The following is a 113,094-nucleotide window of genomic DNA, read 5'->3' as shown; positions in this document are numbered from 1 at the left end:
GGCAATTGCCTCCGCCACATTAGGCCACTGGATACGTAGTGGTGGCGGTAGGTTGTTAAGCCAGTTAATGATACTTTGAGCGTTAATACACTGAACAATTTTTGCCAGCCCTAACTGATTAAGTGCCTTGGCATTGGCCAGCTGTTCGAATTGGGAGGCCAGTGGACGGCTGAGAATTGGCTTGCCCAGAGCCAGCGTCTCGGCCAGCAGCTCGAAGCCGCTATTGCAGATAACTGCCCTGGAATTTGCCAGGTCCCGCTGGAATCCAGTGGTGGAAGGCGCTTTGATACAGATATTCTCAGCAGCAGGCAGGTTCTCAGGTATACCGTATACGATAAACTGGTCATCTACTTTTGAAAGTTCCTCCAGCATCGGGACGGGATGCTCAAAAGGTAGATATACCAGGATATGGCTTCCCGCATCCTGATCGGGTCCTTTTTGTGGTGGAACAATTGGTGGAAGTATGGGGTGTCCAAAATGATGCCAATGTAAACCCAGGCTTTTTTGTGTCGGTGCGAAGATCCGCAATATGTTATGGACGAGCCAATTAAATCTGGGGGCAGGGATCGGGTAGAGAAAGGCATACTGGTGGCCGATCCCCACGCTAGCTTTCTTTCGAATTTTAGCTGCCCAGGCAGTTACAGGCTCATAATCACTAATAATTAAATCGAACTCATCGATTGGTAATTCTGAAACTTCTTTTTTAAATTGGAAGAAACCGAGCTTTTGGATTGTCTCAAAGGTTTTTAATTTCCCTTCTCGATGTATAAATGTTAAACCTCTCCGCCACCAATAATCTCCAAAAATTTCCATGCCAAATAAATTTTCTTTTGGTCTACCGGAAAATAGCCATTGGATTTCCAGCTCGGGGTATTTTTGCAGCGCCTTTGCCAATGTGCGTGAGCGGGCAATATGGCCATTACCTGTAGCTTGCACACCATAAAGTATCTTCATGAGAAAGTTACGCTCGTGGTTATTGCAACACAGGTACCGAGCAGGGCTCCAGCACAAATATCTGAGGGAAAATGCACGCCCAGGCCGACCCGTGCTACGCCGACGCCCATGGCCCAGATATAACCAAAGCCCCACAGAGGACTGAACTCAAGCGTTAAAAAAGTAATAAGCATGAAAGCAGCGGAAGTATGACCTGAGGGCAGGCTGAATTTATCGTGTGCGATGATGATGGGACGCATGCCGGGTATGGCTTGTGGGGGGCGCCTGCGTCGGGCTGTATTCTTGATGGCCCAATACAGAGATCTTTCGACTGCAACGCCGGTTAGGGCTGCAATAAAAAGCTGTGTGGCTGTATTATAAATAATGTGGCTGATGAGTACGGTTACGGATAGCCAGCCATCACCGGATTTTGACATCCACAGGTAACGCCTGCGCGAACTGGGTTGTGATGCCCTTTCCATCATATACAGGACCAGGGACACATCGACACTCTTCAGATTCATGGATAAGTCTCGCATGCAGCCAACATAGGAATTGATTATTGCACGGAGTTGACCGAATTATGTCGCAATAGTGAAATCTCAAAAATTGGAGAATCTGATGACTTGGCGGCGGGCTCTTTAAATCTGGTGGGACTTTCCCTTGTGCTAAAAAACTAGAATAAATGAACGCTTAAAAGCGTAAAAAGACAGGTTTTCCCGGCAGGTAAAAGAATTACCCGCCTGAAGAGAGGTTTTTGGTTAAGAAATTTTGATTTCTATATTACTGGAACCAGGTAGGTTTTCCACTAGCTCTGGCCCACATAGCATTGATGGCGTGAAATAGCCGCCTCTTCCCGAGTAAGTGAGGAGAAACTCCATAACTGCCAGTGAACCGGATACTGTAACATCGTATCCATTGGCGGTGATGACACGCCCCACTTTTCGCTCTCCACGGCGGTCGTTGCGCACCTCACCCCAGACCCAGGTCTTCTGTTCCTTGCGGCGTTCCTCATTGGGTCCGCGCACTGATTTATCGACCTTGGATTTCAGCCAATTCTGCACCCATTGGGTGCCCAACAGCCAGCGGATACTATTCAGGCGCTTCAATTTCTTCGCCCTTTTGGGGCTCATGGGAATATATGCCTCTATATTTGGAATACCGGTGGAGTAAAAGGCGGTTGCGACATCTCCCCATGGAATGGAAACTGCAAACTTACTGCCGCGGCCAAAGTCTATCTCTCGTGTCAGCTGGCCATGGCCGACTGTCTCAATCTTCCCCTTGCGGCGTATGGCACCACCAACGCCTAGACTCTCGATTGAGGTTTTCGCAGTGCCGGGGCTCAAACCTGAATCAGAGTCGAACCCCAATGCCAAGTGTGTGGCAGAGGGCATCTTTTTGTGTAGTGCCGCCGCCAGGCAGTCGGTGGGGACTACATCAAATCCTGTGCCCGGGCAAAGCACTACTCCGGCGGCCTCAGCCTCAGCTCCTAGGCTATGGGCTGCCTCATATACCGCGATTTCGCCGGTAATATCCTGGTAGTGGGTTTTTGAGCGAATACATGCCCGCATCATCGGCTCTGCGGTTGATGAAAATGGACCGGCACAGTGAATTACCAGATATACATCCTGCAGGCTGCGCTCCAGGGTTTCAGTGGCTTCAAGGCTAACTGCTATTGCAGGCAGGTTGAGCTGGTCTGCGACGGACCGGAGCTTCTGGGGGTTGCGTCCGGCCAGGATAGGGTGATAACCCTGTGCTACGGCTGCTCTGGCGATTAGTTCGCCTGTATAACCATTAGCGCCATAGATCATGATGTTTTTATTGTCCACAGAGTATCCTTATTATGTGGCGTAGCTGGTTATTACCCAATTAACTGGCACCCCAGCGAAATAGTTTGTTATTTTGGGTTTTGGGCTTAGGCCCGGGTGACTTGAGGGTATATTGAGCGAGCTCCCTGGTGCAATTCGCGAAATTGTTCCGCCCTTCAAATAGCGGTTGCAGATTATGCGCCCGCCCGTTGTCTCTCAACCAATTCGAAAGGCTTCTCCAGTGCGAATCGAGGTATGATTTTACCGTCTTTTTCCAGGGTTTCTGTGAAGATTGACAGTGGTTTTGCCCACACACCGTAGTCTCCATATAGAGCGCGGTAAGTAACCAGTTTCTCCTCAGTTTTACTGTGAGTGGCGACATATAGGGCCCCGTAAAGGTTTCCTTTGTGGTGGCGATAGAGGCCGCGCTTCATTTTGGAATTACCTGTTAACTCATATGGTGGGGAGACAGTTGCAGTTGCTCAATTCGGCTGCCATGCAGAATGGCGATGCCAGAGTAACGGTGCTCCCCAGTGGAAGTGAATTCAAATTCATAGCTGCGCTGCAGGCTGATATGGCCATGTTTGTTGCGCTTGAGGCGGGTTTTTACCAGCATAACGGTATCGTCGAGTAACTGGACACCCAGCTGCTTGCAGTGGTTGGATGCTGCGCGTTTGACTTGCTCCTTGGCTGCCATATTCGCCCAGATATACCAGACAATGGTTGCCAGAAGCAGGAACCAGAAGATATCAGTTAGTGAGTAATACATTGCTCTACAGTTGCTATGATCGCTTTGCGCAAGAATAACATCGAAGGAGTCGAAATGTCTGGAACCATACTGATTACTGGAACTAACCGCGGTATTGGCCTGGAGATTTGTGCCCAGTTTGCCAGTGATGGCTGGAAGGTTTACGCCTGTTGTAGGGATCTCGATCGGGCCAGCGAACTCAAGACCCTGCAAGGGCAGTATTCAAACCTCTATCCCATTCAGCTAGATGTGACAGATTATTCACAGATGATATCCCTGGCAAAAGCGATCGAGGGAGAGCCTATAGATATCCTGTTCAATAATGCCGGTTATTACGGCCCCAAAGGGGTGGCTTTTGGGCAGGTGGATCTCACTGAGTGGCGCCGGGTGCTGGAGTCCAACACTATCGCCCCCTATATGATGGCGGAGACTTTCTGCGACAATGTGGCGGCCAGTGAACACAAGCTGATAGCGATGATGAGCAGTAAGGTGGGCAGTATCGCCGACAATCGATCTGGCGGAGGGTATATCTATCGAACCTCCAAAACGGCCCTTAACCAGATCGTGAAAAGCTTGTCGATTGACTTGAAGGAGCGAGGTATCACGGTAGTAGCTCTACACCCAGGATGGGTAAAAACTGCGATGGGTGGTCCAGGAGCCCTTATATCTGCTGAGGATAGTGTCAGCGGCCTAAAAAAGATCCTTTTACAGGCAAACCAGGCCGATAGTGGTCACTTCTACAATTACGATGGTAGCCAGATTCCCTGGTGATAGTTGGGTATGGGTTACTGGCCTTTCTCTCGACCCCTCCCCCGTAGATGTCCTGATGTCTACTCGCACTGAGATTTATCCCGAGCACGCTTAGAGGTGACTTAATGGCGCTTGATTTCCCTGTTTGCAAAATTAGGCAAGGATAGGGAAGGAGTTAGCTACCACCTTGTTCATTAAAACGGTAAAAATATCCACGAATATGGAGGGTGGGCGTTTCCCTCGATTTATGCGAATAGGAACGACGGCGGCATTTTAGGCAAGGACTGCGCGGTCAAATATGAGAGTGGCGGAGTGGAACTGATGAATGGGGCTGTAGATAGCACCGGCGGTGGATATACCCTTTCCCAAAAACGGCAGTTAAAAGGTATACGCCTGCTACTGGGATTATCGTTAGCTGCTGGAGCGGCGCTTTTAGGGGGGATGCCTATTTGGGTGGCTATGTTAGGTGTCATTGCGTATCACTCACGCGGTAAGAATCTACAGGCCGGGGCTTACAACTTGGCTTGTGCGGTTACCGGACTGGGCCTGGGATTTGCTGCCCAGGTGGTAGTGGCTAAATGGCAGTTACAACCTCACTTTGCAGCCCTTCCCATAGCTTTGCTATTTGCGGCAATCGGTGCTTGGGCAATGGGTCGGGTAACGGGCGTGAGTAATATTTCCAGCTACGCGATCGGCATTTTGATTGGATTTACAGCTCAGGTGAAAATATCACTGGATAGTTACTTTATTTTGATTGCAGCGATATCGATCGGTGCCGTTATGTCGGGGGTGGTCGATAGGCTTTGGCCCGGACGCCACAGCTTGTAATGGGAAGTGGATGTGAGTACCACAGAACAAAGGTTTTATTAGCAGCTTTTTTATTTGGATCGAATGGGAGTTGGGCGAACAGGTAAGAAGCAATCATTGGTGTAATCCCGTTTTTTTAATAGTGAAGTGGGAGTATATTGCTTAGAGGTAGTTGCAATGTTCAAACGAGTTATGTTTACAGTGGCGATGGTTTTCGTTACAGCTCTGGCCTTTACTGACCCTGCAGCCTCCGGCTCTGAAGCTGACTTAAAATATCTACAATATTGATAGAATTCAGTCATTGGCATTAATCTATATGTTGCCTTAATTTGATGCACAGGGGGTGCTTAAATGGAAGAAAAATTCTGGTTGGATAAATGGCAGAAAAATGAAATAGGTTTCCACGAAAAGTCTGGTAACCCCATGCTGGCTCAATATTTTACTGCGCTATCACTGAAAAAAGGCAGTCGTATATTCCTGCCTTTATGTGGAAAAACTGGGGATATAGCTTGGCTGAGAACTCAGGGATGTGCCATCGCCGGTGCAGAACTTAGTGAAGTGGCTGTGCAGCAACTTTTCGAAGAGCTTGAACTGACTCCAAAGATAGAAAAAGAAAATAACCTCAAGTGCTACAGTGCCGAAAAAATTAAGATTTTTGTAGGTGATATATTTTCCCTGACAGGAGATGCCCTTGGCTCTGTGGAAGCGATATATGATCGAGCCGCTTTGGTAGCATTGCCCGAAGAGATGCGTAAGCGCTATACCCAGCACCTGATGACAATAACAGGGGTTGCCTCACAGCTATTAATATCCTTCGAGTATGAGCAGTCGCAGTTAGCTGGCCCTCCTTTTGCGATCGGCTCCCGGCAGATCTTTGGCTATTATGATGCAAATTATCACCTGGAGATGCTTGGCCATCGGCAGGTTCCCGGTGGCCTGAAAGGTTTGGTGCCCGCTGAAGAGGTTGCCTGGCTACTGACTCGACGCTAATGCCTGTTACAGGTGTAACTTATTGCTACTTAAGCTTTCTGCCGGAGTAAGTCGCTTAATTTCCTATCTCCTGCTCGCCCTCCTTGAATAACACCATCGGTGGAAGGGTGCCGGCGATCAGGGCTTCCTTCTTTTGCTTGGGCCATTTCTTGATGGTCATTTCCAATTTGAGTGCCGCTGACTTACCTGGCACCCCTATCTGGTACTCAAGTTTGAGAGGGCCCTTACCCCGCAAAGCTTTAGCCGCTCTGGGACCGTTGGAACTGTGCTCTGTAAATCGCCGTTGAACATCCATTGTGATCCCCGTATAAAGAGAACCTTTGGAAGTACGGATCAAATAGACATACCAACTGTTCATTTAGTGGATTACCAGAAAAAGGTATTAAAATAGTTCAAAATAGTATCTGCTGATCTCCAGGCTGAGGTGGGCGGCAGAACTGGCTGCAGTCTAGCGATAGTCGACGATGATTCAATCCCAATTTCTTGATGGCAATAATAAAGCGTTGACGGAGTAGTTGGGCAAAAATACCAGTACCAGTGCGGCGCTGGGAAAATTCACTTTGGTAGTCACGCCCACCTCGGCTTTGCTGTACCAAGCTCATGACATGTCCAGCCTTTAGTGGGTAGTGAGCAGAAAGCCACTCTCGAAAAAGGGGCGCCACTTCATGGGGCAGTCGTAAAAGGATATAGGCTGCTCGCGTTGCTCCCACATCATGACCGGCCTTCAGGATTTTTTCCAGTTCATTATCATTGAGAGCTGGGATCATAGGTGCTGCCATTACCGCGGTAGGTATTCCTGTAGTACTTAGTTGCTCAATAATACGCAAGCGGGCTGCCGGCCCAGCGGTACGAGGCTCCAGCTTTCTCTTTAGCTCGTTATTTAAAGTGGTCACGCTTATTGCGATTTGGGCCAAGTTGTCCTGCGCCATTTCTGCAAGAATGGGAAGATCCCGAAGTATGAGCTGTCCCTTGGTGACAATAGTTACCGGTTGGTTAAACTTTTGCATAACCTCCAAAAGAGAGCGGGTGATTTTTTTATCTTTCTCCAGGGGTTGATAGGGATCTGTATTTGCTCCCAGAGCAATTGGGCTACATTGATACCCCGGCTTACGTAGAGCCTGCTCGAGTAGGTCTGCAGCATTAGGTTTGAAAAATATTTTGCTCTCAAAATCCAGTCCCGGCGACAGGTCCATATAGGCATGAGCGGGACGAGCGTAGCAATATATACAACCATGCTCACAGCCTCGGTAGGGGTTAATTGATTGAGTGAAGGGGATATCCGGTGACTGATTAGTGGCGATAATAGATTTTGCCTTCTCCTCAATAGCCGTTGTTATCAAGCGCTCTATAGGTTCCAGGTCCACTTGCCATCCGTCACTTTCATAAGTACTTGAATGGCTGGCAAATCGCCCGGTGATATTACTGGCAGCTCCGCGACCTTTGTGTAAGCGCAGAGGGTTGTTGGAATCTGTCATTTTACAATGGGAGAGGATGCTGGATGTATGTACAGTATAGATTGATTTGTTGGAATTGGGAATAGCCAGAAAGAAACTTGGTTTAAACAGCTTTTGTCGTTTGGCGACAATGACATAGATGATAAAAATTTTGGCCGAAATGAGCGAGTTAAGGTAAATTTCTAATCAAGAGTAAGTTGAATTAAGCATGTTTATTGGTGAAATCCAAAAGTTTCTTGATCCAACAATGTGGATCACCAATAAATATTAGCAGAGAATAAGCTGGCGCCCGCCCTGAAGAGTTTTACAAAGCGGGGTAGCAGATGTATCTATCCATTGGTTTCAGTAATGGTTTTGGGCATATATTTGGCAGGTACTGTAAGCCCCGGTCGCTCATCATCCCAAATCATATTCGTAATTTTCCATGATTTTCCATCATGGTAAAGCTGAATACTGTTGATCCCCCTCTTTAGAAACTGGGTTCTTTCCTCATCTTTCCAGGCTTCATACGTACTAAAGGCGTGGGCAATATTACCGAAAACTTCAATAATATTTTGAATTTCATCCTCGTAAAAGGCCCGCTCGCCTATCAGCTCCTGAAAGTTATCAGGGTAGTCTTGGATATCCATTACCAGTGATTGTGGTTCGCCATTACTGTCTGCTGAGGTGCGGATTACCTTTGCATAGGAAGTGAACAGGTTCTGTTGCCTCTTCCAATCCCGCTTATAACCCGCAGGGCCAGAAATTACCTTGTAGAGTTCCCTTAAAAGTTCTTGGATTTGAATTTTTGCGTCCATTGCTTCGTTCTCTTCATGTTATTTTTAGATATGTAAGAAAGCTATAATCCCATTTAACTTATACGAAAGTAAACCTCAATTACTGCTTTTATTTTTATAAAACACTGGGTAGTTGATTTAGGGGGGGTAACCAGGATAGGATTTTCCACCCCTTCTCTGTATTCGCCAGAGTGTAGGTACTACAGATATGATCAAGTAGGGAGTAATGTGATGTGTAGCGCTTAAGTAAGGCTGACGTAATAGTTAGGTTCTCGCCACGAAACTGAGTTTGAAAATTGACTATTTCAGACCTTGCATAATCTCTCTTCTCAAGTGCGAAACGGATATCCGCTAGGATAGCCTCCACTTCAGCTGCACTGCTTGGTGAAAATATCTTTGGGTCGAAAATAAAGTGAGGAGTTTGTGCTAAGTAGTGGCTTGCTGAGCTCTCAATTTTCCGTGATGAAAAGTTGTCAATAAAACCTGTAAGGTAGTCTTCATCTGAGGTATTTGCATAAGTATGTAAACTCGTACAAAGCAGAAATATTACTAATTTCTTGAATATGTTCAACTTTCTACCTTTAGATTTTGTTGATTGAAATCTTTGCTATCTAAAAATGTATTTTTTTCTGCCGGTAAGTATCGCGACATTGGTGGCTCATCGATAGAGTTGCTTGCGAATAATAATTTAGAGTTGGCTGTGGGGTAAATGTGTATTTGATAATGGTAATTTTTGATTGTTCTTTGATGATATCTGGTGAGTCTGATCCTGTATGTATTGTTCGTGCTACGTCATTTTTAACATGGGCAATAGTTGGCTTTAATTTAATGGCATGGCAATCAGATATGTTTTTTATAAGGTTTGGATGACTATTTCCAGAATTTTACATATCTTGCTTTGAAGGGGCTGCTTCTGTGATCTAAAAGTAGCTATCAAAAAGCGGATTTTCCGTAAAGCAGGTCGGTTTGGTTATAGGTGCCAAGTTGGAGTCAGAGCTTGTTCCTAGCATAACTAGTTGTTTATTCTTATTTATTATTAGCCGTTTCTGGGTGCGTTCTGAGAATCGAACTATTGATAGCGCTTGGAAAGGCTGGAACATTGTGGATATATGGAAGGGTGCCGCGCTTTCTCTTTCCTATACTTCTTGGGCAAAGACCTTCCCGCCGGGAAGAGTTCACAATGCAAAAAGCAAAGCCTTTTCGAAAGCTTGGGGCTCAAGAAGCTCTTGATGTACATTTGACCAGCGAGTCAAACGGTGCGGTTCAACTGGTAACTTTCTTTCGGGTATGTAACACACTGAATATAGATAAGTTAATAAAGGGGGTAGAGTATCTACATAATTTCCATCCTATGCTCCATTCACGGATCAAGAGGATTCCATATGCCCATTGGTTCTGCGATGTGAGATTTGAAGATATTTCTATTGAAATCAAGAAGCATACACCACCTTTAAATTATGAAAAGGAGTTCAAGCGATTAGGAGGTAGCATTCTTGACTTGAATAAATTTACTTATTGCCTGACTGTTTATCTCGACAGGCAAGGAAGTGTGAAGTGGGTTGCTTTTGTTTTTAGCCATGCTGCCGTAGATGGGCGTTCAGCATTGATCTTAATTCGTGATTTAGATAGGTACTTGAGAGGGTATCAAACAGAGAAGTCCTTTCCCTCGATAATGCACAAGCCAGTGGAGGAGTATATTAGCTTAAGAAAACGTCTTAAAGGTTCAAATTTGCGAGTTAACGACAGTGTTTATACGCCAGTAAAGTGGCCAGTGGAGGAGGCAGCTCACGCCTCGCGGCGAAGTGGATGCTCTATTTATCGAGTCCTCCCAAAAGAATCTCTCGAACGTTTACAATCATTTCTAAAAAAAGAGAAGATATTAATTACATCTTTTTATAGTGCGATAGCCATTCTCGCTGCCCGGTCACTACCGGGTTTTTCTTCCGCAGCAGAGTTGATGCTGCCTATAGATGCACAATGCTTATGTAAATCTCTGATAAGCAAAGATGTTGTGGGGGAGTGCACAACATCTTTAACTTTATCACTCTCGCCAGAGGATACGAGTCTTGATTTGTTAAGTCTAGCAAGCTTAATTCAAAAAAAAGTTTATGTGCACTTGAGAAGTGGTGCATTTTCTGATCTTGCCCTGGAGCCGGATTGTAATCCTGCAGAGATCGTAAAGATAGCTAAAGAGCTTGCCTCTGAAAAGGACTGTTTTTTTTCCGGTATTTGTGTTTCCAATATGGGAGATGTACAGGAATTTGTGGGCCCTTTGATATTCTTTGATTTTGGCTTGATTATGACTGTTCAGACCCATGGGGCTCATCCGATAATGGTTCTGACTTATACAATAAATGGGCAAGGGGTATTTGTTTTCGGGTATTGTGAGCCACTGGTTAGTAGAAAAAGTGCTGTAAATTATGTGAAAAAATATATGAAGTTACTTGGGGAGGTGTTTGATGGTTAAGGTTTTAATACAGATTAGCCTTTAATTAATTTTTTAAAGATTTACTGTTTGCAGAAGCAAGCCCAGCAGTATTTTCCGCTCAGTAATAATTTTTTGTTGACTTAGTAGCGAGTGTTATAATTTTCTAACTGGGAGCGTATTTGTGGCAGCTAAACAATTCTCCAGAGTGCTGGGTGCAGAATAGGCTATTTTTACGGAGCTGGCACGAAGAACTTGTGGTGGGACTTTAGTTGTATCTTTCATAAAGGTTTTAACTGCGCTGAGCGTTGAGCAGTTATGCTCTGGATTCGCCAAAATTGATAAAGTTTATCCGCTTTTGCAGGCAAGGGTTGAGCCATGAGAGCAGTTAATCTGGCGTTGTGATGTGCCCTTTGAGTCAATTCTTATTGAATTGGTTAAACTGGATAATCCCCTTGACTTTGAGCGAGAGTTTAATCGTAGGGGAGAAATGGGGCTGGATGTTGACAAATGTACCTATACGCTCTCCTTCTACATTGATTCTAAAGAAAAGGTAGAGTGAATTATCCTTGATAAGCAGCCATGCGGCCTTAGATAGTTGTTCTGTAATGACATTATTTTGTGTCTTGGATTTCTACTTTAGGGATGAAGTGACTTTTAATTTAGATGGTCGGCCCCTGTATGGTGCGGTCGAGAATTACTTTGAACCATCAAAGTATTTTACAAGCCAGGAGCCTTCGGTAGTAAAGGATGAACTATTTAAATGGCTTGTAGAAGAATCAGCTTTTTCTCCCGAACGTCAGGGCCGGGCTGTTTATCAGAATTTTACAACGAGGGATCTTGCGACTCTAGTCGACATGGGGAAGAAATATAAAGTGAGGCCTACAGTGTTATTTTGTGCGGTTGCTATTCAGTCTTCCCGCATTCTGCCGAATCACAGGGATTGGATAAAAGTTTTATTGCCTTTAGATGTGAGAGAACTATATGGTGCTCATATAGGATTGAGTGCTGTCGGTGCTTTCTCTGCTGTGACTAGACTCGAAGTAATGCCGGATATTGATGTGGAAGATACCTGGCAGTTGGCAAGATACTTACAAGTGGAACTTGACCGTTAAGCTGAGACAGGAGAATCCCGTAAATTTGGTATCCCCAAACACTATGAGCTGAGGGATGTCATCGGTTGTATACGGGAATATGAAGACAAAAACCCTATTTTTGCTGAGGGGCTATGTGTTTCCAATGTAGGAAGTATGAAGGCTCTAGGCACAGAAATGAATTACTTTGAGATTGTTACTGCTATTCCACTTCAAACTCATGGTGCTCATCCGATCCCACTACTAACTTATTCCACCGTAAGAAATTCGGTTTTCATATACTCTTACTGTGAGCCACTCATAAAGAAACCAGGTGTTTTGCTATTTGTAGATAGATATATAAATACATTAAGGAAGTTATTGAAAATGGAAAAACTAACGTAGTGCCTGCGTGAATATGAAGAAAGTTAATATTCCATATGTTTATGCGGTGGGTATGCCCTTTGCAGTACTTATTGCCTCCACTTCGCCTAATTCCTCCCCTTTTCCTATACTGGTTGAGTAACTTCGCTGGACTACAAGATTCAATCAATGTAGGGCTCAGATATGCAGACAGAGCCACCTTCCCGAGAGCTGGATGCCCATAAAGCGTTGTTTTTGGCGTTGACTATATGGTCAATAGTTGGCGCCCAGGTTATTGTCTTTATCCGGGTATGGGAGGCAGTGGGTATTAAACTCTTGCACCGAGGTATCGCTTATCTACACCTGTTTCCCCCGATGTTGGGAGCCCGGGTTGAGAAGGGGGTAAAGCCCTCGTGGTGTTGCAATGTTGAATTTGGGGGGATTCTTTTTGAGGTGTATCTTGAAAGGTATGCCTGCCTGGTAACCCTTTATGTAAATAAAGAAGCGGAAGTTGAATGGATCGTGGTAGCGCCCTGCCATGGAGCTATTGACGGCCGCTCCATTATGGCTCTGTTTTGTTATCTGGATGTTTTTTTGGTTGATGGCTTTTATCCAGAGCCGGCCTCTCTGTCTTTGCCAAAGCCTGTTGAAGAATTACTTAGGGCTGTGGGTCACGTTAGTAGTGATACTTTATTTTACCGGAGTAGGAAAGAGGTAATGTGGCCACCAGTAGAACAGCTGGCTGCAGTTGAAAAGCGTACTAGCCATGCCATATCCCGGGCCCCACCCACAGAAGTGAATGAGTGTCTTGCTGCATTTGGAGAAAGGCACCATATAAATCATACGGCTATCTATTGTGCAATTGCGGTAATATCTGATCACACCTTACCCAGCCACCGCCCATGGGTAGAAATTCTCTTACCAATGCGTGTTCGAAGAATGTACCAACCGATAATTGATATTCATGTTGTTGGGGGGAGGGTGCCGCCACAACCGCTTCGGAAGTTCCTTCTGAGTCTGTTTCAGGGGATATTATGAAGCTCGCAGGCTATTTTCAATCAGGTTCTAATCAAAAGTGTCGACGGCAGGGACCGAGGGCATTTACATTTGAAACGAATTATCAACAGCAAGATATCCTTCAAATAGCCAAAGTGTGTGCTTCAGAAAAACCAGTATTTCTCTCAGCAATTTGTGTTGTGAATGGAGGCAATATGCGTGGTACCGAGGAAGGATTATGTTATTTTGAGTTTGAAGCAGAAATATTAGCACAGAATCACCGTACCCAACCCGTTACGGTAATTTCCTATACCGCCGAATGCCTGTCGGTATTCGTTGTTGGATATTGCAAATTTTTAATCAGTAAACAGAGCGCTTGTAGGTTTGTAGATCGATATATGGAATTAGTCGAGGATTTAGTGGAAAGGACTTAATACCATAGAAACCTATCGTGAATACAGTCGGAGGTTTTTAATTCTGAATTGCTGGTTGATCCTGACCATCGCTGGGAGAGTAAATTTGTGAACGATGTGGTTGTCATTGTCGGGCAGGGGCTTTATTTGGCTGCAGCAGCAGTTCTTGGCTTAGGTATTGCCCGTATCTTAAGGATCGATAACACACTCGGGTGCCTGGTCGCTGGGGTACTGGCGGGATTATTGCTACCAGTGATTGATTATGATACTGGCTTGCGCGCTACCAGTCTCCGTGAGTTGGTTTTCTTTGTGATTCTGCCTGTTTTAATTTTCGAATCGGCTTGGCAGCTTGAGCCGAAAATACTGAAGCGTTGGATTGGTCCGATTCTTCTATTTTCTACTTTGGGTCTTGTAGTCTGTGCCTTTCTTATTGCTGTAATTACTTACTATGGAATCGGGCATCCAGAAGGCTTCCCCTGGATTGCCGCCCTGCTTACCGGAGCGATACTTGCAGCTACTGATCCGGTATCAGTGGTCAATAAACTTCGCCAGGAAAAAACTGGTGAGGATTTATTAACCCTCGTAGAGGGTGAAAGCCTTTTTAATGACGCTGCCGCTGTAGTCCTGTACTCACTGGTTTTAGGGCTGGCCACTTATTCTATTGTTGGCGCAACTGGTATGGGAGCAGAAGCCCCCTCTCTGGGTGTGGGTCCCGTGACGCTGTATTTTTGTATGATATTTTTTGGTGGAGTGGCAGTTGGGCTTGTTTTTGGGTTGTTTACTACTCTGGTTATTTTATTTCTCAGGTCTCCCAGTGCCTCTCTAATGACTTTGGTCGTTGCTGCTTTTGCTAGTTTTTACCTGGCTGAGAGCATATTGCATGTATCGGGTATTATCTCGGTGATGACTTGTGCAATTGTTGCCAGAGCCTGTCTGCGCAAACAGAGTAAGACGTTTCTTGCCGACGCGGAGCCCACCTGGGAGTGGTTGGGATTACTATTTACCGCGATCATTTTTGTGATTATGGGACTGGTGATTACCTTTGAGATGTTTACCCATCAATGGCTGGCTATGATGATTGCCACAGCAGCAGCTTTAGGAGCACGGGCTTTGTCAGTGGTTTTGGTGACCCCTTTGACGAGGTTCGTTGGCCCACCCATCCCAAAATCCTGGCGCCTATTAATGAGCTGGGGGGGGCTGCGTGGTGTAATCGCTGTAGCATTAGTGTTATCACTACCTGTCGAACTTCCCTACTGGTGGACGATCCAGTCTATGGTATTCGGCGTTGTCCTATTTTCACTACTGGTTCAGGGCACAACCAGCGGGCGTCTGATACATAAATTAAAGTTATAGATATGAAAGTTATAGATATGGCTTTTGTGTCTTTTGTTTACGGGATGGATCAGGCAGAAAGCCAGTAAGAATTATTGAGAAAGAAATACTGAAAATATCGAGGAAACACGACAGAATCAGGAGGGAGTGCTGTTTTGATGAAGGGCTTAGGGTTGGGCTGCGGGTTGCCCCGCAGCCTGGGCAGGGTTATTTCCAGTTAAGGATAACCTTGCCGGACTCTCCGGAGCCCATAGTATCGAAGCCTTTCTGGAAGTCATCGATATGGAACTGATGGGTAATAACCGGAGTTAAGTCCAGGCCGGACTGGATCAGGCTGGCCATTTTATACCAGGTTTCGAACATCTCGCGGCCGTAGATACCCTTAATGATCAGGCCTTTGAATATTACCTGGCTCCAGTCAATGGCCATCTCGCCAGCGGGAATTCCCAGCATGGCAATTTTGCCACCGTGGTTCATGGCAGCGAGCATATCGCGGAAGGCCGCGGGTACACCGGACATTTCCAGGCCCACATCGAAGCCTTCACTCATGCCCAGTTCAGCCATCACATCGCTGAGGCTTTCCTCCGCAACGTTCACTGCACGGGTTGCGCCCATTTTACGGGCCAGATCCAGGCGATACTCATTGATATCAGTGATTACCACATGGCGTGCGCCAACATGTTTAGCTACAGCAGCAGCCATAATGCCGATGGGGCCGGCTCCGGTAATCAACACATCCTCACCGACAAGATCGAATGACAGAGCGGTGTGTACGGCGTTACCCAATGGGTCGAAGATAGAGGCCAAATCGTCGGAAATATTATCCGGGATTTTGAAGGCATTTAATGCAGGAATAACCAGGTACTCGGCAAAGGCGCCCTGGCGGTCCACGCCTACTCCATAGGTGTTGCGGCATAGATGGCGGCGACCGGCGCGGCAGTTGCGGCAGTGCCCGCAGGTAATATGGCCTTCGCCGGAAACACGATCACCCACCTGGAAGCCCGCGACTTCCTGGCCCATACCAACTACTTCTCCTACATACTCATGCCCCACTACCATGGGGACCGGGATGGTTTTTTGCGACCACTCATCCCAGTTATAGATATGCATGTCGGTACCACAAATGGCGGTTTTGTGGATTTTGATCAGAAGGTCGTTGTGGCCGGGCTCAGGAATTTCCGCGTCTGTGAGCCAGATTCCCACTTCAGACTTCAGTTTCGATAGTGCTTTCATTGTCATTAAAACTACAAATAGAAAGGCGCGGCGGAACCATGCAAAGGGTGAGTCCTGCTATGGCGCTCTGCCGCGATCAATTGGGCGTTAAATAATTTTCAGTTCACGGCCTACTTCGATAAAGGCATCGATACACTGGTCGAGTTGTTCACGAGTGTGTGCCGCCGACATCTGAGTGCGGATGCGCGCCTGGCCTTTGGGTACTACCGGGTAGAAGAAACCCACCACATAGATGCCGCGCTCCAGCATCTTGTCGGCCATCTTCTGAGCCAGTGCGGCATCGCCAATCATTACCGGGATAATTGGATGGTCGGCGCCGGCCAGGGTAAAGCCAGCTTCAGACATGCGCTTGCGGAAATAGGCGGAGTTATCGCGCAGTTTCTCACGCAACTCACCACCTTCCATCAACATATCCAGCACCTTTAGTGAGGCGGTAACAATTGCTGGGGCCACGGAATTGGAAAAAAGATAGGGGCGCGAACGCTGGCGCAGCATATCGATGATTTCCTTGCGGCCAGAGGTGAAGCCGCCGGAAGCGCCGCCCAGGGCCTTGCCCAAGGTGCCGGTAATAATATCGATACGACTGATAACATCGCAGTACTCATGAGTGCCGCGACCGTGCTCACCGAGGAAACCTACCGCGTGGGAGTCGTCCACCATCACCAGGGCGTTGTAGCGATCGGCCAGATCGCAGATGGCTTTTAGGTCGGCGATTACGCCGTCCATGGAAAAGACACCATCAGTGGCGATCAGCTTGGTCTTGGCGCCCTCGGCGTCAGCTGCCTGTAGCTGTTTTTCCAGTTCCGCCATATTGTTGTTGGCGTAGCGGTAGCGCTTGGCCTTACACAGACGTACACCGTCGATAATCGAGGCGTGGTTCAGGGCATCAGAGATAATTGCATCTTCCGGGCCTAGTAATGTTTCGAACAGGCCGCCATTGGCATCAAAGCAAGAGGTGTAAAGGATAGTATCTTCAGTGTGCAGAAACTCGGATAGGCGAGACTCCAGGGCCTTGTGGATGTCCTGGGTACCGCAAATAAAACGCACAGATGCCATGCCGAAGCCGTACTGGTCGAGGCCTTCTTTCGCAGCTTCGATAAGATCTGGATGATTGGCCAGGCCCAGATAGTTATTGGCGCAGAAATTCAGTACCTGGGTGTCGTTGTTCACCTGGATCTCAGCGGCCTGTTGGGAGGTAATAATACGCTCGCGCTTGTAGAGGCCGTCGGCATCAATTTGTTTCAGTTCATCGCGCAGGTGCTCAAAGAATTGTTCTGGCTTTGACATGGTATTGTTTTTAGCTCCTGTCCGGTGCTCGTGGCACTTAGTGATTGGCGCTAAGCAGGTTGGCGCCTGTGTATTCTAGTTTATCCCGCCAGTTCACACGCCTTGTGGGCAGTGATCGGCTGCTCGCTGGCACGGCAACTGGTGGCGAATTTTAATGCCTCTTCCGCAGTGTCGAACAGCAGTTGCCACAACAATTGCCGATCGGCCCGTCTCACTGCCCTAACCGCCGTACGGTTTCGCTGGTTGGCGATCTGAATTTCTATAACGTCTTTACTGGATAGCGGTGTTTCGGACATGGTCCCTCCAACAATAAAATTTGGAGGGCTGACGTGGAAGCGGCGAATGGGTATTCGCTAATCCGGTTGGATTGCTCTTGTAGAGCCCCATCCTCCCCGCTGGCATTGGTGTGCCGGCAGAGAGAGAACCACCTTGCCCCGGTCGGCAGGTTGGCGTTGGCGTCAGCCACTCTCGTGATGTGCGGGCAAAGATAGCTGGGAGGGGATTGGCAGTCAACTATGCCGCCCCCGTTTGGGGGCGGTGCAGAAGTTTATGCGGGCAGTTGCACGGATTTCAGTTCGATAAACTCGCCGAGCCCGGCATCGCCAAATTCGCGCCCATTGCCCGAGCGCTTGTAACCGCCGAAGGGAGCATCGTAGTTAAACTCGCCCCCATTGACGAAGCAGAGTCCCGCCTCGATACGGCGTACCAGGGGCATGGCACTATCCGTATCCTTGGCCCAAACGCCGCTGGATAGGCCGTATTCGGTATCGTTGGCAATGGAGATGGCCTCGTCCATATCCTTGTATGGGATCAGGCAGGTTACGGGACCGAAGATCTCCTCGCGCGCGATGCTCATATCGTTGTGTACATCGGCAAATACAGTGGGCTTAACATAGAAGCCTTTTTCCAGGTTCTCCGGTGTCTCGGCACCACCAGTGACCATGCGCGCACCTTCATCAATACCCCGCTGGATATAACCACGAACGATTTCACGTTGGCGTGCAGAAGAGAGCGGCCCCATAAAGGCGTCTTCTCCAGTGCCCATGGTGATTCCTTCGGCCACTTGCTGGGCAATTTCCACCGCTTCTTCGTAGCGCTCAGCAGGTACCAGCATACGGGTCAGGGCTGTGCAGGTCTGGCCGCTGTTGATAAATACATCTTCGCAGCCCCAGCGTACAGCAGCTTCCAGGTCTGCATCGGGGGTGATAATCAGCGGTGATTTACCGCCCAGCTCCTGGGTTACACGTTTTACCGTGGGCGCCGCAGCCTTGGCTACTTCAACGCCGGCGCGGGTAGAGCCGGTGAAAGACACCATATCGATGCCAGGGTGGGATGAAAGTGCCGCACCCACTACCGAGCCAGCACCGGGCACCAGGTTGAAGACGCCGGCGGGTACTCCGGCCTCATCAATAATTTCTGCCATGATAAAGTCCTGCAGAGGGGTAATCTCGGCAGGTTTGGTGATCATGGTGCAGCCGGCGGCCAGCGCTGGTGCCACTTTGCCGACGAACTGGTGCAGCGGATAGTTCCAGGGGGTAATAAAACCACACACGCCCACAGGCTCGCGGAATAAAATTGAATGGGCCGCTTTCTCGGTTTTTTCCATCTCGGAAGTGCGCTCAGCGTAAAAGCGCATGGCGTAGATAGGGCCGTCGACGTGTAGCCAGCGAGCGATATGTTCGGGGCATCCGAGAGTTTGGGAAATTGCGAAAGTCAGTTCTTCTTTGCGTTTTTCCATTCCGTCAGCGATGGCGTTGAGCAGTTCGCGGCGTTTCTGTGCGGTACTGTTACGCCAGCTGTGAAAAGCCGTTCTGGCGGCGGTTACGGCCAGATCCACATCTTCGGCAGAGCCCTCTGAAACTTCGCAGATTAACGCTTCGGTGGCAGGGTTGATCACAGGGTGTGATCCTGCACCCAGGGGCTCACGCCACTGGCCATCAATAAACAGCTTTCCGGTTTGCAGTTTGCTGAGATCTGTCATGTCACGCTTCCATTTATTCTGCGCCTGAAGGCGCGCTGATTTCTATCAGGGTTGGAGTTTTTCGGCTAAAGGCTGCACTTACCGCTTCTGTCAGCTGGCCGGGTTGATTGATTCTGCACCCCTCTGCACCAAAGGCTTTGGCGAGGGCGACAAAGTCTGGGGTGCGCAGGTTTACACCTTCCTGGGGCACTTCAGCGGCGTCCATAAAATCACGGATTTCTCCGTAACCGGAATTGTTCCACACCAGTATCGGCAGCGGCAGTTGTTGTTCCACAGCCACTGCCAGTTCCCCCAGGGTAAACATCAGCCCTCCATCGCCAATCAGCGCTACCACGTCGCGCTCACTGGATAACTTGGCGCCAATAGCCGCGGGCAATGCAAAGCCCAGGGTGCCGTAGCCTGTGGTACAGGTAACGTGGCTGCGCGGATGATAGAGGGGCAGTGCGTGGTTAGTGTTATAGGCCAATTGGGTGGAATCTGTCACCAGGATGCCGTTATCCGGCAGGGACTCACGCAGGGCTTTTACCCAGGGGAGGCGTTCCTCAGAGCCATCCCACCACTCTTTGCGACAGTCCTGTAGTAATTGGGCAACCTCTTGTTCGGATTGCTCTTTAGCATTTCCGCTGCGTTGGACCAGAGCGGTATTTAATTGCTGTAGGCTTTCTGCTGCATCGGCGCAGATGGCCAGATCGGGGGTGGCGTTACAAACAAGTTGTGCAGCATCTATATCGATTCGGATTAACTTACCGGAAAAGGTGTAGTCTTCCCGGACCAGATTGCGGTCTGTCTCGGAAAGTTCGGTGCCCACTGCCAGTACGATATCCGCATTTTCCACCCGCTTGCGCACGCAATCGAAGCTCAGGTTGGCACCGCCGCACAATGGGTGGCGTTCGTCCACTACGCCTTTGGCAGCCAGTGACAGGAAAACTGGAGCGGCAACTTTTTCGGCAATTTGTGTAGCTGCCTCACCTGCAGACTGAGCCCCTCCGCCCAAAAGAATAACGGGGCTCTGCGCATTTTGCAGCCAATGAGTGGCAGTGGTGATAGCGGTGCTGTTGGCGCCTGGGGCCATAGCTGCTGGAGCGGCGTGATAATCCTCTATTTGGCCGGGCATGGGTGCCGGGAACAGGTCGATGGGAATTTCAATATGTACTGGCCCTGGGCGGCTGGATCGCAGTAGCTGGAAAGCCTTCGCCATTACTTCCGGCAGTTGTCCGGCCTGAGTCAGGGAATGTTGCCAGATACAAAAGCCGCGGCTGGCATCACTTTGCCGAGGCAGTTCGTGAAGGCGCCCACGGCCCATGCCCAGATCTTCGCGGCGATTAACTGCGGAGATAACCAGCATGGGGATGGAGTCGGAGTAGGCCTGTGCCATTGCGGTGGCGGCGTTGGTGAGGCCGGGGCCGGTGATCAAAAAACATACGCCGAGTTTGCCGCTTGCGCGTGCGTAACCGTCCGCCATAAAAGCAGCACCCTGTTCATGGCGCGGAGTGATATGTATCAGGTCGCTGCCTGGCAGGCCGCGATACAGTTCGATTGTGTGTACACCGGGAATGCCGAAGACTTTTTCCACCTGGTATTCGCGCAACAGGCGCATCAGCACCTGGGCACATGTGGGTGCAGAGGACATAACCACCGTTTTCCTTATTCGTGTAAAAATGCAGTGAGCCTAGCCGCCCGCCAAATGCCACGCAAGCGCCCGCAGAGTCTGCATCTGCGAGATGAAAATCGCAGGAAAATTGAGATTCCCCCTGCGTCGCGACAGGAAACTTTGTACGGCTGTCGCGCTTTCATTTACCGTTGGCGGGATGGAAGGGGAGCAGATTTGACGAGTTACTCGCGGAAAAATACCTTTGCCACAACTCGCCAGATACACTATTGAGCAATAGCAACTTAGGAAGTAACACCATGGAAATCGATCAGTGGCGCCGAGAATACCTACTCGGCGGTTTACGTCGTTCTGAGCTGAAGCCTACGCCTCTGGAGCAGTTTCGACAATGGTTGGAGGAGGTCGTTAAAGCGGGCCTTAAAGATCCTACTGCGATGTGCCTGGCCACTGCGGATGCTGCGGGCCAGCCATCTCAGCGGATCGTTCTGCTGAAAGGTTTTGATGAATGCGGTTTTGTGTTTTACACCAACCTGCAGAGCAAAAAAGCCAGGGACATGGCCGATAATCCGCAAGTATCACTTTTGTTCCCATGGCATTTATTGGAGCGTCAGATCATTGTCTATGGCCAGGTTCAGCCGGTATCCAGGGAGGATGCTATAGCTTACTTCCAGTCCCGACCACTGGACAGCCAGCTGGCCGCATGGGCTTCTCATCAAAGCCAGCCCCTGTCTTCCCGCGAAGAGCTGCAAAAGCAGTTTGAAGAAGAAAAAGCCCGCTTTGATGGCGGTGAGGTTCCTTTGCCTGAATTCTGGGGTGGCTACCGGGTTGTGCCGCATTCCGTGGAATTCTGGCAAGGGGGAGCAAATCGCCTGCACGATCGTTTTGTTTACTGTGCTGATGATAGCGGCAGCTGGTCGGTTCAGCGCCTTTCCCCCTGAATAACTCCTATCAATTTCTCGGCTGTAGTTCGTTAGCGGACTGTACCTTTCCCTTCCCTGAGTAGCAAAATAAATGAAAGCGGCTTATTACCGCTTTCATTTTCTGTGTTAAAAACTCGCTTTCGTTCGCTTGCACCAGCTGGCTATTAATATGCCTGGCCGCTTAGAATATTGCGCAATAAACAAAGTAGAAAACCGGTTGCAAAAACTGTGGGTTCGATTTTTTTGCTTACTTAGCCTTTAAAAATAGGTAGAGAGTATTATGGCCATTATTGGGATTGATCTGGGAACCACTAATAGCGCTTGTGGGGTATTGACAGACGATGGAGTGAAACTGGTTCCCAATCGCCTTGGAGAGACCTTGACCCCATCAGTTGTCAGTTTAGATGAGGCTGGCAAACTGGTCGTAGGAAAAACTGCAAAAGAACGCTTGATCAATCACAGCGATACCACTGTTGCTGCCTTTAAGCGTTTAATGGGCACCGATCATAAAATTAAGCTAGGCCGTCAGCAGTTTAGTGCAACTGAACTCTCTTCATTGGTTTTACGTTCCCTGAAAGAAGATGCTGAGGCTTTCCTGAATAAAGAAATTACCGAGGCTGTGATTAGTGTGCCAGCCTATTTCAATGATAACCAACGCCAAGCAACAAAACAGGCTGGGGAATTAGCCGGCCTGAAGGTAGAACGCCTGATCAATGAGCCTACTGCGGCAGCTATAGCCTACGGTTTACATGATAAACGTGAAGGTAATTTTCTTATTTTGGATCTGGGCGGCGGTACCTTCGATGTCTCCATCCTGGAATTCTTCGATGGCATTATGGAGGTACATGCCAGTGCCGGGGATAACTACCTTGGCGGTGAGGATTTTGTCGAAGCGATGATCGACAGTGTTCTGGAAGAATTAAAACTGAAAAAATCCTCACTGAAACCACGCGAACTGCAGAACCTGTATATGCAGATGGAAACGGCCAAGCGCCGTATCAGCCAGCAGGCAGGGCAGTTACTTAAATTAAACCTTAGTGGTCGTGAAGTTGAGTGGAAAGTGACTTCCGAATGGTTTGAGAAACTCAGCACTCCGCTGCTGCTGAGAGCCAAGCGCCCGATTGAGCGCGCCATGCGCGATGCCGATTTGCCGTCTGCTAAAATTGACGAAGTGGTATTGGTGGGTGGCTCCACCCGCCTGGCCCTGTTCCGCTCTATGGTGGGGCGTATGTTTGGCCGCTTACCCTCCTGCCACCTGGACCCGGATACCGTTGTCGCCATGGGAGCGGCTATTCAAGCCGGGCTCAAGGAGAAAAATTCCGCGTTGGATGATATTGTTCTTACCGATGTATGCCCCTACACCCTGGGTACCGGCATAGTGAACGAAGACAGCCCGCAGCTGGGCAATTACTTCCTGCCGGTTATTGAGCGCAACACCGTGGTGCCGGTGAGTATCGTACGAAGCGTCTGCACTGCCCGCGATGATCAGAACGAAGTTTGTATCGATATTTACCAGGGGGAAAATCGCCTGGTAAAGAAAAATGTTTATCTGGGCGAACTCACGGTACCGGTACCGAAGAAACCCAGGGGCGAGGAAGTTGTGGAAGTCCGCTATAGCTACGATATGAACGGTTTGCTGGAAGTGGATATCACCGTAGTTTCTACCGGTAAAACATTTAATAAGTTAGTGGAATTTACGCCGGGCGCCCTGAATGAACAGGATAGAGTCCAAGCCCTGGAAAAACTGGCCAAGCTCAAATTTCACCCCCGTGAAGATGAAGAAAACCGGGCGCTGCTCGCCCGTGGTGAACGCTTGTACGAAGCGAGCCTCGGCGAGCAGCGCGACCATATTTCTAAATTACTCGCAAGCTTCGACCGGGTTTTGGATAAACAAAACCTAGTGGAGATTAGCAAGACGCGTGCCGAACTTACTGAAATATTTGATAAGCTCGACGGTGAGGACTGGATTTAATGAGCCCCTGGGAGATACTCGAGCTAGCGCCCTGTGATGATGCGCGGGCGATCAAGCGTGCCTATGCAAAAAAACTGAAGCATACCCGCCCGGATGAAAAGCCAGAAGAGTTTCAGCAGTTACACAGCGCCTATAAATGGGCGCTGAAAGCTGCCGAGCGTCAAAAAGAAGAGAATGAGAAAAGTAAGGAGTCGCAAAGTACTGAGGCTATTGCGGAAATTACCAATGCTGAGCAGGCTACACTTTCCCCTGAGGCCGCGCAATTACAGGGGCAGGCAGAGCCGCAGGAACAACAAGGTAGTGAACTGAATCATCAAGATCACTCCCCAGTCTCCCCAGAAGCTATTGAACAAGCTCCATCAGAAGTCTCTCATGACCTTAACCAAGTCCAGGATCAGGAAACTGGGGGTGAGATACAGCAGGGGGCCTCTACAGAGAAACATACTGAAGAGCAGCATTCTGAAGGTAGGGATGCACAAGAAAATCCTATTGAAGAGGGTGTTACTGAGCAAGATCCACAGCGAGCACAGCGAATTACCGAGTACCATCAAGTACTGGAGCAAGTGGATAGGCTGCTGCAAGAACCCAGTGAATTCAATGAAAAAGTAAATTGGCGTTTTCTCACCGATACACCTTATATGCTCGATGAGGAATATAACTGGAATCTGGGTCTCACAATTTTCGAGCGTTTTGCCAGAATAAATTTGCAGGCAGATGAGTGTGCGTCTGAAGATAAAAAACAAATACAGATTTCCAACACTATTATTCAGTATTGCAATAACTTGTTCGACTGGAATGGTAATGCCCCCTATTTATACGGCGCTTTGGATGAATCTCTTTGTGACTGCATTTTCAATTCACTACAAAGCGAAGAAGTTACTGTGGACCCTGCCCAAGGGCTTCGAGGTGGGCGCAAGCTGATCCGGCAGAAAGCTATCCAGCCGGAAGAAACCTACGATCAATACTATTTTGGCCACCTGCTGGCTCGAGGCGTAGCGGTCTTACTGGATGTATTGTTGTTGTACGTCGTGGTTGGCTTTATCGCCTCGATTGTGATGATGAAGGTTTACGATATGCCAGAAGGTGCCGCCACAACCATAGCGTTGGGAATCTGTTGCCTGGCCTATCTGCTGATGGCCTGGATTGCAGAGAGCTCCCACTTTCAGGCAACGCCGGGTAAATATTTGATGGGCTACAAAGTCACCAACAAAAAATTTGAGCGAATAGGCTATGGCCACGGCCTTTGGCGCCTACTGAGTTTCACCCTCACCCTACCGTTGGGCAAGATCGGTTGGTTGATTAACTGCTTCCTAGGTGGAAACCTGATGCACGACCGCCTCAGCTCAAGCCATGTCATCAATATGCGTAAATCCCGTGAGGAGCATTTGCGAAAATTAAGAGGGTAGGATTTTGAAAGATAGGAAGTCTATAGATGAACAGATGGTGTCTTTGATATATTTGCGCCTTCAGAGCTATGGTTCAAACAGCTCACAAATTTGGAGTTCTCACGAGTTTTTATAATGAGTAAGTTTTTACATTCTGCAAAGTGGTTATTAGGTAGCTTGGTTTTACTGAGTGGGCAAACTCTCTCTTACGATGTGGGGAGTAGTCCTGTTGAGTATCTTCGTACCTATAAAGGGTATGCTGTTGCTACTCTTACAAATGAGGGGCCTAACCCCAATGGATGCACTGCAACTTATAAGAATTGGGGGGCTGGCAGGTATGTCGCCATTGAGTTTGACACAGAAGAAGGGCAGGAGATGTATAGTGCCTTATTGGCTGCCTACTTAAGCGGTAACAAGGTAGCATTTGGGGCTTATGATGGTAAAGACCGTTGTAAGATGTGGAATGGAACGAATACTATTCCGGTTGCATATCGAATAGATATTCTTCGCAAATAGTTATAATCCAAAAAATTATCGTCTACGCATAGATGATTATATTATAGCCCTAATAAAAGAGAGGCGGTGTAAAGACAGAACCGCCTCTCTTTTTAGTGCTATTTTTACAATGTAAAATATGGTAGCCCCTTATTGTTTAAAGAGTGCTATGTTTATATGGGTTTTATTCTATCCAGTTTTTAATTGGGATTAATTAAGCATGATTTTCCATGCAGACTTAAGATATATATTGTAATGAATTTATTTGCCATTTGCGTAGCTAAAGTAACGGATAATATTTAATCCACCACTTGCTTGTTGGCTATAAAAGTCAATTGGGGCGAATTTAAGAAGCAGCCATTTGTTATTGCAAAGAGCGAATTTTAATTATAGGTAACTGCTTTCAGAACTCCTCTAGTATGAATTCAGATAAACAGAACTTATCTTTGGATATTGATTAGGCTGCCCACCGCATCCACTTACCCAGAAATTTACTTTTTTGCCATCTAGTTTAAGTGGGGGTTTATAAGTCCCCTAACATACTAAATAGTTATAGGATTTTTTTGCTTTTAATAATCAATACATCTTTTTAATTGTTATTTAATGTTGAAGAGTGGTTTCAATTGAAGAATTGGATTTCATCCAGTGATTTATTTGAAATTTTTTAAGGGCATCTTTGGTGTTCTTATTTTCCTATCGCCTATTCCAATAGCTTTAAGGCAAGTTAGGTGGGATTGAATGAAAGTGCACTATGTCACTTATGGCAGTTAAGTTCTTTTTTTCGTTTCTCTTGCTCTATCGCTACTCTATTTTTTGTACTGAATCATAAAGTCCCGCAACATTAAATCCGATTGATTCCTTATTGCCCTTATGTTTTTTAGGGTGGAGAAATTGATGCTTGACTTTCAACAGAGTGAATATAGGATTCGCCATCCGGCAGTCTATTGGTAAGCTATGTTTCATCCCTTGGAAGATAGATTCTTTTAGTTGTAGGTGTTAGTGATTAGGTAATACAAGCATAAATCTTTGGGGTTAAGAATTTTTGCTTACTAAAAAAGGTAGTGGAGTTATGGGGTTGTGGTTAAGGCTTAGCCTTTGGTTATTTTTATGTGTCAGTGAAGTGGTAATAGCCTCGCAGATTTTACCTGCGTCTCAGCATGCTTCAGATATTAAGCTGATAACAAGCACTGAAGATGGCAGTGTTGAAAATCTTATTATCAGGCCTCCTAACGATTCGGGGATTTCTGTTAACCGGTTTTCTACTTTCTCAGTATCGAATAAATCACTAAAGATTCTTAATTTACCTGAATTCTCCGGTTCAACGAGCTTGCCAGCCACATTAATTGTTATTCAGTCTAACAATCTGTCCCTGGCTAACAATATAGAGCTGGTTGGAGAGCCAGCAGATGTACTTTTCATTACAGATAGCAGTAGCTCCACAGTATCTTGCTCTGGGTGTAGTTTTGCCAACTTTCAACGTATCTCCCTAGCCGCTGGCACCCTCAGTAAAAGTTTATCCGATAGCACCAGTAATATCGGTGATATTAAACTGTTAGGAACGATTAATATCAACCAGCTTTCGGCTCCAGGTGCGCTGTCAGTCGATGTCATGGGGCGTTATATGAGCCTCAATGGTGAAATTAATACACATCAGAACGTCTCCTTAACATCTGGTGGGGATTACATTAGTGATACGTCGGGTCGCTTAACCACAGGTGGTGGGGCGGTTAACCTGTACTTGGGTAACTATTCACTGAGGTATGAATCCCGAGAGATTACCAATATCCCCTCGCAAGCAAAGCCCTCTTCCTACACAACCTTGAATGGCACTATTCGTTCTACATCTGTTACGGCCACAATGGCTAATACTTGGTACAGAATTGCAACGAATATTGATACCAGTAGTAATCTCATCTACTCAACGAGCTATCAAGATACTCATGTGATCAATGAAGAATCGATACTGATACAGAGTTTTAGTTCGCCATTGATTATCAACAGTAAATTGGCATCTGATAACAGTGTTACACTGCAATCTTATGACAGCTTAATCATAAACGAGAATGCAGAAATCAATGCACATACACTATCGGTGCTTGCAAAAAATCAGATTATTAATGATGCGAATATATTAACTACCAAAACAGAAATTGCCGCCAATGATGTATTCAATAAAGGGGAAATCGAGGGGCTGTCTGGAGTAGATATCTCAGTTGTTGATAATCTGCTTAATTCCTTTGGTGGAATCATCCGGGGTAATCTGGTTAATTTAAAATCCGATAAAGGTTTGATTCGCAATGGTTCCAGAACGCCATTCTTGAGTGAATATAATCAATATAATAACTTGCTGAGCTGGGATATAAACAATATTAGCCCTGCTGAGTTGGGTACTTTTTTTGCGCTAGGGCTAGATGCTAATGAAGCGCAGGGTAAACAAAAAGCTGATACTCTTGCAGCCAATATCTTATCTAATAAACTAACTATTAAAGGCAAAGCCTTCGAAAATATTAACCCCTACTATGTGTATAAAGCACCAGGGGATGACTGGTCTACAGGTGTGCCATTAAATGCGGCACTAGCTAATCAGGTTTTGGTTTCTGCGGAAACTCAGTTCTTTATTAAGGCTGATAACTATGTAGTTAATTCCTCTGCTGTTATGCGCTTGAATCAACCAGGCGCTGTCTATATTGATACGAATCTATTAACTAATGAACGTTATCGCTCCCAGGTACTTATTGAACGAGAGTCTGATAAGTGGGAAGAAAATTTTTATTACTATTCTCCACCAGGTCTAATTCATACTGTTGGCGACTTTAATCTCAAAGCAAATACAGGTTTTATCAATAACACCGCCTTCTTCGAGGTTTTTGGCAATGCCACGCTGGATACTCCTAAACTAAAAGAATTGGGTATAGCAATTTCACAGGTTTCTTATACTACCTATACTACCGTTTATCACACATGTTTACAGAAGGGGCGAAATGGGGTTTGTACTGAGCCGGGCGAACCCAAAACTGTTGAGACAACCATTGTCCGTGTCAATCAGGATGAGAAAGAATCACTCTTTCATGTGGAAGGTAATTTCATTGGTCCTAAGACGACGGTGAATTTTTCTAAGCATGATCCCATTGCTTATTATCAAAATCTTGCAATTGCTGATTATAAATCACGGGAGTTCTACATACCCTACGGTGACAAACAGAAATACAATAAAAATGGAATTCCATTTTACAGTATATATACAAGTACTGCTCAAGATGAGATTAGAATTACTCAAACTAGGTGCATTGTAAATCAGCAGGATCCTGTTGATGATTCTTGTGTTTCAGGGGTGATTAAAACTGAGTCGATTACAGATGTCGTAATTGCTTACATGGAAAAGATTAAGAATGCCGTTCTAAGCTTTTTCGATCAAGAGTTTGACTGGTGGGACTAGGTTTTAGGGAAGTATGATAATGAATACAGAAAAAAAGACAGAAAGGTCTAGTTACACCAAGTGGCAGCGTCTCATAGCTTCCGTGGTGACTTTCTTTTTCTCTATGCAGCTATGTATGCCTGCTATGGCTGGTGTTGCTGGGATTATAGAATCTGCACTTATTGAAGCTGAGCTGAATGCCAATCATCTATTTCAGCGAGAAAATAACAACGAATATCAATTTAAGTCCGCTGACTATTTGGATACAAACGCCCATCAAACAGATGTAAATATAGAGAGCTTTTTTAAACGTTTAAAAGAAAGCAGCAAGGAAAATCTACCTGCGCCCTTGATGATACCCATTGGGGTAGGCGATATTACGGTTATTCTGCCTCACTACCCATTAATTAAGCGGGTGGGTACAAACTTTGTCCAGAGTCGTTATATTCGTTCACAAGTCTATGCCCAGCTCGGCAGGAATCTGATTAATACGCAGGTCTACGGCACAGAACGCGAGCAAATTAGCAAGTTATATGATAACGCATATAACTATGCACTCGTTTCCGGGAAAATATTTGGCGAACCTCTTGGGCTATCTGCCAGTCAGATTACAACCGATATGATTTGGCCAGAAGTGCGCTATATCAATGGTGAGAATGTTCTGGTTCCTATCCTCTATTTGAAGTCTTCCACCATAGATGCACAAAAAGTTACCGGTGATGAAAATGAATTTGGCGGTAGTCTTGTTGAGCTTGGCGGACTACAAATAGACAACACCGATGTTACCCTCCGCAGAGCTTCATTCCTAAAGATTGCTGAGAACTTGGTTAATAACCAGGGTAACTTAATCGCCGAAGATGATCTAAAAATAGTTGCAGGAGGTTCCCTGCAGAATATTTCCGGATTGATTTCAAGTGAAGGAGACTTGCTTATTGGTGCGCACTCTATTGAAAACCGCACCATTGTTCACCGTTACAACCTAGGACAATTTCAATCTGAACGGTTTGGTCCTATAGCAGAAATTAATGCTGAAGGCGATATCTACTTTAAAACCAGCTCCGATATTATATTACAAGGATCTGTAGTCTCTGCAGGAGAATCCATACGATTCGAAGCGGGTGGTGATATCTATATCGGCAGTCAGCAAATCACCAACCGTCGAGAAGGGTCTTCTGGAGGGATATCTTATCGCAGCTCCTCAATTGCTCACTTGGCCTCCAAGCTTTCAGCCAGCGATACCATTGCACTGATAGCACAGGGAAATATTCTAATTGATGCTTCTGAGATTATTAGCGATAGCGGTCATATTGAGATATTGGCTGGTCTCGGTATTACCATAGAAGACAATCTGAACGTCAGGGAATCTTATAGAAAAGGGAAATATGGTAAGCGAAAGATTGAAGAATCTATTTATCAGACGGTAGCAATACGCTCACTTCTGGATGCTGGCAAAGGTATTCGACTGCATAGTGAGTATGGAGATATCACCCTCCGCGCAGCTGATATATCCAGTGAAGATGGCACGAAAATTCAGGCCAAAAACGGCGGTGTCAACCTGTTGATGACAACAGAGACAGACCAGTATAGCTACACCTCAATTAAAAAGGGTTTATTTACTGTATCGGTTAAGTCTGAAGGTCACGTTATTGAAAAAGCTGTCACCAATTCAATTGTTGGTGGTCTTGCAGTTAAAGCCTTTTCCACCGTAAACGTGGAATATGAAGGTGACCGCTCCTTATCGATGGATGAACAAATTGCTCAGCTTTCCAAAATGGAAGGACTGGAGTGGATGGGATATGTACGCTCTGAATTTCCAAATGCTGACTGGACAGCTATTGAACTTCAGTACGAAGAGTGGAATGAATCCAGCACTAGTATTTCACCAGCTTTTGCTGCTGTGATTTCAATAGCTATGGCTATTGCCTCTGGAGGATCAAGCCTTACTGCATCATCCTGGATGCAGGCCGCAGTTGCCGCAGGTACCGCTACTCTTGAGACTCAATTAGTTATTGCACTAGCAAATGGAATTGTCGATGGCGATATTGCTGGATCAATGGAGAATTTAGCATCCTCAGAGACCTTTAAAGGGCTGGCTGTTGCTATGGTGACTGCAGGTGTTTTACATCAGGTTGATACCACTTTCTTTGGAGCGGATACGAATGCCATAAATAAAGGTAAAGAAGCCTTTGATGCCGCGATAGCGATCAATCCTAGTGATATCGCTGCTGCGGATAAAGCTTTCCAGGCTGCCTTCGATGCGGCAGCAGCACAAAGTGTTTTGTCACCTTTGCAGCAGGTTGCTCAGGCTGTGACTCATGCTGCAGTTAGAGCAGGAATACAAACAGGAGTTTATGATTCTGACTTTAAGGATACTTTTACTCAGTCACTGATGCAGAATGGGATCAACCGTCTTGGTGCCCATATGGCAAAAAAAATTGGGCAAGCTTGGGATCCTAAGGATACTAATACGGAGATAAGTAACTGGGATACGGCGATGAAGTATATCGCACATGCGGGTTCCGGTTGTGTTATTGGTGTACTTACTGCAGAGAATTCTGGCCAGCAAAATGCCTCTGATGGTTGTGTAAGTGGTGGAGCTGGTGCAGTTATTGGAGAATTTACCGCCACTGTCTATAGGGAAAGAACTAAGCCTCAGGTTGATAAAGCGAATACTGCAATCAATAACCTATTTAAAAAATATGGTGACGATGTAGCAGATTATGAGAGTAGGGGTTATTCTCGTGAGCAGATTGCAGATATTTTCCGTTATGAATACGGGTTAGGTGCAATTGAGCAGCAAATTACAGAGTTAAAAGAGCAAGGAGTAGATTTAGCTCGATTCTCTGCTGGACTTTCTGTATTTCTAGCGGGTGCGGAAGCGGCGGGTGTTAATACGGCCGCGGATGTTGGCGCTATCACTGCTGAGAATAATGCACTCTTCATATTCTTAATCCCAGTTATTTTAAAAGCAATTGACCTTGCACTACTTGGCGTCGATTTATACCCGATATACGAGGCCTATCGTGATGGAGGAGTCGATGCAGGTAATCAAGCTTTAGCTGATTATATTATTGTTAATGGTACTACCAATTTAGTTCTTACTCTGTTCCCTGGAGGAAAAATTGGTAATAAGCTCATTTCTAAGATGGATGAGAATGAGCTTTTCCAAGCAATTAAAGTCTGGGGGGAGCAGCTTGGAAATGTTGCCAAAGAAACAGGAGATGCATTTTTAACCCTCCTTGGTGAGAAAAGTGAGTTAGCTCTTGAGGGGCTTAAGGGATATATTCTCAGAAGAGAGTTGCGAGATGATAAAGAGGGACTTGAATTAAATGGCGGTAAAGTAGATACAGAGAAATATTTAGATGGGCTGACAGACTTCTACGAACGGAAGGGTGATCTTTATATTAGTAAAAAGGGCGAGGGAGTTGCATATAGAGATACTGGAGTTTTAGAAGATGGCAAACCGGTTTTACAAAGTGAGAAGGGATCTTATTACTTCTATGTAGATGAAAATGGTGTTCAAGTTCCCACTAGTTCGCCATTTGCAGCCAATGTCGATAAGTACCGCATATTTCATAATAAGCAGGTTGATGCTATTTTTATTGAATATGGAAAAATACCGAATATTAAAGTTCAAAAAGAAGTGACTGTTCAGTATGACAACGAGGGGCACGAATATCATGGTATGATCGCGCGGGCAGATCTTTCAGTGACCGGTGGCGGAAGAGATGGAGCTATTGATGTACCTGATGATTTTGAGTTATATGATCTAAATGGCAATCATATACCTGGAGGAAAGATCCAGCTTGACTCAGAGGGACGTGCACTTCTCGAAGTTAAGACAGGGAATGCAACATTAACGTCAAACCAAAAAGTAGTTTATGATGCATGTACCTCCGGCCAGGCAAGTGCATGTGGTGCTAATGCTGATGAAGGCGGGTTCAGAGGACAGATGGATGAGATATTTGTTTATATTCTAAGGTCAACAAAATCTCCACATGATTAAAGGCAGGTCTACCATGACTTTTAAAAAAGAAATCTTGGAGGCCGCCAAGGAAAAGGCGACCAAACTCCCAGATTGGCAGTTTGTTTCTAAGAGGTTTAGATCTCGTCCAGTGAAATTTTGTGATCTATTAATAGCACCCTTTTGGAATTTTAGTGGTTCTCCTGCTTGGGTAACAACCCAGCCGGCTGCAGGTGTTTATATTAAAGAGGTGGAAGATATTTCATCTCATCTTTCAGGTCTTCCTCTGAGACGAACTGCTACCTTTTCAAGGAGAATTAGAATAGATGACCTAAATAACCCTTTTAATCTAACAGTTTATGCTAAAGATTTCGGAAGCCAGGGAGAAGCTGTGGCGCAAGTTATGCGTGACCTGGATAATATAATCGAGTTTGGGCAGGCGTACTTAAGAAAGCAGTATTGTCTAGACAGCAAAGAGTCGTTTTACCTAAGTGTACCTGAAGAAACACGTGGTATCTGGGCTACACACTATTGTATTGTGCGTGGATTGCTTGGAGATACGGATTATATAAAACGGGTGCTTCGCAAAGAAATTGATCCCGAGGGTCATCAAGAGCTAGAGCTTATTGGCAAGGTTTTGGATTATTTTTCTTGAGTTTAAAATTGGGGCAAGGTTCGTCTTGCCCTTAAACTCACTACATAAAAAGCTTTACGCATCTTTAGCCAAATTCACATATTAAAATTTGGTTTTATTTAATTGGCATTTGAGCTAATTTTATATTTAATCGAGTATCAGTCATAATTTTAAGAAGGCATTCCAATGAATATCAAACTGTTGGGCTATCATTCAGGTTTTGCTCTCTGTAATGCTTTATATATAGGTAGCGTCACTAAAGAAGAGGAATTGCTTGTTCCTTTTTGTTGTTTTTTTGATGCTGAACAAAGTGTGATTACTCCTTTCGAAGCAGAGTCACAAGCTTTAGCAGATCAGAAAGCCCGTGCGGCTATAGCGAAAGAAGAAAAAGATTGGACAGGATGGTGCTATGCACGTGAAGGAAAGGTGAACCTTCAAGGTGGAGGTAAATCTGATGCTTATGTGATCGAAGCAAAATTAAAGGAAATGAAGCAGCCTTTAAGCCTGATCCAGCTCTTTGAATACCCATTTAAGCCTGTGAGCCGACTTATTGTTAGTGCTCCTAACGATTTTCGTGAAGTATTTGCAAATAATCTTCCTGCATTTAGAGAAGCATTTATTCAAGGGGCTAGATCTCACAAGCTGGGTGGTGAGAATTGGAAAGAGTGGGAGTCCACAGTTTTTACTGGTTAAGACTGTTTAGAAGAAGATGGTTGTTGTTTAGAGAAAAAATGAAAGATTTCGGAAAAGTATTGTTCTTAATTATTTTCTTTGTACCTTTGCTAGGTCGAGCCGAATGGACTCCCTATTCAAAAATTTCCTATATGAAAGTCCACGATGCTGGAGTTGAAATTAGATTGCAAAATTTCACCAATACCAGCTCAGAAATAAACTGTAAAAGTGATGTGGATTTTCATCTTACTGTTGAGGATACAAAACTATTTGATACAAAGCTCTCATTCTTACTGTCTGCGTATGTGGCAAAGGAAACCGTTAGCTTTAGCTATTATGAGTGCAATAATACGGGCTCCAAAATACTGCTGTCTTCAGTTATGTTTCCTGAGTAGAAAAATAGTAATGATACCGTGTCCAATAAATTTGCCTTGCCCAGGACATAATCGATCTGAATGATTCTGAGTTTGTTAACGGTCGAGGCTTTGAGTTAGTAGAATGGGACGATCTATTTTTATTTGGTTTCGTTCCCTTGCGCATATAAGCCGGCATTCAAAAAGTGAGAGGTCTAGTTGAATGCCAGTTTGTTTAGTGGGTAGATTGTATTGTTTTAAGCTCGACCTAATTTAAAAAGTTAAACGGCAAATCGATGGCTATATATTTTCTATGGCATAACAGAGAGGTTTCTCAGGTCTGCAACGTTTTGATAGGTTGTACAGTCATCGCTGCTCTTTAAAGTAACAGTTTGCTGGGCGGTGAGAGCACTTAACAGTAGGCTGAGATATATTTTGCTTTCTTCTTCTTTTCCATCAAACACAAAACTATAGCTTGTGTTGGTTGAGCAGGGAACCTCCCCCGAAGGCGTTCCCTGAACTTTAACAAAAATTCTACCTTGATACTGTGGGCCAGTATGAATCTGACTTAACTTTCCTGTAAAGACAAATTCGGCCAGGCATGAAGTGGGTAAAACAATAAATAGTAAGGCGAATAGTTTTTTCATCTTGGATGTGAGTGGTTTTCATTGCAATATAATTTTTGGGATTATACTAAATTATTTACCTCAATAAAATATGTAGTTTTTGATATGCATATCTTCTGGGGCTGGATATCTTCAATCTCTTATCCTGCTCTTTCGATATTTTTTTTAGCTAAAAGATAAGATTAAGTTAAGAGCTGCTCTAAAGGAGCAGTTTGGGAGCGCCATATTGCTGCAAGCTTTGCGACTAACTAACCGCTCTTGGATCGGGTTGGTTAATAATTGATCTTGAAATTCAAGAACAACAAGGTTGATAGCCAACTTATACGTTATTTGACAGGAATATTATAATAGCAAGCTGCTGACCAGCTTGTTGTGAATTGCTAATTTTTCGAGGTGTTGATGAAATCTTTAAAATCTTTAGGCTTGGCTCTGATGCTCTTATCGGGTGATGTGCTGGCTCTAGGAGATGCTAACGAATCGACAGTGCGCTATATCGAGGTGTTTTCGAGTGCCTCCTCTAGAGATGGCGAAGTGGTTGTGAAGTTGGACGCTGAAACTGAGAGTTGTCATCAGTATTGGATAAAGTCGGAAGAGAGTGTAGGCCAAAAAAACTCAGTGGCTTCTATCTTGGCGTCACTCCATGCCAAATCTACAGTGCGGATTGTTGGTGATACTGACAGCCTTTGGAGTGGAAGCAGCGCCTTTAAGACCTGTGAGATTATTTCATTGCGTGTTCTGTAAAGGTTTTTGTAGTTTGAAAACTGGTAATGTCTTCTAGCTAGAGCAGCCCCACTTTTGCTTGGTACAATATTGGTAAGTAGCTCCTCTTAGGGGGCGCACTCTGCGGTGTGAGAAGGTTGTATTAGGTGGCCGCATTTATTATGCGGCCTTTTAAAATGATCGTATGATAAGCAGAGTGACCTTTAGTTACTTGGCTCACAACAATATTTCAGCTCTCTTGCCCTGATATTGGATTGTCTCTACTCCATAAATAGTTTTTTTGATGCTCTCTTCTGCTAATTCTTCATCTGTCTTTTGTTGAGTTGTAATATACTGATTTATCGGCATTTCTTATGGGGTGTCGCAATAAAGTGAGAAGGTTAAGCTCGGTAAAGAGAAATGGGGCCCTTCTTATATGTGAGGCGAAGAATTCCTACCTTATTGTTATTTTGCTCTGTCTTAGCCCCCCATTTCGTCTCGAAGTTCGTATTTTGTTGGTATTTTTGTAATATAAGCGTCTTCAAGTTTTAACTCTGTTAGCTTTCCATTAATTTTATTTAGTCAATGCCTTGGATATTAATACATCTTGTTGAGTTTTAGTTCCAAGTCGGTGAGCATATTTTTAATCCATTATGGTTATGGTTCCTCCTTGCCATTTTTATTTTTTGTCTGTTAGATATTTGGTAATCAAATCAAGTACAAAGGGCAGGTGCTAAGTGGTGATGCAAAATTACACTTTTAGGTTTCTGGTAGCGACTTATCCAAACCATTAATTCTGTTTCTACAGGACGGCTCGGGAGATGTGGAGTTGGGGTTGGTTCTATTTCAGGTGACTGCTGAACGGGCGCTCAAAGATAAGTATTTAGTGGCTTATCTTCAAGAAATAGAGGCCGGCAAGTCTCTTGAGGTGAGTGACGATACATTAACGATAAAGAGTAATATTTAAGGTATGCGTAATGTTATCTCTTTTCTAAAGGAGCACTATAAGACGGATAAGGTTACTTTAATTGGCCACTCTTGGGGCGGGGGGCTTGCAGCTCTCTAGGCTAGTGAGCATCCTGAGACATTGGAGAGGTTGGTGTTTATCTCTTCCTCCCAGGATGCGCATAAGCAGGTAGAAATCAGCTTAGAAGCAACCCTGCAATGGGGGGAGAAGGACGGCAACCAGTTAGCAATACAGGAGTACAACAATATCATGAGTCTCCTTCTGAGTATTATCCGCTTCTTTCTAATTGGGTGAGTCGCGCGCGAATGTTGGTAACGCAAATGGGACTGATATTCGAGATTTTCTAGCAGCTGAAGAGATTAGTGAGAGATTTCCTGGGTGGCAGGAACGGCGTGGAAGTCTGGCTGACAAGATGCACGATAAGCTTCAGGCCATGAGCGTAAAGGGGGATATCGATCATTTACAGATTCCTGCTCTATTTGTTGTCGGTGAGAATGATTCCATTACCACGCCTTCACAGGTAAAGGCAGATTATAAAAGGTATAAAGGGGGTAAATCTTTCTCGGTACTAAAAGATAGTCATCACTTGCCCTTTAAGGACGCAGCGGAAAGTCTGAAGAAGACTATGTTAGTATTTTTAGAGGCCGGGGAGTATATTAGTGAAGAGCATTAGTGGCGGATAGCAAGCTAGGCGAGTAGTCAGGGCCCAGTAGCGTTTTCCTGCTATAGGGCCGGCAGGTTCACGGTTAAAAAGAATACTTCCGTGGTAGCACCTTGGTTTTAAAAACCTGCTCTATCCCCTTATCGTAGCCTGGATTCACAACAGTATCGTGGTTTTCACCCTTAATGACTCGCTTGCGTAGAGTCAAATTTTCATAGTCGCGGGACTTGAGTCGCTGGGCCAGGTCCCTAAAGTCTTGAACGCCACAAACCTCTCCTTCTTCTAAGCAGACCTCCTCCCCACCGATAAACATATACACGCTTTTCGATAAATCAGTCTGGCGTTCAGCGTAGGCAAGCTCACTCTCTAGAATTTGCTTATTGGCCCACCAGATACTCGGGCTGCCGATCACATAGCGGTCGAAGCTATCGGTGTGATTGAAGAGGGCGTGGAGGGCTAACAGTCCGCCGAGGGAGTGGCCAGCCAGTGTTTCGTCGCTTTCATCTCCCTTGAATGAATTATTGATGAAGGGCTTAAGCTCGTTCTCCAAAAATTCCAGAAACTGATTTGCACCACCACCCAGGGTATTACCCCTGATTTCTCCAGGTACCGGAGTAAAATCCGTTAAGCGCAAAGTGAAGTTGGAGCTGTCCAAGGGGTGTGAGATACCTACAAGGATCACCGGCGGAAGCTTGGTATTACCCTGCTCATCGGGAACTTGTTCATGGATCAGGTTCGGTGCCACCATGGGGAAGTTCATATAACCATCGGTCATATAAATCACTGGGTATCTGGTATTGTCTTCGGGGTTAAAGGAGAGCGGCAGTAGCACATCAATAACAAATCCACGCCCCAATAAATCGGAATGGAAGTTGTAAGAGAGAATGCCCTGGCGGGTAAATGTTGTAGGTTCAGCAGTGCCGGCTTGCACAAGCTGCGTGGCCATAACCATTAAGCCAACTGTCAATATTTTAATTATTTTCATCTTCATCCCTTATTGAGCAACGTTTAAGTGTGCTCAGCCCCGTCATAAGGCGGTCAAGACTGACAAGCCTATCAGATCGGATACAAGACTAGCTACCTTGCGCTGTGCCAACAGTCGCAAAGATAAGTATATAAGTTGGAAAGGGAGTTGTGGGGCGCAGTTTGGCGGGTGGAGTGGCGCCAGGAATATTCCCCTGGCGCTTCCACATCCTGTGAGGGAGGATTTGGTTATCTAACAGCTGGGGCAAAGTACCTGGGCCATACGCAGAGAGCCCACCTCGCCAGAGCGGCCGGCGAATTTTGGTGGGACTATAAAAGAGCGGATGTTGCCTTGGGATACCTGGGTTAAATAACCACTTGCCAGGTTGAGAAACTTGTGGTGAATGTGTGTAAATAGGCACGCTTGTTCCATAAATCCACCACCGAGGATGATTCGCTCCGGTGAGTAGCAGCTGGTCAGGTTCACGCACATAGTGGCCAGATATCCGGCCTGAGGTCCCGGGCGGCACGGTCCCTGTCTATACTCTGGCCGCGCAGGCCCCAGCGGGATTCAATGCGGGGCCGCAGACGAGGCCTTCCAGACAATTGCCATGGAATGGGCAGTGGCCTGGATAGGGCTCTTTATCGGTCCTGTGGCGTCAACATATGGTCGATTTCCGAGAGCATGGCGCCGGTTACCATCCACTATTACCCGGCGCAGATACCGGTGCCGATGGTAATAAATAAACTCTTTACATCTATAGCGGCCCTGCACAGGTGTTCTCCTAACGCTGCACCACTGACATCAGTGTCAAAAGCCACGGGGATAGAGAGGGCTTTCTTCAGTTGGCCAGCCATGTTGGTGTTGGTCCACCCGCTTTTAGGGATGGTAGTGATATATCTGTAGTGTTTGGATGTGGATCCAGATCTTCTGGTCCAAAACTTGCGATATCCAGTGCAGGCATTGAGCCATGACGTTGAGCGCCGGCCTGGAAAAATTTGGTTACCTTGCCCTTTCCTTTACTCTATTCGGCCCGGCGGCGATTGCACAATTTAACTTTGTACCGCCGGCTTCTATACCTCCAAGCAAGGTATTCACTGCTTTGCCTTGCACTTCCATCCGTATCTGCTCCGCAGTCTGGATAATGTATTCAATGAAATTATTAACCGGTTTGTCTTAACAGGTGACACCGTTAGGGGAGTGATTGCACTGCGGTTAGTTTTTGCTTAAGAAAAAGACCGGATGCCAACAGAGAAGTTGAGCTTTCGCTGTTTGCACGAGGCTCTAAATGGACTGTAAGCGAATTCCGGGAATAGGGAAGACAACGATCAAAAAGCGAAATGAAGCTGACACTCGTGGAGCGGCTGCTAATAGTCGTATTAACAAGGTGGATACAAAATGCTCGAATATGAATCCTTGCTTTTTTCTGGCGAGAAAGACTAACAAGTAGCTCTCTTTTGTGTCGCCAAGGGTTAAGGCCAGTGTTTTCAAACTGGCCAAAGGTCATTTTTAATTTTGAATAGAATAATCTTTAATGGCTATATTCCGCCCTCGGGTGTAAGTTCCCTAACTACCGAAGTTGGATTTATCCGATGTGCCGCAAACACTTTTAAAGATAGCATGGCAGACATAAAGCCCAATACAAAAAGAGCGCTGAACAACATGCCTCCGGTAATCACTGTTGCAAGACCCCGATAAATCGCGGCGCTGTCTCCTGGACTGAGTACTAACGGAAGGTTGCCAAAAATACAGGTTGTGGTCGTTAACATTATCGGACGAATGCGCAAGCTCACAGCACTTTTAATGGCATCAAATTGATGCATGCCTTTATTAATGGAACTTTGGAATTGATTCACTAAAAGTATCGCATTATTCACTACCAATCCCATCAGAATTACGAATCCGATCATCGTAATCACATCTAGATTTTGCATTACAAACAGGTTGAGTAGACGAAGACTGAGCATGCCCCCGGCAAAGGAGAGTGGAATTGCAAATAAAACAGCCAAAGCTAATTTAAGGGACCTGAGAGCAAAGTACATAAGCAATGCAAGAATCAACAAAGCTACACAAAAGATCTGAAAGAACTCCTGCAGAAATAATTTCAACTCGTTGGCACTGCCCCGAAATTGGGTGTGCAGGTCTCCATACTGGCTCTTATTAAGAAAGGCCAAAACGCTTCGATCTACCTGCTCAGTAAAATCCTTCATGGCAACACCCGTTGGTGGGGTCAGATTTAGGGAGGTACTTACTTCCTGGCCGACACGAAGAATGCTGTCTGGAGCTTGCGTAATCTGTGCTGACGTTAACTGCCTCAAAGGAATCAGGCCCTGCCCAGCAATCATAATTTCTGTATTTAAGAGCTGCTCAAGGTTGGCTGGTTCTTTGGCTTTAAAGTAGAAGGGAAGGGTATTGGTGCCTGTGTAAAAATTACCGATATAAATGCCATCAGTAAGTGCCATCAAATGACGATTAAACTCCGGTAATGTCATTCCCATACGAATCAGTTGATCCTGGTTGGGCTCAAATTCAATACGCAATCCGCGATTGCTCAATGCGCTCCCTTCAAGAATTTGTGCGCCAGGAAACTCTGAACGAAGATGTTCTAATAAGTCGCGCCCAGCTGCTTGAAGAACCGGTAGTTCAGCTCCTTTGATATCCAGTTGGCTTACACGGCTATTGGGCATTGCAAACCGGAGAAGGCCCCCTTGCTGCGTATGAATTCTGGTACCTATCAGTCCGGAGACAATATCCTTGTCAATCCATTTCTTAAATGCTTCGAAATCCCAGTCCCCTTGGGTATAAATGTAAAGGTGACACATGGTTGGATAACAGAGTGTGCCATAAGTAACTATTTGCTCTTCGAATCTCCCTTTTCCTTGTTCAATGCGATCCATAATTACCTGACCGACTTCGCGCTCAACAACTTCAACCGCCATAGGGCCTTCAAAGTTTATAAAGGTTGAAATCATCGCCTGTTTGGGGTCTGGAAGCACATCGACTGAGGGCGAACTGAGATAAGTCACTAATAAGGCAACAGGTAACCCAAGCACTAAAACGCAGTTACGAAAAGTGACTCGACCAATTGGTATCACTGATATAGCAGTCCAGCGTTGTAATATTCTATTAAGGGATTGAGTTCTTCCTTTTGGATTTACCTGCGGTGAGCCTTTTAGAAGATGTCGTGCCAATGCTGGCAAGAGCAGGAGGGCAAATAACAATGATGCAATAAGTGCGCTGGAAATGGTATAAGCTAGATCTGTAAAAAGTTGCCCCGTGGCTGAGTGCATCGCCAGGATAGGTAAGAAGACGATGACACTCGATATCGTAGATGCTGTCAAGGCACCGGTAACCTCCTTAGTCCCTTGCCTGATACTGGTTAGCAAGCTAGCTCCCTGGCCGCGTAAACGCTGGATATTCTCGATAACAATAATGGCGGCATCCACCATCAAGCCAATCGAGAGTGCAATACCTGCTAGTGAGATAACATTTATGCTTCTTCCGCCCAGATACAGACCCAAAATTACCAGTGCAATACAAGCCGGTATGCTAGTGAAAATCAATACGAGTGTTCTAAAGTCTCGCAAGAACCAATACAAAATAATGCAGGCGAGAAAAGCTCCCAGGATCAAGCTGCTATAGACTAATTGCAATGAGTTGCGAATGCTTTTGGAATCATCGCGGCTGATCGCCACTTCCATTCCCAATCTACCGAGTTCTCCCTCGTTTAGATCTGATATTAATGTTTTGATCATATCGATGGTATTTAAAACATTAATATCCTCAGTAGGCATTAAATAGAAATAGAAAGAGCGGTTGCCTTCTAAAGCAAAATAATTCCAGTCGGAGGCCATTCTATTTTTTACTTTTGCAACGTCACCTAGGCGAATAATATGTGGCCCCCTGGTAGCAATTGGTAGTTTCTCAATATCAGCAATAGGGATCTGGCCTTTAAAGTGAAGGGCGTATTCTCTTGATCCGATAGTTAAATTACCGCCAGAGCGGTCAACCAAGTCACTCAAGCGAGACTGCACTTCATTAATGGTGAGTGATGCCTGAGTCAGGCCCCTGGGATCGAATTCGATATCTATCCTTTGCTCAATAGGTGTGCCGGCTACAGTAACGGAGGCTACGCCTGGAATCTTACTAAATGCAGGTTGAACATGATCTCGGAATGCCTGGGAAAGCTCCTGTTCAGTGGCCTGGTTAGTGGAATAAAGAAAGAAACTGGCCAAGGTTGCTCCGGCACCATTACTAAAATTATAAAGGCGGGGAGCAGATACTTGGCTAGGCCAGTTGGGTACTTGGTTAAGCCGGGATAGAACGTCAATATACATCTGTTCCATATCGGCATTTGAATGAAAGGTAATCAATGTCCAGGCAAACCCGTTGCTAATGGTGGTCTGGATTTCCTCCAGAAAGCCAAGGCTGGAGAGTTCCTGCTCCAATGGGGCGACAAGTGCCTGTTCTATTTCCATAGCTGTCTTGCCCGGCCAAGAGGTAGCAAGAGCTATTTGCGGTCTGTCTATATTTGGTAGTAGCGTATTTGGAATTTTTATCCCATAAAATACACCTAGGCAAATAAGAAGAAGGCCGAAGCTGATAATAACCGGACTATATTTTTCAATAATATTCATGAGTCGCGATCCACCGGTACTACTTCTTGATCTGCTTGCAGGTTCCCATTACCGAGAACTACAAGCTGATCGCCGGGCTGAATCTCTGAGATAACAATAAAATGATCAGCAAGTGTATCCAGGATTTCAACTTCGACTTTACGAACTTTGTTTTCCAGTCCTAATGCCCATGTATGGTACTTTCCCCCCTCTAATAGCACTGCATCGGAAGGTAACTTGGTAATATTGCCTGCTTTTTCTCGAGGCCCTGTAGGAGAGAGCATGGCGATCTGGAAACGCTGGCCCACCAACAGAGACTCAAAGTGCTTCCCGTGGCCATCGAAGTATAGGGACAGATTCTGAGTGTCCCCGTCCATGGTTCGACCGATGTTTTTTAGGGAAAGCGGCTCTCCATCGTAACGAAATTCGTTCTTTTGAATAGCTAAATTCATTCCTACTTGATCCCTGGGTACCAAGCACTCCAGTTGTTTCTCATTCAAGGGAAGAAGCTGGAGAATCCGTTGTCCCTGAGTGAGTCTCTCACCAGGATGTGCCTCGACTTGTAAAACCTGGCTGTCTCTGGAGGCAAAGTGCTTCAGTCGCTCGAACCTATACTGATCTATTTCAAGTTGTTGCTTAAGTCTTTGCTTGCTCAGCCTGAAAGTACTGGCATTAAGTTTAAGGTCATTGAGTTGAGAGGGGGAAACCATTTGAGCCTCGCGAAGAGGCATAAGTCTGGCTAGTTCCTCCTCAGCATGAGAAAGCTGACGTTCTGCAATTTCCAGGTCTGTTTTCAGGATATCCATACCTCTGGACAGGTAAAATCCATCCTGTTCTGCGACCAGCTCCCCTGCCTTGACAATAGATCCTACAGGCTTTACTGATTTCAGTTCGGCTTCAGCATGACTGGAAATTTGTGTTAGGGGTGGAGAGTTGACTGTGCAATAAATTATTGACCGCGTAGCTTGAAGCCATTCTTGTGCAGGTTGTATCCTGACTTTCTGCAGATCTGAAGCGTAACACTGTGATTGATATAGTACAGTTGAAAAGGATAGCGAGACCATAACGGCTGCTACTTTGATAGTCTTTTTCATCCTTGATCGCTTTCTTATTTTTTATGGCAAATAATTGACGAAAATCGATTTGCTAAGCAACTTGATGTTGTGTGAGGGGACTAAGACTGTATTTTACTAGTAGAGTCAGCAAGGCGAATGAGATCAGTTGAGAGATAGAAGAGACAAGATAATTAGTTTACTTAGTGTACTCCCTATAAATGAGGAATATCTGCAGAGAAGAGCGCCAAGGCTTTATTTATCTTCTATCTTAATAGATCTTTTCCCGGTAGCATTCGTAGTGGCTGAAGCTTACAGATGTTTTTGCCATATATGCGGACAAGAAAAGTGAGACTATCGTATCATATGCCTCGGGTTCATCTTTCACTAATATGAAAGTTTTAGTATCAGGGCATCATATTTCAGTGTCGACGTTTTCGAACCATTTCAGCTGAATATCTAACCCCCAGCTATGAATCATTAAATAGTCAATTCGTGCTTCCGGGGTCCAAAAGACTGGCTGGATACTAGCAGCCAAGGCACGAAGGAGAATAGCTGATACTATAGTTTTTATTTGCGCATCCTTGTAAAAAAAGCCAGCGACAACTTGTGGCTGGCTGGTTCCTTAGTGTTTTTATAATAATAAATAGCAAATTAATTGGAGGGGGTCGAAGCCTCTATTGCTGTCGTAGGTGGCAAGGAAAAGAACTGTATGTGTGCCTAAGCATGTTTAATACGCCTAGTGCACATTTGCATAGTCTTGTCTGCTCCATAAATAGAGTTTCTATTTCTCCAATACTATTCTTTGCGACTCCCTAATCCTAATTCTGCGATTTTTCTGCCGCTCCCCTCTAATTCTTACGCGCTCTCCAGACTTCATTCCCTTTTCTTTTAATTCTTTTGCATCGACAAAATAATATCGACCGGTGCTCTCATCCTTGATAGAGAATCTATGGTCAATTTCTCCAGTTTCAAAGTTTTCGGAAATTTCTTCTTCTAATACACCAGTTACGGTTTCCTCAGCTTGGGAATAAGTGGTTAAGGAAATTAATATAATTATAGTTACGAAATATTTCATGGTCTTGCCCTCATTTGCTAGTTGCTGTAGTTAACAGCAATAGTGGCGCTGTTATTACTGCTGTCCTTGGATTTAAGCTCAATGGTGACCCCAGCAGATGAGTCACTAAATTGATCGCCAGTAGTGGTAAGGGTTGCCACTTGATTAGCGGTTCCGTCATTTAAATAATGAATTGTTACCGCATTTGCATGGTGAGGATAGGGGTTCAAAACATTATGGGGAATATGGTATTCCACGTAATAGTGATTTTCTCCATTTGTACTGCCGTTACTTTCAACTTTTAAAAGTTGCGGTAGAGAGCTATTGAGTTCACCTGCAGTAAGCTCTACGGCCTGCACTACATAATCGGCATTGTTGCCAGCAGACTGCCTGATGGTTGTAGTATATCCAGGGAAGCTCTCATACCAGCCCATAAATTCTCTATGGGCACTACCGAATAACCGTGACTTCCAGCTGTTACCCATAAAGGCACCATTAGCTCCGTATTCGCTTTCGCCTTGGTCATTGGTATCGCCATCGTTATTGTCATCGTTACCGGCGTGGCTAAGTCCAATATTGTGGCCCAACTCATGCCCCATCACTAGTTGATCGGTATCTGCGGTAATGATGCTCCATCCCCCCCGTACCGAAGCAACTCCTGTACCAACCAAGCCAGCATTATTTGCGGCTCGGGGAAAAATAAATACACGGTGTCTCCAGTCATTGAGATTCACAGGGCGGCTATTGGAATCTACAAAGTTATTTTGAATCCAGGTGGTAGCATTATCTCTCCAGGTATAGCCACCATCTGAATATTGACCATCCTGTGAGGAGCCAGAGCGAGCCTGGGCATTCCCAACACTTAGTACGCCCCCACTTTGACTATCGGGGATGCTATAAACAAAGCAATCAATTGAGCTACTCTCATTATTGTCTTCTCCATAACAGTATTGTGCGAGTGACTGGTCGCTAATGAGATGGCGCTTAAATTTCAGTTGGCCGAAGGAGTTTTCTTTGTAAGTATTGTCCAGAGAATCCGTATCATTGAATGTCATATTGGCGAGTTGTGAAATACTAACGTCGTCAGTGACAGCGGCATCTGAAAAATTCATCAGAATAAAAACTATGCTATTTTCGGTAGCTTCAATAGTTTGTATTGCAAAGGTAATGGAGTGTTGATCTCCGTTTGTTAATTGAATAGAGATGGTGTCTTCTACAGATTGACCATTGTTGAGACTGGATGTATTGCTATTTAGCTGGTACTCCCAGTTCCCGCTATCATATAGTTTAAAGCTACCGTATTGACCTTCGATAGTGGACGCTTGGAAACCAGGGCTTTTGCTATCAGTGCCCTCCAGCTCCAAAGTACCCTCTGCATACTCATTGGTACCTACAACCAAGGTGGCCAAGGGGTTAGCTGGATTGAATGTGTATTCACCGGTATCCGAATTCCCCCCATTTGTTCCGGTATCCGACCCTGTATTTGAGCCGCTGTCAGCTTGAGGGGTATCTGTACTTTCCCCTCCACTGGAGCCGCCGCCACAAGCGGCCAAGAGGGCGGATAAGGTGATTGCGGTAAATATCTTAAGTGAACCGTGCATTGCTCTCTCTACTTATCTGTATATGCGTGGTAGCTGATGAAAATAGATATCTGGTGGACCGTCGTTATTTGGTACGGTTCCTGTGATTTGGCTGATTGATAACTTAGTAAGGTCAATTAGTCACCTTACGCAATAAACCAGTCTTCTTGTTGAGTGTTTAGGAGCTTTGTGGGGCATTAGTAACAGGTTTCGGGTGTTACTTTTCTACATCGCATCCAATCTTGTTTTTTTATCTATTGGTGACATTGCTGGAGTGCTATTAAGTGGAATGACGCTGGGTGGAGGAAGGGGTAGCAGTGTTTCTTTTTTGGTTTGTTTGTGCTCCGTGTGACTTACTTTTTTAGCAGGGTGAAAGGGTTGCCCCGTTGGCCTGATTACCCGTTATTAGTTTGTTGACAGGCAGCAGGTCATAAGTGAGAGAACTCAAGATCCGCATAGCAGCCTTATTATTGGTGTATTTGGATTTGGTGAGATGCAATTTAGCAAATGCTGACAGGGAGTAGCACTATATTATTGTGCTGCGGGTATCTCACTGGTGGTTCTTAGAATCTAGAGTGCTAATGAAGTTTATCGTGTTCTTCGCCTCTACATTGGTAACTTGAGGTTGTTCTGCCGTAGCTTGAGAGAGTATTTGTTTACTTCTAATTACAAGTGGAGGCTGGGTACTTAGGTACTTGGTGTTTTAAAGATTGGAAATCGCCTGTTAAATTTAGGGATGACGTTGTTAGGCTGGCTTCCGTTGATAATTTTTGGTCGAAATAGGTTTACTTTTTGTTGTGATCCTCAATGTTAATTGATGGTGGGTGCCTATTCATAAAAGGAGGGTCCTAGACTGTAAGAATATATTTTAATGATAGGGAATCACTTTTTTCTGGAATTGATTTTTTGCTGCCATAGGTGCTGTTTTTTCATGGTTTCTAGTATTGGGGGTTATGCAATCAACCAGTGAGTTTAGTAATTTAATGAAAGTACGTGGATGACCTGGAAAAGCGATGCTGTGGCAGTCGATGCAGTATAATAGCTGCCCCAAACACGAATTTTTGGTGTTTTGATGTATATATTTTCTTATTTATTAGTTTCTAATAAGGTCTTTTGAGGTGAAGATTTATATGGGATGGGGTTGCCTAAACAATAAACAATAAACAATAAACAATAAACAATAAACAATATAGAGGATTTAGAGTAGAAAAATAGAGCCTGTCAATTCATTATAAGCTGTCTTATTGGTTGATTTTTTCCGCGAAAAGGCACTTGTTATAAGCTGTAATTGGAGGAGTATTGACGCTCGGCTATACTGCCGATCCCACCTAATTCTTGAAATAGGTGGGAGAGAACTATAGTTTGCATAATAAGAGTATTTTTGCTGTGTCCAAGAGTTTTAGTGCACTTTCCAGTGCCTGGTTGTCTGGATTATTTTTTCTTTGGCTACCTGCTCTGGCCCTGGCTGGCATATCGGGCCCCTCATCCAGTTCTACAGGAAAATTTACAATAACTGGGGTTGCACGTGCTCAGTTTCTTACTGAATACAGAAATGGTCTTGCAATAAGAGATATCCCAGTCAGTGGGGACTCGGTAACAATTACTGTTTCATCGTCTGGAACCTACAAGTATGAGGGCTGGTGGCGGTTCTGTTTGCTTGATCAGCCCGGGCCTGGTCCTCTCGCGTTGAGTCTTCCCAACTCTGACCAGCCTGATGACAGCTGTGAAGCATGGGATAGTAAGAAGAACTCCATCGGCAGCCATACAGTTGAAGTTACTTTCGAACCTGACGTAAATCCCCCGGGTCCTATTTACTTTCCAGCTATTAGCACTTTACCTGATGTTAGCGAGGACATTAAATTGAACCTCCCTGGGAACAACTTGAGGGTGGCCTGGGGCGAGGCTTCTGGAAAACCGAACAGATATGAGCTTTGGCGAAAAAGTGGGGAGAGTACCAGCTGGCAAATGGATTACTCTGGCCCAGCTCTTTATAAGGATTTTACTAATCTGTTAACCGACACGTATCATTTTCGCGCCCGCGCTTGTAATTCTGGTTGCAGCAGTTTTACGGATATAAAGAGTATTACGTTGATTGGAACCCCTTTAGAGGTGCATGCGACTAACCTAAACGGGAGTGTGCTTGTATCTTGGCTTCCGGTTAGTGGTGCAGACAAATATATTCTTCAGGAACAAAAAGACGGCGGAGCCTGGACTCAGGTTTACAATGGTATAGAGACGTCCAATACTTTAACTGATCGCAGTACCGGTAGTTATCTATATCGTGTTGCCGCGATCAAGGGCGGTATTACTGGTGCATTTAAATACTCCTCTGCTGTTACTGTAGTCAGATCTCCACTCTCTATTAGCGTGCCTGTTGCGAGTGCCAATGGCATTTTGGCAATATCTTGGGCGGCAGTTTCTGGAGCGGACAAATATATACTTCAGGAACAAAAAAATGGCGGCTCTTGGACTCAAGCCTACAGTGGTAGCGAAACGCAAAAAACGTTAACTGGTCGGGGTATTGGCAGCTACAGTTACCGCGTTGCCGCAGTCAAGGGTAGTACCACTGGCCCCTATAAGCAGTCCTCCACGGTTACGGTAATTAGTACCCCTCAGTCGATTACAGTACCAGCATCGAGCACTACTGGCAGTGTGACTGTATCTTGGTCGCAAGTTGCCGGTGCGGACAAATATGTTTTACAGGAGCAAAAAAATAATGGTAACTGGGCCCAAGTATATGAGGGCCCTGAAGTCAAAGAGACCTTAAGTGGGCGGAGTAATGGCAGTTACAACTATCGAGTGGCCGCAGTTAAAGGCAATGTCATTACAGCTTTTAAGAATTCCTCGACTCTTACCGTATCCCGGCCTCCTTCGGTACCTGGTAACCTCACGGCGCCTGGTAATTCAGCTGGCTCCTATAGCGTCAGTTGGAACTCTGTTTCTGGGGTATCAAAGTATCACCTAGAACAATCAGGTGCCTCTATCGGAAGCTGGACACTAACCGCTACCAATAAAACTTTTACTCAGACTAATAATGGTAGCTATTCCTATCGAGTTCGGGCTTGCAGTACCTACAACTCGGTTGAGGCCTGCAGTGGCTGGTCGAGTAGCAAGACTGTTGCTGTCAGCCTGCCAGTTTTGGCGATTCAGTCAATTAACGGCGGGTCTGTCAAATTATCTTGGAATATCGACGCGCAGGCACAAAGGATAACCCTGAAGCGAGGTTCCACTGCTATTTATGACTCTGGCTGGAAAGAATCAGTAAGTAAACAGGGTACGTTTACCGACTCCATAAGCACCAGTGGTAGTTACTCTTACTTCCTCACCACCTGGTACTGTTCCGTTGGGATTCCCGGCGGAGGCTGCCAAGAAGGCGAGCCATTAAATAATTTTGGCCCGGAGACAGCCAATATTATTTTGAAGCCAGGCCCATCAAGTTTACTTGCAAGCGTATCCAGTAGTTATGACGGTTCTGTGGGATTAACCTCCAATAGCTCTGGCCCTATCGAGTCGGTGCGTTGGCAAAAAAGAAAAGCGGAAAGCGACTGGCCGGCAGATAGTTCCTACGGCTCTGCTGGGAGCAGTACCTTTTCCGTAACCGGGCTTACCGATGGTAATTGGGAGTTCCGCAGTAAAAATTGTAATTCCTCTGGCTGTAGTAATAGTTGGAGTACATCGGTTGGACTGCTGGTACGGAATCAACCCATACCTACGGCCCCGACGCTGGATACCATTGCTAACAGTTCTACCGGTACACTTAAATTGAACTGGAGTGACCGCTCTGCCCAGCAAGTTTACAGGTACAAGCTCTACGAAGGCGGCAAGCTACTTGAAGAATTAACCACGAGCTCTGCGAGTCCAGCGCCTCTCTCTGGCACCACGCTTCAGCGAGATGATGGCAGTTACAGTTACTACCTGATAGCTTGTAATCTGCGTGCTTGCTCCACAGCCAGCAATGCTCAATCTGTTATCGTCGCTGAAACTCCAGGTGCACCCAAATCCCCTAATCTATCGACAACTTTCTCGCGCACCGGAGAGGTTGATCTCACTTGGGGTAGTGCTAGTGGCACGATAGTGCACTATGAGATTATTGCCGGTACCGCATCGTCGGCAGAGGGGCCAGTAAGTTGGGATGAAAACGCACCGAGTAAACATACAGACTTAACGCATTTGAACAAAAAGCTGTCGTTGGAGAATGGCTTCTTCGCCTATCAGGTGCGCGCCTGCAACCAGGTATCGAGTTTTAGTAGCTGCTCAAATACGGTTGCCACGGATATTGTTCAGGTTGACCAGACCCCACCACCTGTAATCGTGGCGGTGCCCCCTTACAAAGCCTCGGCACTATCTACTACCGACCCTAGTGTGTTGGCCTCCGATCGCGTCGGCATCTTGCCCGGGGAATTCCGTGTGAGTGAATCCGGCGCGGCGACTTATACCATTCCGCTGCAGGTGGGCCCTTCATCCGGTGGCAGTACCCCGGCGCTCAGTGTGACTTACAGCAGCTCCGGCAGTAACGGCCCTCTCGGGGCCGGTTGGGGAATTAGTGGATTGTCCGCTATTAGCGCCTGCCGTAGAACTTTTGAAGAGGACGGTGCCAATGGCAGCGTCTTCGATCGGTTCTGTTTGGATGGCCAGCGTTTGAAACTAGTGTCGGGTCAGTACGGTAGCCTCGGCAGTGAGTACCGTACAAGCCTGGACAGCTTTGTGCAGGTGCGGCTGGTTTCCAGTCCGGTAGGTAGCGGCCAGGGTTTTGAAGTGTACCGCAAGGATGGCTCTATCTCTTATTACGGTATGCATGAGGATGCACAGCAGGAGAAAACCTGGTACCTGAATACCCAGGAGGATAGTGTTGGCAACCGTATCGAATACACCTACCTGAAAGACACCGCGCTCGGGGAGCACCTGATAGAGGCGGTCGATTACTCTGCGAATGGTCACGATGCAACGCTGAATCGGATTCAGTTCCACTACGATACCAGCCGCAGCGATAAACGCTACGGATACAGTTTCGGACAGAAAACGGCATCAACCCGCAGGCTCACCGCAATTACATCCACTGCGGACTCGATGGAGTTGCGCAGCTACAACTTCAGCTACCAGGAAAGCGCTACTGGCCGTTTACTGCTCGAAGAGGTTGAGGAGTGTGTGCAGGGTAACTGTCGCAAGCCCACGATATTTACTTATGCCCAGTCTGCCGGACCGGGCATGGTGAGTGCGGCTGCTAATCCTAATATCTTCCACTCCGGTTACGAGGGTGGCAAGTATGGAGATGTCAACGGTGACGGACTCACAGATCTGGTGTTTATCCGTTACGACGGCAGTCATGGCAAACGCTATCTCCGTGTTGCCCTGGGCACTGCCGAGGGGGAGTTGGCCCTGCAATCCGAACAGATGCGTATCCGCGCCAATGAGCGCAAGGAATGGCATCTGTTGGACTACAACAACGATGGTAAGGATGACCTGCTCCACGCGCCGATAGATGACACCGGCACCCACTGGGCCGTGAATTTGTCTAATGGTAGCGGGTTTAGCAGCACTGATAACCCCACGGCAATCAGCTATCAGAAAGATCAGCTGGGTCAGATGCACGACTTTAATGCCGACGGCTTGCCGGACTTCCTGTCATTTACTCACGCTGTGGGCCTTCCTTCAGTGAGTGATACGCCCACCATGAAAATCCGTGAGCTGCAGCGCAGCAGTAGCGGAACGCTCTCCTTCAAAAGCTCTGAGACGACTCGCAGTTTATCCCTGCCCACGGTCAGCGCTCCCGGAGGAGTGTCCTCAGCAAACTTCCTACGCACCACTCGAGTGAAACTGCGTAATACGGATATGGTGGCCGATTTCAATGGTGACGGTATTGCCGATCTGACTGCGATAATGCAGACAGATTGGACTTGTATCGAGGCACCGAGCGACTGCAACAATCAAAGTCATGTGACCGACAATCACTTCGTTGTACTGATGTCAGAGGGCGATAATAGCCACAGGGCGGTATTCCATCGTGCACTCAACGGAGAGATAGCACAGGTGGATGATGCCGAGCACCGGATCGCGGATCTCAATGGCGATAGTCTGCCAGACATGTTATTCCGCTCCAGCGCAGACTGGGATTGGGGCGTATATTACTTTACTGGTGAAGGGTTTATCTCCACGGGAACACTTCCAGGGGCTGTGGACGATAAAATCCAGCTATATGACTGGGATATGGATGGCCTGGTGGACATTCTCTATCCCAATGCCAACGATAAAGAAAACAACGAATACCAGTACCTCTATATGCTGCCCAACCATTCCAATGGTTTTGGCAGCGCCATTGATACTGGCTTGCTGTTCGGCGCCGATACCAATGATCACAGCCATTTGGTGATGGATTTGACTGGTGATGGGCGACCTGAAATAGTCGAGAACTGTGCGAACCGCGATGAGCAGGAAAATCATTGCGATGATATGCGCAATCACTCAGGCTTTTTTAGTGGTCTAGGCGCTACAGATAAATATGTGCGTGTCTTTAAGCCCAAACATGCCGACAAGCCGGTGGATGTTCTTGAGTCTGTAGTGAATGGCTTTGGGGTGAAAACGGAAATCCGCTACGCGCGCCTGAATGATACCAGCACTCGTGTCTACTCACGTAAACTGGGTTCTTTCAAACTGAACTACGGGCGCAGTTCACCGGTATTCGATCTCTACTCACCGATGTACGTGGTACAGAAAGTAATCTCCGATGCACCGGCGGCCAATGACAATAACAATACGGTTGAGGCCCATTACCACTATGCCGGTGGGCGCATGCAGAGCGGTGGGCGCGGCTTTCTCGGTTTTGAATCGGTCACCACCTATGACCCGCAAAACCAAGTGAAGACCACCACTCACTACCGCCAGGATTATCCCTTTATTGGTATGCCTTCACAGACGGCCAAGGTGATTGAGTCCAATGCCAGTAATATCAAAACCCCGGCTACCTGTGAGGGTAGTGGACTCACCCTGATCAGCTGCTCTATCAACACCTTGGAATCCATAGCACCGGTATCGGGCAAAACGGTAATGCCCTATATCAGCCAAGCGGAGGACAAATCTTACAGCCTGAGCGGGAGTTACCTTGGCAAGGTGGTAACAACCACCAACTACACCGCAGCCAATGATATTCAATATGGCAATGTCAGCTCGGTAACTGTGAAGCACTATGATGCTTCTAATAACTTGGTGCAGAGCAAATCTACAAGTAACACATACGACAATGTGGTGAGCAGTGACCGCTGGCATTTGGCGCGCTTGCGTGAGAGCAGCGTCACCACCCAGCGATATGGTGCTCTGGTAGCACCGCAAATCACGCGAACCGCTCATTTTGATTACGATAACCAGACTGGCCTGTTAACCGATGAGTGGGTAGCTAAAGGTAGCGCACAAGAGTTACACACCCACTATGAGCACGACCGCTTCGGCAATCGTGTTGCATCCACGGTAACCAATGCGCAGGGCGAAAGCCGTACCAGTCGCACGGGTTTTGACGGCTATGGCCGCTACGCATTAAATCAGGTTAATGAACTCAAACAGACTGCCGAGCAAGCTCTGGAGATGGACCCCTTCGGCCAACCGCAGCGCGTACTGGATATCAGCGGTGTGGAAACGCACTATGCCTATTCCCCGTTCGGCAATCGCTATTTTGAACACCACGAGACCGGCAGCCATGCTACTACCTTGAGCACACTTTGTGCTGACAGTGGTGGCTGCCCCACAATAGCCGGTGTGCCAGCTCACTTTAAAGTGACCACAGCCGGTATCGATCAGAGCCAGAGCGTGATGTACCACGATCGGCTGGGTCGAGAGATCCGCAAACAGACTCAGGATTTCCATGGTAATCCAGTGTTTGTCGATACCCAGTATGATGAACAGTCCCGCGTTAAAAAGGTTTCCGACCCTTATGGCAACGGCGGCTCTCCACGCTGGACCATTTACTCCTACGATATTCTCGGTCGCACCACTAATGTGGATAGCCCCAGTGGCCAGTGTGACAGCACAATCACTTATAATGGCCTCACGGAAACTGCTACGAACTGTGCCCAGCAAAGTAAAGTAACCGAGAAAAACGTCCTCGGTGAGTTGGCTCAGGTTACCGACAATATCGGCGGCAAACTGCAGTACAGCTACTATGCCGATGGCAACCTCAAACAGGTGCGTACCCTTAACAGCGGCGGTGGTGAAACTTCAGCAACCAACATTGAGTACGATAATCTCGGCCGCAAGACCCGCATGGTAGACCCGGATAAGGGCACCTGGACCTACGGTTACACAGGCTTTGGTGAACTGGCCTGGCAGAAAGATGCCAAGGGGCAGGGCACCGCCATGAGCTATGACGCCCTCGGCCGTATGGTGACTCGCGCCGATTACACCAGCTTCGATAGCAATAGCCAAACGGGCACTCTGCAGAACTTCAGCCGCTGGTACTACGACCAGGATCCCGGCTGTGATTCCAAATTCCGCTTCGAAGGCAAACTGGTGGCCGTAGCCCAGGCCCCTGTCGCTATTGCCGCCGGTTGCAATGCCAATCTGGAGGATGTCAATTACCTCAAGCTGCTGCAATACGATATCTACGGTCGTCTGGGCGAGACCACCACTGTGCTCGGCGTACTGGATGGCGAAGGGGATTTTTATGAAAAAGTCACCTACGACCAATACAGCCGCGTTAGCCGCAGTTTCGACGCCAGCAATCAGCAGGTGGGCGATAATGAGGATTATTTACGCGGTGTAGAAACTGTCTACAACAGCTATGGCTTTAAAGTGGGTGTGCGCGATGTAACCGCCCCCGCAGACAGTGGTTACTATTACCGGGTTAAGCGCATGAATCTGCGCGGCCAGGTGGAAGAAGTGCTGCTAGGCAACGGCCTCACCACTACCTATGCCTACGATCCACAACATCACCGCCTCACCAGCATCTTAACGGATATCAATCCCGGTGTGGGTCAGGTGCAGAACCTGCATTACGATTGGAATACTATCGGCAATCTGCTCTCTAAAACCGACCTCAGTGGCGATGGCAGCTACCGCAAGGACCTGCAGGAACGTTTTGAGTACGACGGCCTCAACCGCCTGCGCTATGCGCGCCTCTATCAGGCCGGCAGCCAAACTGCCACCCAGGAGGTGCGCTACGATGATGCCGGCAATATCACCTATAAAACGGGCATCGGTAGCTATGAGTACAGTGGCCCACGCCCTCATGCCGTAACCAAAGCCGGCAATACCAGCTATCACTACGACGACAACGGCAATATGAGTAGCGACTCAGGCAGTCGTACGCTGGATTACACCGTCTTTGATAAACCCAGCCTGATTAGTAAAGGTGGCCACGATACGCGCTTCTCTTACGGCCCGGACCGCAGCCGTTTCAAGCGGGTGGATGACAACGGCAAAGGCACAGTGACCACCTTGCAGATCGGCAGCGTCGAGAAAGTGATTGAGCGCAGCACCTCCGGTGCTTTTATAAAGAGCTTTTATCGCCGCAATATTGCAGGGGTTGCTATCGAGCGTATCGAGCTGAATGCATCGGATGAAATTGCCGGTACCAGCACCCGGTATTTACACAAAGACCTCCAGGGTTCCCTGGATGTTATTACCGATAGCACCGGTCAGGTTGCCAAAGATGCTGCCGGTAACAAACTGGTTTACAGCTTTGATGCCTGGGGCAAACGCCGCAATGCACTGAGCTGGGAACAAATTGCCGGCGCGCCTGCAAATACGGTTAGCGCCCTCAGTGTGGGAGCCTTCAATCACCTGAGTAGCAATCGCGGTTATACCGGCCATGAAATGCTGGATGAGGTGGGCCTGATCCATATGAACGGACGGGTCTACGACCCGACCCTGGCCCGCTTTGTCTCCGCAGATCCGCTGATCGATGGGGTGACTTCGGTCCAGGGCTACAACCGCTACGCCTATGTGCACAACAACCCGCTGACTTATACGGATCCTTCGGGGTATAGTTCTTGGAATAAGTACCGGGACTCGGTGGTGAAGCCGGTGGTCGCCGTGGCCATTGTCATTTGGACCGGGGGACAGTCTCTAGTGGCCCTGCAAGGTACAAATTATGCAGCGGCGGTGGGCTGGGCCGCTGCCGGCGGCGCCGCGGCGGGAGCGGTGCAAAGCGGTACGGTGAAGGGAGCCTTTTTTGGTGCCTTCAGTGCTGTGGCATTTATGGGCATTGGCAATGCCTTTCAGGGGGCGACATGGGCAACGAAAGGGGTTGTCAGAAAAGGAGTAATGGGCACTGGTCTGAATAGCTATGGCTATGCAGCGAAAGTCTTTGCTCACTCAGTGACTGGTGGCTTACTCTCAGAAGCGCAGGGAGGGAAGTTTAAACACGGCTTTGCCGCAGCGGGTGTGACCCAGGCCTTTGCAGGAGGTATAGATTCAATAGATGCTGGCAATGTTGGCTTTAGTGCGGCGAGAGTCATTGCAGCCGCGATCGTTGGCGGTACAGCCTCTGCAGTATCGGGTGGTAAGTTTGCCAATGGGGCGATAACCGCGGCGTTTTCCAGGGCTTTTAATGAAGAGAATCATCCTACTGCACAAAAGAAAATAAGCAAGCGCAACCTTTCTGCTGGAGAACGAGAAGTTGCTATTCGTGTACATCCAGATTTATTGGAATCTGAGTTAGACAGCATAACTATAGATTTTAGCTTGGATATGGAATGCGGGGGAAACAGCGGGAAGGGGTGTGGAGGGTTTACTCCCTACAGAAAAATTAACTTACCTAAATCATTGGCTCACTGTGCAGACCTAACCGTATGTGATGGTGGAGCTTATATTGACCTATTTAACCATGAACTCACACACGCATGGACAAATATAAACTCGCGCAACTTTTTAGGTTTGTCAGGATCAATAAGGGGTTTTATTAGCAACGGCGCAGCGGCGAAGCCTGTTGGTGGGTATTTACCTTATAAAGATTACTTGAATACACCGGCACCCGTAGGGCTAAATTCAGAGCAAATGGCTGACTGGTTTATGTGGTTTGACAAAGATCGTCGCCAAGCTTGGGGGAATTAACAATTATGGAACGAAAAATGTTTAATAAAAACGCTCTACATGGTTTTGTGTGTGCTTTAATCCTGTTCGCATCGGCAACTACGAGCTGTGCATTTGAAGTGAAAAATGCGTGCGAAAATATAGCTCTATTTAATGAGGCAGATAGCGAATCCCCTGTACTTATACAAGTAAGAAGTCAACGCATTGAAAAATATGTTAAGACGATACATGGTGCAAGGCCACCTGTTGATAACCAAGTTTTCTTTGTTAGTGTTTCTTACCCTGAAAGTTACATGAATCAAACATTTGAAGATGTACGGGATACATGGCTTATGCCAAACTATGGAAAATCTGAAGCAGGCTCAGATTGTGAAAATGTGCAGGGGGAGTCAGAAAAAATAGTATGTGGTTATGCTTTAAGTAATGAAGTAAGTGTAGGTGTTGCTTTTAAAAATTTAGGTAAAATAAAACAGCTCTCAAAATACGAAGAGAAAACACTTGCCCTCGCAAAAGAAATTAGGGAAAACGCTTTATGCAAGCAGTAATGCTCTGTTGCACAAAAGAGACCGTATTCAGAGGATTTTTGGAACGAGTATCTGAATTATTCTGATTATGACACGGCAGAGGTGTGGGACACCGTCGGCGGTAGTTTAGGTGATGGATATGGACCACATTCCAATTCTTGTGCGACAAGAGTTAGTCATGGCATTAACCATAGTGGAACTACTATTCCGCGTGGTGCTCCTGGAGCAAATCTAAATTTCGGAGGCGACAATAATGGCCTTCGGTATATATTGTCAGCACGACAATTTGAGGTTTACTTGGGCGATGCTTGGGGCGCAGCAGACTACACGAATATTACTCACGATCAGTTTAGTGCTTTAAGTAGTTCGTTATCTGCTGGTCAGGTAGCAGTAGTTGTATCGCAGGATCATGCAACAGTTATCAGGTCTGGGTATAGTGGTGACAACTACTCTATTCTAGGTGTGGGCGGATCAGCTTGGATTTTACCTACAAGATCTGCTAGCAATTGATATTTGACGGGTCGAAATAATATGAAAATTTTTATAAAAAAATGTGTTTTTCCATAGTATTTCTTTTATGGGGATGCGAAGCATTTTCTGAGTCACCTGTTCAGGTAAAAGAATCGGGTGATTATTATTTCACTCTAAATGTTCAACTTGAAAATGGCACATCTATAAACAATGTTATTTTCAAGCGGGAAAAAGTTAATAATCGTTGGTTGCTTCAAGTTAGGAGTGATTATCAGTTGTCGATTGAGGGAAGAAAGAGCCTTCGTATGACCGAGTACGAAGAGCTTCTGCGCCTTTTGTTTGAGTTTATTGAAACGCAGTCCTTGGGTAATTCAGTTGATCGTATTCAGTTAGATCTTGGGTTGGTAGAAGATACTCAGGCTCAGCTTGGCGACTCACTGAGGTCGTTAGTTACCACTAAAAAGGGAGTGGTTACTCATAAGGATAAAGAAGTATTTAAGGTGGTTTTGAATAATCTTGTCGGTTCAGAACAGGTTAGCAATACTTGCAAGCTGGTTACTAACTATAAGATGAGGTGTGATGAGTCGGTAGTTATAGGCATGAACCCAATTGCTTTTAAATCAGAATATATAGGTAAGCCGTGGAGCGTGCTGGGTAGCCAAGAAGGGCTTGGGCTTAGTGATGGTTTATGGTTTGCTGTTCGGTTGAAACCGTTGGACAAGGAGTAGTTGGTTTTAATTGGGACGGGCACTCGTTGATGGCACTAGGGAAAATGGTTGGCTGGGTACGATGGTGTGTCGGGCGCATGCTGTTGCACAAAAAGATGAACAAAAAGATCGGTTTATCTTTGATGAGGAAGATTCTAAGGAAATTATTGAGTTTTTCTTCAAAAGTAAAACAGAAGGAATTGATCATTTAGGTCCTAAAGGATGAGTGCTGGCGGCTGACATGTACCAAGATGCTTGGGATATAAATTTTGATATATTGGGCGTTAAGGATACAATGGGTAATCCACTATCAAAGGCTCCATTGGATAGAACAGCGAAAAGTACTTTCTCATTTAGTGAGACTGTATTCCGGATTAAACTAGCTATAAATCCTGCATTTTCACCTACCCTATGTGGTGGGATACTAACTATGCGTAACGCTTATTTATTACTGGTGGTAGTGCTTTTTGTGGGATGTTCGTATTTTGTTTCTTGGGATGATAAAAGCAAATTACTTATCGGAGAGCCGATCACATTGTACAGTGATTTAAATGGTCCACCCGACGAGATAAAAACATTATCGGATGGCCAAAAAGAATATAAATACCACCTTAAAAAATTAGACCCTTCCTGTATTCATTACTGGACAGTGAATCAGGAGGGGATTATTACAGGCTACCGTTATACGGGCTATTGTCGGCCAGTTGGTTAAAGGGGGCGTAACGAATAAAATTTAATTGAAAGTCCCAGCAGTATAATCTCCCGGGGCTTTGTTTTTTATTCGGCGGTTAATACCAATTTGCCATCATTCACTTCAATTTTGATCGGTGTGTCGATGTTAAATCCGGCCTTAGCTAGCCATTTACCTTTAAGTTGAATCCAAGGCACAGGCGGCGTCACTTAGTAACTGATTTGATTAAATAGTTTGCGAAGGGGGATAAATGCTGATGACGATAGCTACATTATGTTTAATTGGATTTATTGGATTGGTATTTACAACTGCATTTGGGCTATTTGAAAGTCGTAAAGTATCTAAATTAATTTTAGAATCAAAAGATTTTGGTGTGGACTTCAGTAGTGAAATTAATAAATCATTTGTATTTTTTAAATGGCTTGTTAGCTCTGATTTAGAATCAATTGAAAGTCATTCTACTAGGAAAAGGGTTGCCAGGTTAAAAAAATTGCTTTGGGCTCAGTGCCTAATTTTTATATCAGTTGTTTTATGTCAAATCATCCTAATTTCAAATAAATAGCCTGTTTCTGGATGTCCACTAAAAGCCCCGCTGGTGACCCCAGCGGGGTTTTTTGTTTAACCGACTTGCCGCTTGGCATCCCAACGCCGGGATTGATACTTGATGATCATCCCATCCAGCAACTCCTTGACGATCTCTTTCTCTTCTGTTGGCAGTTGGCTGATAGCTTCAAATTGCAGCCTTAGCTGCTCATCCGGTCCACGCTCGTCTTCATCGAATACCAGAGAGTCAATGGTGATACTCATGGTGACAGTAATCTGGCCGGCAGTCGGGCTGCCACCCAGGAGGTACGCTACGATGATGCCGGCAATATCACCTATAAAACGGGCGTTGGTAGCTATGAGTACAGTGGCTCACGTCCTCATGCCGTAACCAAAGCCGGCAATACCAGCTATCACTACGACGACAACGGCAATATGAGTAGCGACTCAGGCAGTCATACGCTGGACTACACCGTCTTTGATAAACCCAGCCTGATTAGTAAAGGCGGCCACGATACGCGCTTCTCTTACGGCCCGGACCGCAGCCGTTTCAAGTGGGTGGATGACAACGGCAAAGGCACAGTGACCACCTTGCAGATCGGCAGCATCGAGAAAGTGATTGAACGCAGCACCTCCGGTGCTTTTATTAAGAGCTTCTATCGCCGCAATATCGCAGGGGTTGCTATCGAGCGTATCGAGCTGAATGCATCGGATGAAATTGCCGGTACCAGCACCCAGTATTTACACAAAGACTTGCAGGGTTCCCTGGATGTTATTACCGATAGCACCGGTCAGGTTGCCAAAGATGCTGCGGGCAACAAGCTGGTTTACAGTTTTGATGCCTGGGGCAAGCGCCGCAACGCCCTGAGCTGGGAACAAATTGCCGGCGCGCCTGCAAATACGGTTAGCGCCCTCAGTGTGGGAGCCTTCAATCACCTGAGTAGCAACCGCGGTTATACCGGCCATGAAATGCTGGATGAGGTGGGCCTGATCCATATGAACGGACGGGTCTACGACCCGACCCTGGCCCGCTTTGTCTCCGCAGATCCGCTGATTGATGGGGTGACTTCGGTCCAGGGCTACAACCGCTACGCCTATGTGCACAATAATCCGCTGACTTATACGGATCCTTCGGGGTATAGTTCTTGGAATAAGTACCGGGACTCTGTGGTGAAGCCGGTGGTCGCCGTGGCCATTGCCATTTGGACCGGGGGACAGTCTCTCGTGGCCCTGCAAGGTACAAATTATGCAGCGGCGGTGGGCTGGGCCGCTGCCGGCGGCGCCGCGGCGGGAGCGGTGCAAAGTGGCGCGGTGAAGGGGGCCTTTTTTGGTGCCTTTAGTGCTGTGGCATTTATGGGCATTGGCAATGCCTTTCAGGGGGCGACATGGGCAACGAAAGGCGTAGTTGGTAAAGGCATCATGGGTACCGGCTTAAATGGGTATGGCTATGCAGCGAAAGTCTTTGCTCACTCGGTTACCGGTGGTTTACTGTCTGCGGCTCAGGGAGGGAAGTTTAAACACGGCTTTGCCGCAGCGGGTGTGACCCAGGCCTTTGCAGGAGGTGTAGATTCAATAGATGCTGGCAATGTTGGCTTTAGTGCGGCGAGAGTCATTGCAGCCGCGATCGTTGGCGGTACAGCCTCTGTGGTATCGGGTGGTAAGTTTGCCAATGGGGCGGTGACGGCGGCTTTTGCTTCATTGATGAGCTCGATAGGGCAGGATAGGCAAAGAAAGCCCTCTACATCCTATGATTCAGCAGGTGGAACGGAAAGTGTTGTACCAGAAGGAGAGAGGCAGGCTTATCTTGATAAACGATTAAGTGAATTTAAGAAAATAATTGGTGAAACGGAATATCCTTCGAGTTATGCGAGACCTAATGCTGAAAAACTAACGGTTAGTTACGATAGTTCTTATCGTGGTGTTGCTGTAATTAATTCAAGATCAGGAGAGATCACTGTTGGTCCAAGATTTTTTACTGCCCTTGGCGCTCCGGTAGAGGCTACGCCTGCACAAGCAGTATTTATTAAGTCTTTAAATGCCAGTCAATATGAAATGTTTGTTTTTAGACATGAATTGGCTCATATGCATCCATCCAACATCAAAATGGTAAACAATTGGGTTGATCCTGTACCTTCCCGTGAGACTGCTCCCTGGGAAAAAGATGCTACTTCGAGGGCTGTAAATTGGGCGAGGAGAGTTTATGCAGACTAATTTCCTTACATTGATTTTATATTTAGCTTTAATGTCTTCTGCAATCGCAGATCAAAGAGAGTTATCTTTCAGAATTCAAGGAGGGAGTGAAATTCCAATGAACATTGACTTTTATAAAAATGGTCAATTCCATAATAATGAGTACGATGTTAGTTGGAATTATACGGTTTGTGAAAATAGTAAAAGGTACAAATGTATTGTAACGTCTACCCCATTTTTAGTTTTCTCTGTTCCTAAGATTCCTTTATCAAAAGGTGACAAGTGGGAGTTCTCTGGGTATAGGTTTGAAGTGTTATCGGAAAATGGTGGTGCGGGGGAAAAATTATATTTTATAGAATCAAAAGCTACTGATGATTTGAAGCGTAAGCTAACCGGGAGTAAGTCATCTTTTTCTTTGCAAAGGACGGTGTTTTTATATTCATTGGCTGAGGGGCTTGTGTCCTTTAATAAATATTTTGATAGCGCAACGGAAAGTTGGACGATTATTAAGCCCTAAAATTCCAGTTAACCGCCATTATTGGTAGCTGAGTTCGGCACTAGCTTTAGTGATTAGTTTCTGATGTTAGCAGGATAATCTGCCGGGGCTTTGTTGTTTTTGTGGGTCAGCAAAACCGCCTGAGCTATTGCTCGATCTTGTCAAGCCCTGTTTGGTGAATGTCGGGAAACCTATCCACGGCGGCCACCAGCTCCCGCGCCGTTGGCGCAATCCAGGTAATGGCCTCCAGTGTGTCCCGATGTTGCTGGGCTAGGTCTTGCCAATGCCAGATAGGTTCATGATGAAAATCCGGTTGCGCAGATGGCAGATGCGCTGAAAGCGTCGGGAAAGGTTGTTGCGGGTGCGCAGGCGGCGGGGCATTTCTGGGAAGGCAGTTTTTAGCAGGCGAGGCCACAGTACCTGTTTATAGCGCCGATCCAGTAGGCTGGTCCAGAATCCAAAACTGAGTTCCGCGATCACGCGTCCGGCATCCAAACCACCCAAAGCCTGCTGCAAACCGGCAGCAGCGGAGTCAGCACCAGCGAACAAATTGCCGCCGCGTTCATAACGGAGCGCATGGAATACCTGCCGCAAGGCTGGAGCGTTATCGAAGCCTGGAAGCGGCTTGATACCGAATGGCAGTACTACGTGAGGCTGCTGCAACAGGAATGCCGGCACCTGATCGAAGCCATCGAAGAAGCGGCACCACCGTTCTAGCCAAGCACCAAGAGGGGCACAAACGTCCCTCGGCTTTAGCCGCCTGTCGGCGGTCAGGCGCTGGCTATGCAGTGAAAGTCTTTGCTCACTCGGTTACCGGTGGTTTACTGTCTGCGGCTCATTAAACACGGCTTTGCCGCAGCGGGTGTGACCCAGGCCCTTGCCGGGGGTATCGATTTAATAGATGCGGACAACGCTGGCTTTAGTGCGACGAGGGTCGTTGCAGCGGCGCTTGTGGGCGGCACAGCCTCGGTGGTCTCTGGAGGCAAATTTGCCAATGGGGCGATAACCGCGGCGTTTTCCAGGGCCTTTAATCATGAGAATCATCCTACTGCACAAAAGAGCAGATCTCCGCTAGATGAGGCTATTGGTAACGCTCATTCGCGACTTGATGCTCTTAGACGTGGCCTTGAAGATGCAAACTCAATTTGGGAAGGTCAACACTTAGGAATGTATGTATATGAGGTCGATGGGAAGTATATTCTATCACAACCCTTTCCAGCAGACGTGGAGGGTGGTTATTTGATTAACCCAGATAATCAAGGGTTTGCGGGCACCTCATTTTCTGTTGATCTTGACGAAGTAAATATAGCTGCTGTAGCTATTAATGATGTAACTGGGACATGGCGGTCTCCAGAACAATGGAGTAAAGGGGTTTATCTAAACTGGTCTAGTCAAATTGATGGGCCTGTTTCTGTGACTATTAATAATAATAGTTATCCTTGGTATAAAACTAGCTGGAGATTTCAACAGGATCAATGTATGAGAACTGGATGGAAAGATGGGCCATGTTGACAAAAACGATTGCTAAAATTATCTATGTAGGGCTAGTCAGTTTACTTGCTTGTAATGTACAGGGAGGTGAATTAGCGAAGCATGTATCAATTTATAAGCTCATAGTCGAGCCTGAAAAATATGATGGCCAGCTTGTGATGGTGTCCGGTTATATTGGTGGAAGGAATGGTCCTAGTAGAGGCTTGTTCGTTAGGAAAATTGATGCATTAATTACTAACACGGTGAACAAAATAAATTTTGATAGATCTTCTGCATCTGAAGCTGTATTTGAAAAATGTCCATGGTCTTATGCGACTATCGTTGGGAATTTTTCAGTTTCACCTGCCGCTGGTAAATTATCATTAAAAAATATTCGATCTGTTAGCTCCTTTGATATCTCTAATGAGGAGCAAGAGGTTAAACGCCTATCTTGCTATCATGAATAGTCGGAATCAGTATGGATCTGGAGCAATTTTCACGCTGCATATAAGCAATAAACTATGATTAATAAAATTTTTTTTAGTGTGATTTTGATCTTAAGTTCTGTTTTTGTTCAGAGTGATGAAGTGGTAAATCAATTTAATAAAAAAGAGTTTATTTCTCACTTAAATGAAGATATGGATAGGTTGTATAGTTTGTCTCAATCAAAGACGTACGACAAAAATTCTTCGTGTAAAGAAGCTGAGATACTGCGTAAATATTTTTTGAAAGACCCTGTTGTAGAAGCGAATAATGCAATAGATAAAGGTGAGCTAAAATACTTGGTTGTCAGTGGACCGCAGTTAGAGATAGTTGCGGATGGGATGCTAGAGACGATAAGTCGGCAGTTAATAAATAGTGGGAAATTTGAAGTTGTTGAGGGAGTTGCCGATAGTGTCTCTTGTGGTGAACAGCTTTATCTAACGAGATATGCTCATTGGTATATCTATGTATATAACTCGGTTTTGTATATTAATTCTGTGAGTGCTATTCAAGATACACGCAGATAGGGAGATATGAAACACATACTGGATATCCGGTGCACAGAGATATACCGGAAAAAAGGGAAGACTTGGGCTTTCTTCAAATCGTAATCTTACTGAACCGAATAAAAGCCCCGGCAGAATAACCTGCCGGGGCTTTTATTCGGGTATGCGTCCAGCGCCGAGCCTCATACTTCACAATCATGCTTTCCAGCAGTTCGCGGATAATCAACTGTTCCTCGTCCGCTTTGTCTCCGCAGATCCGCTGATTGATGGGGTGACTTCGGTCCAGGGCTACAACCGCTACGCCTATGTGCACAATAATCCGCTGACTTATACGGATCCTTCGGGGTATAGTTCTTGGAATAAGTACCGGGACTCTGTGGTGAAGCCGGTGGTCGCCGTGGCCATTGCCATTTGGACCGGGGGACAGTCTCTCGTGGCCCTGCAAGGTACAAATTATGCAGCGGCGGTGGGCTGGGCCGCTGCCGGCGGCGCCGCGGCGGGAGCGGTGCAAAGTGGCACGGTGAAGGGGGCCTTTTTTGGTGCCTTTAGTGCTGTGGCATTTATGGGCATTGGCAATGCCTTTCAGGGGGCGACATGGGCAACGAAAGGGGTTGTCCGCAAAGGCATCATGGGTACGGGCCTGAACGGCTATGGCTATGCAGCGAAAGTCTTTGCTCACTCGGTTACCGGTGGTTTACTGTCTGCGGCTCAGGGAGGGAAGTTTAAACACGGCTTTGCTGCAGCGGGTGTGACCCAGGCCTTTGCCGGGGGGATAGATTCAATAGATGCTGGCAACTCTGGCTTTAGTGCGGCGAGGGTAGTTGCGGCGGCGGTTGTAGGCGGTACAGCCTCTGCAGTATCGGGTGGTAAGTTTGCCAATGGGGCGATAACCGCGGCGTTTTCCAGGGCTTTTAATGATGAGAATCATCCTACTGCACAAAAGGGTAAAGCTCTAACAATAGGATTCCTTGGGGCGGGAGGTGAGAATAGTGGAAATAATGTTTCTTTTAAAAAGTATATAGAAAGCCTTGGTGGAAATGTTATGTCTATGAGTGAAGCAAAAGAAGCAATACTCAATGCAGCAGAGGGAACAGAAATTAATTTGCTAGGTTATAGTCGTGGAGGTAATGCTGCCGTTCGTTTAACAAATTGGGCCGGTAAGCAAGAAATCAATATTAATAATTTAACTACGTTCGATCCTCATAGCCTCAGAGGAAATTTTGTTCTCAAATATAATAACGTAAATACGGCCACCAATTATTACCAACGTAATCCGACGACTGGTGGGTTTGGAATTTTGCCCTTGGGGACAAATCCATACTTAGGTCGCTCTGTTAGTTCTCAGTTCATAACGGTCGGAGGTCAGAACTATACAGGTAATACAAATGTTAATCATATCAACATTGTTTCTTATGTTACTGGATTTTAGGTGAGCCAATGAAATTTTCCACGCATTACATAATTGTATTTACGGTATTTATATTAAGCTTTGCCAGCACAATTGTGAGAGGTGATGATGTGAATATTTCAGGGGTAGTTGTTGATGATGTGTCAGGTTTCCCTCTGGGAAAAGTAAATGTAGAGCTTTATTTTTTTGAGCAGGGGAGTATTTTTAAAATGGGTACTTATAAGCTTTTCAAACAAGTAGAATCTTCGGATGAAGGTAGATTTGATTTTGCTGTGGAAGAGGGTGAAAGCATTCAGATTAAAACCAAAAACTCTGGTGCTCCATTATATGGTGGTCTTATAACGATCGACAAAGTTTCACAAGATAAATCAGATATAGTTATAAGGCATAAATCAAATAAGAAGTAGCTCTAAGCCCAGAAGGTTATGAGTAGCCCCCCATAAGTTGCACAAAAGGGGAATACTACTGAAAACTGGTTCTTCCCTGGTGAACATAAGTATACGCATGTATCACCAGTCGTTTGTTCAGCGAGCGCAGAAGGTTGCACGCAGGCAGCTATCGTAAATACTCTAAACAGAGTTGGTGCTCACCCTAATCAAGAAAAACCGTTTGTTCCTGGTCAACCTTATACTGCGGATGCAGATATCCCAGGCCCATTTGGAAAAGACCCAATTAACACTTTTGCTCTTTATGACTCCAATGGAAATCAAATTGGTTTAACTAATGTAACAACACCAGATCATGCTCTTCATCCTGGTTTTGTTGAGCGGACAGTAATTAATATAAATGGCTCATTCCATATCCAAACTTATGGTGGTGGAACTGGTCCGTTAGGAGGACCAAATAATTGGCTAGATGGATTTGTTTGGGGGCCAGTTGATAATAACGTGATAAAACAATTTCAATAGAGACCAAGTGAATGGATAATTTTATGGAATCAATATTTGTATTGTCCGGACATATTGTAAGTAATGTTGGAGGCTTGGTTGCGATATTGTTAATTGGATTTCTTCCGCTCTATGTGTTTTTCTTCGTATGTTATAAAAGGAAAATTGCAATTAAGTCTGCATTGCCGATTGCCTCTTTGGCTTTAGCGGGTATGTTGTCTTTATTTTTAATTGCAGTTTTTGCAATGACAGCAATGACCTTGGGAGCATGGGGCTAAATTGAGTTGCTAAAGGTGCTTTTCCTAAAGCCCTGGCATCCGCTGGGGCTTTTTCGTTTTAATTGCTTATGGAAAAACATCCGGCTAAGGTAAAACCCGCGTCGGGGCAAAAAAATGGTAAAGAGCCAGTGGCTCCGGGAAAAATGGTTCCTAACTCTTTGATTGCGCTAGGGAAAATGGAAAGTTAAGGTGCGACCGGTCTCGGGGTGATGTCTTTGCACAAAAGGGATCTAGGACCGCTTATGTTGGCGGTTTTATGGATGATAAAAATGAATTTGTTAAAAGCATGTATGAAGCTTATGGCAAAGAAGGAGATATATATTTCGAGCATCATCAGAAGAAAGAATTAGCTGCTTGGATTGATGAAAATAATTCTGAATATTCGCTAACAGTAATTGGTCATAGTTATGGTGGTAATTCTGCAGCAAGAGTAATCGCTGCTGGCCATCGTGTAGATCACTTAATTACAGTTGATCCTGTTGGTCGATTTAAACCTAATTTTACGAATGTAGCTATATACTCGGAAACATGGACAAATTACGTGGCTACCGGTGGTGGTATGAATAGGAATAACCTTGTCGCTAGAGCTGGTGGTTGGTATGGGCATAAGCCGGAATGGTATGCAGATGCTCATATTCTAATTAATAAAGATCATGTGGAAATATGCTTCCAGTATTGTAGGCCTTAGTATGAAATTAGTTATTCATTGTCTAGTGGTTTTGGTTGTAGTTTATCCTCTAGTAGGTTGTGGTGAAAAACAAATTGAACTATCAAACATTCGTATGGAGAAAATTGATCGCTTAGAAGCAAAAAAACTAATTCCTGACGATCAAAGATTACCTTTTAATGTTAGGCAGTCTGTTTCAATTTCAATTGTTGAATTCGATTTTGACAAAAAAAAGCTAGAAGTCCTCCCTGAAGAGGGAGGGGTGCTTAAGGTGGAATTGCTTAGGTGTTTGAATGGTGAGCAGCGAGCAACATCATTTATTTATGCTAGAAAAATAAATGTCTCTCTGAGTACTAATAAACGGGAAGCACTTCTGCCGGTGGGTGAAGCGTACTTTTTTGTAGATAGTTCTTTGGTAGAAGATACTTGCTTTACGGTTGTATTTAAGAGTTTAAGTCGCACTACTAAGTCTACTATTTACAGGCTCCCTTAATCTGAAGCCTGTTTCTGGCCCCTCTTAAAAAGCCCCACTGGTGACCCCAGCGGGGCTTTTTGTTTAACCGATCTGCCGCTTGGTATCCCAGCGCCGGGATTGATACTTAATAATCATCCCGTCCAACAACTCCTTGACGATCTCTTTCTCTTCCGTTGGCAGTTGGCTGATAGCTTCAAATTGCAGCCTTAGCTGCTCATCCGGTCCGCGCTCGTCTTCATCGAATACCAGAGAGTCAATGGTGATACTCATGGTGACAGTAATCTGGCCGGCAGCCAAACTGCCACCCAGGAGGTGCGCTACGATGATGCCGGCAATATCACCTATAAAACGGGCGTCGGTAGCTATGAGTACAGTGGCCCACGCCCTCATGCCGTAACCAAAGCCGGCAATACCAGTTATCACTACGACGACAACGGCAATATGAGTAGCGACTCAGGCAGTCGTACGCTGGATTACACCGTCTTTGATAAACCCAGCCTGATTAGTAAAGGTGGCCACGATACGCGCTTCTCTTACGGCCCGGACCGCAGCCGTTTCAAGCGGGTGGATGACAACGGCAAAGGCACAGTGACCACCTTGCAGATCGGCAGCGTCGAGAAAGTGATTGAGCGCAGCACCTCCGGTGCTTTTATAAAGAGCTTTTATCGCCGCAATATTGCAGGGGTTGCTATCGAGCGTATCGAGCTGAATGCATCGGATGAAATTGCCGGTACCAGCACCCGGTATTTACACAAAGACCTCCAGGGTTCCCTGGATGTTATTACCGATAGCACCGGTCAGGTTGCCAAAGATGCTGCCGGTAACAAACTGGTTTACAGCTTTGATGCCTGGGGCAAACGCCGCAATGCACTGAGCTGGGAACAAATTGCCGGCGCGCCTGCAAATACGGTTAGCGCCCTCAGTGTGGGAGCCTTCAATCACCTGAGTAGCAATCGCGGTTATACCGGCCATGAAATGCTGGATGAGGTGGGCCTGATCCATATGAACGGACGGGTCTACGACCCGACCCTGGCCCGCTTTGTCTCCGCAGATCCGCTGATCGATGGGGTGACTTCGGTCCAGGGCTACAACCGCTACGCCTATGTGCACAACAACCCGCTGACTTATACGGATCCTTCGGGGTATAGTTCTTGGAATAAGTACCGGGACTCGGTGGTGAAGCCGGTGGTCGCCGTGGCCATTGTCATTTGGACCGGGGGACAGTCTCTAGTGGCCCTGCAAGGTACAAATTATGCAGCGGCGGTGGGCTGGGCCGCTGCCGGCGGCGCCGCGGCGGGAGCGGTGCAAAGCGGTACGGTGAAGGGAGCCTTTTTTGGTGCCTTCAGTGCTGTGGCATTTATGGGCATTGGCAATGCCTTTCAGGGGGCGACATGGGCAACGAAAGGGGTTGTCGGCAAAGGTATCATGGGTACGGGCCTGAACGGCTATGGCTATGCAGCGAAAGTCTTTGCTCACTCGGTTACCGGTGGTTTACTGTCTGCGGCTCAGGGAGGGAAGTTTAAACACGGCTTTGCCGCAGCGGGTGTGACCCAGGCCTTTGCAGGAGGTATAGATTCAATAGATGCTGGCAATGTTGGCTTTAGTGCGGCGAGAGTCATTGCAGCAGCGATCGTTGGCGGTACAGCCTCTGCAGTATCGGGTGGTAAGTTTGCCAATGGGGCAGCTACGGCGGCTTTCGCTATGGCGATGAGCTCTTTAGGCCAAAGAGGAACTCCAGAAGGTGCCCCAAATCAGGAAAGTATTGATCGAGTTAATGCCATTCCGGATTCTCTTGAGGAGCGCCAAGCTATATATGCTGAAGGTCTAGAGGCTGCGCAGAATGTTGATGCGGCAAATATTGATGCGGATTTAGAGACGATTATGCTCGGTCGTCGAAGCGGAAATGGTTGGGATTATCAAGGGTTTTCAACTAAGTCTGATGCCATCGCTTTTTTGGAGGCTAATTCTAGCTGGGGTATTGTGGATGGAATTCACTTTGGCGGTAACAGCATAGGTATTTATGCAGGAGCCACTGCTTCGGGAACTACGCTGCGAAGTGGCTCAATGTTAAAAGCCTACCTGCTAAGCGGAAGAACTTTCTCGACTAACATGACTGGAGTTGAGAACGTTATTCAAACCCTTGCACACGAAACCGGTCACGCTGCTGGTATTTCTCATGGTAATGCCATGCTGAATCGAGAGTTCAAGGCTATACGACAGTACCGAAGAGGATTTTGATATGCGTGCAAGTTTTTGCTTATTCCTTTTTCCTCTTTTTATTTTTGGTTGTGGTGCAGTACCGGTAGCCTCAGCTACGGAGTCTGTAGTTAATGAGGCGTTTATTACTGGTGAGGTTGCTAAGATTCCAGCATCGGACGCAAAAGAGCTTGGGATTAAAGTTGAGGTCGAGAAAAATACTGAGTCGGTATCGACTGTTTCTTTGCTGCTTTCTAGCGATTTGTCTGAGTCTGTGAAGCGAGGCGACGTGGAGATCTCTGGAAATGTATTCTCCCTTGCTGGAGAACTAATCGTAAGCACGCCCCCGATATCAAAATCTGCAGATTTTAATGTGAAGAAAGGCTTAATCTTCCGAATTTCTTTCGTTTCCAAAAGGGATATCGGTGTGTACAAAGCTGGTACGACCTATCTATTTGATTTAATTGATTATTAGCGGCTCTTGTTTTAGTCGTTGAGCACACAAAGTTGGCTTTAGTGCGACGAGAGTCATTGCAGCCGCGATCGTTGGCGGTACAGCCTCTGTGGTATCGGGTGGTAAGTTTGCCAATGGGGCCTTTTGCTTCATTGATGAGCTCGATAGGGCAGGATAGGCAAAGAAAGCCCTCTACATCCTATGATTCAGCAGGTGGAACGGAAAGTGTTGTACCAGAAGGAGAGAGGCAGGCTTATCTTGATAAACGATTAAGTGAATTTAAGAAAATAATTAGTGAAACGGAATATCCTTCGAGTTATGCGAGACCTAATGCTGAAAAACTAACGGTTAGTTACGATAGTTCTTATCGTGGTTTTGCTGTAATTAATTCAAGATCAGGAGAGATCACTGTTGATCCAAGATTTTTTACTGCCCTTGGCGCTCCGGTAGAGGCTACGCCTGCACAAGCAGTATTTATTAAGTCTTTAAATGCCAGTCAATATGAAATGTTTGTTTTTAGACATGAATTGGCTCATATGCATCCATCCAACATCAAAATGGTAAACAATTGGGTTGATCCTGTACCTTCCCGTGAGACTGCTCCCTGGGAAAAAGATGCTACTTCGAGGGCTGTAAATTGGGCGAGGAGAGTTTATACAGACTAATTTCCTTACATTGATTTTATATTTAGCTTTAATGTCTTCTGCAATTGCAGATCAAAGAGAGTTATCTTTCAGAATTCAAGGAGGGAGTGAAATTCCAATGAACATTGACTTTTATAAAAATGGTCAATTCCATAATAATGAGTACGATGTTAGTTGGAATTATACGGTTTGTGAAAATAGTAAAAGGTACAAATGTATTGTAACGTCTACCCCATTTTTAGTTTTCTCTGTTCCTAAGATTCCTTTATCAAAAGGTGACAAGTGGGAGTTCTCTGGGTATAGGTTTGAAGTGTTGTCGGAAAATGGTGGTGCGGGGGAAAAATTATATTTTATAGAATCAAAAGCTACTGATGATTTGAAGCGTAAGCTAACCGGGAGTAAGTCATCTTTTTCTTTGCAAAGGACGGTGTTTTTATATTCATTGGCTGAGGGGCTTGTGTCCTTTAATAAATATTTTGATAGCGCAACGGAAAGTTGGACGATTATTAAGCCCTAAAATTCCAGTTAACCGCCATTATTGGTAGCTGAGTTCGGCACTAGCTTTAGTGATTAGTTTCTGATGTTAGCAGGATAATCTGCCGGGGCTTTGTTGTTTTTGTGGGTCAGCAAAACCGCCTGAGCTGTTGCTCGATCTTGTCAAGCCCTGTTTGGTGAATGTCGGGAAACCTATCCACGGCGGCCACCAGCTCCCGCGCCGTTGGCGCAATCCAGGTAATGGCCTCCAGTGTGTCCCGATGTTGCCGGGCTAGGTCTTGCCAATGCCAGATAGGTTCATGATGAAAATCCGGTTGCGCAGATGGCAGATGCGCTGAAAGCGTCGGGAAAGGTTGTTGCGGGTGCGCAGGCGGCGGGGCATTTCTGGGAAGGCAGTTTTTAGCAGGCGAGGCCACAGTACCTGTTTATAGCGCCGATCCAGTAGGCTGGTCCAGAATCCAAAACTGAGTTCCGCGATCACGCGTCCGGCATCCAAACCACCCAAAGCCTGCTGCAAACCGGCAGCAGCGGAGTCAGCACCAGCGAACAAATTGCCGCCGCGTTCATAACGGAGCGCATGGAATACCTGCCGCAAGGCTGGAGCGTTATCGAAGCCTGGAAGCGGCTTGATACCGAATGGCAGTACTACGTGAGGCTGCTGCAACAGGAATGCCGGCACCTGATCGAAGCCATCGAAGAAGCGGCACCACCGTTCTAGCCAAGCACCAAGAGGGGCACAAACGTCCCTCGGCTTTAGCCGCCTGTCGGCGGTCAGGCGCTGGCTATGCAGTGAAAGTCTTTGCTCACTCGGTGACTGGTGGCTTACTCTCAGAAGCGCAGGGAGGGAAGTTTAAACACGGCTTTGCTGCAGCGGGTGTGACCCAGGCCTTTGCCGGGGGGATAGATTCAATAGATGCTGGCAACTCTGGCTTTAGTGCGGCGAGGGTAGTTGCGGCGGCGGTTGTAGGCGGTACAGCCTTGGTGGTCTCTGGAGGCAAATTTGCCAATGGGGCGATAACCGCGGCGTTTTCCAGGGCCTTTAATCATGAGAATCATCCTACTGCACAAAAGAGCAGATCTCCGCTAGATGAGGCTATTGGTAACGCTCATTCGCGACTTGATGCTCTTAGACGTGGCCTTGAAGATGCAAACTCAATTTGGGAAGGTCAACACTTAGGAATGTATGTATATGAGGTCGATGGGAAGTATATTCTATCACAACCCTTTCCAGCAGACGTGGAGGGTGGTTATTTGATTAACCCAGATAATCAAGGGTTTGCGGGCACCTCATTTTCTGTTGATCTTGACGAAGTAAATATAGCTGCTGTAGCTATTAATGATGTAACTGGGACATGGCGGTCTCCAGAACAATGGAGTAAAGGGGTTTATCTAAACTGGTCTAGTCAAATTGATGGGCCTGTTTCTGTGACTATTAATAATAATAGTTATCCTTGGTATAAAACTAGCTGGAGATTTCAACAGGATCAATGTATGAGAACTGGATGGAAAGATGGGCCATGTTGACAAAAACGATTGCTAAAATTATCTATGTAGGGCTAGTCAGTTTACTTGCTTGTAATGTACAGGGAGGTGAATTAGCGAAGCATGTATCAATTTATAAGCTCATAGTCGAGCCTGAAAAATATGATGGCCAGCTTGTGATGGTGTCCGGTTATATTGGTGGAAGGAATGGTCCTAGTAGAGGCTTGTTCGTTAGGAAAATTGATGCATTAATTACTAACACGGTGAACAAAATAAATTTTGATAGATCTTCTGCATCTGAAGCTGTATTCGAAAAATGTCCATGGTCTTATGCGACTATCGTTGGGAATTTTTCAGTTTCACCTGCCGCTGGTAAATTATCATTAAAAAATATTCGATCTGTTAGCTCCTTTGATATCTCTAATGAGGAGCAAGGGGTTAAACGCCTATCTTGCTATCATGAATAGTCGGAATCAGTATGGATCTGGAGCAATTTTCACGCTGCATATAAGCAATAAACAATGATTAATAAAATTTTTTTTAGTGTAATCTTGGTCTTAAGTTCTGTTTTTGCTCAGAGTGACGAAGTGGTAAATCAATTTAATAAAAAAGAGTTTATTTCTCACTTAAATGAGGATATGGATAGGTTGTATAGTTTGTCTCAATTAAAGACGTACGACAAAAATTCTTCGTGTAAAGAAGCTGAGATACTGCGTAAATATCTTTTGAAAAACCCTGTTGTAGAAGCGAATAATGCAATAGATAAAGGTGAGCTAAAATACTTGGTTGTCAGTGGACCGCAGTTAGAGATAGTTGCGGATGGGATGCCAGAGACGATAAGTCGGCAGTTAATAAATAGTGGGAAATTTGAAGTTGTTGAGGGAGTTGCCGATAGTGTCTCTTGTGGTGAACAGCTTTATCTAACGAGATATGCTCATTGGTATATCTATGTATATAACTCGGTTTTGTATATTAATTCTGTGAGTGCTATTCAAGATACACGCAGATAGGGAGATATGAAACACATTCTGGATATCCGGTGCACAGAGATATACCGGAAAAAAGGGAAGACTTGGGCTTTCTTCAAATCGTAATCTTACTGAACCGAATAAAAGCCCCGGCAGAATAACCTGCCGGGGCTTTTATTCGGGTATGCGTCCAGCGCCGAGCCTCATACTTCACAATCATGCTTTCCAGCAGTTCGCGGATAATCAACTGTTCCTCGTCCGCTTTGTCTCCGCAGATCCGCTGATTGATGGAATCACCTCGGTCCAGGGCTACAACCGCTACGCCTATGTGCACAACAACCCGCTGACTTATACGGATCCTTCGGGGTATAGTTCTTGGAATAAGTTCAGGGACGCCTTTGTCAATGGCCGGGATGTAATGCGCTATCTCGGCAGCAAACCGCTGCTGAATGCTGTCGCCCAGATAGCACTTTGTGTCTCTATGGGGCCTAGCTGTCCTGGTGCGCTGGCAGCTTACAGTGCGGCGCAAACTTATCATGTTACCGGTGAGATCGGCCGGGCCTTTGCGAATGGCGTACTCGCAGCAGCTTCAGCGGCAGCCTTCAGTGGTATGCCCGGGGCTGGAGTACGACCAATATTACCATTCGCGGTGTGATCGGGGGGGTGTTGTCGCAGATCGGCGGGGGCAAGTTTGGCCACGGCTTTATTTCAGCGGGGGTCGGTGGTGGTTTTGCCCAGGATACCCATGTGATGGTGAAGATGGCGGTTACAGGGCTGGTATCCGAGGCTACTGGTGGTAAGTTCTCAAATGGTGCCGCAACGGCGGCTTTTGCGGCGGCGGTGCAAGCTTTATCTCAAGATGATATTCCAGTAGCCGGGGAAGGTGAAGGAACAGGTGGCCAGGGTCAAGGTGATTACTCACAAGTAGAACAAGAAATAGCTGAAGCCTTGGGAATTGACGGAGAATATACTATTGTAAAAAAACGGAAATCGGAAATTTTCTCCGTTACCAAAGATAAAAATGCTCATGGGACAGTTCAGCGTGGCAAAGATGTCAATTATGAAATATGGATAGATAAAAGCTACAGGGGGAAAGATTATTGGACTTTAGTCTACCATGAGATGCGCCACGTTTGGCAAAAGGCAAATGGACTAACTTTACCGAAAAATTATTTCCCTGCCGGTCTTAACAATCGTCAAATACGGATTGTTAGAAATATGCTTGAGTATGACGCATGGAGGTATACTAAATATATTTCGCATACATCAGGAGTCGGATTGAGCAACGCCTGGATTTCTGAAAGATTTAATTATTATAGCGGCAGGCATTTTGATCAAAGTATTTTAGGGCGAGGAATGCCTCCTGTAGAAATAACGTGCTGTAATTGACTGGTAAAAGATAAAAAAGATAGATAACCACTTTATTGATTTATAGATTTTTTAAGAGACTGTAATGGTGAAATATTTTTTAGTCACTGTGTTGTTTTTAATGGCTGCACAAAGTTGCGCTATTAATTCTCAAGTAAGTTTTGCTACAAATGAGTCAGATATTGATGGGTGTAGCTATTTGGGAAGTGTAAGCACCAGTGGAAAAACAGAAGTTCAGGCAAAGAAGGATGCTTTGCAGCAATCAAAAAAAATTGGTGGTGACATTTTATTAGATGAGCCTGGTGTGGAATTAGCATTTTCTCATGGTAAAACTAATGACGGTCAATATTTCACATACTATGGGAGGGTATATACCTGTAAAAATAGAGATTGACGTGAATATTTGGGGGCGGAGTAAAATTTTGACGCATTTTTATTAATGGGGCGACCACTGCTGCATTTGCTGCTTTGATGAGTGAGGCAGCTGCCGGTTCAATTAATGGTAATGGAGATGGAGGGTTGAATGAACCTGGAGGAAGTGGCGGCAAGTTCAAAGCACCTGTGAATGTGGATGAGTCGGTAGCCTATTCATCGAGATCAGAGGCGCTAGCAGCAGCAGACGCTTCTGTAGCTGCTATGGGCGATGCTTATGAGTGGTCGAGTTTCGTCGTTGAAAAAGGGGGACTTTACTATACGACACACCCCACAACTTCACTACTTCAACATGGTGTAAGGTACGATGGCGCAAGTCTTCAACGGTTATATGATGATGGATTTTCCATTAAAGTTGTCCACCATAACCATCCCACGAACCCTTATTTCTCCGATTCAGACCGGAACTTCTCTGGAGGTGTAAGGCTTTCAAATATGACCACCAATAGTTTTGTGGTTACTTTGCGTCATGGTAATTCATTTAGGTATGTGACATCGATGATGTCGAGTATGAGCGATCGTGCTATAAGACAAAATTATGGCCTAACATCAAGACAAGTAAAGCTCCAGAAATTGAGCGGACGTATTGTTAAAGGACAAGTGTGTAATAATTATGGCTGTTAAGAAAAGTGTTTTAGTTGTATATGTTATTACTCTGCTATTTAGTCAGTATGCATATTCATGTGAAGGAGACGTTTGCTCTGAGCACTTTATCTATAAACTGTATGACTCTGTAGCCGATTATTATGATGCTGACGCTGTAAAGGAATACAGAGAGGTATTTCTTTCAGAGAAATCGACTATCGAAGATCAAAAAAAGTTGGCAGAGAGGTTTATAAATGAAACACCAGGGTATCATCAGTTCGTTGAAGACTATTACTATTTTCTAGGATTTGACTTGGATGAGAGTTCATTTGCTAATCTTGTGATTTCCGCAATATTTGAAGAGGGTGCAACAAAAACCTCTTTTGAATACGCATTGCTACGCTCTCATGCTGCATATACCTATAGAACTAGAGTGAACGAGATACTCTACAGGAAGGCACCTAAGAAATGTGGCTTTAGTAAAGTTATTATTCTGGGTGACGTTATTACAAATAGCGGAGATCCTATAGGTTGGCTTGATTTAGCGGATACCAATCATAAATTGATACGGTGTGCATCAGATAATCGTATTTGGTCTTATTCTTTGAGCAAAAAGCGCTGGCAAGAAATTACGCCAAGTCGAGCGGAAGGGTTGCTTTCTGATGTGGTTGAAGATGAATCAGATGCCGCTGCAATAGAAACTTTAGTGAGTATTGTTAGCGCCCGGCGGTAACTTCGCAAATGGCGCTGCGACGGCGGCCTTTGCGGCGGTTGTAAGTAGTGCTGCTGAAGCGAGCCAAGGTGGCGAAAGCCTAGAAGCTAAGTCCTAAACGTGTAAAAGTGTTTCTCATTGTCGTAAGGTATTTGAGAATGGGTACCGGCTTAAATGGGTATGGCTATGCAGCGAAAGTCTTTGCTCACTCGGTTACCGGTGGTTTACTGTCTGCGGCTCAGGGAGGTAAGTTTAAACACGGCTTTGCCGCAGCGGGTGTGACCCAGGCCTTTGCAGGAGGTATAGATTCAATAGATGCTGGCAATGTTGGCTTTAGTGCGGCGAGAGTCATTGCAGCCGCGATCGTTGGCGGTACAGCCTCTGCAGTATCGGGTGGTAAGTTTGCCAATGGAGCGATAACCGCGGCGTTTTCCAGGGCTTTTAATGAAGAGAATCATCCTACTGCACAAGAGAAGTGGAAACAGCGCTACGAGTTACTTAGATTTAAAGTTTTTAAAGGTGTCCAGGAAGGATCCGATACGCCTATTCAGTTAAGTCAGCTAGATATAATTACTATCGCAGAGTATATGAGCATTAAGGCTGATGAAATTAACCCTCTAAATATTTCTGAATTTTCAGAAAATTTTATTAGCAAGGCGGATACATTTCTATATGGATATGCTAATCAAGAATTTTATGTTGATAATATTGGGGTCTTCAAAGGGGGTGAAATAAACTATATTGGTGTTGGTGTATTTGCTGGGCGTTATGGATTTTCTGAAGCTACTCTAAATACACTCGTAGGCGCTTGGAATGTAAATGATGTTCTTGCTGGTAAAGGAAGCTACAATTTATATCAGGCACAAGCCGGGGGGCTTTGGTCAAGATTTGGTCGAGACTATTACAATATTAAGTGATGATGTAAATGAATAATAAGCTTATTAAACTTACTGTTATTTTTTTTCTCGGGCTACTCCTAATTGCATCATATTTTGTGGTTCAGTTTATTTCGGCTACTAAATCCCCTTGCTCTAATTTGCGGTCTTTATCTAAAGATGAAGTGTTATTGGAGCAGTTGTGGAGTGGTGTGGAAAATGTACTTAGTAATTTCTCAGATTATCGAGTAGATCACTCAAGAGTTGGATTGATGTACGCTGAGGATGCGTATAATAATTTTGATATTGATTGGGGATTATTTGATATTCCCGTTAATGTTGCTTCACTAGAATTTTATGGAAGAAATATCGATTATGGTCATTTTGACGTCTCACAGGTTGAGAGTATAAAAGTTGGTTATGGTTATAGATACTATTTGAAATTTAAACTAGCTCCCCACTCGGTTGGTGCAGATCAAGAAAAAGTAAATGATAAATTAAGATATACGGAAGTTCTTATTGAGTGTAGGGAGTAATTGCACAAAAAGGGTCGACCGGTAATTTTTCTCCTGTCCAGGAACCTATTTTGATGAAAATGGTGTTCCAGTTACCGTTGGGGTCGGGCCGTTTGGTAACACAGTTAGCGCAGATGGTACGACAGCCTATAGTTTTGATTCTAATACTGGGACGTTAATTAATCTGATAGCGACCGGTACAGCTGGACAGGTGTGCGCTATTGTTTGTCTAGCTCCGATAGCAAAATGTTTACAACTACTACTCAGGAGTTATGTTTCAGTGACGTCCTGGGCGGGGATAGGACAAACGGCTGATTTAGCTGCGTGACGTTGGATTATGGTTGGCGGCGCAACACGTTGGAATTATTTCAAAACGATGCTTTGGGGGCCTCAAGTAAGAGGTGGGCAGCTTATATTAAGAGGCTACCGTCAGAATCCCTTCTCAAACTCTATTACTGGCACTTTACCTAGGTCACAAGTGAAGTGGCCCGCTGGGGCAGAGATGTGGAGGGGGATATTTGGGCCGCGGCAAATTAAATAGAGGATTTTTTATATGCTTTTTGTCTTTTATGTTTGTGCTGCCTTGTTAGCGTTGAAGTTGTTATGGAATTTGATAATTCCAATATCAGTAACTTTTTTTTGGTCGAAAGATGAACGTAAAAATAGAGGGGTGTCACTTGCACCTATTGAGTTTTTGATTCTTCTTGTAATAACTGCGCTTTCTTTTTTTGATGAGAGACTGTCTATTTTAGGTGTAAATGGCTTTGCTTTATTTGGCGTTGGTGTTATTGCCATAGTGGCCACCTATGTATTCATATATATCTTTTTATGCTTATTTAAAGGGCGGTTTTCTGATTGAATTTTACTGAAAAGTAATTGCCGGAATCATCATAATAGTATGAAATCAAGACACCCATAGCTTAGAGAACGGTGCACAGCCAGTTTCTGAACTCCCACATAGCCCCAAGGATAACTCCGGCGGGGTTTTTTGTTTAACCGACTTGCCGCTTGGCATCCCAATGCCGGGATTGATACTTAATAATCATCCCGTCCAGCAACTCCTTGACGATCTCTTTCTCTTCCGTTGGCAGTTGGCTGATAGCTTCAAATTGCAGACTTAGCTGCTCATCCAGTCCGCGCTCGTCTTCTTCGAATACCAGTGAGTCAATGGTGATACTCATGGCGACAGCAATCTGTTTTAACGCCTCCAGGGAAGGCTGTGTTGCCTCGGCTTCATAGCGCCGAATCGGATTGACATGAACCCCGGTGGCGTCGGCCATCTGTTGCTGGGTCAGCTCGCGCTCACCACGCAGGGTAAAGTCTCTGTATCGCTTGGCGGACGATAGCTTTACTCAAGCAGCCTCAAACTTCTCTTGCTCACCACGGCGCTCTTGAAAAAATAGATTCTCGATAGCTTCCGCTTCTCGCAAGCGCTTAATTTTGTCAAAAAATAATTGAGCTTCAGGAAAGGCGAGTTTGAGATATGCCAGCCACTGCTTGATTCGGTTGCCCAGGTATTTAGCCGGATAAACTTCCCTGGTTGTTTGGTAGTATCCCCAGAGCAGTTCCAATACTTGCTGCCAGGCCATAGGGATATAGTTCTCCCCCGAACAATAGGCTTTAATTTGTAAGCCGAGGTCCGGCCTGGCCAAAAGGCTACGCCCAAACATAAATGCGCTACAGCCTGTTACCTCACGGCACCGCTGAAACTCCTTGAGAGTCCAAATATCGCCATTGGCGATAACGGGTATTTCCAGCTGTTGGCGAATCTCCCCGATATATTCCCAATAAGCGGGTGGCTTGTAACCGTCTACCTTTGAGCGCGCGTGTACTGCCAGTTCATTGGCGCCTCCCGCGGCTGCCGCCATAGCGTTATCCATGTAAGAGGATCTGTCATTAAAACCCAGGCGGATTTTAGCGGTCACCGGGATGCTTTCCGGGACGGCTCGGCGCACAGTGCCAACAATCGCTTCCACGCGATGGGGGCTTTGCAATAAGCAGGCACCGCCATCACTGTTATTGACGGACTTTGCCGGGCAGCCAAAGTTCAGGTCGATAGCTTTTGCCCCAACAGAGACGGCCTTTATGGCATTGGTGGCCATAGCTTCTGGGTTTCCGCCCAACAGTTGCAGGCGCACCGGGGTGCCGGTGGTTGTTTCGGCATCTTGCAGCAGTTCGGGGCAGAGTCTTGTAAATACACGGCGGGGCAACCGGGTGTTTGTCACTCTCACAAACTCTGTGACACAGACATCGACGCCTCCGACAGTTGAGAGCAGTTCGCGCACATGGTGGTCGATAACTCCCTCCATAGGAGCCTGGTAAATCTTTGGCTGCTGGGAATCTGTCTTGTCGGTCATAAAGCTGAAAATGGAGAAATAAAGGCTAAAAGTTGGCGCATATTCTATCAGCTAGTTGGTTAGGTTTTGTAAAAACACTCATTCATACGTAGTTTTATTTAGGAGGATCAGCCTCTATGCGAAGGGGGCGTGCACTAAAATTGAGCATGTTGAACAGTGCGTCACAGTTGCCTCTGAAACCATTAAGTGTTTGATTTTAAAAGCAACTTGTATTGATAATAGATAATTGTTCAAGCTTCCATGCTGCTGAATGGGGCTCAGATAGTAGATAGTTTTGTAAATTGTGCCCAGGGAAGTTTTGGGATGGTTGTATTTGCAAGTCTCGGGAATTAGATTGCGGGACGGATAGGCACATGCGATAGAGGGTTTGAAAAGACTCCTGCAAGGGCGAGGCTGACCTCAAGCTGGCGCAAAAATTATAGGGGCAGGCACGAGTGGGGATGGTTTTGATCGCGCCTGAAAACTTAGGGGGAATAAGATAGTGCAAGATTTACTTTTTCAACAGGGACTGGATATTACGCTGTTCGGGATGGGGATTGTTTTTACTTTCCTGTTATTGCTGGTGATTGGTACCAGTATTATGTCCCGAGTTATCACACGTTATTTTCCCGAGGCCGAGCCGGCCGTATCTTCAACAAACTCCCCATCAGGCGATAACGCGCGTCTGCATGCTGTTATCAAAGCGGCAATCGAACAACATAGAAAAAAACGCTAGCCGTATTAATTCGCATCTGAACAACATTTAATCATTTCTGCCGAGAGAGATAACCCATGACTGAGGTTAAAAAGCCATTGGGGATTACCGATGTAGTCCTGCGCGACGCCCACCAGTCACTGTTCGCAACACGTCTGCGACTGGACGATATGCTGCCCATCGCGGAAAAACTGGATAAAGTAGGATTCTGGTCACTGGAATCCTGGGGTGGTGCCACTTTTGATTCCTGTATTCGCTATCTCGGCGAAGATCCTTGGGAGCGTATTCGTGAGCTGAAAAAAGCTATGCCCAATACGCCCCAGCAAATGTTATTCCGCGGCCAGAATATTCTTGGTTACCGTCATTATGCGGATGACGTGGTGGAAAAATTTGTTGAGCGCGCTGCTGAAAATGGTGTGGACGTGTTTCGTGTGTTCGATGCCATGAATGATATGCGTAACCTGAAAACTGCACTGGCCGCAGTTAAAAAGCAGGATAAGCACGCTCAAGGCACTATCTCTTATACAGTGAGCCCAGTGCATACCATGGATCTATGGGTAGACTTGGGTCGTCAAATTGAGGATATGGGCGCGGACTCCATTGCCATTAAGGATATGGCGGGCCTCTTGCGTCCATATGAAGGTTATGAGCTGGTGACTCGCTTGAAGGCGGCAGTGGATATTCCTATCCATATGCAGTGCCACGCAACGACAGGCCTCTCTACCGCGACAGCTCTTAAGTGTATCGAGGCCGGAATCGACAATGTCGATACGGCTATCAGCTCAATGTCTATGACCTATGGTCACAGCCCTACTGAAGCCTTGGTAGCTATTTTGGAGGGCACTGAGCGCGATACCGGGCTGAATATCAACCTGCTGGAAGAGATTGCGGCTTATTTCCGCGAGGTGCGCAAGAAGTACGTGAAATTTGAGGGGTCTCTGAAAGGCGTGGACTCCCGTATCCTGGTGGCCCAGGTTCCGGGCGGTATGCTGACCAATATGGAGAACCAATTGCGTGAGCAGGGCGCGGGGGACCGCCTCGATGAAGTTCTCGAAGAAATTCCCCGAGTGCGTCAGGATTTGGGGTATATCCCACTGGTAACTCCCACCTCGCAGATTGTCGGCACCCAGGCGGTGCTGAATGTGCTGACCGGCGAGCGTTATCAATCTATCTCAAAAGAAACGGCTGCTGTTCTAAAAGGTGAGTACGGCTCAACTCCTGCCGAGGTCAATAAAGAGCTGCAAACCCGTGTGCTCGACGGAGCAGCTCCAGTCACTTGCCGACCGGCCGACCTGATCACCCCTGAATTGGATAAGCTCACTTTAGAACTGCAGGAGAAGGCCGGCGAGCAGGATATTGCACTCACCAATGGGGAGAGTGAAATCGACGATGTACTCACCTATGCACTCTTCCCGCAGATTGGTTTGAAGTTCCTGAAAAACCGCAATAACCCCGATGCTTTTGAGCCGGTTCCAACCGGAAAGGAGAATAGTGCGGTCAAGAATGATAAAGGTGAGGAGGTCTATACAGTTACTGTAGAAGGGCAGAGTTACACCGTTACAGTTGCGGATGGTGGTGACCTGACTGGTGTTGCTCCGGTAAATGGTATTGCCCCTGTTCCTGCTGCTAATACCAGCCCAATATCTGCAACTGGCGGAGAGCCAGTAAATGCGCCGCTCGCAGGTAATATTTTCAAGGTAATGGTGAAACCAGGTGATCAGGTCAATGAGGGGCAGGCCATCCTGGTTCTGGAAGCTATGAAGATGGAAACTGTGGTGAGTGCTCCCCGAAGCGGTAATGTTGCCAATGTGGCAGTAAAAGAGGGCGATTCCGTGGCGGTGGGTGATGCCCTGCTGTCTATCGCATAGCAGGTAGGAGTCGCAAGTGGATAATTTAATCAGTCTTTGGCAATCGTCCGGCGTTTCTCAAATGGCGCCTGGCCAGTTTGTCATGATTATTGTGGGGCTGGGATTGCTATTCCTTGCCGTTCGCAAAAAATTTGAGCCGCTGCTGCTGGTTCCAATCGGCTTTGGTGGAATCCTGGCAAATATTCCTGGGGCCGATCTGGCACTTTCTGCTGCAGAGACAGCACTGACTCAGGGAGATGCCAGTGTGCTGGCTCAGATGGGGCAGATTCTCGGCTTGGAGAGCGGGGCGAGCTTGGGGGCATTGAAGGAGGCCTTAGGTAGTGCGCCAGCTGCAGTGCAGGTTCAGGCTGCAGAGTTTGCAAGGGATGCCGGTTTCAACAATGGAATGTTGTACAGCTTTTATTCGGTAGCTATTGCTTCCGGTGTGGCACCCCTGGTGATCTTTATGGGGGTTGGTGCCATGACGGATTTTGGCCCGCTACTTGCCAACCCTCGCACCTTGTTCCTGGGGGCAGCCGCTCAGTTTGGTATTTTTGCCACGGTGCTTGGTGCGGTAGGTCTTTCTGTGGCTGGGATTATGGATTTCTCAATTGCTGATGCAGCGGCTATCGGGATTATCGGCGGTGCGGACGGTCCTACAGCCATCTATGTCTCGAGCCTGCTAGCTCCAGATCTCCTTGGTGCAATTGCCGTGGCAGCCTATTCCTATATGGCATTGGTCCCTATGATCCAGCCGCCGATTATGCGTGCCCTGACTACAGAGCAGGAGCGTCGCATTGAGATGGTGCAGTTGAGGCATGTGAGCAAGAGAGAGAAGATTACTTTCCCGCTGTTATTGTTGATCCTGGTTGCCCTGTTCCTGCCGGCGGCAGCTCCACTGTTAGGTATGTTCTGTTTTGGCAACCTGATGAGAGAGTGTGGTGTAGTGGCTCGCTTATCCGACACTGCCCAGAATGCCCTGATCAACATCACTACAATTTTCCTCGGTCTGTCTGTCGGCTCCAAGCTTGCCGCCGATAAATTCCTGGATCCAAAAACCCTCGGTATTCTCGCCTTGGGTATTGTGGCATTTGCTATTGGTACTGCTGCGGGCGTATTGATGGCCAAGTTGCTCAATGTGTTTAGTAAGCACAAAGTGAACCCTTTAATTGGCTCTGCTGGAGTATCTGCTGTACCAATGGCCGCGCGGGTATCAAATAAAGTTGGGCTTGAGTCCAACCCCCATAACTTCCTGTTGATGCATGCAATGGGGCCGAATGTGGCAGGTGTCATTGGCTCTGCGGTTGCAGCCGGAGTGATGATCAGTATGGTGCGTAGCCTTGCGGGTGGTTGATTTATCTGATTAGTAACTTCAAAAAAGGGGCGAGCTTCGGTTTGCCCCTTTTTCGTTGTCCTGCAGTAAGAGACTCGTAATCTAGTCAGAAATTGCAGCCATTTTGGCTGTTGATTTTGTTTACTTTTCGTGGCTTTTTGATAATCGAAGAATAACGAGTCCTCAAAGTACAAATTAGATTTGTGTCAATTTTAATGATGCTTTTTCGCAGGCTTTAGAGGTTCTCTCCCAAAACAAAATTCATTTTGAGTTAAGGTTAATTACGTTATATTTCTTCCAGTTAATTTCGTGCTATAAGAAACTGTATTGGAAGTACAAGTATGCGTAGTTTGCCTCTCCTTATTTCCCTGGCCTTATTCTCTGCTCCAGTCATGGCTCATGACAATCATGTAACCTCACAAGACCTTAGAGAGATTAAGAGGGAGGTTGTAAAGCTTCGCAATGAGGTTCATTCCCTTAGGGGTGAAGATCAGAGTTCAAGTGAAGTTCGCAAGTTGAAGAAAGAGGTTGTGAGGCTTCGTAAGGACATTCGTTCTATGCAAGATATGATTTTGCAGTTACAAACGATGGTTGAGGAACAATCGAATGGAGCGCAAACAGGGGTGGTGCTCCAACCCGTAGAGGAGCGTCCTAAGTGGGCATGCTATATGAAGGATATGCGAGCGGGAGGTATGCATTCTAAAGGGTTCACTCGTGTAGAGGCGAAAGGGAAGTTGCTTGAGACCTGCTCTCAACGCGGCGGAGTCTGTTTCGAAAATAAAATTACCTGTTCTAACGAATAAGTTTTTGGATGATAGGGCCTGCTATCCTGATGATGCTTACAATAAGCGTTTGTAGGCCCTCGTCCGATTTTCCCCCACGGGTTTCCATTGTTAGTCATTTAACTGCTAGAACGCCGCTTTGGCTTACTCCCTTTTTTTACTGAAAATTAAGTTATGGCTTAATCTAGAGTGCGAAGTGGGTATTAAGTAGTCTAAATAGTGCTTTTTTACTTGCTATGTGGTTGCTTTGAGGGGAACCGTAGGATTTATAAAAGCCCGGGAATAGTGCGGCAATAACTTTTTGTGACCACTCTAGGTGAAATTGTATACCCAGTACTTTTTCCTTGAATAAAAATGCCTGGTTTGGACATTGCTCAGATTCGGCTAGGCGCTCGGCTCCAATCGGGATATCAAAATAATAGCTATGGGCTTGAAATACTTTTTCGATATTCAGGTTTAGTTTGTGGGAGCCTTTTATTGGTAGCCAGCCCATCTCTTCCTGATCTAATGGTCGGATGTTTGCCCCCAATATATAGGCAAGAATCTGTGCGCCCAGGCAAATGCCTAATATCGGCACAGCTTGCTCAATATAACCTTTCAACCATTCAATCTCATCGGCAAGCCATGGCAATTTATGGCGATCATCAACGTTCATCATCCCACCCAAGAGAATGATGCCATCAAACTGGCCTTTTGGCAGATGAGAATTTTGTGGGTTTACTGTGGTAAGTGAAACATGATGATCTCGGGCCCAGTCTGAAATATATCCTGCTCCTTCGGTTTCCTCATGTTGGATAATTAAAATATGTTTACCCACTTTATTGAAAGTCCTGTCTTTCAAAATACAGTTGCTTCTTTAAGTCAATGCCTGCCTTTGTCAACTTTTCAGGCCAGCTCTTGCTCGTTAGTGGTTTTTCACTATCAATACTAATTTCTATCGGGGAATTTGGAGTGACGTTGACTAGCAGAATTTGGTCGAAACTAGGGTTGGAAGCTATCTCATGGATCAGTAGTGCAAAATTATTATGTTGTACTAGTTGATAGGAACCATTTCCCCCTTGTCTTAAGGGGTGATCTAGTAATTTTCCTGTTACTTCAAAACGAATAGGATCCTGGCCAGCTTTACCCCCCCTCTCAAAGTGTCCTTTAAATACTCTGGCGGAAAAGGACTTTAACTCTCCACTGCGTAGTTTGTTTAATGAGAATTGTTCGGGCTCAAGCGTGATAAGTTCAGAGCCCTGAACTAAATCGTCCACTTTGACGTGGTCATTGGTTTTAAGTGTAAGAATAATCTGGTGACTGTGGCGCCCGCCATGAAGAGGCATATGAGAAGCTATCAACTGGCCATCTATAGAAAACAGTGCCATACCATGAACGCCGATTGAGTGGTCATTATGGGAGGGAGCTGATGCTAGTGCCGGGGATAAGCTTGATTGAATGAAAATCATCCAGGCCAGAGCAAATTTCTTCATCGGTTACTACTGTGCTTTTCTACGTTTTTGAGACTTAGGGATTCTAGATGTACATTAGTGATGAATCGATTCATTTTACTCAATATTTGATTCCAAAATGGAAATAGAAGCATTAGAGAAATTTCTCGATATTGCCGTTACTGAGAACCTGCAACGTTCTGCTGACCGACTGGACATGACGCCTGGGGGGCTGAGTAAAATTTTGCGCCGTCTTGAGGGGGAGCTGGGTGTACGCCTCTTTGAGCGTGTGGGAAAGCAACTCAAGATCAATGATGAGGGTCGCAGACTACAAAGTCGTGCTAGTGAGATTGTTACTCTTGCCAGGAAAGCCCGGGTAGAAGTTGGCGGTCTTGGTACTCACTTGGAATGCCGGATAGCTGCGCCTGCCATGTTGCAGTTAACTTGGGCTGCACACATCCAGAAGCAAGTAACGATATACCAGCCAAACATACGCCTGTCATTTATATCTGCTTTTGAGTCTTTGGCCCTTAAGATGCTGATTCGGGGTGAGGTGGATATGGCACTAATTTCGGGAGTGGTGCTAGGGCAGGTTCCTTCTTCTATGGAGGTCCACAGTATTGGCTCAACCCGCATGTGTATAGCGGCTGGCCCTGAGCATCCATTGGCCAGTGGTGGTCATTCCGAAGTGGTGGTGACGTTGGACAATATTTTGCAATACCCTTTTGCTGCTCCACGAATATCTCCTTTCTGTGGGGAGGAGCGGGGTATAGGCAGTGATGGGTGGCCAGAAGATCTCTTCTCAAGAAAAATACACGCGGTTGTGAATGATTATGGCGTGCTTTGCCGGCTTGTAATGCAGGCTGAATTACTTGCCTTCCTTCCAGAAGCGCTAGTGGATGAGATGGGGGGAGTGAAACTTAAGGTTGAAGGGGGGCGTGTTCAGTCCCAGGAGGACCTTTTCATTGTTTGGAGGGGTGGGGACGGTAGTTGGCTGGATAAATTGATTGGCTTTTTTTAGTTGACAGTAAAGTGTTTAGTTTTAGCTGCGGATAAGTAATAAAAGCGAGCTTAAATCATGGCTCGCTTTTATTGAATAAACCTTGATTGAGTTAGTTTGAGGTGCGTTCTGGGGGACAGGGCGTGCCTGCAGCAATCCATCCTTTCATAGCTTCAACCAGCTTTTCATGTGGAATGGTCACGGGTTGCCTTTTTCCCCCTGGGTTCCAGCCCCAGAGTGCCAGGGGGTTATCACTCATAAACTTCAGTAGGCTCTCGGGAGAGCGGCCGCCATTATCTTGTGGGGTTGTAAGGAGCTTGCAGATTTGAGCTGAAGACATATGTGACCAGTTAAGTTCGATTGGTGCCATGGCCCATCCTGGGGCACCTGGTGCTCCTGTCACAGGATTATTTTGATTGGAGTGACAATTGCGGCACTGCATGGTCCCTGATCCCATATTATTTGGGCCTCGCTCTACACGAGGGATATGTGGGGAACCTTCGTTGATCAGGGGCATCTCTAGCTGATGGCAATTTAGGCACCGGGGGTGCAGGAGAACCTCTACGATAGTTTCCCAGTCCTGATGTCCGGTGTTGTCAGCTCTGGCGTCCTGCGTTTGCCTTTCAGCTGTCTGGCTAGGCTTGCCCGCTCGGTCCTCGCAGGCCGTGAAAACCAGAAACAGTGATGCGCAAAAGGCCATGTGTGGTAATAAACGTACTGCTTGTCGCAGTTTCATTTAATCCGTCCTCAGTTCTGGGAAGAATACTCAACCTTAATTGTGGCAGATTGCCAGGGACAGCTAGCGGACTTGATAAGGATATCCAGCCTAAATTGTACATCTAAGCCAAGCGATTTTTGACCGATAAGTCATAAATGTATCTTGGCGCAAACTTCTGCGTGGTATTATGTGCGCTCTTTCAAGTAGAAATATCTGATATTGGAGTGCTGATTGGCACTCGGAGGAGAGAGTATGTCCTGGTTAGGGGCGGGAATCGGCGCCGGGTTTGGCTTTATGTTTGGAGGGCCCATTGGAGCAGCTTTGGGTGCTTGGGTAGGTAGCTCCTTCGGCTCAGGGTTGCGGCGCTTGGGTGGTGCCAAGGCTGTGCTTAATCGAGATGGAGCACAGACAATTTTTATCGTGACGCTGTTTTCCATGTTGGCAAAGATGGCCAAGGCCGATGGGCTTGTTTCCAAAGCGGAAGTGCAGCTGATTGAGGAGTTCATCCAAAATAATCTTCGCCTCGGAGGTGAAGAGCGCAAAGATGCTATTCGTATTTTTGAGAATGCGAAGACTGATAAGTACAGTATTTATGATTATGCCAGGCAGTACCGGATGCTGGTGCACGATCAAGCAATGCGTGAAATGGTTTATCGCCTTTTGTTTGCTGTTGCCTATGCGGACGGTGAATTACATGCTGCGGAAGAAGAAATTTTACGCCGAATCACTGCTGACCTGGGGCTGCATGAATCTCTTTTTACTGCCATGCAGAATGAATTTGGGCGACGGGGTGGAAACAGCGCATCCGATCTGAAGCAGCACTATGCGGTACTTGGCTGCTCTCCGGAGACCAGTGATAAAGATCTGAAGCTGGCTTATAGGCGCAAAGCTGCAGAGTATCACCCAGATAAAATAGCCGCCAAAGGCCTCCCTGAAGAGTTTATGCGCCATGCTGAAGATCAGATGAAAAGCATCACTGTCGCCTATGAAGCAGTTGTTGAGGAAAGAAAGCGTAAGGCAAAAGTTGTAAGTTGATTGTGGGGTGTTAATACCCCCATTCTTTTTATTCGTCAGAGCTAAACACGCATACTTCACCCTATTGAGTTTTTGAGAGATCTTATGAGTCTTGCCCAAAAAATAGAAGAAAAATTAAGCGCCGTATTTAACCCGCAATATATTGATGTCCAGTGTGAAAGCCATATGCACAATGTGCCAGTGGGCTCAGAGATGCATTTCCGGGTGGTTTTGGTTAGTGATGTTTTTAACTCCATTAGAAAAGTTCAGCGCCACCAAAAGGTATATGCTGCTCTTTCTGATGAAATGGCTGGCCCGATACATGCGCTTGCATTACATACTTATGCGCCAGATGAATGGCAAGGCGAGGCTCCGAGTAGCCCTGAATGCCAAGGCGGGAGTAAAAGCAAAGGCAAATAAGTGCCTTAGTTATTTTGAGAAATTAGGTTTCATCGTTTTATAGATAACTCCTCCCCTAGGTTTGGCTACATAAAGCTCAAATGAAGAGCCTTATGTAGCTCTTATACTATCTGTCGAGTCTGTTCTTTTTTTGTCATTTTTTTCTTTTTCTATCTACCGGTCTAGTTCATCTTGTATTCATTATCCGCCCAATAGAGCTGGGTAGAGAGAGGCATCTTGGGAGGGGTATGGATAAGCAGGTAAAATAGATTAAGCCATAAAAACCGTAACTAACCACTATTCTGACTAATCAATAACGCGCCAAAAGATTTTATATCTGCCATAAAAATAAAAAACTAAGTTTAGGCGCCAACAATTGAGCGTTTTTTCTACACCCGTATTTTCGTGCGACTAGACTGACCATTGATTGGGCTGATTGCTGTTTGATCTGCTGAATTTCAATGGAGTTACCACAAATGAAGATGACGCGTATTCTGATACCCGTAATGACGCCCCTCGCCTTAGCAATCTCTAGTGTCGCTTCGGCAGGACCCGCTGGCTATGCCCCTCCGCCACCGCCTACACAGGAATTTAAGGTCCGTATTGGTGGTGCTTACATTTCTCCGAATTCGGATAATGTGACTTTTGCTGATAGTTTGCTTATCTGGCCGGATCCTATTAACCCTAATTTCAATCGTCAATGGGGCGCTTTTAGAACTAATATCGACCCAAGTGACGAATGGGGTTGGTTTATTAATGCGGAATGGAAGCCTTGGGATCACTGGAGTGTTTCTTTAAGCTATACCGATGGTGATCGCCATACCGGTGGACGTCGAGATGGCTGGCATAATCGCTTTGGTTTGCGTGAGTTCGGCCGTAGAGGTGATTTTGCCCGCTGGGAACCCCAGATGACGGCTGCATACCTGAACTGGTACCCTTTGCCTCCTAGCTGCCTGATACAGCCTTACATGGGTGTTGGTATTAACTATACCGACTTCAGCAGTGAGCGCCTAAGAGATTGGGGTTGGATCAACCCATTCACTGGAAGGAGTGAATTCTGGGGTGGTCGGCTAAACCTGGGGGATAATTGGGGTTATACCTGGCAAATTGGTGTTGACTTTACTTTTGGTCATGATAGTAGCTGGCTAATAAATATTGCTGGTATATATTATGATGTTGATACTGATATTGAAGTTGATACTTTCTTCACAGATGTACCAAGGCAGGTGAACTATCGTCATAGATTTGGCGGTGATTATCTGTTTGATCCCTGGGTTTTTAATATCGGTGTAGGTTATAAGTTTGACTTCCACTGGTAATTAATCTTACCTTGCAAGGGGTGCTGTGCACCCCTTTCATTTTTTAAGATACTGTCTATCGCATCCTTTTTTAAGTCTAAAAATTTCTCCTCTGCATTCCATCGATAATTCATTTTCTGAATTTTATGGTGAGAATTTTTCTTATATATTTTAATTTCTGATCTCGCTTAACTTTTTATGTGATCTTGAGATTTTCTCTTGGTTTATGGAGATTGAAATGTAGGGTGTTGGTGGTTGTTAATAATGCAGTAGTGGTTGATTTATTGTGTAAGATATCTTAAATAGTAAATGATCTGCTTTTAATTTTATTTCCATAGCGCCGGAAGTGGTTTTTATTTTTAGTTGATAAGGGGCTAGCTACGAGCCCCGAAGTACCTTTACAACTATCCATTACTTGGAAAGCTAAACTGGGCTCCCTCTCTAACCCCGCTTGCCGGCCAGCGTTGAGTAATGGTCTTACGTTTGGTGTAAAAGCGTACCGAATCCGGTCCGTATGCATGTAAATCGCCAAAGAGTGAACGCTTCCAGCCGCCGAAGCTGTGATGTGCGACGGGTACGGGTAGCGGAACATTGATACCTACCATGCCGACTTTGATATTGTCACTAAAATATCGAGCCGCTTCTCCATCACGAGTGAATAGACAAGTTCCGTTTCCGTACTCATGGCGATCAATAATATCCATGGCTTCCTGCATGGTTTCTACACGCATAATACAAAGAACAGGGCCAAATATTTCACTGCTATGGATTATCATTTCAGGTTTAACATGATCGAACAGGCAGGCTCCAAGGTAATTACCTTGCTCTAAGCCTGGAGTCCTTAAATTGCGACCATCGATAACCAGCTTCGCACCTTCCTCGACCCCAGTGGCTATAAGGCCTTGAACTTTTTCCAGGTGGGCAGAAGTAACTAATGGACCCATGTCATTCTGGTTGTCCATGCCATCGCCAACTTTGAGTGTGGCTATCTGTTCTTTGAGTTTCTCGACTAAGGTATCGGCTGTATCATTCCCAACTGCGACAGCTACAGAAATGGCCATACAGCGTTCGCCACAGGAGCCGTAAGCGGCTCCCATTAGGGCTGCGACAGCGTTATCCAGGTCAGCATCGGGCATCACTATGGCATGGTTTTTGGCTCCGCCAAATGCTTGAACTCGTTTTCCATGTGCGGTGCCGGTGGTATAAACATATTCCGCAATCGGAGTAGAGCCGACAAAGCTAACTGCCTGAATACGCTTATCGGTGAGTATTGTATCTACAGCTTCCTTATCACCGTTGACGACATTTAAGACTCCTGCAGGGATACCTGCCTCAATACCTAATTCTGCAATAAATAGGGCTGAGGAAGGAGTGCGCTCTGAAGGTTTCAGTATGAAAGTGTTGCCGCAGGCAATGGCCATTGGCCACATCCATAAAGGGACCATCGCCGGGAAATTAAAAGGAGTGATCCCTGCGCAGACACCTAGGGGCTGAAATTCGCTCCAGGAGTCAATTGCGGGGCCGACATTTTTGCTGTGTTCTCCTTTGAGCATTTCAGGAGCTGAGCAGACATACTCTATATTCTCAATCCCGCGCTGCAGTTCTCCCATCGCATCGTTAAGCACCTTGCCGTGCTCCAGGGTAATCAGTTCACAAATCCTGTCTGCGTTTTGTTCCAGCAGATCTCTCAGGCGGTACATGATCCGCACACGCTTGGCGGTCGGGGTGTTACGCCAGGCAGGGTAGGCGGTTTCGGCAGCTGCAATGGCCTCTTCCACGGTAGCTTTACTGGCTAGTGAAACTTTGCCGAGAACTTCATTGGTAGAGGGGTTGGTGACATCCTGTAGGCGGAAACCGGCACCACTGTCATCATTATGGGTCAGGGCGCCATTAATCAGGTGGCCTATCACTTTCATAGGATTTTCTCGCTGGGGATTAACGCATTATTTTTTTACTTCTTTCCGCCTTTTTAACACAGGTAAACCCAAGGTGGAAAAAATCCCAGGAGATAAAAGGTTCTACAGCTTGGGGAAATCCCGCAAGACGGCGAGAAAAGCATCCCCGAAGCGCTCGAGCTTACTGTCACCTACACCGGAAACTTTAAGTAACTCTGCTCGAGTGTACGGGTGAGCCTTGACCATGCCTCTTAGGGTGGCATCGTGAAATACGACATATGGAGGCACACCACGCTCCTCCGCCAGTTGCTTACGGCAGTTACGCAGGGCTTCCCACAGCGGCTGCTCCTCTGGGGCTAGCTCTTCGAGATTCGCGGTATTCCGAGTTTGTGTTTGAGTCGCATTATTTGGCAGCTTGCGCAAGAATAGAGTTTCTTCACCTCGTAATAAGGGACGACAGATTTCTGTCAGTCTTAAACATTGATATTCACCCTCAACCTCCAGGTAGCCGCGCACGATTAGCTGGCGGACCACCGCGCGCCACTCGATAGTGGAAAGACTTTTACCAATCCCATGGGTGGAGAGTTGATCGTGACCAAATTTGCGCACTTTCTCATTTTCTGAGCCCCGCAGTACGTCGATTACGTGGCTGGCACCAAAGCGCTGGCTGGTTCGATAGACGCAGGAGAGCAATTTGACAGCAGCTTCGCTGCCGTCCCAGGTCGCGGGAGGTTCAAGACAGGTGTCGCAGTTACCGCAGGGCTCTTCCAGGTCCTCTGCAAAATAATGCAGAAGAGACTGGCGGCGACAGCTGGTAATTTCGCACAAGCCAAGCATGGCATTGAGGCGAGCACGTTCCTGGCGCTTGTGCTCTTCACTGCCCTCGGATGCTTCCACCATTTGTCCAAGTTTTACTACGTCCTCGAGGCCATAAAGTAGCAATGCGATGGAGGGTTCCCCATCCCGTCCGGCTCGCCCGGTTTCCTGGTAGTAGGCTTCGATACTTTTGGGCAGGTCCAGGTGGATAACAAAACGGACATCCGGTTTGTCGATTCCCATACCGAAGGCAATGGTAGCGACGACAATAACACCTTCCTCTCGCAGGAAACGCCGCTGGTGTTCAGCCCGGGTCTCTACTGGCAAGCCAGCGTGATAGGGCAGGGCCGTAAACCCCTGTTGGCACAGCCACTCAGCAGTATTCTCCACCTTGGCGCGGGACAGGCAATAGATAACCCCGGCATTACTTCCATGGTCATTTTTGAGGAACTGCAGCATTTGGCGGCGTTGGTTATCTTTTGGCTCGATGCGATACTGGATATTGGGGCGGTCAAAACTACTGACAAAATGACGTGCACCCTCAAGATCCAGGCGCTGGGCAATTTCTGCACGAGTGCGCTTATCGGCGGTCGCTGTCAGGGCGATTCGTGGCACTCTGGGGAACTGCTCGTGCAGGCAGTTCAATTGCAGGTAATCTGCACGAAAGTCGTGCCCCCACTGGGATACACAATGGGCCTCATCAATGGCAAATAATGACAGCTGGATTCTCTGCAGGAGAGCAAGAGTACGAGGCTGTAAAAGCCGTTCCGGCGCCAAGTAGAGAAGATCCAGTTCGCCGTGCAAAAGCTGGTGTTCTATCGACTGTACTTCATCGTAGGAAAGTGAAGAATTCAGGAAAGCCGCGCGTATACCCGCTTCCTGTAGCGCCTCCACTTGATCTTGCATCAAGGCGATAAGAGGGGATATCACTATTCCACAGCCAGGTTTGGCCAGGGCTGGGATCTGATAGCACAGGGATTTACCCCCACCGGTAGGCATTAAAACCAAGGCGTCCTCTCCGGCCATCAAAGTATTGATCACCGCTTCTTGTGGGTCGCGGAAATGGGTATAGCCGAAGACGTGTTCGAGAATATGCTGTGGAGAATTCATGGCGGCGGAGTATACCCCGCAGGACAGGTTTGTGCGGTGAGTTTATTTATCGTTTTTTTCTTGAAATACCATGCAATGGCAGTTTTTGTTTTGTGAGATGAATCACGGGGTATAATCGCAAGCTATCACAGCGACCGGCTATGGATAGGGCTATGCGCACTTTGATCCTGTATTTTGTGTTGTGGTTTTGTACTTTGGCTGGGCCTCTGGGTTGCTCATCTATTGCTCCACGTGAGTTAGCGCAGTCTGTTGTTGCAGATACTCACTTGGGGTGGCGTTCCGCCCCGGAAAACCAACTGGTATTTTCTCTTGCTACCGTATCAGGTGTTGCGCAAGTGGAGCTGCAGCCACTCCCCGAAGAGTTCACTTTGCTAACCCTTGAATTACCGGGAATGCGTAAAGTGGAAGGAATCCAGTGGCAGGATGAGAGCGGCCAATCCACAGTGCTTTACGATGGTGAAGATGGGTTAGATGGTGTCAGCCTCCAAAGCCGTGGCTATGGTTTCGAATTGCAATTACAGCTTTCGTCTATGGACTATCTACGCAATGGCGGTGTACTGACGGTTATCGACCAGAAGCGCTAACTTTTGATGCTTCAGGTTTTATGGTATCGGGGTTGTTGAAGCCGAGCCCTTGCGGGCGAATCAAATATAATTGTTTCCAGTATTTCCCCGTAACCCAGAGGCCGTTGCGCTCCTTGTCCCAGGCTATGCCATTGGCCACAGTATCCGGATGATTGCGTACATCTGGGGTCAGTTGCTGCAGATCTATACCGCCTATTACCTGCCCGTTTTTCGGATCTATGGCAATAATACGGTTGTCCTGCCAGATATTTGCCCAGATCATACCTTGAGCAAACTCAAGTTCGTTTAAGTGCGACCACTTTTCCCCTGCACCCTTTACTTTGAGTTTGCGTAGTATTTTGAAATTATCCGGGTCGCGAATAGCAAGTTCGTCACTGCCGTCGCTCATAATCAGGTGTGTGCCATCGCTGGTAAGTCCCCAACCTTCACCGCTGTAGTTAAGGATCTCCAGGTGATGAAGGTCACTGGCTCGGTAGATATGGGCCTCGCCGGCTTTGTAGGTAAGCAGGTAAAGTTTGCCCCCAAGAACCGTGAGGCCCTCGGCAAAAAGTTTACGCGGTAACCATTTGCGCCTTACGGGTTTTGCTGCTGGGTCGGTATACTCGGCAAGCCAGGAGCGGCGATATAATCCGCTGCTTTCCCACCAGCGCTGTCCATCATAGAAAAGCCCTTGAGTGAAGTGGTTTCCACCGCGCTGGCGCTCTTCCAGGATGGAGAATGGGGTCAACTGGAGCTGTGCCTCTGCTGCCAATGGCAGCAAGGTAGGAAGTAGTAGCAGTATCCAGTTGCGAATTCTAAGTCGGTACATCAATAGTCTATGACCAGAGTAAAAACCTTTGTCACTTTGACCCTGTTGGGTGGCCTGGCAGTCGTGCTGCCTATAGCCATTTTTGTGCTGCTGTTTCAGTGGCTATTTGGTCAAATTAGTGAAATCGTAGCGCCAGCCGCTGTTTGGCTGGAGGCCCACACGGAGTTTAAGGATACCCTTGCACGGCTCGTGGTGATAGCGTTGATTTTGGGCAGCTGTTTCCTGATTGGTTTATTGGTAAAAACCAGTATCGGCCATTGGCTGCATCACCATGTGGATCACTGGTTGGGGCGCTTGGCGCCGGGATATAGCACCATCAAAGACGTGGTTCTCCAGTTTATAGGAGGCGGCGGTGAGGGAGTGTTGTCAGGACCAGTCGCGAGAGTGCGAATTCATGGGGCCGATAACCCGCTGGCGGTTACTGCTATTGTGACTTCACAGCACGCCAATGGGGATATGACCGTTTATGTCCCTACTGCCCCGGTTCCGACTTCCGGCTTTGTGTTCCACGTACCTGCAGAGTGTGTGGAAATATTACCGGGAGTGACGGTAGAGGCCGCGATGAAAACTATAGTGGCCTGCGGCGCCGGTAGTGCCAATCTGCTGGCACTACCGGCGAAACCTTCTGAAAAAGGAAAAGGGCGCGATTAAGTGGGGTTTTAGCTGCGGTTTTTGCCCAGGTTGCGAATGGCGAATCTTGCCGGGTGCAGGGCTTTAACCAGGTCTGCTTTGGCCGGTAGGGGCTCGCCCAGGATCCAGGCAGTAAGTATTTCTGCGGTTAATGGGGCATAAGTAAATCCGCGGGAGCCCAATCCGCCCATGACATATAAACCGGGCTGGTAACTGGCCTGCTTATCGATAAGTAGTTTACGGTTTTTACGCAGGTCACTGTAAGTATTCTCAAGTGAATCCCATTTGGGTAGCGGGCCCGCCAGGGGCAGGTAGTCTGGCGTAGCGGCACGCAGGGCGGCGCGGCCAGTAAGGGTCTGGTCTGAAAATTCTTGAGCGATTTCGGGCAACAGCCCGGCCAAGGTCTCCAGGTTTTCCCGGTGTTCGCTATCTCGCAGATCTATAGCGGTCTCCTTGAGCTTGAATGTTGCCCCAAAGCTCTGGCGGCCTTCATATGCGGGGGTGATGTAACCCTCGCCGCAAAGGGCCATTTTGAGTTTTGCAGAGCCAGCTGTAGCCAGTGCTCGGGATACCTGGCCTCGTATGGGTCTCAGTGGCAAGGCGGTAGCTGGGGCGAAACTGCGAATATCATTGGCCCCACAGAGCACCACAATGTCGGTTTCAATTTTTTCACTGCCAGCTTGCAGTAGCCAACTGCCACCTGAGTGCTCCAGCAGATCAATATTGCTGGTGTGACGCCTTTCAATATTTTTGTGCTCCAGTAGGGCGCTGCAGACTTTCTGCGGTTCCAGCCAGCCTGCGTCAGGGAAATAGAGCCCCGAGAAAGGCAGGCGAACGCCAGCCAGCTCACTGGCCTCGGTTGAGGTTACAGCTCGTGCCACCATTTGCCCCGGATATAATGCCAAGGATGCGGCAATTTGAGACTGGAGCAGTTGCTCTTTTTCGGTCTGGGCTAATTGCAGCAGGCCGCTGAAATGCGCTACCTGAGGGCAGTGCTGGCGATAGTAGCGCTGGGCGAACATCAGGGCGTGCAGGTTGAAGTCGCCATTTGGTCCTGGCTTGGGGGAGAGCTTTCCGTAGAGAATGCCTTGGTTGTTGCCTGAGCCACCGCTGCCGGGGGAGTCTCCTCGTTCAAAGACCCGTACTTGAACTCCACGTTCCGCCAAGGCCCTGGCAATAGTAGCGCCGGAGATTCCACCGCCAATAATGGCAGCAGTTTGAGGGCGTTTGGGGGCCGCTGTCGGCAGGTGCCAGGGGGTCGCGCTGACCCCGCTGGAGTAGAGCTCCTCGAGCGAGCCGCTCAACATCTCCCGCTTGCGGCCAAATCCGGGCACTTTGTGCAGCTTAAAGCCAGCGTCACGGAGCCCGCGCTTAACCAACCCTGCACAGGTGAAAGTGGCAAAGGTAGCGTCGGGTTTACTCAGGGTGGCCATAGCCGTAAACAATTGCGGCGTCCACATATCCGGATTTTTGGCTGGAGCAAAGCCATCCAGGAACCATGCATCCACCACCCGGTCACGGGACTCCTGTTGCAGGCGTAAGTTACTTAAGGCTTCACTGGCTTCCCCGATAATCAGGGTCAGGTTGACCTGGCCGAACTGCAGTCGATGCACGCCCTCAGCCAGCAGGGGCGGGTAGTTGCTGATCAGTTGTTGGCAAAGCGGTTGAAGTTGGGGCCAGAGCTCCAGGGCGCGGCTCAAGTCCTGCGGTCGCAGTGGAAACTTTTCCACGGATATAAAGTGCAGGTGAGCGCTTTTGGGCGCAATTTTCTGCCACAACTCCCAAGCGGCCAGGAAGTTAAGGCCGGTGCCAAAACCGGTTTCGCCGATAGTAAAGGTGCCGTTTTCTGGCAGGTCTGCCCAGCGCTCCGTCAGGGAATTTTGCTGTAGGAATACGTAACGAGTCTCTTCCAGTCCAGAGGCGGTAGAGAAATAAATATCGTCGTAGGCTCGGGACAAGGGTTGACCATCTTCGCGCCAATCGATATCCGCGTGCTTATTGCTGGGTTCGCTCACAATTGTGCTTCCGTCAGGCCTCGTCTCGCAGGCCAAACTCGCGCATTACCTGATCGCACCAGCGCTGGATACGCTCTTCACTGAGGTCGAATTCATTTTCCTCATCGAGAGCGAGGCCAACAAACTGGCTGCCATCGGAAGTAAGGCCTTTGGACTCCTCAAACTCATAGCCCTCTGCGGGCCAGTAGCCCACTATACGGGCTCCACAAGCCTGCAATTGAGCGTGCAGGTAACCTAGAGCGTCTTGAAACCACTGGGGGTAGCCTTCCTGGTCGCCAAGGCCGAACAGGGCTGCAGTTTTGCCGTGTAAGTCCAGTTGCGCCAGGTCATCCCAGATATTTTCCCAATCTTCCTGTAACTCGCCATAGTCCCAGGTAGGTATACCGAGCAGCAGGAAGTCATAATCCTCAGCCTGGGCGATATCCACTTCAGCCACATTGTGTATGTCTATCCACTGGGTCCCGATACATTGGCGGATTTTCTCTGCGGCCATTTCCGTGTAGCAGGTGCTGGAGCCGTAAAAGAGCCCTATTGGGGCTTGAGAATTTTGCATAACAAGTGAAATTCTTACTACTGGGTGAGGGCGCCACTAAAGTCCAACTGCCGCCAGGCTTCGTAGATGACGATGGCGGCGGCATTGGACAGGTTAATACTGCGGCTCTCCGCACGCATCGGGATACGCAGGGTGTTTTGGTGGCCTACTTCCTGCAGAAATTCCGCCGGCAGCCCCCGGGTCTCGGGGCCGAAGACGATAGCGTCGCCGTCATGATACGCCACAGAAGTATGGCTATGACTGCCTTTGGTGGACAGGGCCAATACCCGGGCCGGTTTTTCGCTGTCGAGAAAAGTCTGCCAGTCCTGGTGGCGAACTACACGGCTGTATTCACTGTAATCGAGCCCGGCGCGGCGCAGGCGTTTATCGTCCATATCGAAGCCGAGGGGCTCAATCAGGTGCAGCTCGGCGCCGGTATTGGCGCAGAGGCGAATAATATTACCGGTGTTGGGGGCAATTTCAGGTTGGTACAGAACAATCTTGAACATTCGCTGGGAGTCGCCTGTGGTGGCGCTATATGGCTTGGCTGAATTGAGCTGGGCGGAAGTGCCCAGCTTCGCATGGCTGCGGATTATTCCACAATTAGATGGGAGTGGCGATCTCCTCGCAGTCGATTTCCACACCCAGTTCGTTGGCAATCTGGTCGAGTTCATCGCGCAGGCCATCGAGATCTATATTCTCGTCCACACTGATGGTGCATTCGGCGGTGAATAGGGGCTCGCCACTCCAGGGTGTGCTGCTGTAGATGGTCTCCAGCTGTTCCATATTGATATGGTGGGCAGTGAGCGCACGGGAGATTTCTCGAACTATGCCCGGACGGTCATTGCCTACCAGCTTTAGGGTAAGGGTCTGCTGTGGGGAGGTTGAAACGGCCACGGCATCTTCGATTACCAGGTTGTATCCGTCGTCGGCCAGTTTGGCGAGGGCATCTTTCATGGGTTGGCTTTTGTCACCGGGTACGGCGACACGCAGAATACCGGCAAACTTTCCTGCGAAGTGCGCCATATGGCTATCTTCCCAGTTGCCGCCGTTATCAGCAATGGCTGTCGAAAGCTTCTCTACAACACCGGGCTTGTCGTCACAGATCATAGAGATAACGAGATGCTGTTGCATGTAATATTCCTTTACTTCACTAGAGACCAATAGAAAGCATTGTAATAGGATCTCGTCGGATAACTCTATCGGTCAATCTCAAAGCCATTATCTTTCACGCCCGTACCGGGTAACTTGCGAGGGACTGTCGATGAAGGTACTTGCCGATTTATGTGTGATTCCAATGGGTGTAGGGGTGTCCGTAAGTAAGTATGTTGCAGAGTGCGAGAAAGCGTTGGCGGAAGCCGGGCTTACTCACCATTTACATGCTTACGGCACCAACATAGAGGGGGAGTGGGATGAGGTGATGGCGGCAGTGAAAGCCTGTCATGAGCGGGTGCATGCAATGGGTGCTGAGCGCATCACCACCAGCCTGAAATTGGGAACTCGTGTAGACCGTGACCAGTCATTACAGGATAAGATCGACAGTGTGCGATCGAAGCTGGATTAACGATAACAAAACAGGAACGATTATGACGATCAATATCAAGAAATCTCTGGTAGCGCTAGCTGGTGCTCTGGCCCTGGCCACTGGCGCGCAGGCTGCCGACTTGAGTTCGGTAATCAAGGGAGACCAGCGCAGCAAGGAGTACGCCGCTCGTGACCAGTACCGCAATCCCGCAGAAACCCTCAAGTTTATGGGAATTGAGCCAGATATGACCGTTGTGGAGATTACTCCCGGAGGCGGTTGGTATACGGAAATTCTCGGCCCCTACCTGAGTGAGAAGGGTAAGCTCTACGCGGCACACTTTCCTGAAGACAGTGAGTCTGCTTATTATCAGCGCTCCCTGAAGAACTTTAAGGAAAAGCTCGCAGGTAATGAAAAAGCCTACAAAAACGTAGTTATTACCGAGTTTTCACCCCAGACTGGCCGTGAAGTTGCACCTGCCGGCAGTGCTGATGCCGTAGTGACCTTCCGCAATGTACACAACTGGATGTACCGCGATTATCAGGATAAAGCGTTTGCCAGCTTTTTCACTGCCCTAAAGCCTGGCGGCATCCTGGGTGTGGTTGAGCATCGCGCCAAACCTGGTACCAGCATGGAAGATATGATTAAGAGTGGTTATGTCACCCAGGAGTACGTAATTGAAGTCGCTAAGAAAGCGGGTTTCGAGCTGGAGGAAGCCAGTGAGGTGAATGCCAACCCGAAAGATACTGCCAAGCACCCGAAAGGGGTTTGGACCCTGCCGCCCTCGCTGCGCCTGGGGGATGAGGATAAGGATAAGTACCTGGCTATTGGTGAGAGCGACCGCATGACCCTGCGCTTCCGCAAGCCAAAGTCTTAAGCCACAATCCCACCTCGCTGATATCGTCAATATTGGGAGCGGCATTTGCCGCTCCCATCTCACCCTATCTGATAGTTGTATGATCATTCCCTATGAACAGCTGGATGCCAGCACCCTGCAGAACTTGTTGGAAGAATACGCCACCCGAGAAGGCACCGAATATGGTGAGAGCGAAGTGGAATTACCAGAGAAGGTTGCGAGCTTACGCCGACAGCTTCAGTCCGGTGAGGTAGTCATCTGGTTTGAACCGGGTGAGGAGAGCGTCAACCTGGTGCTCGCCCAGGATCTGCCCACCGATGTCTGATTACCTGATAGATAGCCCCCAGTCACCCAAAGCCCGCTTTCTGTTTGCCCATGGTGCTGGCGCGCCCATGGATAGCGAATTTATGCAGGCTCTTTCCCAGGGGCTGTGTGGACAGGGTGTAGAGGTGATTCGCTTCGAGTTTCCCTATATGGCCCAACGTCGCACCGGTGGCAGTAAGCGCCCGCCTAACACCATGCCCCAGCTTGAGGAGTGTTTTCGCGAGCAGATTGCGCATTTTTCGGGAGGTTTTCCCTTATTTATTGGTGGCAAGTCCATGGGGGGGCGGGTGGCGAGCCTGCTTGCTGATGAAAGCTTTGCCGAGAGTTTGATTGCAGGAGTTGTCTGCCTGGGCTATCCGTTCCATCCTCAGGGCAAACCGGACAAGCTGCGCACTGAGCATTTACAGGCGATCTCCTGCCCGACGCTCATCGTTCAGGGGGATAGAGACCCTCTAGGCAACCGTGTAGAAGTCGACACTTACGGATTAGCAGATACTATCGAAGTTGAGTGGCTGGAGGATGGTGATCACGACTTTAAGCCCCGCCGTGTCAGTGGTTTTACTCATGCAGGGCATTGGCAGTCTGCGGTGGAAATAGCGGCGCAATTTATGCTGCGGTCTCAAGGACGATAATACGCTCTTCCTGAACCAATAAGGGGCTCAACATGGCCATTTGGGCGCGGCGCTCCTCACTAGTGTACCAGTGTTGCCAGTGCAGCTCGGATTGCCACTTCGATAGGGTGAAGCGGCGCAGGGGATTGCCCTTTTCGATATAGGTCTGCCCTTCGATAAAGCCGATGGTGCGGTAGGCACAGGTCAGTACCTTGCGTGCTGCCTCCTCATAGCTACTCTGCATTTCGGCAGCGATCTCCCGCTCAATCAATACATAAATCATTGTGTACCCAAATCGCGATAGGGCCTTAGAGGAGTTTAGTGCGTCAATCCTGGATTTAGGTGACTGCCAGTTTTCGGGTGACGAAGCCCGTTAAATTGCGCACAATTGGCTATATGAAGTTTGATCACACTCTCGACGCCCGCGGCCTCTTGTGCCCGGAGCCTGTAATGATGCTGCACTCAGCGGTGCGAAATGTCGCCGATGGGGAGGTACTGAAAATGCTTGCCACTGACCCGTCCACCCAGCGGGATGTACCTAAGTTTTGCCAATTTCTTGGCTATGAGCTGGTTCAACACGTTGAGGAGAATGACGAATTCGTTTTCTGGATTAGAAAAGGGGAATAGCCGGTCGAGATCTTTTGCTGCCGCCCCAGCCCATAATGGCAGGGACGGCAACACACTCCTGGATACAATTCTCTGCCGACTAGATGGTCGGTCGAATAGATTATGGCGCCGTTACCAGTGCGGCGATGGCGGCCAATGCCTCCGGGTCCTCTGATTTGATCTTGTTGGCGATATGGTGCTGGAAAAAGTAGCGAAAGCCCACGCTCTCCTGTGCGGGGTACAGGCAATGGTCACCCGGCAGTACCGGGGTGGTCTCAACGATATCGTGGTCGATCAGCATGCCGTGGATCAAACCATCGGCGTGCAGGCGCCAGCTGATCACCTCAATTAACGTCAGGTTCTCCCGATCCTCATCCATAAACACCGCGTGGGTGCCGATGGTATCGGGGATCTCCTGCAGCACTTCTTCAGCTTTGCTGCTCTCAAACTCAAAGTATTCCGCCGCAGTCTCCAGCTCGACGACTTTGTGAATGGGTGGGTGGTGGAAGATTTCCTCAATGCCGGGATCGTAGTAGCCCTCAAAGCGTCCATCTAAAGGGTCCTTGATGTCTGGACAGGCCACTATTGAGTTTAACCAGGGAACGAGGCCTACGACCTCGCCATTTGCTTTAAGCCCCCAGCACAGCACTTTCAGACTGTAGAAGTCTGTTCCGCTGGAGTTGTTGGAGTAGAGCATTTCCAAGCCGTCGAGTTCTGGCGACAGGCGGATAAAGCGCCGGTCCGCAGAAGTCTCGATCGGCTCGCCGGTGAAGAGGTCAACCACATTGTTAATGCTGTGGTCTGTCATGGAACACCTCCTGGCAGGGCCGGTTGTAAACCGTCTCCACTCAGACAAAGGTGCGACTACCTATGCCCTATCTCTGAAGGAAGACTGAATCAGGAGGGTATTTGACTACTTTATCCCTCCTCCGGGAATTCGCTGAAAGGGCAGGTGCCCAACGCGGCATCCCTGCCAGTAAAGGTATATGTTGATTTGCGGAAATACAACCAGCGCTGTCAATTGGCTCCACTGCGGCACAGCTTTGATCGAGGCGCCTGCGTTGATATAGTCCCCGCCTTTGCGGTACCCCGGAGAACACCTTGCCCGTTCCTAACCCAGAAATGGCTTCAGTTTCTACAATTTTGCCTATGGCGGATCGCATAATTGGCGTCTTTAATCGTTGTTTTGCGGATCCAAATGGGCTCAATACCCGACTTTGTGGCGGTTTTCCTGAACCCTACTACCGCCCCGCCGCCATGAACAAGGGGGTTCACCAGGTGGAATTTACCTTGGATTATGCCGCCAGCGCCCTGCACGAAGTGGCCCATTGGTGTGTGGCCGGGGAGGCGCGCCGCCTGCTTCCTGACTATGGCTATTGGTATGAAGCGGATGGGCGCAGCCCTGAGCAGCAGGCTGAGTTTGAGCTTGTGGAGGTCAAGCCCCAGGCGCTGGAGTGGGTCTTCGCGCGCGCCTGTGGTTTCCGGTTTCGGGTCAGTGCAGACAACCTACAAAGCGGCCTGGGCCCTAGCGACACCTTCAAGAAGGCAATCTGGGAACAGGTGCAGGAGTACTGTGCCCAGGGGCCAAACGCTCGGGCGAGAACTTTTGCCCAGGCACTGGCTGAGGAGTTTGAGTATCCGGACCCGCTCGATAAGGATGCCTACCAATTGGTGGAGTTATCGTGAGCAGCTATCTGATTGACGCCTCCGTCTATATTTTCCGCTATTACTTTGCGCTGCCGCCCAACTGGGAGAGCCGCAGCGGTTACTCCACTGAAGCTGTTTATGGCTTCACTAATTTCCTGCTGGATATGTTAGCGCGAGATCCGCGCCATATAGCCTGTGCTTTTGATGAGTCTCTGGGCAGTTGCTTCCGCAATGAGCTGTACCCGGACTATAAATGCAGTCGCGCTATGCCCGATGAGGCATTGGCCTTCCAGCTGGCGGCGTGCCGGGAGATGGCGGAGGCCCTGGGAATTGCCAGCTTCTCCAGTGAGCGTTATGAGGCAGACGACATTCTTGCCACCCTCACCCGAAAGCTGCGAAGGCACAAGCCGATTGTTGTGAGCCGCGACAAGGATCTGGGGCAATTGCTGGATAGGGGGGCCTCCTCCCTTTGGGACTTCGCTGCGGATCGCCATATGGATAGCGAAGCCTTGGAGCAAAAGTTTGGGGTGAAACCGGCACAGATTGCCGATTATCTGGCACTGGTAGGGGATAGCAGCGACGATATTCCCGGAATTCCAGGTGTTGGTCCCAAGACAGCGGCGCGACTACTGGAGGCTTTTGAGGGCATAGAGATGCTCCTGGTGCAGCTGGAGCAGGTGGCGTCACTACCTATTCGTGGTGCCAAGGGAATTGCCCAGCGCTTGCAGGAATTTGAAGAGCAGTTACGTCTGGCCAAGCGCCTCACCAGCCTGGAAGAGAATATCCCCCTGGGTATTGCTGTGGCAGATCTGCGTCCGCAAGTAGTGGACCTGGATCTGGCCCAGGCCCTCGCGGAAGAATTTGGTATCGGGGGCCTGAAAGGGAAGATGGTGCGGACCGTGAGCCGTATGGATGGAGAGCTTGCATGAGTGAAAGTTTAACTAATGGTGCCAGCCTGAAGATTGTCGCGGATGAAAATATTCCGGCCCTAGAGCAGTACTTCGGGGATCTGGGCACACTGGTGCGTTACCCTGGCCGAACCCTTACCCGTGAGCAACTTGCCGACGCCGATATTCTGCTGGTGCGCTCGGTCACGCGAGTAAACCAAAGCCTGTTGGAAGGTACGCCAGTCCGCTTTGTTGGTAGCTGCACAATTGGCACTGACCACCTGGATACCGACTGGCTGGAGCGCAATGGCATTTATTGGAGTGCCGCGCCGGGCTGTAATGCCAACTCCGTTGTGGAATATGTATTCTGTGTCCTGGCGGCCCTGGGGGCCGACTGGCGTGGGCGCAGCTTTGGAATTGTCGGTTGCGGCAATGTTGGCGGCCTGCTGCAGAAGCGGCTGCACAACCTGGGCGCTACCTGCGCTATTTACGATCCCTGGTTACCAGAGAACCCAGACTATGCGCCGTTGGAGCAGGTGCTTAGCCAGGATATTGTGTGCCTGCATGCTCCTCTGGTTAAAAGTGGCCTTTACCCGAGCTTACATATGATTGGTGCGGAGCAGCTTGTACATATCCGGGATGGAGCGGTGCTGATTAGTGCCGGGCGGGGTGCGGTGGTAGATAACCGCGCGCTGCTTCAACTCCTGCAAAAAGAGCGGCGTTTTAGCACAGTGCTGGATGTCTGGGAAAATGAGCCGGGTATTGATACTGAACTATTGAAATTGGTTGACCTGGGCACGCCGCATATTGCCGGCTATAGCCTGGACGGCAAGCTTGCGGGTACTCACATGATTCGAGAGGCACTGTCGAATGCGCTGGACCTGGCACTACCTGCAGTGGATAAAAGTACGGGGTGTGAGGCCGCGCAAAATAGAATTGTCTCAGGAGGCATCCAGGCAGAACTGCTGTTGCAAATGTATGATCCCCGCAATGATGATTGCCGTCTGCGTGAAGCGGCGGAAGGCCCTGAGCCGATGTCTAAAGCCTTCGACCGTTTGCGCCGAGAATACCCCGAGCGCCTGGAATTTTCTCATTACAGTACGTCGGCGCAAAACCTGAGTGAAAGTGATAAAGAGCGGTTAGCGGTGTTGGGGCTTAAGTGCAATTAGACAAGCAAGTAAAAAAACTGGGGCTGATTATCAACCCCTGGGCGGGTGTCGGTGGCCCGGCGGGGCTTAAGGGCAGTGATGGGGCTGAGGCGGTGGCACAGGCGCTGGCTGCAGGGATCGAGCCTCAATCCCACAAGCGCGCCGCAATCGCCCTGGAGGCATTAGCCCCTTTTCGCGCGCAATTGGAGCTTCTGTGTTTTGCCGGTGATATGGGTACAGATACCGCTCGCGCGCTCGGTTTCTCTGTCAATGAGGTGGGGGCTGCCGATAGCAGCCCATCCACTCCCGCAGACACGGAAAAAGCAGCTAAAGCGATTCGCGATGCCGGTGCTGACCTAATTGTTTTTATCGGTGGAGATGGCACTGCACGCAATATGGTTAATGCCCTTGGGGAGCATTTCCCTGTGCTGGGCATTCCTGCCGGAGTCAAGATGCATTCCGCATGTTTTGCTATTTCCCCCAAAGCTGGCGGCGAGGTTTTACGGCGCCTCATGTCCGGTCAGTTGGTGGATTTGTGTGAGCGCGAAGTGCGGGATATCGACGAACAGTCTTTTCGCCAGGGTAGAGTGAGCACCCGTTATTACGGCGAACTGTTAGTGCCCCAGGAGGGGCATTTTTTACAGGCAGTAAAAAATGCCGGGCGTGAGGTGGAAGAACTGGCTGTGGCAGACATTGCCGCTGAGATTGTTGAAGAGTTGGACCCCGGTACCCTGTACATTGTTGGCCCCGGCTCAACAACCCTGGCGATAATGAATGAGCTGGGCTGTAAAGGTACTTTGTTGGGGGTGGATCTGCTGATCGACGGTGCCTTACAACAGGCGGATGTGGGTGCACCACAGATCGAGGCGGCGATCGCTGCGCACCAGGGCCCAATAAAAATCTTGCTCACTGCTATTGGTGGCCAGGGGCACTTGATTGGCCGTGGCAACCAGCAGTTTTCCGCAAGAGTTCTACGGGAAGTCGGGCGTGATAATTTAATGGTTGTCGCTACTAAAACCAAAATAACTGAACTTGGAGGCCGCCCCCTGTTGGTGGACAGCGGTGAGCCGGAATTAGATCGGGATTGGAGTGGCTTTATCCGGGTAGTTACCGGCTACCGGGATGCGATTTTATACCCATTGAGTAACGGAGAAGTTTGAGTGTCTACCAATTGGCAGCAGCTACTGGAGCTGGTTGAGTCCAAAATAGCGCAGGGTGGCAGAGACAGTCGTCGTCTGTTCCACGGCCGTGGCCGTTGCTATGAGGGGTTGGAGCAGGTTTGTGTCGACAGTTTTTTTCCAGCGCTGCTGGTGACTTTTTTCGAAGAGTATGAAGGAGAAGCGGAGTTGTGCGAAACGCTCTGGCAACTGGCAGAGCCGCACGATTACCGTGGTATTGCTACTCAGCGCCGCTACCAGACTGGTGCCCCGATAGAGTGGCAGTGTGGTGAGCCTGTGGCAGCTCCGATGGCAAAGCGTGGTGAACTGAAGTTTCCCCTGACCTTTGAGCGACAGAACGTTGGTTTTTTCCTGGATATAGAACCAGGGCGCACTTGGTTGGAAGAACAGGTTCGTGCCCGGGCGGAACAGGGGGCTGTGAAAATGCTGAACCTGTTTGCCTTTACCTGTGCCTTTTCTGCTGTGGCTCGTGCAGCAGGGGATATTGAAATCGTCAATGTGGATGTGAATCGCGGTGTGTTAAATCGCGGGCGCGAAAACCACGAAGTGAACGGTTTGTCCCTGAACGGCATTCAATTCCTGCAATTTGACGCGCTGCGTCAATTCAAGCGTTTTGACCGCCGAGGCCCTTTCCAGTTGGGCATCGTAGATCCGCCCACACGCCAGAAAGGCCGTTTTGATGTGAGTCACAATTACGAAAAACTCGTACGACAATTGCCGGCCTGCCTTGCAGATGAGGCGGATTTGCTGATGGTCATCAATTCCCCCCGTCATAGTGAGGCGCATTTCCGCGAGCTGATCCTCGGCGCTGACAGAGGGTACGAAATTGTGACCCGCTTAGCGCAGAGTCCGGATTTTCCCGATCGGGACCCGGATGCGGCATTAAAAATGTTGCACGTAAAATACCGCCGCCAGGAATAGCGGCGCTATCTTTTTAGGGTATTTGAGCGGGCTGTTGAAATTTTTTGGCCGCTTGCCGAGCGGAACAGAAATTCTCCAGTCGTAAGTTGTGTATGTGAATCCATGACCGGCCGAAAAGGGTTTATGGAAAGGTGTCATAAACCCTAGTTGAAGAGCAATAGATCCTTTTGGGCAGGTTGTTAAATAGCAGCAAATTCCCGCATCAGGCGTTCCATTAGGGTCTGTAATTTTGTAGATGATGCATCGCGTACTGCGCTATTGAGAAGCTGCGCGTTGCTCTGTCCTGACTCTGCATTAATCAGCAATAGAAACCCGCGGTGGGTCAGTACAGTTTCTTCTGCCGCTTCCTGGCGAACCAGCTGGGAAAAAGTAATATAGCCACTTTGCTTTAGCCAACTGATTGCTCCCAGGCAGGCCAAATGACGTGGCGAATGTAACCCGAATTCATCAGGGCTATCGGGCCCGGCGATGTCCTCAACATAAATTGTTGTGGGTAGGGGAAACTGGCCGAACAGTGCCAGCAGAATCCTGCCGGCATCCCGGTAGAAATCGTGAATATGTAAATCGTCCAACATCAGCGGGAATATCGCTCCAGAAAGTAGCCCAGGCGGGTCATCGCGTGGGATAGGTCATCTGCCCTTGGCAGGAATACGATGCGTAAATGATCCGGTGCATCCCAGTGGAAAGCGCTGCCCTGTATCAGCAGAATTTTCTCCTGGCGTAAGAACTCCAGCACCAGCTGTTCATCATTTTCGATCTTGTGGTGATCAAGGTTCAACTTGGGAAATAAATAGATGGCGCCGCTGGGTTTAACGCAACTTACTCCCGGAATGTCATTTAGCATCTGATGGCCCAAGTCCCTCTGCTGGCGCAAGCGTCCACCGGGTAGCACGAGATCGTTGATACTCTGGTAGCCACCAAGGGCTGTTTGTACAGCAAACATTGCCGGTACATTGCCACATAGTCGCATGGAGGCAAGTATATCCATGCCTTCAATAAACCCTTTAGCGCGATGTTTCGCGCCGCTCACTATCATCCAGCCTGATCGAAAACCGGCTAAGCGATAAGACTTGGAAAGACCGTTGAAACTCAGGCAGAGCACGTCTGGAGCCAATTTGGCCATTGGGGTGAACTCGGCATCGTCGTAAAGAATTTTGCTGTAAATTTCATCGGCGAAAACGACCAGGTTGTGGCTGCGTGCCACTTCAACGATATCCTCCAGTAGCTCCTTTGGGTAAATGGCGCCGGTAGGGTTGTTGGGATTAATTACGACAATGCCGCGGGTACGAGGGGTAATCTTTGATTTAATATCCTCGATATCCGGCAACCAACCTGATTCCTCATCGCAGCGGTAGAGTACTGGTGTGGCACCGGTGAGGTTGGTGGCCGCCATCCAAAGAGGATAATTGGGCATGGGCAGTAACAGCTCATCACCGTTATTGAGCAGTGCCTGGGTAGCCATGGAAATTAGTTCTGAAACACCGTTGCCCAGGTAAATGTCGTCAATATCAACGCCCTGGATACCCAGGGTCTGGCACTCCTGCATAATGGCTTTACGCGCAGCGAAAAGGCCCTTTGATTCGA

The 113,094-nt window shown here is 47.4% G+C and carries 117 protein-coding genes and 1 riboswitch (2 of these 118 running past the window's edge); of the genes, 74 read left to right on the top strand and 43 right to left on the bottom strand.

Translation table 11 applies throughout. The features are described 5' to 3' along the window. The 5 genes from ACJJIP_RS14175 to ACJJIP_RS14155 all read right to left on the bottom strand — a co-directional run. Positions 1–954, bottom strand: partial view of an MJ1255/VC2487 family glycosyltransferase gene (locus ACJJIP_RS14175; protein ID WP_444945398.1) — the 5' portion only. Its footprint begins 120 nt before the window's first position; only the first 954 of its 1,074 coding nucleotides appear in the window; it begins with the start codon at positions 952–954; the stop codon falls past the left edge of the window. Further along, positions 951–1,457: a phosphatase PAP2 family protein gene (locus tag ACJJIP_RS14170; RefSeq protein ID WP_020411796.1), complete on the bottom strand. Its 507-nt coding sequence runs from the start codon at positions 1,455–1,457 to the stop codon at positions 951–953. Before ACJJIP_RS14170 ends, ACJJIP_RS14175 begins: the two co-directional genes overlap by 4 nt. Before the next feature lie 237 nt (positions 1,458–1,694). After that, a complete protein-coding gene (locus ACJJIP_RS14165) occupies positions 1,695–2,762 on the bottom strand; it encodes a saccharopine dehydrogenase family protein (RefSeq protein ID WP_444945397.1) in 1,068 nt (355 codons plus the stop codon). Positions 2,763–2,935: 173 nt separating this feature from the next. Continuing rightward, positions 2,936–3,175, bottom strand: coding sequence for a DUF1653 domain-containing protein (locus ACJJIP_RS14160; RefSeq protein WP_444945396.1), 240 nt, complete (start codon positions 3,173–3,175; stop codon positions 2,936–2,938). 14 nt (positions 3,176–3,189) lie between these two features. Beyond that, on the bottom strand, positions 3,190–3,510 hold the full coding sequence (locus ACJJIP_RS14155) for a DUF3301 domain-containing protein (RefSeq protein ID WP_020411799.1): 321 nt from the start codon (positions 3,508–3,510) through the stop codon (positions 3,190–3,192). 54 nt (positions 3,511–3,564) lie between these two features. Between ACJJIP_RS14155 and ACJJIP_RS14150 the strand changes: the two genes are divergently transcribed. The 3 genes from ACJJIP_RS14150 to tmpT all read left to right on the top strand — a co-directional run bounded on the left by ACJJIP_RS14150 (position 3,565) and on the right by tmpT (position 6,036). Then, positions 3,565–4,260, top strand: coding sequence for an SDR family oxidoreductase (locus tag ACJJIP_RS14150; RefSeq protein ID WP_282951200.1), 696 nt, complete (start codon positions 3,565–3,567; stop codon positions 4,258–4,260). 300 nt (positions 4,261–4,560) lie between these two features. Then, positions 4,561–5,067, top strand: a complete 507-nt coding sequence (locus ACJJIP_RS14145) for a DUF1097 family protein (RefSeq protein ID WP_282953609.1) — start codon at positions 4,561–4,563, stop codon at positions 5,065–5,067. A 330-nt stretch (positions 5,068–5,397) separates the two neighbouring features. Then, positions 5,398–6,036, top strand: a complete 639-nt coding sequence (tmpT, locus tag ACJJIP_RS14140) for a thiopurine S-methyltransferase (protein WP_282951199.1) — start codon at positions 5,398–5,400, stop codon at positions 6,034–6,036. A 55-nt stretch (positions 6,037–6,091) separates the two neighbouring features. Here tmpT and ACJJIP_RS14135 read toward each other — a convergent pair whose 3' ends face one another. The 4 genes from ACJJIP_RS14135 to ACJJIP_RS21825 form a co-directional block, all read right to left on the bottom strand. Continuing rightward, a complete protein-coding gene (locus ACJJIP_RS14135; protein WP_051089466.1) occupies positions 6,092–6,394 on the bottom strand; it encodes a GIY-YIG nuclease family protein in 303 nt (100 codons plus the stop codon). Positions 6,395–6,428: 34 nt separating this feature from the next. After that, positions 6,429–7,511 carry a PA0069 family radical SAM protein gene (locus ACJJIP_RS14130; RefSeq protein WP_444901942.1) on the bottom strand — a complete coding sequence of 361 codons (1,083 nt, stop codon included), beginning with the start codon at positions 7,509–7,511 and terminating at the stop codon, positions 6,429–6,431. 308 nt (positions 7,512–7,819) lie between these two features. After that, the gene (locus tag ACJJIP_RS14125) at positions 7,820–8,287 is read right to left on the bottom strand and encodes a hypothetical protein (RefSeq protein WP_282951196.1); all 468 of its coding nucleotides are present in this window, start codon (positions 8,285–8,287) and stop codon (positions 7,820–7,822) included. Between the two features lie 94 nt (positions 8,288–8,381). Continuing rightward, on the bottom strand, positions 8,382–8,837 hold the full coding sequence (locus ACJJIP_RS21825) for a DUF6841 family protein (protein WP_507015931.1): 456 nt from the start codon (positions 8,835–8,837) through the stop codon (positions 8,382–8,384). 609 nt (positions 8,838–9,446) lie between these two features. Here ACJJIP_RS21825 and ACJJIP_RS14120 point away from each other — a divergent pair. The 6 genes from ACJJIP_RS14120 to ACJJIP_RS14095 all read left to right on the top strand — a co-directional run bounded on the left by ACJJIP_RS14120 (position 9,447) and on the right by ACJJIP_RS14095 (position 14,889). After that, positions 9,447–10,733 carry a condensation domain-containing protein gene (locus ACJJIP_RS14120; RefSeq protein WP_444945395.1) on the top strand — a complete coding sequence of 429 codons (1,287 nt, stop codon included), beginning with the start codon at positions 9,447–9,449 and terminating at the stop codon, positions 10,731–10,733. Positions 10,734–11,097: 364 nt separating this feature from the next. After that, entirely contained in the window at positions 11,098–11,253 is a 156-nt protein-coding gene (locus ACJJIP_RS14115; RefSeq protein WP_444901940.1) for a hypothetical protein, read from the top strand. A gap of 46 nt (positions 11,254–11,299) precedes the next feature. After that, positions 11,300–11,806: a hypothetical protein gene (locus ACJJIP_RS14110; protein WP_444945394.1), complete on the top strand. Its 507-nt coding sequence runs from the start codon at positions 11,300–11,302 to the stop codon at positions 11,804–11,806. A gap of 525 nt (positions 11,807–12,331) precedes the next feature. After that, complete coding sequence (locus ACJJIP_RS14105; protein ID WP_444945393.1) at positions 12,332–13,165, top strand: hypothetical protein; 834 nt, start codon at positions 12,332–12,334, stop codon at positions 13,163–13,165. Beyond that, entirely contained in the window at positions 13,162–13,557 is a 396-nt protein-coding gene (locus ACJJIP_RS14100) for a hypothetical protein (protein ID WP_444901938.1), read from the top strand. The genes ACJJIP_RS14105 and ACJJIP_RS14100 overlap by 4 nt, the downstream gene beginning before the upstream one ends. An 87-nt stretch (positions 13,558–13,644) precedes the next feature. Further along, on the top strand, positions 13,645–14,889 hold the full coding sequence (locus ACJJIP_RS14095) for a cation:proton antiporter (RefSeq protein WP_157533322.1): 1,245 nt from the start codon (positions 13,645–13,647) through the stop codon (positions 14,887–14,889). A 186-nt stretch (positions 14,890–15,075) separates the two neighbouring features. Here the strand turns inward: ACJJIP_RS14095 and tdh are convergent, their stop codons facing one another. The 5 genes from tdh to ACJJIP_RS14070 form a co-directional block, all read right to left on the bottom strand. Then, positions 15,076–16,101, bottom strand: a complete 1,026-nt coding sequence (tdh, locus tag ACJJIP_RS14090) for an L-threonine 3-dehydrogenase, zinc-binding type (RefSeq protein WP_444946928.1) — start codon at positions 16,099–16,101, stop codon at positions 15,076–15,078. Positions 16,102–16,188: 87 nt separating this feature from the next. After that, a complete protein-coding gene (locus ACJJIP_RS14085) occupies positions 16,189–17,388 on the bottom strand; it encodes a glycine C-acetyltransferase (RefSeq protein ID WP_282951187.1) in 1,200 nt (399 codons plus the stop codon). 80 nt (positions 17,389–17,468) lie between these two features. Further along, positions 17,469–17,684: a hypothetical protein gene (locus ACJJIP_RS14080; RefSeq protein ID WP_020411816.1), complete on the bottom strand. Its 216-nt coding sequence runs from the start codon at positions 17,682–17,684 to the stop codon at positions 17,469–17,471. A gap of 57 nt (positions 17,685–17,741) precedes the next feature. Continuing rightward, a riboswitch (SAM-I-IV-variant riboswitch) is annotated at positions 17,742–17,870 on the bottom strand. A 65-nt stretch (positions 17,871–17,935) separates the two neighbouring features. Further along, complete coding sequence (locus ACJJIP_RS14075; protein WP_444945392.1) at positions 17,936–19,369, bottom strand: aldehyde dehydrogenase family protein; 1,434 nt, start codon at positions 19,367–19,369, stop codon at positions 17,936–17,938. Positions 19,370–19,382: 13 nt separating this feature from the next. Then, positions 19,383–20,999, bottom strand: a complete 1,617-nt coding sequence (locus tag ACJJIP_RS14070; RefSeq protein WP_353374999.1) for a 5-guanidino-2-oxopentanoate decarboxylase — start codon at positions 20,997–20,999, stop codon at positions 19,383–19,385. A gap of 278 nt (positions 21,000–21,277) precedes the next feature. Between ACJJIP_RS14070 and pdxH the strand changes: the two genes are divergently transcribed. The 9 genes from pdxH to ACJJIP_RS14025 all read left to right on the top strand — a co-directional run bounded on the left by pdxH (position 21,278) and on the right by ACJJIP_RS14025 (position 34,830). Further along, on the top strand, positions 21,278–21,916 hold the full coding sequence (gene pdxH / locus ACJJIP_RS14065; RefSeq protein WP_444945391.1) for a pyridoxamine 5'-phosphate oxidase: 639 nt from the start codon (positions 21,278–21,280) through the stop codon (positions 21,914–21,916). Between the two features lie 262 nt (positions 21,917–22,178). Beyond that, entirely contained in the window at positions 22,179–23,870 is a 1,692-nt protein-coding gene (locus ACJJIP_RS14060) for an Hsp70 family protein (protein WP_444945390.1), read from the top strand. Further along, the gene (locus tag ACJJIP_RS14055; protein WP_444945389.1) at positions 23,870–25,276 is read left to right on the top strand and encodes an RDD family protein; all 1,407 of its coding nucleotides are present in this window, start codon (positions 23,870–23,872) and stop codon (positions 25,274–25,276) included. The genes ACJJIP_RS14060 and ACJJIP_RS14055 overlap by 1 nt, the downstream gene beginning before the upstream one ends. 114 nt (positions 25,277–25,390) lie before the next feature. Next, positions 25,391–25,771: a hypothetical protein gene (locus tag ACJJIP_RS14050; protein ID WP_020411822.1), complete on the top strand. Its 381-nt coding sequence runs from the start codon at positions 25,391–25,393 to the stop codon at positions 25,769–25,771. A 1,021-nt stretch (positions 25,772–26,792) separates the two neighbouring features. After that, a complete protein-coding gene (locus tag ACJJIP_RS14045) occupies positions 26,793–29,186 on the top strand; it encodes a hypothetical protein (RefSeq protein WP_444945388.1) in 2,394 nt (797 codons plus the stop codon). A gap of 13 nt (positions 29,187–29,199) precedes the next feature. Continuing rightward, positions 29,200–33,171, top strand: a complete 3,972-nt coding sequence (locus tag ACJJIP_RS14040; protein WP_444945387.1) for a DUF637 domain-containing protein — start codon at positions 29,200–29,202, stop codon at positions 33,169–33,171. A gap of 13 nt (positions 33,172–33,184) precedes the next feature. Next, positions 33,185–33,784 carry a hypothetical protein gene (locus tag ACJJIP_RS14035; RefSeq protein WP_444945386.1) on the top strand — a complete coding sequence of 200 codons (600 nt, stop codon included), beginning with the start codon at positions 33,185–33,187 and terminating at the stop codon, positions 33,782–33,784. A 165-nt stretch (positions 33,785–33,949) separates the two neighbouring features. Then, positions 33,950–34,456, top strand: a complete 507-nt coding sequence (locus tag ACJJIP_RS14030; RefSeq protein WP_020411826.1) for a hypothetical protein — start codon at positions 33,950–33,952, stop codon at positions 34,454–34,456. A gap of 38 nt (positions 34,457–34,494) precedes the next feature. Next, positions 34,495–34,830 carry a hypothetical protein gene (locus ACJJIP_RS14025; RefSeq protein ID WP_282951177.1) on the top strand — a complete coding sequence of 112 codons (336 nt, stop codon included), beginning with the start codon at positions 34,495–34,497 and terminating at the stop codon, positions 34,828–34,830. 269 nt (positions 34,831–35,099) lie between these two features. Here ACJJIP_RS14025 and ACJJIP_RS14020 read toward each other — a convergent pair whose 3' ends face one another. Beyond that, positions 35,100–35,435 carry a hypothetical protein gene (locus ACJJIP_RS14020; protein ID WP_444945385.1) on the bottom strand — a complete coding sequence of 112 codons (336 nt, stop codon included), beginning with the start codon at positions 35,433–35,435 and terminating at the stop codon, positions 35,100–35,102. 378 nt (positions 35,436–35,813) lie between these two features. On the opposite strand from ACJJIP_RS14020, the gene ACJJIP_RS14015 reads away from it, so the two are divergent. The 4 genes from ACJJIP_RS14015 to ACJJIP_RS14000 all read left to right on the top strand — a co-directional run bounded on the left by ACJJIP_RS14015 (position 35,814) and on the right by ACJJIP_RS14000 (position 37,753). Next, positions 35,814–36,155 (top strand): hypothetical protein, encoded by a 342-nt coding sequence (locus tag ACJJIP_RS14015; RefSeq protein ID WP_444945384.1) that lies wholly within the window; start codon positions 35,814–35,816, stop codon positions 36,153–36,155. Positions 36,156–37,083: 928 nt separating this feature from the next. Beyond that, positions 37,084–37,179, top strand: a complete 96-nt coding sequence (locus ACJJIP_RS14010; RefSeq protein WP_157533324.1) for an alpha/beta fold hydrolase — start codon at positions 37,084–37,086, stop codon at positions 37,177–37,179. Between the two features lie 33 nt (positions 37,180–37,212). After that, the gene (locus ACJJIP_RS14005) at positions 37,213–37,374 is read left to right on the top strand and encodes a hypothetical protein (protein ID WP_444945383.1); all 162 of its coding nucleotides are present in this window, start codon (positions 37,213–37,215) and stop codon (positions 37,372–37,374) included. Between the two features lie 118 nt (positions 37,375–37,492). After that, the gene (locus ACJJIP_RS14000) at positions 37,493–37,753 is read left to right on the top strand and encodes an alpha/beta fold hydrolase (RefSeq protein ID WP_444945382.1); all 261 of its coding nucleotides are present in this window, start codon (positions 37,493–37,495) and stop codon (positions 37,751–37,753) included. Positions 37,754–37,826: 73 nt separating this feature from the next. Here ACJJIP_RS14000 and ACJJIP_RS13995 read toward each other — a convergent pair whose 3' ends face one another. From ACJJIP_RS13995 to ACJJIP_RS13965, 7 genes are all read right to left on the bottom strand, one after another. Next, the gene (locus tag ACJJIP_RS13995) at positions 37,827–38,726 is read right to left on the bottom strand and encodes an alpha/beta hydrolase (RefSeq protein WP_353375007.1); all 900 of its coding nucleotides are present in this window, start codon (positions 38,724–38,726) and stop codon (positions 37,827–37,829) included. Positions 38,727–38,957: 231 nt separating this feature from the next. After that, complete coding sequence (locus ACJJIP_RS13990) at positions 38,958–39,197, bottom strand: hypothetical protein (protein ID WP_444945381.1); 240 nt, start codon at positions 39,195–39,197, stop codon at positions 38,958–38,960. A 215-nt stretch (positions 39,198–39,412) separates the two neighbouring features. Next, on the bottom strand, positions 39,413–39,703 hold the full coding sequence (locus ACJJIP_RS13985) for an ROK family protein (RefSeq protein WP_444946927.1): 291 nt from the start codon (positions 39,701–39,703) through the stop codon (positions 39,413–39,415). A gap of 540 nt (positions 39,704–40,243) precedes the next feature. Continuing rightward, entirely contained in the window at positions 40,244–43,342 is a 3,099-nt protein-coding gene (locus tag ACJJIP_RS13980; protein ID WP_444945380.1) for an efflux RND transporter permease subunit, read from the bottom strand. Next, on the bottom strand, positions 43,339–44,415 hold the full coding sequence (locus ACJJIP_RS13975; protein ID WP_444945379.1) for an efflux RND transporter periplasmic adaptor subunit: 1,077 nt from the start codon (positions 44,413–44,415) through the stop codon (positions 43,339–43,341). The genes ACJJIP_RS13980 and ACJJIP_RS13975 overlap by 4 nt, the downstream gene beginning before the upstream one ends. 742 nt (positions 44,416–45,157) lie before the next feature. Further along, on the bottom strand, positions 45,158–45,451 hold the full coding sequence (locus tag ACJJIP_RS13970; protein ID WP_444945378.1) for a hypothetical protein: 294 nt from the start codon (positions 45,449–45,451) through the stop codon (positions 45,158–45,160). A gap of 17 nt (positions 45,452–45,468) precedes the next feature. Then, positions 45,469–47,031 carry a VCBS domain-containing protein gene (locus tag ACJJIP_RS13965; RefSeq protein WP_020411842.1) on the bottom strand — a complete coding sequence of 521 codons (1,563 nt, stop codon included), beginning with the start codon at positions 47,029–47,031 and terminating at the stop codon, positions 45,469–45,471. Positions 47,032–48,396: 1,365 nt separating this feature from the next. Between ACJJIP_RS13965 and ACJJIP_RS13960 the strand changes: the two genes are divergently transcribed. The 6 genes from ACJJIP_RS13960 to ACJJIP_RS13935 all read left to right on the top strand — a co-directional run bounded on the left by ACJJIP_RS13960 (position 48,397) and on the right by ACJJIP_RS13935 (position 60,440). After that, positions 48,397–58,047, top strand: coding sequence for an RHS repeat-associated core domain-containing protein (locus ACJJIP_RS13960; protein ID WP_444945377.1), 9,651 nt, complete (start codon positions 48,397–48,399; stop codon positions 58,045–58,047). A 5-nt stretch (positions 58,048–58,052) separates the two neighbouring features. Further along, a complete protein-coding gene (locus ACJJIP_RS13955) occupies positions 58,053–58,571 on the top strand; it encodes a hypothetical protein (RefSeq protein WP_020414678.1) in 519 nt (172 codons plus the stop codon). Positions 58,572–58,652: 81 nt separating this feature from the next. After that, entirely contained in the window at positions 58,653–59,060 is a 408-nt protein-coding gene (locus ACJJIP_RS13950) for a T6SS effector amidase Tae4 family protein (protein ID WP_444945376.1), read from the top strand. A gap of 41 nt (positions 59,061–59,101) precedes the next feature. Then, the gene (locus tag ACJJIP_RS13945) at positions 59,102–59,749 is read left to right on the top strand and encodes a hypothetical protein (RefSeq protein ID WP_444945375.1); all 648 of its coding nucleotides are present in this window, start codon (positions 59,102–59,104) and stop codon (positions 59,747–59,749) included. 10 nt (positions 59,750–59,759) lie between these two features. Beyond that, on the top strand, positions 59,760–59,954 hold the full coding sequence (locus ACJJIP_RS13940; protein WP_444945374.1) for a hypothetical protein: 195 nt from the start codon (positions 59,760–59,762) through the stop codon (positions 59,952–59,954). Between the two features lie 15 nt (positions 59,955–59,969). Continuing rightward, complete coding sequence (locus ACJJIP_RS13935; protein WP_444945373.1) at positions 59,970–60,440, top strand: hypothetical protein; 471 nt, start codon at positions 59,970–59,972, stop codon at positions 60,438–60,440. A gap of 65 nt (positions 60,441–60,505) precedes the next feature. Here ACJJIP_RS13935 and ACJJIP_RS13930 read toward each other — a convergent pair whose 3' ends face one another. Continuing rightward, complete coding sequence (locus ACJJIP_RS13930) at positions 60,506–60,616, bottom strand: SymE family type I addiction module toxin (protein WP_444901921.1); 111 nt, start codon at positions 60,614–60,616, stop codon at positions 60,506–60,508. A 53-nt stretch (positions 60,617–60,669) separates the two neighbouring features. Between ACJJIP_RS13930 and ACJJIP_RS13925 the strand changes: the two genes are divergently transcribed. Continuing rightward, entirely contained in the window at positions 60,670–60,981 is a 312-nt protein-coding gene (locus ACJJIP_RS13925) for a hypothetical protein (protein WP_444901920.1), read from the top strand. 56 nt (positions 60,982–61,037) lie between these two features. On the opposite strand, the gene ACJJIP_RS13920 is transcribed toward ACJJIP_RS13925, so the two are convergent. Beyond that, a complete protein-coding gene (locus ACJJIP_RS13920) occupies positions 61,038–61,226 on the bottom strand; it encodes a hypothetical protein (protein WP_444945372.1) in 189 nt (62 codons plus the stop codon). 171 nt (positions 61,227–61,397) lie between these two features. Between ACJJIP_RS13920 and ACJJIP_RS13915 the strand changes: the two genes are divergently transcribed. Together ACJJIP_RS13915 and ACJJIP_RS13910 are read left to right on the top strand one after the other, a co-directional pair. Then, the gene (locus ACJJIP_RS13915) at positions 61,398–63,173 is read left to right on the top strand and encodes an RHS repeat-associated core domain-containing protein (protein ID WP_444945371.1); all 1,776 of its coding nucleotides are present in this window, start codon (positions 61,398–61,400) and stop codon (positions 63,171–63,173) included. Further along, entirely contained in the window at positions 63,163–63,669 is a 507-nt protein-coding gene (locus ACJJIP_RS13910) for a hypothetical protein (protein WP_282951160.1), read from the top strand. Before ACJJIP_RS13915 ends, ACJJIP_RS13910 begins: the two co-directional genes overlap by 11 nt. Positions 63,670–63,918: 249 nt before the next feature. Here the strand turns inward: ACJJIP_RS13910 and ACJJIP_RS13905 are convergent, their stop codons facing one another. Beyond that, positions 63,919–64,326 (bottom strand): hypothetical protein, encoded by a 408-nt coding sequence (locus ACJJIP_RS13905; RefSeq protein WP_282951159.1) that lies wholly within the window; start codon positions 64,324–64,326, stop codon positions 63,919–63,921. A gap of 186 nt (positions 64,327–64,512) precedes the next feature. Between ACJJIP_RS13905 and ACJJIP_RS13900 the strand changes: the two genes are divergently transcribed. From ACJJIP_RS13900 to ACJJIP_RS13865, 8 genes are all read left to right on the top strand, one after another. Then, positions 64,513–65,160: a hypothetical protein gene (locus ACJJIP_RS13900; protein WP_282951158.1), complete on the top strand. Its 648-nt coding sequence runs from the start codon at positions 64,513–64,515 to the stop codon at positions 65,158–65,160. Continuing rightward, the gene (locus ACJJIP_RS13895) at positions 65,139–65,585 is read left to right on the top strand and encodes a hypothetical protein (RefSeq protein ID WP_282951157.1); all 447 of its coding nucleotides are present in this window, start codon (positions 65,139–65,141) and stop codon (positions 65,583–65,585) included. The genes ACJJIP_RS13900 and ACJJIP_RS13895 overlap by 22 nt, the downstream gene beginning before the upstream one ends. 54 nt (positions 65,586–65,639) lie before the next feature. After that, positions 65,640–66,128 (top strand): hypothetical protein, encoded by a 489-nt coding sequence (locus tag ACJJIP_RS13890; RefSeq protein WP_444945370.1) that lies wholly within the window; start codon positions 65,640–65,642, stop codon positions 66,126–66,128. A gap of 142 nt (positions 66,129–66,270) precedes the next feature. After that, positions 66,271–67,536 carry an RHS repeat-associated core domain-containing protein gene (locus ACJJIP_RS13885; protein WP_444945369.1) on the top strand — a complete coding sequence of 422 codons (1,266 nt, stop codon included), beginning with the start codon at positions 66,271–66,273 and terminating at the stop codon, positions 67,534–67,536. An 8-nt stretch (positions 67,537–67,544) separates the two neighbouring features. Next, complete coding sequence (locus ACJJIP_RS13880) at positions 67,545–67,922, top strand: hypothetical protein (RefSeq protein ID WP_444945368.1); 378 nt, start codon at positions 67,545–67,547, stop codon at positions 67,920–67,922. A 512-nt stretch (positions 67,923–68,434) separates the two neighbouring features. After that, on the top strand, positions 68,435–68,680 hold the full coding sequence (locus ACJJIP_RS13875) for a hypothetical protein (RefSeq protein ID WP_282951152.1): 246 nt from the start codon (positions 68,435–68,437) through the stop codon (positions 68,678–68,680). A gap of 256 nt (positions 68,681–68,936) precedes the next feature. Next, positions 68,937–69,368: a hypothetical protein gene (locus tag ACJJIP_RS13870; protein ID WP_282951151.1), complete on the top strand. Its 432-nt coding sequence runs from the start codon at positions 68,937–68,939 to the stop codon at positions 69,366–69,368. 1 nt (position 69,369) lies between these two features. Next, complete coding sequence (locus ACJJIP_RS13865) at positions 69,370–69,840, top strand: hypothetical protein (protein ID WP_444945367.1); 471 nt, start codon at positions 69,370–69,372, stop codon at positions 69,838–69,840. Positions 69,841–69,903: 63 nt separating this feature from the next. Here the strand turns inward: ACJJIP_RS13865 and ACJJIP_RS13860 are convergent, their stop codons facing one another. Beyond that, positions 69,904–70,119 carry an XRE family transcriptional regulator gene (locus tag ACJJIP_RS13860; RefSeq protein ID WP_282951149.1) on the bottom strand — a complete coding sequence of 72 codons (216 nt, stop codon included), beginning with the start codon at positions 70,117–70,119 and terminating at the stop codon, positions 69,904–69,906. A 15-nt stretch (positions 70,120–70,134) separates the two neighbouring features. Here ACJJIP_RS13860 and ACJJIP_RS13855 point away from each other — a divergent pair, with 15 nt between their 5' ends. The 4 genes from ACJJIP_RS13855 to ACJJIP_RS13840 all read left to right on the top strand — a co-directional run bounded on the left by ACJJIP_RS13855 (position 70,135) and on the right by ACJJIP_RS13840 (position 73,633). After that, entirely contained in the window at positions 70,135–72,060 is a 1,926-nt protein-coding gene (locus ACJJIP_RS13855; protein WP_444945366.1) for an RHS repeat-associated core domain-containing protein, read from the top strand. Between the two features lies 1 nt (position 72,061). Next, positions 72,062–72,493 carry a hypothetical protein gene (locus ACJJIP_RS13850; RefSeq protein WP_444945365.1) on the top strand — a complete coding sequence of 144 codons (432 nt, stop codon included), beginning with the start codon at positions 72,062–72,064 and terminating at the stop codon, positions 72,491–72,493. A 113-nt stretch (positions 72,494–72,606) separates the two neighbouring features. Next, positions 72,607–73,137, top strand: coding sequence for a hypothetical protein (locus ACJJIP_RS13845; protein ID WP_444945364.1), 531 nt, complete (start codon positions 72,607–72,609; stop codon positions 73,135–73,137). 97 nt (positions 73,138–73,234) lie between these two features. After that, entirely contained in the window at positions 73,235–73,633 is a 399-nt protein-coding gene (locus ACJJIP_RS13840; protein WP_444945363.1) for a hypothetical protein, read from the top strand. 249 nt (positions 73,634–73,882) lie between these two features. Here the strand turns inward: ACJJIP_RS13840 and ACJJIP_RS13835 are convergent, their stop codons facing one another. Then, positions 73,883–74,275 (bottom strand): hypothetical protein, encoded by a 393-nt coding sequence (locus ACJJIP_RS13835; RefSeq protein ID WP_444945362.1) that lies wholly within the window; start codon positions 74,273–74,275, stop codon positions 73,883–73,885. Between ACJJIP_RS13835 and ACJJIP_RS13830 the strand changes: the two genes are divergently transcribed. From ACJJIP_RS13830 to ACJJIP_RS13780, 11 genes are all read left to right on the top strand, one after another. After that, positions 74,248–75,135 (top strand): hypothetical protein, encoded by an 888-nt coding sequence (locus tag ACJJIP_RS13830; protein ID WP_444945361.1) that lies wholly within the window; start codon positions 74,248–74,250, stop codon positions 75,133–75,135. The genes ACJJIP_RS13835 and ACJJIP_RS13830 overlap by 28 nt on opposite strands. Beyond that, on the top strand, positions 75,129–75,560 hold the full coding sequence (locus ACJJIP_RS13825; protein WP_444945360.1) for a hypothetical protein: 432 nt from the start codon (positions 75,129–75,131) through the stop codon (positions 75,558–75,560). The genes ACJJIP_RS13830 and ACJJIP_RS13825 overlap by 7 nt, the downstream gene beginning before the upstream one ends. Before the next feature lie 54 nt (positions 75,561–75,614). Continuing rightward, a complete protein-coding gene (locus tag ACJJIP_RS13820; protein ID WP_444945359.1) occupies positions 75,615–76,103 on the top strand; it encodes a hypothetical protein in 489 nt (162 codons plus the stop codon). 142 nt (positions 76,104–76,245) lie between these two features. Further along, a complete protein-coding gene (locus ACJJIP_RS13815) occupies positions 76,246–76,716 on the top strand; it encodes an RHS repeat-associated core domain-containing protein (protein WP_444945358.1) in 471 nt (156 codons plus the stop codon). Positions 76,717–76,727: 11 nt separating this feature from the next. Further along, a complete protein-coding gene (locus tag ACJJIP_RS13810) occupies positions 76,728–77,450 on the top strand; it encodes a hypothetical protein (protein WP_444945357.1) in 723 nt (240 codons plus the stop codon). A gap of 64 nt (positions 77,451–77,514) precedes the next feature. Beyond that, positions 77,515–77,823, top strand: coding sequence for a hypothetical protein (locus ACJJIP_RS13805; RefSeq protein WP_444945356.1), 309 nt, complete (start codon positions 77,515–77,517; stop codon positions 77,821–77,823). A 77-nt stretch (positions 77,824–77,900) separates the two neighbouring features. Next, positions 77,901–78,485 carry a hypothetical protein gene (locus tag ACJJIP_RS13800; protein WP_444945355.1) on the top strand — a complete coding sequence of 195 codons (585 nt, stop codon included), beginning with the start codon at positions 77,901–77,903 and terminating at the stop codon, positions 78,483–78,485. Next, positions 78,475–79,179, top strand: a complete 705-nt coding sequence (locus ACJJIP_RS13795) for a hypothetical protein (RefSeq protein ID WP_444945354.1) — start codon at positions 78,475–78,477, stop codon at positions 79,177–79,179. Before ACJJIP_RS13800 ends, ACJJIP_RS13795 begins: the two co-directional genes overlap by 11 nt. Before the next feature lie 137 nt (positions 79,180–79,316). Continuing rightward, complete coding sequence (locus ACJJIP_RS13790) at positions 79,317–80,075, top strand: hypothetical protein (protein ID WP_444945353.1); 759 nt, start codon at positions 79,317–79,319, stop codon at positions 80,073–80,075. A gap of 8 nt (positions 80,076–80,083) precedes the next feature. After that, complete coding sequence (locus ACJJIP_RS13785; protein ID WP_020414683.1) at positions 80,084–80,569, top strand: hypothetical protein; 486 nt, start codon at positions 80,084–80,086, stop codon at positions 80,567–80,569. A gap of 532 nt (positions 80,570–81,101) precedes the next feature. Further along, a complete protein-coding gene (locus ACJJIP_RS13780) occupies positions 81,102–81,407 on the top strand; it encodes a hypothetical protein (protein ID WP_020414684.1) in 306 nt (101 codons plus the stop codon). A gap of 133 nt (positions 81,408–81,540) precedes the next feature. Here the strand turns inward: ACJJIP_RS13780 and ACJJIP_RS13775 are convergent, their stop codons facing one another. Beyond that, on the bottom strand, positions 81,541–81,861 hold the full coding sequence (locus ACJJIP_RS13775) for a helix-turn-helix domain-containing protein (protein ID WP_040629199.1): 321 nt from the start codon (positions 81,859–81,861) through the stop codon (positions 81,541–81,543). Positions 81,862–81,900: 39 nt separating this feature from the next. Further along, entirely contained in the window at positions 81,901–82,905 is a 1,005-nt protein-coding gene (locus ACJJIP_RS13770) for a tRNA dihydrouridine synthase (RefSeq protein ID WP_020414686.1), read from the bottom strand. 481 nt (positions 82,906–83,386) lie between these two features. Between ACJJIP_RS13770 and ACJJIP_RS13765 the strand changes: the two genes are divergently transcribed. The 4 genes from ACJJIP_RS13765 to ACJJIP_RS13750 all read left to right on the top strand — a co-directional run bounded on the left by ACJJIP_RS13765 (position 83,387) and on the right by ACJJIP_RS13750 (position 87,582). Beyond that, the gene (locus ACJJIP_RS13765; protein WP_020414687.1) at positions 83,387–83,620 is read left to right on the top strand and encodes an OadG family protein; all 234 of its coding nucleotides are present in this window, start codon (positions 83,387–83,389) and stop codon (positions 83,618–83,620) included. A gap of 56 nt (positions 83,621–83,676) precedes the next feature. Further along, positions 83,677–85,467: a sodium-extruding oxaloacetate decarboxylase subunit alpha gene (oadA, locus tag ACJJIP_RS13760; RefSeq protein WP_020414688.1), complete on the top strand. Its 1,791-nt coding sequence runs from the start codon at positions 83,677–83,679 to the stop codon at positions 85,465–85,467. 16 nt (positions 85,468–85,483) lie between these two features. Beyond that, positions 85,484–86,800, top strand: a complete 1,317-nt coding sequence (locus ACJJIP_RS13755) for a sodium ion-translocating decarboxylase subunit beta (protein WP_026305252.1) — start codon at positions 85,484–85,486, stop codon at positions 86,798–86,800. Positions 86,801–87,120: 320 nt separating this feature from the next. Continuing rightward, on the top strand, positions 87,121–87,582 hold the full coding sequence (locus ACJJIP_RS13750; protein ID WP_020414690.1) for a hypothetical protein: 462 nt from the start codon (positions 87,121–87,123) through the stop codon (positions 87,580–87,582). Between the two features lie 163 nt (positions 87,583–87,745). Here the strand turns inward: ACJJIP_RS13750 and ACJJIP_RS13745 are convergent, their stop codons facing one another. Next, positions 87,746–88,378, bottom strand: a complete 633-nt coding sequence (locus tag ACJJIP_RS13745; RefSeq protein ID WP_444945352.1) for a type 1 glutamine amidotransferase — start codon at positions 88,376–88,378, stop codon at positions 87,746–87,748. Between the two features lies 1 nt (position 88,379). Continuing rightward, a complete protein-coding gene (locus ACJJIP_RS13740) occupies positions 88,380–89,033 on the bottom strand; it encodes a hypothetical protein (protein WP_444945351.1) in 654 nt (217 codons plus the stop codon). A gap of 97 nt (positions 89,034–89,130) precedes the next feature. Here ACJJIP_RS13740 and ACJJIP_RS13735 point away from each other — a divergent pair, with 97 nt between their 5' ends. After that, entirely contained in the window at positions 89,131–90,012 is an 882-nt protein-coding gene (locus tag ACJJIP_RS13735) for a LysR family transcriptional regulator (RefSeq protein ID WP_282951132.1), read from the top strand. Between the two features lie 91 nt (positions 90,013–90,103). Here ACJJIP_RS13735 and ACJJIP_RS13730 read toward each other — a convergent pair whose 3' ends face one another. Beyond that, complete coding sequence (locus ACJJIP_RS13730) at positions 90,104–90,727, bottom strand: hypothetical protein (protein ID WP_444945350.1); 624 nt, start codon at positions 90,725–90,727, stop codon at positions 90,104–90,106. Positions 90,728–90,961: 234 nt separating this feature from the next. On the opposite strand from ACJJIP_RS13730, the gene djlA reads away from it, so the two are divergent. From djlA to ACJJIP_RS13715, 3 genes are all read left to right on the top strand, one after another. Then, positions 90,962–91,744 carry a co-chaperone DjlA gene (gene djlA, locus ACJJIP_RS13725; protein ID WP_020414695.1) on the top strand — a complete coding sequence of 261 codons (783 nt, stop codon included), beginning with the start codon at positions 90,962–90,964 and terminating at the stop codon, positions 91,742–91,744. An 84-nt stretch (positions 91,745–91,828) separates the two neighbouring features. Further along, positions 91,829–92,143 (top strand): BolA family protein, encoded by a 315-nt coding sequence (locus tag ACJJIP_RS13720; RefSeq protein WP_282951129.1) that lies wholly within the window; start codon positions 91,829–91,831, stop codon positions 92,141–92,143. Between the two features lie 455 nt (positions 92,144–92,598). After that, positions 92,599–93,441, top strand: coding sequence for an OmpW/AlkL family protein (locus ACJJIP_RS13715; protein ID WP_020414697.1), 843 nt, complete (start codon positions 92,599–92,601; stop codon positions 93,439–93,441). 383 nt (positions 93,442–93,824) lie between these two features. Here ACJJIP_RS13715 and ACJJIP_RS13710 read toward each other — a convergent pair whose 3' ends face one another. Continuing rightward, a complete protein-coding gene (locus ACJJIP_RS13710; protein ID WP_020414698.1) occupies positions 93,825–95,336 on the bottom strand; it encodes a CoA-acylating methylmalonate-semialdehyde dehydrogenase in 1,512 nt (503 codons plus the stop codon). A 102-nt stretch (positions 95,337–95,438) separates the two neighbouring features. Further along, positions 95,439–97,241 carry a DNA helicase RecQ gene (gene recQ / locus ACJJIP_RS13705; RefSeq protein ID WP_444945349.1) on the bottom strand — a complete coding sequence of 601 codons (1,803 nt, stop codon included), beginning with the start codon at positions 97,239–97,241 and terminating at the stop codon, positions 95,439–95,441. Positions 97,242–97,393: 152 nt separating this feature from the next. On the opposite strand from recQ, the gene ACJJIP_RS13700 reads away from it, so the two are divergent. Beyond that, entirely contained in the window at positions 97,394–97,825 is a 432-nt protein-coding gene (locus ACJJIP_RS13700; RefSeq protein WP_444945348.1) for a hypothetical protein, read from the top strand. On the opposite strand, the gene ACJJIP_RS13695 is transcribed toward ACJJIP_RS13700, so the two are convergent. After that, a complete protein-coding gene (locus ACJJIP_RS13695; RefSeq protein WP_444945347.1) occupies positions 97,806–98,633 on the bottom strand; it encodes a glutaminyl-peptide cyclotransferase in 828 nt (275 codons plus the stop codon). The two genes, ACJJIP_RS13700 and ACJJIP_RS13695, sit on opposite strands and share 20 nt — an antisense overlap. Before the next feature lie 9 nt (positions 98,634–98,642). On the opposite strand from ACJJIP_RS13695, the gene ACJJIP_RS13690 reads away from it, so the two are divergent. After that, a complete protein-coding gene (locus ACJJIP_RS13690) occupies positions 98,643–99,284 on the top strand; it encodes a DUF502 domain-containing protein (RefSeq protein WP_444945346.1) in 642 nt (213 codons plus the stop codon). Positions 99,285–99,292: 8 nt separating this feature from the next. Here ACJJIP_RS13690 and mnmC read toward each other — a convergent pair whose 3' ends face one another. The 4 genes from mnmC to ACJJIP_RS13670 form a co-directional block, all read right to left on the bottom strand. Continuing rightward, the gene (gene mnmC / locus ACJJIP_RS13685; RefSeq protein WP_444945345.1) at positions 99,293–101,278 is read right to left on the bottom strand and encodes a bifunctional tRNA (5-methylaminomethyl-2-thiouridine)(34)-methyltransferase MnmC2/FAD-dependent 5-carboxymethylaminomethyl-2-thiouridine(34) oxidoreductase MnmC1; all 1,986 of its coding nucleotides are present in this window, start codon (positions 101,276–101,278) and stop codon (positions 99,293–99,295) included. Positions 101,279–101,291: 13 nt separating this feature from the next. Beyond that, positions 101,292–101,831 (bottom strand): flavodoxin FldB, encoded by a 540-nt coding sequence (fldB, locus tag ACJJIP_RS13680; RefSeq protein ID WP_020414704.1) that lies wholly within the window; start codon positions 101,829–101,831, stop codon positions 101,292–101,294. Between the two features lie 17 nt (positions 101,832–101,848). Then, a complete protein-coding gene (gene trmL, locus ACJJIP_RS13675; RefSeq protein WP_020414705.1) occupies positions 101,849–102,319 on the bottom strand; it encodes a tRNA (uridine(34)/cytosine(34)/5-carboxymethylaminomethyluridine(34)-2'-O)-methyltransferase TrmL in 471 nt (156 codons plus the stop codon). A 94-nt stretch (positions 102,320–102,413) separates the two neighbouring features. Continuing rightward, a complete protein-coding gene (locus ACJJIP_RS13670; protein WP_020414706.1) occupies positions 102,414–102,944 on the bottom strand; it encodes a glycine cleavage system transcriptional repressor in 531 nt (176 codons plus the stop codon). 130 nt (positions 102,945–103,074) lie between these two features. On the opposite strand from ACJJIP_RS13670, the gene ACJJIP_RS13665 reads away from it, so the two are divergent. The 4 genes from ACJJIP_RS13665 to ACJJIP_RS13650 all read left to right on the top strand — a co-directional run bounded on the left by ACJJIP_RS13665 (position 103,075) and on the right by ACJJIP_RS13650 (position 105,144). Beyond that, positions 103,075–103,374: an MTH1187 family thiamine-binding protein gene (locus ACJJIP_RS13665; RefSeq protein ID WP_020414707.1), complete on the top strand. Its 300-nt coding sequence runs from the start codon at positions 103,075–103,077 to the stop codon at positions 103,372–103,374. A gap of 22 nt (positions 103,375–103,396) precedes the next feature. Then, entirely contained in the window at positions 103,397–104,209 is an 813-nt protein-coding gene (locus tag ACJJIP_RS13660; protein ID WP_444945344.1) for a class I SAM-dependent methyltransferase, read from the top strand. A 79-nt stretch (positions 104,210–104,288) separates the two neighbouring features. Next, positions 104,289–104,513, top strand: coding sequence for a YheU family protein (locus ACJJIP_RS13655; RefSeq protein WP_020414709.1), 225 nt, complete (start codon positions 104,289–104,291; stop codon positions 104,511–104,513). Continuing rightward, complete coding sequence (locus ACJJIP_RS13650) at positions 104,506–105,144, top strand: alpha/beta family hydrolase (RefSeq protein ID WP_444945343.1); 639 nt, start codon at positions 104,506–104,508, stop codon at positions 105,142–105,144. Before ACJJIP_RS13655 ends, ACJJIP_RS13650 begins: the two co-directional genes overlap by 8 nt. Here the strand turns inward: ACJJIP_RS13650 and ACJJIP_RS13645 are convergent. Beyond that, positions 105,119–105,406 (bottom strand): antibiotic biosynthesis monooxygenase family protein, encoded by a 288-nt coding sequence (locus ACJJIP_RS13645; RefSeq protein WP_020414711.1) that lies wholly within the window; start codon positions 105,404–105,406, stop codon positions 105,119–105,121. The two genes, ACJJIP_RS13650 and ACJJIP_RS13645, sit on opposite strands and share 26 nt — an antisense overlap. A 113-nt stretch (positions 105,407–105,519) precedes the next feature. On the opposite strand from ACJJIP_RS13645, the gene tusA reads away from it, so the two are divergent. Next, positions 105,520–105,750 carry a sulfurtransferase TusA gene (gene tusA / locus ACJJIP_RS13640; RefSeq protein ID WP_026305254.1) on the top strand — a complete coding sequence of 77 codons (231 nt, stop codon included), beginning with the start codon at positions 105,520–105,522 and terminating at the stop codon, positions 105,748–105,750. 100 nt (positions 105,751–105,850) lie between these two features. Here the strand turns inward: tusA and ACJJIP_RS13635 are convergent, their stop codons facing one another. Next, complete coding sequence (locus ACJJIP_RS13635; protein ID WP_020414713.1) at positions 105,851–106,537, bottom strand: hypothetical protein; 687 nt, start codon at positions 106,535–106,537, stop codon at positions 105,851–105,853. Positions 106,538–106,830: 293 nt separating this feature from the next. On the opposite strand from ACJJIP_RS13635, the gene ACJJIP_RS13630 reads away from it, so the two are divergent. From ACJJIP_RS13630 to ACJJIP_RS13610, 5 genes are read left to right on the top strand one after another with little or no spacing between them, the layout of a single operon-like run. Then, positions 106,831–107,415 carry an elongation factor P hydroxylase gene (locus tag ACJJIP_RS13630; RefSeq protein WP_444945342.1) on the top strand — a complete coding sequence of 195 codons (585 nt, stop codon included), beginning with the start codon at positions 106,831–106,833 and terminating at the stop codon, positions 107,413–107,415. Continuing rightward, positions 107,412–108,305, top strand: coding sequence for a 5'-3' exonuclease (locus tag ACJJIP_RS13625; protein WP_444901906.1), 894 nt, complete (start codon positions 107,412–107,414; stop codon positions 108,303–108,305). The genes ACJJIP_RS13630 and ACJJIP_RS13625 overlap by 4 nt, the downstream gene beginning before the upstream one ends. Continuing rightward, a complete protein-coding gene (locus tag ACJJIP_RS13620) occupies positions 108,302–109,432 on the top strand; it encodes a 4-phosphoerythronate dehydrogenase (RefSeq protein ID WP_444945341.1) in 1,131 nt (376 codons plus the stop codon). The genes ACJJIP_RS13625 and ACJJIP_RS13620 overlap by 4 nt, the downstream gene beginning before the upstream one ends. After that, positions 109,423–110,571 (top strand): ATP-NAD kinase family protein, encoded by a 1,149-nt coding sequence (locus ACJJIP_RS13615; protein WP_444945340.1) that lies wholly within the window; start codon positions 109,423–109,425, stop codon positions 110,569–110,571. Before ACJJIP_RS13620 ends, ACJJIP_RS13615 begins: the two co-directional genes overlap by 10 nt. Continuing rightward, on the top strand, positions 110,572–111,510 hold the full coding sequence (locus ACJJIP_RS13610) for a class I SAM-dependent methyltransferase (protein ID WP_444945339.1): 939 nt from the start codon (positions 110,572–110,574) through the stop codon (positions 111,508–111,510). A 179-nt stretch (positions 111,511–111,689) separates the two neighbouring features. On the opposite strand, the gene ACJJIP_RS13605 is transcribed toward ACJJIP_RS13610, so the two are convergent. Together ACJJIP_RS13605 and ACJJIP_RS13600 are read right to left on the bottom strand one after the other, a co-directional pair. Next, positions 111,690–112,085: a hypothetical protein gene (locus ACJJIP_RS13605; protein WP_444945338.1), complete on the bottom strand. Its 396-nt coding sequence runs from the start codon at positions 112,083–112,085 to the stop codon at positions 111,690–111,692. Next, positions 112,085–113,094, bottom strand: the 3' portion of a protein-coding gene (locus ACJJIP_RS13600) for a pyridoxal phosphate-dependent aminotransferase (protein ID WP_444945337.1). Its footprint extends 205 nt past the window's final position; only the last 1,010 of its 1,215 coding nucleotides appear in the window; its start codon lies beyond the right edge, outside the window — the gene reads right to left on this strand; the stop codon is at positions 112,085–112,087. The genes ACJJIP_RS13605 and ACJJIP_RS13600 overlap by 1 nt, the downstream gene beginning before the upstream one ends.

This window comes from Microbulbifer variabilis (assembly GCF_052467165.1).
The sequence above is the reverse complement of the archived record's forward strand: the minus strand, read 5'-3'. Positions and strand labels throughout refer to the sequence as shown.

What these genes read in the sequence shown, in the direction of transcription:
- ACJJIP_RS14170 (WP_020411796.1), bottom strand. Translation starts at nt 1,457, where the DNA reads ATGAATCTGAAGAGTGTCGATGTGTCCCTGGTCCTGTATATGATGGAA.
- ACJJIP_RS14160 (WP_444945396.1), bottom strand. Translation starts at nt 3,175, where the DNA reads ATGAAGCGCGGCCTCTATCGCCACCACAAAGGAAACCTTTACGGGGCC.
- ACJJIP_RS14155 (WP_020411799.1), bottom strand. Translation starts at nt 3,510, where the DNA reads ATGTATTACTCACTAACTGATATCTTCTGGTTCCTGCTTCTGGCAACC.
- ACJJIP_RS14150 (WP_282951200.1), top strand. Translation starts at nt 3,565, where the DNA reads ATGTCTGGAACCATACTGATTACTGGAACTAACCGCGGTATTGGCCTG.
- ACJJIP_RS14145 (WP_282953609.1), top strand. Translation starts at nt 4,561, where the DNA reads ATGAATGGGGCTGTAGATAGCACCGGCGGTGGATATACCCTTTCCCAA.
- tmpT (WP_282951199.1), top strand. Translation starts at nt 5,398, where the DNA reads ATGGAAGAAAAATTCTGGTTGGATAAATGGCAGAAAAATGAAATAGGT.
- ACJJIP_RS14135 (WP_051089466.1), bottom strand. Translation starts at nt 6,394, where the DNA reads ATGAACAGTTGGTATGTCTATTTGATCCGTACTTCCAAAGGTTCTCTT.
- ACJJIP_RS14130 (WP_444901942.1), bottom strand. Translation starts at nt 7,511, where the DNA reads ATGACAGATTCCAACAACCCTCTGCGCTTACACAAAGGTCGCGGAGCT.
- ACJJIP_RS14125 (WP_282951196.1), bottom strand. Translation starts at nt 8,287, where the DNA reads ATGGACGCAAAAATTCAAATCCAAGAACTTTTAAGGGAACTCTACAAG.
- ACJJIP_RS14120 (WP_444945395.1), top strand. Translation starts at nt 9,447, where the DNA reads ATGCAAAAAGCAAAGCCTTTTCGAAAGCTTGGGGCTCAAGAAGCTCTT.
- ACJJIP_RS14110 (WP_444945394.1), top strand. Translation starts at nt 11,300, where the DNA reads ATGACATTATTTTGTGTCTTGGATTTCTACTTTAGGGATGAAGTGACT.
- ACJJIP_RS14105 (WP_444945393.1), top strand. Translation starts at nt 12,332, where the DNA reads ATGCAGACAGAGCCACCTTCCCGAGAGCTGGATGCCCATAAAGCGTTG.
- ACJJIP_RS14100 (WP_444901938.1), top strand. Translation starts at nt 13,162, where the DNA reads ATGAAGCTCGCAGGCTATTTTCAATCAGGTTCTAATCAAAAGTGTCGA.
- tdh (WP_444946928.1), bottom strand. Translation starts at nt 16,101, where the DNA reads ATGAAAGCACTATCGAAACTGAAGTCTGAAGTGGGAATCTGGCTCACA.
- ACJJIP_RS14085 (WP_282951187.1), bottom strand. Translation starts at nt 17,388, where the DNA reads ATGTCAAAGCCAGAACAATTCTTTGAGCACCTGCGCGATGAACTGAAA.
- ACJJIP_RS14080 (WP_020411816.1), bottom strand. Translation starts at nt 17,684, where the DNA reads ATGTCCGAAACACCGCTATCCAGTAAAGACGTTATAGAAATTCAGATC.
- ACJJIP_RS14075 (WP_444945392.1), bottom strand. Translation starts at nt 19,369, where the DNA reads ATGACAGATCTCAGCAAACTGCAAACCGGAAAGCTGTTTATTGATGGC.
- ACJJIP_RS14070 (WP_353374999.1), bottom strand. Translation starts at nt 20,999, where the DNA reads ATGTCCTCTGCACCCACATGTGCCCAGGTGCTGATGCGCCTGTTGCGC.
- pdxH (WP_444945391.1), top strand. Translation starts at nt 21,278, where the DNA reads ATGGAAATCGATCAGTGGCGCCGAGAATACCTACTCGGCGGTTTACGT.
- ACJJIP_RS14060 (WP_444945390.1), top strand. Translation starts at nt 22,179, where the DNA reads ATGGCCATTATTGGGATTGATCTGGGAACCACTAATAGCGCTTGTGGG.
- ACJJIP_RS14055 (WP_444945389.1), top strand. Translation starts at nt 23,870, where the DNA reads ATGAGCCCCTGGGAGATACTCGAGCTAGCGCCCTGTGATGATGCGCGG.
- ACJJIP_RS14050 (WP_020411822.1), top strand. Translation starts at nt 25,391, where the DNA reads ATGAGTAAGTTTTTACATTCTGCAAAGTGGTTATTAGGTAGCTTGGTT.
- ACJJIP_RS14040 (WP_444945387.1), top strand. Translation starts at nt 29,200, where the DNA reads ATGATAATGAATACAGAAAAAAAGACAGAAAGGTCTAGTTACACCAAG.
- ACJJIP_RS14035 (WP_444945386.1), top strand. Translation starts at nt 33,185, where the DNA reads ATGACTTTTAAAAAAGAAATCTTGGAGGCCGCCAAGGAAAAGGCGACC.
- ACJJIP_RS14030 (WP_020411826.1), top strand. Translation starts at nt 33,950, where the DNA reads ATGAATATCAAACTGTTGGGCTATCATTCAGGTTTTGCTCTCTGTAAT.
- ACJJIP_RS14025 (WP_282951177.1), top strand. Translation starts at nt 34,495, where the DNA reads ATGAAAGATTTCGGAAAAGTATTGTTCTTAATTATTTTCTTTGTACCT.
- ACJJIP_RS14020 (WP_444945385.1), bottom strand. Translation starts at nt 35,435, where the DNA reads ATGAAAAAACTATTCGCCTTACTATTTATTGTTTTACCCACTTCATGC.
- ACJJIP_RS14015 (WP_444945384.1), top strand. Translation starts at nt 35,814, where the DNA reads ATGAAATCTTTAAAATCTTTAGGCTTGGCTCTGATGCTCTTATCGGGT.
- ACJJIP_RS14010 (WP_157533324.1), top strand. Translation starts at nt 37,084, where the DNA reads ATGCGTAATGTTATCTCTTTTCTAAAGGAGCACTATAAGACGGATAAG.
- ACJJIP_RS14000 (WP_444945382.1), top strand. Translation starts at nt 37,493, where the DNA reads ATGCACGATAAGCTTCAGGCCATGAGCGTAAAGGGGGATATCGATCAT.
- ACJJIP_RS13995 (WP_353375007.1), bottom strand. Translation starts at nt 38,726, where the DNA reads ATGAAAATAATTAAAATATTGACAGTTGGCTTAATGGTTATGGCCACG.
- ACJJIP_RS13990 (WP_444945381.1), bottom strand. Translation starts at nt 39,197, where the DNA reads ATGTGCGTGAACCTGACCAGCTGCTACTCACCGGAGCGAATCATCCTC.
- ACJJIP_RS13980 (WP_444945380.1), bottom strand. Translation starts at nt 43,342, where the DNA reads ATGAATATTATTGAAAAATATAGTCCGGTTATTATCAGCTTCGGCCTT.
- ACJJIP_RS13975 (WP_444945379.1), bottom strand. Translation starts at nt 44,415, where the DNA reads ATGAAAAAGACTATCAAAGTAGCAGCCGTTATGGTCTCGCTATCCTTT.
- ACJJIP_RS13970 (WP_444945378.1), bottom strand. Translation starts at nt 45,451, where the DNA reads ATGAAATATTTCGTAACTATAATTATATTAATTTCCTTAACCACTTAT.
- ACJJIP_RS13965 (WP_020411842.1), bottom strand. Translation starts at nt 47,031, where the DNA reads ATGCACGGTTCACTTAAGATATTTACCGCAATCACCTTATCCGCCCTC.
- ACJJIP_RS13955 (WP_020414678.1), top strand. Translation starts at nt 58,053, where the DNA reads ATGGAACGAAAAATGTTTAATAAAAACGCTCTACATGGTTTTGTGTGT.
- ACJJIP_RS13945 (WP_444945375.1), top strand. Translation starts at nt 59,102, where the DNA reads ATGTGTTTTTCCATAGTATTTCTTTTATGGGGATGCGAAGCATTTTCT.
- ACJJIP_RS13935 (WP_444945373.1), top strand. Translation starts at nt 59,970, where the DNA reads ATGTACCAAGATGCTTGGGATATAAATTTTGATATATTGGGCGTTAAG.
- ACJJIP_RS13925 (WP_444901920.1), top strand. Translation starts at nt 60,670, where the DNA reads ATGCTGATGACGATAGCTACATTATGTTTAATTGGATTTATTGGATTG.
- ACJJIP_RS13920 (WP_444945372.1), bottom strand. Translation starts at nt 61,226, where the DNA reads ATGAGTATCACCATTGACTCTCTGGTATTCGATGAAGACGAGCGTGGA.
- ACJJIP_RS13915 (WP_444945371.1), top strand. Translation starts at nt 61,398, where the DNA reads ATGAGTAGCGACTCAGGCAGTCATACGCTGGACTACACCGTCTTTGAT.
- ACJJIP_RS13910 (WP_282951160.1), top strand. Translation starts at nt 63,163, where the DNA reads ATGCAGACTAATTTCCTTACATTGATTTTATATTTAGCTTTAATGTCT.
- ACJJIP_RS13895 (WP_282951157.1), top strand. Translation starts at nt 65,139, where the DNA reads ATGGAAAGATGGGCCATGTTGACAAAAACGATTGCTAAAATTATCTAT.
- ACJJIP_RS13890 (WP_444945370.1), top strand. Translation starts at nt 65,640, where the DNA reads ATGATTAATAAAATTTTTTTTAGTGTGATTTTGATCTTAAGTTCTGTT.
- ACJJIP_RS13885 (WP_444945369.1), top strand. Translation starts at nt 66,271, where the DNA reads ATGCGTCCAGCGCCGAGCCTCATACTTCACAATCATGCTTTCCAGCAG.
- ACJJIP_RS13880 (WP_444945368.1), top strand. Translation starts at nt 67,545, where the DNA reads ATGAAATTTTCCACGCATTACATAATTGTATTTACGGTATTTATATTA.
- ACJJIP_RS13875 (WP_282951152.1), top strand. Translation starts at nt 68,435, where the DNA reads ATGGATAATTTTATGGAATCAATATTTGTATTGTCCGGACATATTGTA.
- ACJJIP_RS13870 (WP_282951151.1), top strand. Translation starts at nt 68,937, where the DNA reads ATGGATGATAAAAATGAATTTGTTAAAAGCATGTATGAAGCTTATGGC.
- ACJJIP_RS13865 (WP_444945367.1), top strand. Translation starts at nt 69,370, where the DNA reads ATGAAATTAGTTATTCATTGTCTAGTGGTTTTGGTTGTAGTTTATCCT.
- ACJJIP_RS13850 (WP_444945365.1), top strand. Translation starts at nt 72,062, where the DNA reads ATGCGTGCAAGTTTTTGCTTATTCCTTTTTCCTCTTTTTATTTTTGGT.
- ACJJIP_RS13845 (WP_444945364.1), top strand. Translation starts at nt 72,607, where the DNA reads ATGGGGCCTTTTGCTTCATTGATGAGCTCGATAGGGCAGGATAGGCAA.
- ACJJIP_RS13840 (WP_444945363.1), top strand. Translation starts at nt 73,235, where the DNA reads ATGAACATTGACTTTTATAAAAATGGTCAATTCCATAATAATGAGTAC.
- ACJJIP_RS13830 (WP_444945361.1), top strand. Translation starts at nt 74,248, where the DNA reads ATGGCAGTACTACGTGAGGCTGCTGCAACAGGAATGCCGGCACCTGAT.
- ACJJIP_RS13825 (WP_444945360.1), top strand. Translation starts at nt 75,129, where the DNA reads ATGTTGACAAAAACGATTGCTAAAATTATCTATGTAGGGCTAGTCAGT.
- ACJJIP_RS13820 (WP_444945359.1), top strand. Translation starts at nt 75,615, where the DNA reads ATGATTAATAAAATTTTTTTTAGTGTAATCTTGGTCTTAAGTTCTGTT.
- ACJJIP_RS13815 (WP_444945358.1), top strand. Translation starts at nt 76,246, where the DNA reads ATGCGTCCAGCGCCGAGCCTCATACTTCACAATCATGCTTTCCAGCAG.
- ACJJIP_RS13805 (WP_444945356.1), top strand. Translation starts at nt 77,515, where the DNA reads ATGGTGAAATATTTTTTAGTCACTGTGTTGTTTTTAATGGCTGCACAA.
- ACJJIP_RS13800 (WP_444945355.1), top strand. Translation starts at nt 77,901, where the DNA reads ATGAGTGAGGCAGCTGCCGGTTCAATTAATGGTAATGGAGATGGAGGG.
- ACJJIP_RS13795 (WP_444945354.1), top strand. Translation starts at nt 78,475, where the DNA reads ATGGCTGTTAAGAAAAGTGTTTTAGTTGTATATGTTATTACTCTGCTA.
- ACJJIP_RS13790 (WP_444945353.1), top strand. Translation starts at nt 79,317, where the DNA reads ATGGGTACCGGCTTAAATGGGTATGGCTATGCAGCGAAAGTCTTTGCT.
- ACJJIP_RS13785 (WP_020414683.1), top strand. Translation starts at nt 80,084, where the DNA reads ATGAATAATAAGCTTATTAAACTTACTGTTATTTTTTTTCTCGGGCTA.
- ACJJIP_RS13780 (WP_020414684.1), top strand. Translation starts at nt 81,102, where the DNA reads ATGCTTTTTGTCTTTTATGTTTGTGCTGCCTTGTTAGCGTTGAAGTTG.
- ACJJIP_RS13770 (WP_020414686.1), bottom strand. Translation starts at nt 82,905, where the DNA reads ATGACCGACAAGACAGATTCCCAGCAGCCAAAGATTTACCAGGCTCCT.
- oadA (WP_020414688.1), top strand. Translation starts at nt 83,677, where the DNA reads ATGACTGAGGTTAAAAAGCCATTGGGGATTACCGATGTAGTCCTGCGC.
- ACJJIP_RS13750 (WP_020414690.1), top strand. Translation starts at nt 87,121, where the DNA reads ATGCGTAGTTTGCCTCTCCTTATTTCCCTGGCCTTATTCTCTGCTCCA.
- ACJJIP_RS13740 (WP_444945351.1), bottom strand. Translation starts at nt 89,033, where the DNA reads ATGAAGAAATTTGCTCTGGCCTGGATGATTTTCATTCAATCAAGCTTA.
- ACJJIP_RS13735 (WP_282951132.1), top strand. Translation starts at nt 89,131, where the DNA reads ATGGAAATAGAAGCATTAGAGAAATTTCTCGATATTGCCGTTACTGAG.
- ACJJIP_RS13730 (WP_444945350.1), bottom strand. Translation starts at nt 90,727, where the DNA reads ATGAAACTGCGACAAGCAGTACGTTTATTACCACACATGGCCTTTTGC.
- djlA (WP_020414695.1), top strand. Translation starts at nt 90,962, where the DNA reads ATGTCCTGGTTAGGGGCGGGAATCGGCGCCGGGTTTGGCTTTATGTTT.
- ACJJIP_RS13720 (WP_282951129.1), top strand. Translation starts at nt 91,829, where the DNA reads ATGAGTCTTGCCCAAAAAATAGAAGAAAAATTAAGCGCCGTATTTAAC.
- ACJJIP_RS13715 (WP_020414697.1), top strand. Translation starts at nt 92,599, where the DNA reads ATGAAGATGACGCGTATTCTGATACCCGTAATGACGCCCCTCGCCTTA.
- ACJJIP_RS13710 (WP_020414698.1), bottom strand. Translation starts at nt 95,336, where the DNA reads ATGAAAGTGATAGGCCACCTGATTAATGGCGCCCTGACCCATAATGAT.
- recQ (WP_444945349.1), bottom strand. Translation starts at nt 97,241, where the DNA reads ATGAATTCTCCACAGCATATTCTCGAACACGTCTTCGGCTATACCCAT.
- ACJJIP_RS13700 (WP_444945348.1), top strand. Translation starts at nt 97,394, where the DNA reads ATGCGCACTTTGATCCTGTATTTTGTGTTGTGGTTTTGTACTTTGGCT.
- ACJJIP_RS13695 (WP_444945347.1), bottom strand. Translation starts at nt 98,633, where the DNA reads ATGTACCGACTTAGAATTCGCAACTGGATACTGCTACTACTTCCTACC.
- ACJJIP_RS13690 (WP_444945346.1), top strand. Translation starts at nt 98,643, where the DNA reads ATGACCAGAGTAAAAACCTTTGTCACTTTGACCCTGTTGGGTGGCCTG.
- fldB (WP_020414704.1), bottom strand. Translation starts at nt 101,831, where the DNA reads ATGCAAAATTCTCAAGCCCCAATAGGGCTCTTTTACGGCTCCAGCACC.
- trmL (WP_020414705.1), bottom strand. Translation starts at nt 102,319, where the DNA reads ATGTTCAAGATTGTTCTGTACCAACCTGAAATTGCCCCCAACACCGGT.
- ACJJIP_RS13670 (WP_020414706.1), bottom strand. Translation starts at nt 102,944, where the DNA reads ATGCAACAGCATCTCGTTATCTCTATGATCTGTGACGACAAGCCCGGT.
- ACJJIP_RS13665 (WP_020414707.1), top strand. Translation starts at nt 103,075, where the DNA reads ATGAAGGTACTTGCCGATTTATGTGTGATTCCAATGGGTGTAGGGGTG.
- ACJJIP_RS13660 (WP_444945344.1), top strand. Translation starts at nt 103,397, where the DNA reads ATGACGATCAATATCAAGAAATCTCTGGTAGCGCTAGCTGGTGCTCTG.
- ACJJIP_RS13655 (WP_020414709.1), top strand. Translation starts at nt 104,289, where the DNA reads ATGATCATTCCCTATGAACAGCTGGATGCCAGCACCCTGCAGAACTTG.
- ACJJIP_RS13650 (WP_444945343.1), top strand. Translation starts at nt 104,506, where the DNA reads ATGTCTGATTACCTGATAGATAGCCCCCAGTCACCCAAAGCCCGCTTT.
- ACJJIP_RS13645 (WP_020414711.1), bottom strand. Translation starts at nt 105,406, where the DNA reads ATGATTTATGTATTGATTGAGCGGGAGATCGCTGCCGAAATGCAGAGT.
- tusA (WP_026305254.1), top strand. Translation starts at nt 105,520, where the DNA reads ATGAAGTTTGATCACACTCTCGACGCCCGCGGCCTCTTGTGCCCGGAG.
- ACJJIP_RS13635 (WP_020414713.1), bottom strand. Translation starts at nt 106,537, where the DNA reads ATGACAGACCACAGCATTAACAATGTGGTTGACCTCTTCACCGGCGAG.
- ACJJIP_RS13620 (WP_444945341.1), top strand. Translation starts at nt 108,302, where the DNA reads ATGAGTGAAAGTTTAACTAATGGTGCCAGCCTGAAGATTGTCGCGGAT.
- ACJJIP_RS13605 (WP_444945338.1), bottom strand. Translation starts at nt 112,085, where the DNA reads ATGTTGGACGATTTACATATTCACGATTTCTACCGGGATGCCGGCAGG.